Origin of the sequence: Nonomuraea sediminis (genome assembly GCF_018531495.1) — a bacterium.
In the GTDB taxonomy this organism is placed as follows: Bacteria; Actinomycetota; Actinomycetes; order Streptosporangiales; family Streptosporangiaceae; genus Nonomuraea; species Nonomuraea sediminis.
This window is the reverse complement of sequence record NZ_JAHDTI010000007.1, coordinates 167,570-280,633: the sequence shown is the minus strand read 5'-3', so window position 1 is coordinate 280,633 and position 113,064 is coordinate 167,570. Positions and strand designations below refer to the sequence as shown.

General features: G+C 69.2%; 105 protein-coding genes and 1 pseudogene (2 of these 106 only partly in view). 42 read left to right on the top strand and 64 right to left on the bottom strand.

Going from position 1 to position 113,064, the window contains the following annotated elements; all coding sequences use genetic code 11:
* The 3 genes from KIK09_RS29775 to KIK09_RS29765 all read right to left on the bottom strand — a co-directional run.
* Positions 1-522, bottom strand: partial view of an MBL fold metallo-hydrolase gene (locus tag KIK09_RS29775; RefSeq protein WP_214322704.1) — the 5' portion only. Its footprint begins 321 nt before the window's first position; 522 of the gene's 843 nt are visible here — the first part of the coding sequence; its start codon is at positions 520-522; the stop codon falls past the left edge of the window.
* Positions 523-598: 76 nt separating this feature from the next.
* Positions 599-1,429 (bottom strand): NAD(P)H-binding protein, encoded by an 831-nt coding sequence (locus KIK09_RS29770; RefSeq protein ID WP_214322703.1) that lies wholly within the window; start codon positions 1,427-1,429, stop codon positions 599-601.
* A 105-nt stretch (positions 1,430-1,534) separates the two neighbouring features.
* Positions 1,535-1,756: a nuclear transport factor 2 family protein gene (locus KIK09_RS29765; RefSeq protein WP_214322702.1), complete on the bottom strand. Its 222-nt coding sequence runs from the start codon at positions 1,754-1,756 to the stop codon at positions 1,535-1,537.
* 88 nt (positions 1,757-1,844) lie between these two features.
* Between KIK09_RS29765 and KIK09_RS29760 the strand changes: the two genes are divergently transcribed.
* A complete protein-coding gene (locus tag KIK09_RS29760; RefSeq protein ID WP_214322701.1) occupies positions 1,845-2,636 on the top strand; it encodes a helix-turn-helix domain-containing protein in 792 nt (263 codons plus the stop codon).
* Between the two features lie 9 nt (positions 2,637-2,645).
* Here the strand turns inward: KIK09_RS29760 and KIK09_RS29755 are convergent, their stop codons facing one another.
* The 6 genes from KIK09_RS29755 to KIK09_RS29730 all read right to left on the bottom strand — a co-directional run bounded on the left by KIK09_RS29755 (position 2,646) and on the right by KIK09_RS29730 (position 7,823).
* A complete protein-coding gene (locus KIK09_RS29755; RefSeq protein ID WP_214322700.1) occupies positions 2,646-3,506 on the bottom strand; it encodes an alpha/beta fold hydrolase in 861 nt (286 codons plus the stop codon).
* Positions 3,507-3,603: 97 nt separating this feature from the next.
* Positions 3,604-4,209 carry a hypothetical protein gene (locus KIK09_RS29750; RefSeq protein ID WP_214322699.1) on the bottom strand — a complete coding sequence of 202 codons (606 nt, stop codon included), beginning with the start codon at positions 4,207-4,209 and terminating at the stop codon, positions 3,604-3,606.
* Positions 4,200-5,579 carry a hypothetical protein gene (locus KIK09_RS29745; RefSeq protein ID WP_214322698.1) on the bottom strand — a complete coding sequence of 460 codons (1,380 nt, stop codon included), beginning with the start codon at positions 5,577-5,579 and terminating at the stop codon, positions 4,200-4,202. Before KIK09_RS29745 ends, KIK09_RS29750 begins: the two co-directional genes overlap by 10 nt.
* Complete coding sequence (locus KIK09_RS29740) at positions 5,576-6,433, bottom strand: ATP-binding cassette domain-containing protein (protein WP_214322697.1); 858 nt, start codon at positions 6,431-6,433, stop codon at positions 5,576-5,578. The genes KIK09_RS29745 and KIK09_RS29740 overlap by 4 nt, the downstream gene beginning before the upstream one ends.
* Positions 6,418-7,248: a cupin domain-containing protein gene (locus KIK09_RS29735; protein ID WP_214322696.1), complete on the bottom strand. Its 831-nt coding sequence runs from the start codon at positions 7,246-7,248 to the stop codon at positions 6,418-6,420. The genes KIK09_RS29740 and KIK09_RS29735 overlap by 16 nt, the downstream gene beginning before the upstream one ends.
* Positions 7,245-7,823: an RNA polymerase sigma factor gene (locus KIK09_RS29730; RefSeq protein ID WP_308164358.1), complete on the bottom strand. Its 579-nt coding sequence runs from the start codon at positions 7,821-7,823 to the stop codon at positions 7,245-7,247. The genes KIK09_RS29735 and KIK09_RS29730 overlap by 4 nt, the downstream gene beginning before the upstream one ends.
* A 311-nt stretch (positions 7,824-8,134) precedes the next feature.
* Between KIK09_RS29730 and KIK09_RS29725 the strand changes: the two genes are divergently transcribed.
* A complete protein-coding gene (locus tag KIK09_RS29725) occupies positions 8,135-9,496 on the top strand; it encodes an NAD-dependent succinate-semialdehyde dehydrogenase (protein ID WP_214322694.1) in 1,362 nt (453 codons plus the stop codon).
* Positions 9,497-9,577: 81 nt separating this feature from the next.
* Here the strand turns inward: KIK09_RS29725 and KIK09_RS29720 are convergent, their stop codons facing one another.
* The 7 genes from KIK09_RS29720 to KIK09_RS29695 all read right to left on the bottom strand — a co-directional run bounded on the left by KIK09_RS29720 (position 9,578) and on the right by KIK09_RS29695 (position 18,625).
* On the bottom strand, positions 9,578-13,285 hold the full coding sequence (locus KIK09_RS29720; protein WP_214322693.1) for a discoidin domain-containing protein: 3,708 nt from the start codon (positions 13,283-13,285) through the stop codon (positions 9,578-9,580).
* 58 nt (positions 13,286-13,343) lie between these two features.
* Positions 13,344-14,177 carry a carbohydrate ABC transporter permease gene (locus tag KIK09_RS29715; protein ID WP_250573966.1) on the bottom strand — a complete coding sequence of 278 codons (834 nt, stop codon included), beginning with the start codon at positions 14,175-14,177 and terminating at the stop codon, positions 13,344-13,346.
* Positions 14,177-15,031, bottom strand: coding sequence for a carbohydrate ABC transporter permease (locus KIK09_RS58045; RefSeq protein ID WP_250573965.1), 855 nt, complete (start codon positions 15,029-15,031; stop codon positions 14,177-14,179). The genes KIK09_RS29715 and KIK09_RS58045 overlap by 1 nt, the downstream gene beginning before the upstream one ends.
* Positions 15,028-16,314: an ABC transporter substrate-binding protein gene (locus tag KIK09_RS29710; protein ID WP_214322692.1), complete on the bottom strand. Its 1,287-nt coding sequence runs from the start codon at positions 16,312-16,314 to the stop codon at positions 15,028-15,030. Before KIK09_RS29710 ends, KIK09_RS58045 begins: the two co-directional genes overlap by 4 nt.
* A gap of 50 nt (positions 16,315-16,364) precedes the next feature.
* The gene (locus KIK09_RS29705) at positions 16,365-16,634 is read right to left on the bottom strand and encodes a hypothetical protein (RefSeq protein WP_214322691.1); all 270 of its coding nucleotides are present in this window, start codon (positions 16,632-16,634) and stop codon (positions 16,365-16,367) included.
* Between the two features lie 187 nt (positions 16,635-16,821).
* The gene (locus tag KIK09_RS29700; protein WP_214322690.1) at positions 16,822-17,862 is read right to left on the bottom strand and encodes an enolase C-terminal domain-like protein; all 1,041 of its coding nucleotides are present in this window, start codon (positions 17,860-17,862) and stop codon (positions 16,822-16,824) included.
* Positions 17,849-18,625 carry a FadR/GntR family transcriptional regulator gene (locus KIK09_RS29695; protein WP_214322689.1) on the bottom strand — a complete coding sequence of 259 codons (777 nt, stop codon included), beginning with the start codon at positions 18,623-18,625 and terminating at the stop codon, positions 17,849-17,851. Before KIK09_RS29695 ends, KIK09_RS29700 begins: the two co-directional genes overlap by 14 nt.
* Positions 18,626-18,855: 230 nt before the next feature.
* Here KIK09_RS29695 and KIK09_RS29690 point away from each other — a divergent pair, with 230 nt between their 5' ends.
* From KIK09_RS29690 to KIK09_RS29670, 5 genes are all read left to right on the top strand, one after another.
* Complete coding sequence (locus KIK09_RS29690) at positions 18,856-20,061, top strand: ABC transporter substrate-binding protein (RefSeq protein ID WP_214322688.1); 1,206 nt, start codon at positions 18,856-18,858, stop codon at positions 20,059-20,061.
* Entirely contained in the window at positions 20,058-20,966 is a 909-nt protein-coding gene (locus KIK09_RS29685) for a carbohydrate ABC transporter permease (protein WP_308164357.1), read from the top strand. The genes KIK09_RS29690 and KIK09_RS29685 overlap by 4 nt, the downstream gene beginning before the upstream one ends.
* The gene (locus KIK09_RS29680) at positions 20,959-21,801 is read left to right on the top strand and encodes a carbohydrate ABC transporter permease (RefSeq protein ID WP_214322687.1); all 843 of its coding nucleotides are present in this window, start codon (positions 20,959-20,961) and stop codon (positions 21,799-21,801) included. Before KIK09_RS29685 ends, KIK09_RS29680 begins: the two co-directional genes overlap by 8 nt.
* 4 nt (positions 21,802-21,805) lie before the next feature.
* Entirely contained in the window at positions 21,806-22,978 is a 1,173-nt protein-coding gene (locus KIK09_RS29675) for a Gfo/Idh/MocA family protein (RefSeq protein WP_214322686.1), read from the top strand.
* Between the two features lie 240 nt (positions 22,979-23,218).
* Positions 23,219-28,051: a DUF7402 domain-containing protein gene (locus KIK09_RS29670; RefSeq protein WP_214322685.1), complete on the top strand. Its 4,833-nt coding sequence runs from the start codon at positions 23,219-23,221 to the stop codon at positions 28,049-28,051.
* A 21-nt stretch (positions 28,052-28,072) separates the two neighbouring features.
* Here KIK09_RS29670 and KIK09_RS60665 read toward each other — a convergent pair whose 3' ends face one another.
* From KIK09_RS60665 to KIK09_RS29655, 3 genes are read right to left on the bottom strand one after another with little or no spacing between them, the layout of a single operon-like run.
* Positions 28,073-28,267 (bottom strand): M55 family metallopeptidase, encoded by a 195-nt coding sequence (locus KIK09_RS60665; protein ID WP_214322684.1) that lies wholly within the window; start codon positions 28,265-28,267, stop codon positions 28,073-28,075.
* A gap of 14 nt (positions 28,268-28,281) precedes the next feature.
* The gene (locus KIK09_RS29660) at positions 28,282-29,013 is read right to left on the bottom strand and encodes a hypothetical protein (RefSeq protein WP_214322683.1); all 732 of its coding nucleotides are present in this window, start codon (positions 29,011-29,013) and stop codon (positions 28,282-28,284) included.
* The gene (locus KIK09_RS29655) at positions 29,000-29,503 is read right to left on the bottom strand and encodes a SigE family RNA polymerase sigma factor (RefSeq protein WP_214322682.1); all 504 of its coding nucleotides are present in this window, start codon (positions 29,501-29,503) and stop codon (positions 29,000-29,002) included. The genes KIK09_RS29660 and KIK09_RS29655 overlap by 14 nt, the downstream gene beginning before the upstream one ends.
* A 123-nt stretch (positions 29,504-29,626) precedes the next feature.
* Here KIK09_RS29655 and KIK09_RS29650 point away from each other — a divergent pair, with 123 nt between their 5' ends.
* Positions 29,627-30,514, top strand: coding sequence for a CU044_5270 family protein (locus tag KIK09_RS29650; RefSeq protein WP_214322681.1), 888 nt, complete (start codon positions 29,627-29,629; stop codon positions 30,512-30,514).
* Positions 30,515-30,530: 16 nt separating this feature from the next.
* On the opposite strand, the gene KIK09_RS29645 is transcribed toward KIK09_RS29650, so the two are convergent.
* The 3 genes from KIK09_RS29645 to KIK09_RS29635 are packed head-to-tail and all read right to left on the bottom strand — an operon-like array spanning position 30,531 to position 33,589.
* A complete protein-coding gene (locus KIK09_RS29645) occupies positions 30,531-31,757 on the bottom strand; it encodes an FAD-dependent monooxygenase (RefSeq protein WP_214322680.1) in 1,227 nt (408 codons plus the stop codon).
* Between the two features lie 45 nt (positions 31,758-31,802).
* On the bottom strand, positions 31,803-32,468 hold the full coding sequence (locus KIK09_RS29640; RefSeq protein ID WP_214322679.1) for a response regulator: 666 nt from the start codon (positions 32,466-32,468) through the stop codon (positions 31,803-31,805).
* Complete coding sequence (locus tag KIK09_RS29635) at positions 32,465-33,589, bottom strand: sensor histidine kinase (protein ID WP_250573963.1); 1,125 nt, start codon at positions 33,587-33,589, stop codon at positions 32,465-32,467. The genes KIK09_RS29640 and KIK09_RS29635 overlap by 4 nt, the downstream gene beginning before the upstream one ends.
* Before the next feature lie 166 nt (positions 33,590-33,755).
* Between KIK09_RS29635 and KIK09_RS29630 the strand changes: the two genes are divergently transcribed.
* Positions 33,756-34,940, top strand: a complete 1,185-nt coding sequence (locus KIK09_RS29630; protein ID WP_214322678.1) for an alpha/beta hydrolase family protein — start codon at positions 33,756-33,758, stop codon at positions 34,938-34,940.
* 18 nt (positions 34,941-34,958) lie between these two features.
* Here the strand turns inward: KIK09_RS29630 and KIK09_RS29625 are convergent, their stop codons facing one another.
* Together KIK09_RS29625 and KIK09_RS29620 are read right to left on the bottom strand one after the other, a co-directional pair.
* The gene (locus KIK09_RS29625) at positions 34,959-35,552 is read right to left on the bottom strand and encodes a dihydrofolate reductase family protein (RefSeq protein WP_214322677.1); all 594 of its coding nucleotides are present in this window, start codon (positions 35,550-35,552) and stop codon (positions 34,959-34,961) included.
* A 49-nt stretch (positions 35,553-35,601) separates the two neighbouring features.
* Positions 35,602-36,432 (bottom strand): metalloregulator ArsR/SmtB family transcription factor, encoded by an 831-nt coding sequence (locus tag KIK09_RS29620; protein WP_214322676.1) that lies wholly within the window; start codon positions 36,430-36,432, stop codon positions 35,602-35,604.
* A 375-nt stretch (positions 36,433-36,807) separates the two neighbouring features.
* Here KIK09_RS29620 and KIK09_RS29615 point away from each other — a divergent pair, with 375 nt between their 5' ends.
* Positions 36,808-37,038 (top strand): DUF6289 family protein, encoded by a 231-nt coding sequence (locus KIK09_RS29615; RefSeq protein ID WP_214322675.1) that lies wholly within the window; start codon positions 36,808-36,810, stop codon positions 37,036-37,038.
* 313 nt (positions 37,039-37,351) lie between these two features.
* On the opposite strand, the gene KIK09_RS29610 is transcribed toward KIK09_RS29615, so the two are convergent.
* Complete coding sequence (locus KIK09_RS29610; RefSeq protein WP_214322674.1) at positions 37,352-37,765, bottom strand: PPOX class F420-dependent oxidoreductase; 414 nt, start codon at positions 37,763-37,765, stop codon at positions 37,352-37,354.
* Between the two features lie 78 nt (positions 37,766-37,843).
* Positions 37,844-38,437 carry a dihydrofolate reductase family protein gene (locus tag KIK09_RS29605; RefSeq protein ID WP_214322673.1) on the bottom strand — a complete coding sequence of 198 codons (594 nt, stop codon included), beginning with the start codon at positions 38,435-38,437 and terminating at the stop codon, positions 37,844-37,846.
* Between the two features lie 92 nt (positions 38,438-38,529).
* Between KIK09_RS29605 and KIK09_RS29600 the strand changes: the two genes are divergently transcribed.
* The 5 genes from KIK09_RS29600 to KIK09_RS29580 all read left to right on the top strand — a co-directional run bounded on the left by KIK09_RS29600 (position 38,530) and on the right by KIK09_RS29580 (position 42,718).
* On the top strand, positions 38,530-38,985 hold the full coding sequence (locus tag KIK09_RS29600; protein ID WP_214322672.1) for a winged helix-turn-helix transcriptional regulator: 456 nt from the start codon (positions 38,530-38,532) through the stop codon (positions 38,983-38,985).
* A gap of 313 nt (positions 38,986-39,298) precedes the next feature.
* Positions 39,299-39,751: a hypothetical protein gene (locus KIK09_RS29595; protein WP_214322671.1), complete on the top strand. Its 453-nt coding sequence runs from the start codon at positions 39,299-39,301 to the stop codon at positions 39,749-39,751.
* A gap of 220 nt (positions 39,752-39,971) precedes the next feature.
* Positions 39,972-40,760 (top strand): S1 family peptidase, encoded by a 789-nt coding sequence (locus tag KIK09_RS29590; RefSeq protein ID WP_214322670.1) that lies wholly within the window; start codon positions 39,972-39,974, stop codon positions 40,758-40,760.
* A 400-nt stretch (positions 40,761-41,160) separates the two neighbouring features.
* The gene (locus KIK09_RS29585) at positions 41,161-41,805 is read left to right on the top strand and encodes a LysE family translocator (RefSeq protein ID WP_214322669.1); all 645 of its coding nucleotides are present in this window, start codon (positions 41,161-41,163) and stop codon (positions 41,803-41,805) included.
* A gap of 79 nt (positions 41,806-41,884) precedes the next feature.
* Complete coding sequence (locus tag KIK09_RS29580; RefSeq protein WP_214322668.1) at positions 41,885-42,718, top strand: alkaline phosphatase family protein; 834 nt, start codon at positions 41,885-41,887, stop codon at positions 42,716-42,718.
* Here the strand turns inward: KIK09_RS29580 and KIK09_RS29575 are convergent.
* From KIK09_RS29575 to KIK09_RS29545, 7 genes are all read right to left on the bottom strand, one after another.
* A complete protein-coding gene (locus KIK09_RS29575) occupies positions 42,715-44,061 on the bottom strand; it encodes a beta-N-acetylhexosaminidase (RefSeq protein WP_214322667.1) in 1,347 nt (448 codons plus the stop codon). The genes KIK09_RS29580 and KIK09_RS29575 overlap by 4 nt on opposite strands.
* On the bottom strand, positions 44,058-44,846 hold the full coding sequence (locus KIK09_RS29570; RefSeq protein ID WP_214322666.1) for an endonuclease/exonuclease/phosphatase family protein: 789 nt from the start codon (positions 44,844-44,846) through the stop codon (positions 44,058-44,060). The genes KIK09_RS29575 and KIK09_RS29570 overlap by 4 nt, the downstream gene beginning before the upstream one ends.
* 9 nt (positions 44,847-44,855) lie before the next feature.
* Positions 44,856-45,671 (bottom strand): carbohydrate ABC transporter permease, encoded by an 816-nt coding sequence (locus KIK09_RS29565; protein WP_214322665.1) that lies wholly within the window; start codon positions 45,669-45,671, stop codon positions 44,856-44,858.
* Positions 45,668-46,654, bottom strand: coding sequence for a carbohydrate ABC transporter permease (locus tag KIK09_RS29560; protein WP_214322664.1), 987 nt, complete (start codon positions 46,652-46,654; stop codon positions 45,668-45,670). The genes KIK09_RS29565 and KIK09_RS29560 overlap by 4 nt, the downstream gene beginning before the upstream one ends.
* Entirely contained in the window at positions 46,651-48,150 is a 1,500-nt protein-coding gene (locus KIK09_RS29555; protein WP_214322663.1) for an ABC transporter substrate-binding protein, read from the bottom strand. The genes KIK09_RS29560 and KIK09_RS29555 overlap by 4 nt, the downstream gene beginning before the upstream one ends.
* A 31-nt stretch (positions 48,151-48,181) precedes the next feature.
* Positions 48,182-49,201 carry a LacI family DNA-binding transcriptional regulator gene (locus tag KIK09_RS29550; protein ID WP_214322662.1) on the bottom strand — a complete coding sequence of 340 codons (1,020 nt, stop codon included), beginning with the start codon at positions 49,199-49,201 and terminating at the stop codon, positions 48,182-48,184.
* Between the two features lie 108 nt (positions 49,202-49,309).
* Complete coding sequence (locus KIK09_RS29545; RefSeq protein ID WP_214322661.1) at positions 49,310-50,719, bottom strand: alpha-L-fucosidase; 1,410 nt, start codon at positions 50,717-50,719, stop codon at positions 49,310-49,312.
* Positions 50,720-51,015: 296 nt separating this feature from the next.
* Between KIK09_RS29545 and KIK09_RS29540 the strand changes: the two genes are divergently transcribed.
* The 3 genes from KIK09_RS29540 to infA are packed head-to-tail and all read left to right on the top strand — an operon-like array spanning position 51,016 to position 52,076.
* Entirely contained in the window at positions 51,016-51,282 is a 267-nt protein-coding gene (locus KIK09_RS29540) for a hypothetical protein (protein WP_214322660.1), read from the top strand.
* Between the two features lie 45 nt (positions 51,283-51,327).
* Positions 51,328-51,813, top strand: a complete 486-nt coding sequence (locus tag KIK09_RS29535; protein ID WP_214322659.1) for a GNAT family N-acetyltransferase — start codon at positions 51,328-51,330, stop codon at positions 51,811-51,813.
* A gap of 38 nt (positions 51,814-51,851) precedes the next feature.
* Positions 51,852-52,076 (top strand): translation initiation factor IF-1, encoded by a 225-nt coding sequence (gene infA, locus KIK09_RS29530; RefSeq protein WP_214322658.1) that lies wholly within the window; start codon positions 51,852-51,854, stop codon positions 52,074-52,076.
* A 253-nt stretch (positions 52,077-52,329) separates the two neighbouring features.
* Here infA and KIK09_RS29525 read toward each other — a convergent pair whose 3' ends face one another.
* A complete protein-coding gene (locus KIK09_RS29525) occupies positions 52,330-53,064 on the bottom strand; it encodes a class I SAM-dependent methyltransferase (RefSeq protein WP_214322657.1) in 735 nt (244 codons plus the stop codon).
* Positions 53,065-53,420: 356 nt separating this feature from the next.
* On the opposite strand from KIK09_RS29525, the gene KIK09_RS29520 reads away from it, so the two are divergent.
* The gene (locus KIK09_RS29520; RefSeq protein ID WP_214322656.1) at positions 53,421-53,915 is read left to right on the top strand and encodes a DoxX family protein; all 495 of its coding nucleotides are present in this window, start codon (positions 53,421-53,423) and stop codon (positions 53,913-53,915) included.
* Between the two features lie 125 nt (positions 53,916-54,040).
* Here the strand turns inward: KIK09_RS29520 and KIK09_RS60660 are convergent.
* The 3 genes and pseudogenes from KIK09_RS60660 to KIK09_RS29510 form a co-directional block, all read right to left on the bottom strand.
* Positions 54,041-54,274 (bottom strand): annotated as a pseudogene (locus KIK09_RS60660) (AMP-binding protein); the annotation flags it as partial.
* Position 54,275: 1 nt separating this feature from the next.
* Entirely contained in the window at positions 54,276-55,463 is a 1,188-nt protein-coding gene (locus KIK09_RS29515) for a thiolase family protein (protein ID WP_214322655.1), read from the bottom strand.
* A gap of 12 nt (positions 55,464-55,475) precedes the next feature.
* Positions 55,476-56,627: an acyl-CoA dehydrogenase family protein gene (locus KIK09_RS29510; RefSeq protein ID WP_214322654.1), complete on the bottom strand. Its 1,152-nt coding sequence runs from the start codon at positions 56,625-56,627 to the stop codon at positions 55,476-55,478.
* Between the two features lie 89 nt (positions 56,628-56,716).
* Here KIK09_RS29510 and KIK09_RS29505 point away from each other — a divergent pair, with 89 nt between their 5' ends.
* On the top strand, positions 56,717-57,364 hold the full coding sequence (locus KIK09_RS29505; protein ID WP_214322653.1) for a TetR/AcrR family transcriptional regulator: 648 nt from the start codon (positions 56,717-56,719) through the stop codon (positions 57,362-57,364).
* Between the two features lie 9 nt (positions 57,365-57,373).
* Here the strand turns inward: KIK09_RS29505 and KIK09_RS29500 are convergent, their stop codons facing one another.
* The 7 genes from KIK09_RS29500 to KIK09_RS29470 form a co-directional block, all read right to left on the bottom strand.
* Positions 57,374-58,138, bottom strand: coding sequence for a crotonase/enoyl-CoA hydratase family protein (locus KIK09_RS29500; protein WP_214322652.1), 765 nt, complete (start codon positions 58,136-58,138; stop codon positions 57,374-57,376).
* Between the two features lie 18 nt (positions 58,139-58,156).
* A complete protein-coding gene (locus tag KIK09_RS29495) occupies positions 58,157-58,975 on the bottom strand; it encodes a 3-hydroxyacyl-CoA dehydrogenase family protein (protein ID WP_214322651.1) in 819 nt (272 codons plus the stop codon).
* Positions 58,972-60,378, bottom strand: a complete 1,407-nt coding sequence (locus tag KIK09_RS29490; protein ID WP_214322650.1) for an amino acid permease — start codon at positions 60,376-60,378, stop codon at positions 58,972-58,974. The genes KIK09_RS29495 and KIK09_RS29490 overlap by 4 nt, the downstream gene beginning before the upstream one ends.
* A gap of 125 nt (positions 60,379-60,503) precedes the next feature.
* Entirely contained in the window at positions 60,504-61,163 is a 660-nt protein-coding gene (locus KIK09_RS29485; protein ID WP_214322649.1) for a TetR/AcrR family transcriptional regulator, read from the bottom strand.
* 72 nt (positions 61,164-61,235) lie between these two features.
* On the bottom strand, positions 61,236-61,982 hold the full coding sequence (locus KIK09_RS29480) for an SDR family NAD(P)-dependent oxidoreductase (protein ID WP_214322648.1): 747 nt from the start codon (positions 61,980-61,982) through the stop codon (positions 61,236-61,238).
* Positions 61,979-63,517, bottom strand: coding sequence for an AMP-binding protein (locus KIK09_RS29475; protein ID WP_214322647.1), 1,539 nt, complete (start codon positions 63,515-63,517; stop codon positions 61,979-61,981). Before KIK09_RS29475 ends, KIK09_RS29480 begins: the two co-directional genes overlap by 4 nt.
* Positions 63,514-64,305, bottom strand: a complete 792-nt coding sequence (locus tag KIK09_RS29470; protein WP_214322646.1) for an enoyl-CoA hydratase/isomerase family protein — start codon at positions 64,303-64,305, stop codon at positions 63,514-63,516. Before KIK09_RS29470 ends, KIK09_RS29475 begins: the two co-directional genes overlap by 4 nt.
* Before the next feature lie 43 nt (positions 64,306-64,348).
* On the opposite strand from KIK09_RS29470, the gene KIK09_RS29465 reads away from it, so the two are divergent.
* Positions 64,349-65,137 (top strand): enoyl-CoA hydratase/isomerase family protein, encoded by a 789-nt coding sequence (locus KIK09_RS29465; protein WP_214322645.1) that lies wholly within the window; start codon positions 64,349-64,351, stop codon positions 65,135-65,137.
* A 160-nt stretch (positions 65,138-65,297) separates the two neighbouring features.
* Here KIK09_RS29465 and KIK09_RS29460 read toward each other — a convergent pair whose 3' ends face one another.
* Positions 65,298-66,245, bottom strand: coding sequence for an amidohydrolase family protein (locus KIK09_RS29460; protein WP_214322644.1), 948 nt, complete (start codon positions 66,243-66,245; stop codon positions 65,298-65,300).
* Between the two features lie 84 nt (positions 66,246-66,329).
* On the opposite strand from KIK09_RS29460, the gene KIK09_RS29455 reads away from it, so the two are divergent.
* The 3 genes from KIK09_RS29455 to KIK09_RS29445 all read left to right on the top strand — a co-directional run bounded on the left by KIK09_RS29455 (position 66,330) and on the right by KIK09_RS29445 (position 71,083).
* Positions 66,330-66,788, top strand: a complete 459-nt coding sequence (locus KIK09_RS29455; protein WP_308164352.1) for a MarR family winged helix-turn-helix transcriptional regulator — start codon at positions 66,330-66,332, stop codon at positions 66,786-66,788.
* A gap of 126 nt (positions 66,789-66,914) precedes the next feature.
* Complete coding sequence (locus KIK09_RS29450) at positions 66,915-69,368, top strand: glycoside hydrolase family 5 protein (protein WP_214322643.1); 2,454 nt, start codon at positions 66,915-66,917, stop codon at positions 69,366-69,368.
* Positions 69,369-69,481: 113 nt separating this feature from the next.
* Complete coding sequence (locus tag KIK09_RS29445; protein ID WP_214322642.1) at positions 69,482-71,083, top strand: hypothetical protein; 1,602 nt, start codon at positions 69,482-69,484, stop codon at positions 71,081-71,083.
* 2 nt (positions 71,084-71,085) lie between these two features.
* On the opposite strand, the gene KIK09_RS29440 is transcribed toward KIK09_RS29445, so the two are convergent.
* Entirely contained in the window at positions 71,086-71,322 is a 237-nt protein-coding gene (locus KIK09_RS29440; protein WP_214322641.1) for a hypothetical protein, read from the bottom strand.
* Positions 71,267-71,881: a permease gene (locus tag KIK09_RS29435; protein ID WP_372455687.1), complete on the bottom strand. Its 615-nt coding sequence runs from the start codon at positions 71,879-71,881 to the stop codon at positions 71,267-71,269. Before KIK09_RS29435 ends, KIK09_RS29440 begins: the two co-directional genes overlap by 56 nt.
* 139 nt (positions 71,882-72,020) lie before the next feature.
* Here KIK09_RS29435 and KIK09_RS29430 point away from each other — a divergent pair, with 139 nt between their 5' ends.
* The 5 genes from KIK09_RS29430 (at position 72,021) to KIK09_RS29410 (ending at position 76,505) form a co-directional block, all read left to right on the top strand.
* Positions 72,021-72,764: an SDR family NAD(P)-dependent oxidoreductase gene (locus KIK09_RS29430; protein ID WP_250573960.1), complete on the top strand. Its 744-nt coding sequence runs from the start codon at positions 72,021-72,023 to the stop codon at positions 72,762-72,764.
* Positions 72,765-72,959: 195 nt separating this feature from the next.
* Complete coding sequence (locus KIK09_RS29425) at positions 72,960-73,445, top strand: carboxymuconolactone decarboxylase family protein (protein WP_214322640.1); 486 nt, start codon at positions 72,960-72,962, stop codon at positions 73,443-73,445.
* A gap of 195 nt (positions 73,446-73,640) precedes the next feature.
* Positions 73,641-74,435: an SAM-dependent methyltransferase gene (locus tag KIK09_RS29420; protein ID WP_214322639.1), complete on the top strand. Its 795-nt coding sequence runs from the start codon at positions 73,641-73,643 to the stop codon at positions 74,433-74,435.
* Positions 74,436-74,538: 103 nt separating this feature from the next.
* The gene (locus tag KIK09_RS29415; RefSeq protein WP_214322638.1) at positions 74,539-75,753 is read left to right on the top strand and encodes an FAD-dependent monooxygenase; all 1,215 of its coding nucleotides are present in this window, start codon (positions 74,539-74,541) and stop codon (positions 75,751-75,753) included.
* Positions 75,754-75,788: 35 nt separating this feature from the next.
* Positions 75,789-76,505 carry a TetR/AcrR family transcriptional regulator gene (locus KIK09_RS29410; RefSeq protein WP_214322637.1) on the top strand — a complete coding sequence of 239 codons (717 nt, stop codon included), beginning with the start codon at positions 75,789-75,791 and terminating at the stop codon, positions 76,503-76,505.
* A gap of 64 nt (positions 76,506-76,569) precedes the next feature.
* On the opposite strand, the gene KIK09_RS29405 is transcribed toward KIK09_RS29410, so the two are convergent.
* Positions 76,570-76,782: a hypothetical protein gene (locus KIK09_RS29405; RefSeq protein ID WP_214322636.1), complete on the bottom strand. Its 213-nt coding sequence runs from the start codon at positions 76,780-76,782 to the stop codon at positions 76,570-76,572.
* Between KIK09_RS29405 and KIK09_RS29400 the strand changes: the two genes are divergently transcribed.
* On the top strand, positions 76,775-77,821 hold the full coding sequence (locus KIK09_RS29400; protein WP_214322635.1) for a magnesium transporter CorA family protein: 1,047 nt from the start codon (positions 76,775-76,777) through the stop codon (positions 77,819-77,821). The two genes, KIK09_RS29405 and KIK09_RS29400, sit on opposite strands and share 8 nt — an antisense overlap.
* A gap of 96 nt (positions 77,822-77,917) precedes the next feature.
* Positions 77,918-78,733, top strand: a complete 816-nt coding sequence (locus KIK09_RS29395) for a hypothetical protein (protein ID WP_214322634.1) — start codon at positions 77,918-77,920, stop codon at positions 78,731-78,733.
* 45 nt (positions 78,734-78,778) lie between these two features.
* Here the strand turns inward: KIK09_RS29395 and KIK09_RS29390 are convergent, their stop codons facing one another.
* From KIK09_RS29390 to KIK09_RS29380, 3 genes are all read right to left on the bottom strand, one after another.
* Positions 78,779-79,594, bottom strand: coding sequence for an alpha/beta fold hydrolase (locus KIK09_RS29390; RefSeq protein ID WP_214322633.1), 816 nt, complete (start codon positions 79,592-79,594; stop codon positions 78,779-78,781).
* A gap of 80 nt (positions 79,595-79,674) precedes the next feature.
* Positions 79,675-80,814: an acyltransferase family protein gene (locus tag KIK09_RS29385; RefSeq protein ID WP_214322632.1), complete on the bottom strand. Its 1,140-nt coding sequence runs from the start codon at positions 80,812-80,814 to the stop codon at positions 79,675-79,677.
* A gap of 153 nt (positions 80,815-80,967) precedes the next feature.
* A complete protein-coding gene (locus KIK09_RS29380) occupies positions 80,968-81,918 on the bottom strand; it encodes a GlxA family transcriptional regulator (RefSeq protein WP_214322631.1) in 951 nt (316 codons plus the stop codon).
* A gap of 192 nt (positions 81,919-82,110) precedes the next feature.
* On the opposite strand from KIK09_RS29380, the gene KIK09_RS29375 reads away from it, so the two are divergent.
* Positions 82,111-82,533: a DUF6010 family protein gene (locus tag KIK09_RS29375; RefSeq protein ID WP_214322630.1), complete on the top strand. Its 423-nt coding sequence runs from the start codon at positions 82,111-82,113 to the stop codon at positions 82,531-82,533.
* 9 nt (positions 82,534-82,542) lie between these two features.
* Here the strand turns inward: KIK09_RS29375 and KIK09_RS29370 are convergent, their stop codons facing one another.
* From KIK09_RS29370 to KIK09_RS29360, 3 genes are all read right to left on the bottom strand, one after another.
* Positions 82,543-84,552, bottom strand: a complete 2,010-nt coding sequence (locus KIK09_RS29370; protein WP_214322629.1) for a S9 family peptidase — start codon at positions 84,550-84,552, stop codon at positions 82,543-82,545.
* Positions 84,553-84,592: 40 nt separating this feature from the next.
* Positions 84,593-85,108: a hypothetical protein gene (locus KIK09_RS29365; protein WP_214322628.1), complete on the bottom strand. Its 516-nt coding sequence runs from the start codon at positions 85,106-85,108 to the stop codon at positions 84,593-84,595.
* A 70-nt stretch (positions 85,109-85,178) separates the two neighbouring features.
* The gene (locus tag KIK09_RS29360; RefSeq protein WP_308164351.1) at positions 85,179-86,393 is read right to left on the bottom strand and encodes a M20 metallopeptidase family protein; all 1,215 of its coding nucleotides are present in this window, start codon (positions 86,391-86,393) and stop codon (positions 85,179-85,181) included.
* A 110-nt stretch (positions 86,394-86,503) separates the two neighbouring features.
* Here KIK09_RS29360 and KIK09_RS29355 point away from each other — a divergent pair, with 110 nt between their 5' ends.
* The 3 genes from KIK09_RS29355 to KIK09_RS29345 all read left to right on the top strand — a co-directional run bounded on the left by KIK09_RS29355 (position 86,504) and on the right by KIK09_RS29345 (position 89,972).
* Positions 86,504-87,547, top strand: a complete 1,044-nt coding sequence (locus tag KIK09_RS29355) for an Lrp/AsnC family transcriptional regulator (protein ID WP_214322627.1) — start codon at positions 86,504-86,506, stop codon at positions 87,545-87,547.
* Positions 87,548-87,619: 72 nt separating this feature from the next.
* Positions 87,620-88,843 carry an alpha/beta hydrolase-fold protein gene (locus KIK09_RS29350; RefSeq protein WP_214322626.1) on the top strand — a complete coding sequence of 408 codons (1,224 nt, stop codon included), beginning with the start codon at positions 87,620-87,622 and terminating at the stop codon, positions 88,841-88,843.
* Positions 88,836-89,972, top strand: a complete 1,137-nt coding sequence (locus KIK09_RS29345; RefSeq protein WP_214322625.1) for an alpha/beta hydrolase — start codon at positions 88,836-88,838, stop codon at positions 89,970-89,972. Before KIK09_RS29350 ends, KIK09_RS29345 begins: the two co-directional genes overlap by 8 nt.
* Here the strand turns inward: KIK09_RS29345 and lanKC are convergent.
* The 4 genes from lanKC to KIK09_RS29325 all read right to left on the bottom strand — a co-directional run bounded on the left by lanKC (position 89,953) and on the right by KIK09_RS29325 (position 96,262).
* Positions 89,953-92,463: a class III lanthionine synthetase LanKC gene (gene lanKC, locus KIK09_RS29340; RefSeq protein WP_214322624.1), complete on the bottom strand. Its 2,511-nt coding sequence runs from the start codon at positions 92,461-92,463 to the stop codon at positions 89,953-89,955. The two genes, KIK09_RS29345 and lanKC, sit on opposite strands and share 20 nt — an antisense overlap.
* A 22-nt stretch (positions 92,464-92,485) precedes the next feature.
* Positions 92,486-93,067, bottom strand: coding sequence for a hypothetical protein (locus KIK09_RS29335; RefSeq protein ID WP_214322623.1), 582 nt, complete (start codon positions 93,065-93,067; stop codon positions 92,486-92,488).
* A 70-nt stretch (positions 93,068-93,137) separates the two neighbouring features.
* On the bottom strand, positions 93,138-95,027 hold the full coding sequence (locus KIK09_RS29330; protein ID WP_214322622.1) for a prolyl oligopeptidase family serine peptidase: 1,890 nt from the start codon (positions 95,025-95,027) through the stop codon (positions 93,138-93,140).
* On the bottom strand, positions 95,024-96,262 hold the full coding sequence (locus KIK09_RS29325; protein WP_214322621.1) for an MFS transporter: 1,239 nt from the start codon (positions 96,260-96,262) through the stop codon (positions 95,024-95,026). Before KIK09_RS29325 ends, KIK09_RS29330 begins: the two co-directional genes overlap by 4 nt.
* A gap of 332 nt (positions 96,263-96,594) precedes the next feature.
* Between KIK09_RS29325 and KIK09_RS29320 the strand changes: the two genes are divergently transcribed.
* Both KIK09_RS29320 and KIK09_RS29315 read left to right on the top strand, forming a co-directional pair.
* Positions 96,595-97,848: an FAD-dependent oxidoreductase gene (locus KIK09_RS29320; RefSeq protein ID WP_214322620.1), complete on the top strand. Its 1,254-nt coding sequence runs from the start codon at positions 96,595-96,597 to the stop codon at positions 97,846-97,848.
* Positions 97,845-99,437 carry an MFS transporter gene (locus KIK09_RS29315; protein ID WP_214322619.1) on the top strand — a complete coding sequence of 531 codons (1,593 nt, stop codon included), beginning with the start codon at positions 97,845-97,847 and terminating at the stop codon, positions 99,435-99,437. Before KIK09_RS29320 ends, KIK09_RS29315 begins: the two co-directional genes overlap by 4 nt.
* Before the next feature lie 61 nt (positions 99,438-99,498).
* Here KIK09_RS29315 and KIK09_RS29310 read toward each other — a convergent pair whose 3' ends face one another.
* Genes KIK09_RS29310 through KIK09_RS29300 form a run of 3 tightly spaced genes read right to left on the bottom strand, consistent with a single transcriptional unit; the run spans position 99,499 to position 104,150 of the window.
* On the bottom strand, positions 99,499-101,523 hold the full coding sequence (locus tag KIK09_RS29310; RefSeq protein ID WP_250573959.1) for a phosphocholine-specific phospholipase C: 2,025 nt from the start codon (positions 101,521-101,523) through the stop codon (positions 99,499-99,501).
* A 14-nt stretch (positions 101,524-101,537) separates the two neighbouring features.
* Positions 101,538-103,409, bottom strand: coding sequence for a glycoside hydrolase family 5 protein (locus KIK09_RS29305; protein ID WP_214322618.1), 1,872 nt, complete (start codon positions 103,407-103,409; stop codon positions 101,538-101,540).
* Positions 103,410-103,430: 21 nt separating this feature from the next.
* Entirely contained in the window at positions 103,431-104,150 is a 720-nt protein-coding gene (locus KIK09_RS29300) for a glycoside hydrolase family 38 N-terminal domain-containing protein (RefSeq protein ID WP_250573958.1), read from the bottom strand.
* Between the two features lie 107 nt (positions 104,151-104,257).
* Here KIK09_RS29300 and KIK09_RS29295 point away from each other — a divergent pair, with 107 nt between their 5' ends.
* The 5 genes from KIK09_RS29295 to KIK09_RS29275 all read left to right on the top strand — a co-directional run bounded on the left by KIK09_RS29295 (position 104,258) and on the right by KIK09_RS29275 (position 110,538).
* Positions 104,258-105,472: an ROK family transcriptional regulator gene (locus tag KIK09_RS29295; RefSeq protein ID WP_214322617.1), complete on the top strand. Its 1,215-nt coding sequence runs from the start codon at positions 104,258-104,260 to the stop codon at positions 105,470-105,472.
* A gap of 96 nt (positions 105,473-105,568) precedes the next feature.
* Positions 105,569-106,846 (top strand): ABC transporter substrate-binding protein, encoded by a 1,278-nt coding sequence (locus KIK09_RS29290; RefSeq protein WP_214322616.1) that lies wholly within the window; start codon positions 105,569-105,571, stop codon positions 106,844-106,846.
* Entirely contained in the window at positions 106,846-107,847 is a 1,002-nt protein-coding gene (locus KIK09_RS29285) for a carbohydrate ABC transporter permease (RefSeq protein ID WP_214322615.1), read from the top strand. The genes KIK09_RS29290 and KIK09_RS29285 overlap by 1 nt, the downstream gene beginning before the upstream one ends.
* 5 nt (positions 107,848-107,852) lie before the next feature.
* Positions 107,853-108,689: a carbohydrate ABC transporter permease gene (locus KIK09_RS29280; protein ID WP_214322614.1), complete on the top strand. Its 837-nt coding sequence runs from the start codon at positions 107,853-107,855 to the stop codon at positions 108,687-108,689.
* 94 nt (positions 108,690-108,783) lie between these two features.
* The gene (locus tag KIK09_RS29275; RefSeq protein WP_214322613.1) at positions 108,784-110,538 is read left to right on the top strand and encodes a beta-galactosidase; all 1,755 of its coding nucleotides are present in this window, start codon (positions 108,784-108,786) and stop codon (positions 110,536-110,538) included.
* A 41-nt stretch (positions 110,539-110,579) separates the two neighbouring features.
* Here the strand turns inward: KIK09_RS29275 and KIK09_RS29270 are convergent, their stop codons facing one another.
* From KIK09_RS29270 to KIK09_RS29260, 3 genes are all read right to left on the bottom strand, one after another.
* Positions 110,580-111,251: a GntR family transcriptional regulator gene (locus KIK09_RS29270; RefSeq protein ID WP_214322612.1), complete on the bottom strand. Its 672-nt coding sequence runs from the start codon at positions 111,249-111,251 to the stop codon at positions 110,580-110,582.
* A gap of 72 nt (positions 111,252-111,323) precedes the next feature.
* A complete protein-coding gene (locus KIK09_RS29265; RefSeq protein ID WP_214322611.1) occupies positions 111,324-112,265 on the bottom strand; it encodes an ABC transporter ATP-binding protein in 942 nt (313 codons plus the stop codon).
* Positions 112,262-113,064, bottom strand: partial view of an ABC transporter ATP-binding protein gene (locus tag KIK09_RS29260; RefSeq protein ID WP_214322610.1) — the 3' portion only. It continues 157 nt past the right edge of the window; the window shows 803 of its 960 coding nt (coding positions 158-960); its start codon lies beyond the right edge, outside the window; the stop codon is at positions 112,262-112,264. Before KIK09_RS29260 ends, KIK09_RS29265 begins: the two co-directional genes overlap by 4 nt.

Sequence of the window (113,064 nt, the reverse complement as noted above, 5' to 3'; positions counted from 1 at the left end):
CAGCGTCATGTCAGGCGCGATCTGGTGGGTGTCGCCCGTCCAGTACTCGATCAGCGGATCGGGCCGCCCGACCCACTCACGGTCCGCGGCGTGGACGTACACCGGGGCGTCGAAGGCGCGGCCCCACTCGGTCATCACGCCGTAGAAGTGCGGATGGCTGACGGCGATCGCGCTGATCCCGCCCAGCTTCTCGATCTCCGCGGCGAGATCGTCGTCGAGGTAGCCCACGCAATCCCACAGCACGTTGCCGGACGGCGAGCGGATCAGCAGCGCACGCTGGCCGACAGCCACCGACGGCACCGCGCCGACCCCGAGCACCCCGGGGCCCTCCTCATCGACCCGGCCGCGATGCCCACCGGCGCGCAACTCGGCAAGGGTGGTCCACTGCTGGCCTTCCCAATTGACATATTGCCGCTCATCCAGACAAATCGGGCAATCGGCGCGCGCTTTCCCGTACTGCACGCCGCAGGTACGGCAGATCGGGAGCTGTGTGCCGGATGTGACCGGCTTCGAAGACGACACCAGAGCTCTCCTTCGATGAATTTTGACGACCGGTGAACGCTGTCCCGCCCCGGATGCGCATCCGGGGCGGTCGCTGTCAGGCCAGTGCCGGGTCGAAGGCTCGGGCGGCCCATTGGGCGTAGGTGAAAGCCGGTCGCCCGGCGACTTCCTCAACCGCGGTCGAGATCTCCGCGGTCTTGCCGACCCTGGCGGCGAATCCGTCGAGGAGTTCGTCGACCACCGGCGCCGGCGTGCCGTGGCTCAGCATCTGCTCCCGGAACTGTTCCCGGGGCACCTCTTCGAACCGCAGCGGCCGCCCGATCGTCTCAGCGATGATCCGCACGCGCTGGATCTGGGTCAGCGACTGCGGCCCTGTGAGCATGTAGGCCTCACCGGCACGCTGATCCAGCAGGGCTTGTACGGCTACCGCGGCGATGTCACGCGGATCCACCGGAGCCAGTGCGGCCTCGCCGTACACCCCGCGGACGACCCCGTCGTCGATGATCTGCGGCGCCCAGGCGAGGTCATTGGTCATGAACGCGTCCGGACGCACGAAGGTCCACGGCAACCCGGACGCGGCGACGGCCCGTTCGAGCCGCAGGTGCTGTTCGCCGATCAACCCCGGCGTGGAGTACGTGACGCTCGATGAGGACAGCAGCACGACATGCTGCAGGTCGGCTTGCCGCGCCGCGTCGAGGAATCCGTCGAGCCCGGTGAAGACGGGGAACAGGAATGCCCGCTCGATGCCGGACAGCGCCGCCGGCAGGGTTTCCGGCCGGGCGAGGTCGCCGGGCACGACCTCGACGCCGTCCGGGAATGAACGGTCGCTCGGGTTACGGGTCATGACGCGTACCTTCTCGCCCGCGTCGAGCAGTTGACGGACGACGTTGGCGCCGACGTTCCCGGCGCCACCGGTGACCAGAATCATGGTTCCTTCTCTTCTCTTCTCTGAGGCAGAGCAGATCGCGCACGTGCTCTCGACAGAGTGACGAGACAGGCCTGTGGAATGTCAGGTCGGCGCCGCGCCACCCGCTCAGAACATTCCGTGGGGAATCTGCGCGGCTTCCGGCACCGGCTGGACGACATCCCAGTGTTCGACGATCTGTCCGTCGCTCAGCCGCCAGATGTCGACGACGGCGATGCCGCGCGGGTCGTCGGCAAGGGTACGGAGTACGTCGATGTTGCCCGCCGCGAACTGGGTGAAGCCGTCGATGACCAGTTGCTTGTTGCGTGCGGCCTTGCTGGTTTCGCTCATGCGGGCCACCGTCCCAGCCGCCGTCCGGCCCTGTCGATTACATGGCATGTAATCGCGATGATCGACGAGGCGGGGCAATAATCGCCGCATGACGCAGGACCGGCCGGTCGGTGAGCTGCTACGCGAGTGGCGGCACCGCAGAGGGCTCAGCCAGCTCGATCTGGCGATCCAGGCGGAGGTGTCCGCCAGGCACGTCAGCTTCGTGGAGACGGGACGCACCATTCCCAGCGGCCCGATGGTGTTGCGTCTGGCCGAGCATCTGGGCGTGCCCTTGCGGGAACGCAACCGCCTGCTGGTCGCGGCCGGGCACGCACCCGTCGTCCGCGAACGCCCGCTGGAGGATCCGCACCTGGCGTCGGCCCGGAATGTCCTGGAGCGGATCCTGCGAGGGCACGAGCCGTATCCGGCGCTCGTCGTGGACCGTCGCTGGAACCTGCTGTTCGCCAACGCCGCGATCGACGTCTTCCTGGAGGACGTGGAGGAGTCGTTGCTGCGACCGCCGGTCAACATGATGCGACTGGGCCTGCATCCGGGCGGGTTCGCGCCGCGGCTGCGCAACCTGGAGCAGGTCCGCGCCTACCTGCTGCCCCGGCTCGCCCGCCAGGTGGCGCAGACCGGTGATCCCCAGCTGAGCGCGCTGTATGAGGAGCTGCTGTCCTACGGCCCCGAGGACGATCCGCCGCCGCCCGATCCCGCCGACATCGCGCTGCCCATCCGCATCGGCCATCGCGGAGCGGAGCTGTGCTTCTTCAACACTGTCACGACGTTCGGTGCCGCCTTCGACGTCACGCTGGACGAGATCGCCGTCGAGGCATACTTTCCCGCCGACGACGACACCGCCCGCTTCTTCCGGACAGCAACGCGGAACGGTCGCCGCTGACCATCCTCGTCAGCCGGCCCGCTCCCCCGAGAGTCGGGACTGCACGAAGGTCCGGAACCGTTCGGCGATGACGTCGGGGGCGTTCAGGTCGGGGGCATTGTGGTCGAGCCCTGGCAGGATCTCGTGCCGGGCATCGGGCATGATCCGGCCCAGGCGAGGGAGCACGCCAGTGAGGTAGCCGGGAGATTTGGCGCCGCCGAGCAGCAGCGTCGGGGAGTCGATGCTCGCGTATCTGGCGCCGTCGGAGTCCAGGCGGATGATCTCGCGGATCTCGGCCGGGGTGTTCACCATCATCGCCCGCGCGTCACGGCCGTCGGCCCCCCGCAGCACCATGAACGCCAGCGCGCGGAACACCGGCGTCGGCGCGTCGCCGATGGGGGCCAGGCGGGTGGCCTTGAGCAGGACCGTCATCGCCGCGGTGTGCCTGCCCTTCTCCAGCAGGCGAGTGAACGTCGGCAGCCAGGATGCCGGGAACGACCCGCCGATGCTCACGCCCGGCTCGTAGACCACCAGCGCGTCAACCCTTCGCCGCAACCCGAGGTGCAGGGCGACCAGGCCGCCGTAGCTGTGCCCGAAGACCAGGCGCGCGCCCGTGTGATCCATGACGGCCAGCGCGTCGTCGACCTCGGTATCCACGCTGTAGCCCGGCCCCTGAGGATCGCTCTGGCCACGCCCGCGCCGCTCGATCACGTGCACGCTGTAAGAGCCGGAGAGCTCCTGTGCCAGGGCCCGGTAGTGGTGGGCACGCCGGTTGTTCCCCGGTACCACGACCACCCCCGGCCCCCGCCCCGCACTGAGCGTGGCGACCGTCGCCCCGCTCCGCGAGGTCACTGCGCCGGTCCGCCACTCCGTCGATGCCTTGCCGCCCATTCACGTCCTCCTTCACGGTGGTGGAGGCATGAGCATCGCCGCCGACGCTGGTATCCGCCTGGCAGAACGCTGGCAGCCCGCCGGGAACGGGGATAGGTCAGCGTAGGTCTCGGTTCGCCCAGTTGAGGGCGGCGAGGGCGGGCAGGAGTACGGCCAGCCAGGCATGGTGCACGAGGTCCCAGTTCCGCTCTTCCGGATAGAGCCAGGGCCAGTACGGTCCCCGCAGGACCAGGGTCACCGAGACGATGACCAGCAGGCCGCCCATGCCGGCAAGGGCGGCCGCCCTCCCCTGGTGCATGCGTCCGGCGATCGACGCCGCCAGCAATCCGATCGTGATGCAGACCGCGGCCTCCACCGCCATCCCGGCCACCTTGAGCTGTCCGCCCTCCGGCAATCTGGCGACAGCGATGGCGCACGCGACGCCCCAGGACAGGCCCGCCGCGGCGGCGCCGAAGCCGCACCGCACCCATTGCCGGAGCCACCGGGGCACCGGAGTAGCTCCCGTGCTTGCGCCCATCTCGTCGATCACGGCGAACCCGGCGGCGGCGCCCAGCATCACCCCCAGCATTCTGAGCACGGTGAAGGTGGTCCCGGCACCTGCCTCGATCACCAAGGCCATCACCACGGCAAGCGTTCCCGTGGCCGCGAGGGGAACCCAGTCGATCGCCCGCGCGATCGGCTTGATGAGCTGGATCACGAGCATGGCTTCCCCTTCGCGGGCTCGGCGGCGAACTCGGGGCGCAGTCCCAGCAACGGCAGCGCCTGCTCGACGGTCGTGCTGGGCTTCACCAGCGTGTCCCAGTGCGTCCAGATCCGCTGCCGGGCATCGGGCATGGCGAGCAGCCTGCGCGCGTAGCCCAGTTCGGCCGTGCCGTACCGGATCATCCCCAGCGGCGACTGCACCTGCATGTAGACGGAGGAGCCGACCTGGATCGTCCGGTCCTCGGACGGCGCCGACCCCGCTGACTGGCCGAGAAGCCACAGAGCCACGAGTGCCCTGCCCTGACCTCGCAGGTCGCAGCCTCCCATCGGGATGCCCAGGGCAAGCACCGAGCGGATGAGCTGGGAGGCGAGGATGGAGCGGGAGGCGTCCTCGGCTCCGGCCCGTCCCCACATCATGAACGTGTTGATGGACTCCGCGTTGTCACGGTACTCACCCATATCCCTGATCTGTCGCACGATCGGCAACCGGTCACGCCGCGTCGGAGGCAGCGCCCGCGCGACGGGCTCCAATGCCGATGCCCAAGCGGGGATCCAGGTGACGTAGTCGCGGAAGGCGCAGTAGGTGAGGACGTCGTGCTTCTCACATCGCTGAGCGGTCTCCTGTCTGGTGACGGTCGCGGTGGCTGCCGTGGGCACCGCCACCGCCGCGGCGGTCAGAGCGGCGACGAGGCGGACGGGCCTGGCGCCGTGCCGGAGCAGGGCAAGGGTCGCGAAGAGAGCGACGCAGGCCAGGAGGTAGACCGCATGCGACCCCGATGGGCGTTGCTCCCAGTCAGGCCCGTTGAACAGCACCACAGGCAGGAACCAGCCCCCGTAGCCGCCCAGCTGACTGTTGATGTAGGTGAGCAGCCCGATCAGGAATGCCGCAACGGGGACCGTGACAAGCCAGGGAGTCCACCTGCCGAGCATCGCGCCGAGGGCTGCCGCGAACGGTACGGCCAGCACCCCCGCCAGGGCCTCGTACGGATCGAACACCCCCGCGACCGGACCCATGGCCAGCCGCGCCAGCAGGTAGCCGGTCATCACCGGCAGCGCGATCCCGGCGCCGACCGTGACCGCCGCCAGGGTCGCAGCTTTTGTCCGCTCCGCAGCGCGTCCTGGCATCGCTGCGAGCGTCTCCGGCATGCCGCCCCTGGTGTCCCGGGAGGTCGCGAGGTTGGCTGTGAGCATCATGGCCACGGCCGGCAGCAGCATCGCACCCGACGTGCTCGTCGGATCGACGCTCATGTCGGGGAGCCACTGCCAGGTCGCGAACAATCGCAACCCCAGGCAGAGGGCGGCGGCTCCCCAGGGGATGGGGCTGCGCAGGAGCCTCAGCGCCTCGAACAGGAACAGCGAGCGGAAGATCATGTCGCCACCTCGACGGGCTGCCCCAGCAGGAGCAGGTAGCCGTCCTCGACGGCGGCCGCGGCAGGCGTGGCCCCGGGCGGGCGACTTCCCAGGGTGCGGTAGCGGCCGTCCGATGTCCGCCAGAACAGGTGGGAGTCAGCAGGAGGCGCCGTGGAGATCCAGACCTGGCCGGCCGCGACCTCGGCGAGCTCGGCAGGCGTTCCGTGGAAGACCGCCTGCCCGCCGTTCATCACGATCACGTGCTCGCACAGGGCGGCGACGTCCTCGGTCTGATGGGTGGACAGCAGCACCGTACGGCTCTCGCCGAGCCGGGAGACCAGTGCCCGGAACCGCATCCGTTGCTCAGGGTCCAGGCCGACGGTGGGTTCGTCCAGGATGAGCAGGTCGGGCCGGCCGAGCAGGCTCTGGGCGAGGGCCAGCCGCTGCTTCATGCCGCCGGACAGCTTACGGACCCGGGTCCTGGCCCGGTCGGCGAGATCGACTTCCGCCAGGACCCGCCGTACCTCCCGGTGGCGTTCACGCCTGTCCGTCAGCTCCTTGAGGATCGCGACGTAGTCGACGAGCTCGAAGAGCGTGAAGTGCGGGTAGAAGCCGGGGTCCTGAGGGAGGTAGCCCAGGCGACGGCGCAGTTCGACCCGCTGGCCCCGGTCCGCGGGGTCGAGGCCGAGTGCGCGTATCCGGCCGCTGTCGGGGGCCAGCGTCGTGGCCAGGGTCCGCAGGAGCGTGGTCTTGCCGGCGCCGTTGGGGCCGAGCAGCCCGGTCACCCCCCGTCCGAACTCCAGGGTGAGGTCGTCGAGCACGACGCGCCGGCCGTACGTCTTGGTCAGTCCGTGAACGGTCACGGTCGGGTCCACGTGGGTTCTCCTGAGTCGAAGCGTGCACGTCGCAGGTAGATGAGCGGGACGAGGATCAGGGCGGCCGCGCCGTACAGGGCCTGGGCCGCGGGCGAGAAGGGCGTCAGCGCGTCACCGGTGAGCCTCGCGAAGAGCAACACTCCGCCGAGCCAGGCGACGGTCAGGGCCGCAGCCGAGATCATCGGCGCGAACCGGGTCGACAGGGCCAGGGTGGCGGCTGTGAGCGCCAGAGCGGGCAGCAGCCATGCCGCCGCCGAGAGCCCGAGCGGGCCCGGGAGCAGCAGGGCCGCCACACCCGCCAGCACGATCGCGGTCACCAGCACCGCGACGGCACGCAGCAACAGCACCCTGGCGCCTCCCATGGGCGTGGCCGCCTGGATCTCGTGGACGGGGTCGACGCGTGGTCCGTAGGCGACGGCGACGCCCGCCAGCGGCAGCACCGGCGCGACCACGAGGAACGGCACCACGCCGCCCCGGCCCAGGTGGGCCGCTACGACGGCGAACGCCGTCACCGATGTCACCGCGAGCAGCCACCCACGCGCCAGAGAGGGCGTGGCCGCGAGGAACGTGGCCACGTGCTCGGGAACTCCGAACCAGCGCAGCAGCCGTGCCACCGGCCGCGGCCTGGGACGGTCCACCAGGTCCTCGACCCTCCCCCAGCTCGCGGTGAGCCAGTCCTCCTCGCAGGGCACCGCGGCGCGGCAGCGCTCACACCGGGTGAGATGGCTCTCCACGGACAGCACCTGGACCGGCTCCAGGTGGCCGCTCACGTAGTGCTCGAGCAGCTCGTCGGGCACGTGCCACTGCGCGTTCATGCGAGATGCTCCCTGAGCCGGGCCTTGGCCCGCATGACGCGGGTCTTCACGGTCCCCTCGGGGATGCCGAGGAGATGGGCGGCCTCACGCACGGTGAGGCCGTCGAGGACGGTGGCCTGGATGGCCGCACGCAGCTCGGGCGACAGCCTGGCCAGCGCCTTTCCCAGGTCGCCGTGCTCGACGCCGACCAGGACCGCGTCCTCGGCCGACTCGGTGATCAAGTCCGCGTCGTCCAGAACGGTGAGGGGTGGGCTGGTCCCGCTCCGGCGGAGTCCGGAGATGAGCCTGCGGATCGCGATCGTCCAGATCCACGCCGCCGCCTCGGCCTTCGTCACCCGGTAGCGGTGGGCGTCGCGCCAGATCGCGAGGAAGGTGTCCTGGATCGCGTCGTCCACGAGCTCCCTGTCGGCGCACCTGTGAGCCAGCCGTACGCGCAGCCAGGGCGCGTGGCGCCGATGGAGGATCTTGAGCGCGTCCACCCGCTCGGCGGCGACCGCGGCGAGCAGCTCGGCATCGCTGCTTCGGGGGCCGACCGGCGGCGGTGGCTCATGGCGACGCGCGAAAAATGGCTGCACAGTCTGATCTATCGCAATTCCTCCCCCGATCGGTTCTGGCGTCGGGCACCCGGGCTTCGTGATCGCCGAGGTGGTCAAGTCATACTTGGAGACGACACACGATGCGAAGGGTCGCAGTTGGGACATGATCGACCTGCCGGCTCCTTTTCGTCGGCTACAGCCACAGCAACCACCTGGTGGCTTTCGTGACGAAGCATCTGACGCGGAGCCGCGAGAGATCCTCGCTCGCGTGGAGGGGCTCACTGCATCACCCAGCAGCAGCCGTCCGTCCCCGGCTAGCTCGCTGAACCATTCAAGACAGGAGTACGACGATGAAGACCAGTCCCGCCTACCAGGTGACCGACCCTGCGACGGGCGAGGTCGTCGAGGCGTTCGAGACAGCGACCGACGCGGACGTCGAGGCCGCGCTGACGGCCTCCGCCGCGGCGTACAGGAGCTGGAAGGACGTCCCGATCACCCGGCGGGCCGAGATCGTCAGCAAGGTCGCGGCACTGTTCGCCGAGCGCGCGGATGAGCTCGCGGCGATCGCGACCCAGGAGATGGGCAAGCCGACCTCGGAGGGAGTGGAGGAGGCCGAGTTCTGCCAGTCGATCTTCGACTACTTCGCGACCGAGGGCCCGACGCTCGCCGCGGACCAGCCGATCAAGACGTTCTCCGGCGGAAAGGCGGTCGTACAGAAGCTGCCGGTCGGTCCCCTGCTCGGGATCATGCCGTGGAACTTCCCGTTCTACCAGATCGCCCGTTTCGCGGCGCCCAACCTGATGCTGGGCAACACGATCATCCTCAAGCACGCCGAGTCGGTGCCGAGGTCGGCGCTCGCGGTCGAACAGATCATGAAGGACGCCGGCGTGCCCGAGGGCGCGTACATCAACCTGTTCGCGACCCACGAGCAGATCGCGACGATCATCGCCGACCCGCGGTTGCAGGGCGTCTCGCTGACCGGGTCGGAGCGGGCCGGTGCGATCATCGCGTCGCTCGCGGGGAAGAACCTGAAGAAGTGCGTGCTCGAGCTGGGAGGCTCGGACCCGTACGTGGTTCTCGACAGCGCCGATGTCTCGGCGTCGGCGGAGACGGCGTGGGGCTTCCGCATGTACAACATGGGCCAGGCCTGCAACTCCAACAAGCGCATGATCGTGATGCACGACATCTACGATGACTTCGTCTCCGAGCTCACCCGGCAGGCGAGCGCCATCGAGCCGGGGTCGTTCGCCCCGATGTCTTCCCGGGCGGCTGCGGAGACGCTCGCGGCCCAGGTCGACGACGCCGTCAGCAAGGGCGCGACGCTGCACGCCGGCGGTGTGCTCAGTGACGGCCCGGCGGCGTACTACTCCCCCGCCGTCCTCACGGGTGTCACCCCGGACATGCGGGCCTACCGCGAAGAGCTCTTCGGGCCGGTCGCCGTGGTCTACAAGGTCGGCAGCGACGAGGAGGCCCTGGAGCTGGCGAACAACACGCAGTACGGACTGGGTGGCTCGGTGTTCAGCACCGACGTGGATCGTGCCGCGTCGGTGGCCTCATCGCTCGAGACCGGGATGTCGAACGTGAACACCCCGGCCGGTGAAGGCGCGGAGATCCCGTTCGGCGGGGTGAAGCGCTCCGGGTTCGGCCGCGAGCTGGGTCCTCTGGGCATGGACGAGTTCGTGAACAAGCGGATGTTCTTCGTCGCGGACTGACAGCCTGACGAGTCCGAAGGCCTGTATGGACGAGGGGGCATCACGGTCGTACGACCGTGATGCCCTCGTGCGCTGGGGTGGCTACCTGCCGTTGACGGCCACCTCGAGCAGGTCGATCGTCGAGCCGTTCGCGTTCCCGTCGAACGCCAGCCTGACGTACCGGGCCTTGGCGTTCAGCGGGTATCGATTGGCGAACCCGAAATCAGCGGTGCCCGTCGGCCCGTTGATCGTGCCGGCGTCGTTCCATGACACCCCGTCCTCGCTGGTCTGGATCTTGATGGTCCTGGGCGTGTCGAGGTATTTCTGATCAAGGGAGTTGAAGTTGACGGCGATGCCGGAGACGTCGGAGCTCGCCCGGAGCTTGAACTGGATCCACGCCGCCTCGCCCGCCGGTACCGACCATTTCGACTGGTCGAAGCGATTGCCCTCGATCGTCCGGCCGTCGACGAGGTTGGCCACGCCGTCCTGGTGACTCGAGGTGATCTCGGCGGACTCCGCGAGGTTGCGGTACGGCAGCAGGTCCAGGAAGACCCTGTTGGTCGTCACCGTCTTGCCGTCCAGCGTCACGTCCGCCCATACGACCGCTCTCGTGGGCTTGTCCACGGCCGGTATGATGATCTTGTTGTGCCTGAAGGAGAACGTGTCCGCCTCCTGGATCGCGATCGGCTTGTACTTGTCGCCACCGTTCAGGTCGACGATGCCGCCGTGCCAGCTGATCCGCGCCGCGTCCAGTCCGATCGGGCCGCCCTTGGCCGACCTGCCCTCCAGCGCGTAGCGCAGCCCGTCGTTCAGCGGGAACTCGCCGTACGCTTCCTTTCCTGCGATCCGTAGGGACGCCTCGATCATGTCGTCGGCCGCGTACACGACGCCGTCCTTGACCCTGACCTTCAACGTGCCCTGCTTGGTGACGCCCTCGTACGTGCCGGAGACGGTGATGGTGGTCGTACCGTCCGACACCGCGGTCACGACTCCATGACCGTGCACCGCCGCCACCGAGGGATTCGCGCTGCTGTACGTCACGTTCGAGAGTGCGGCTTTCAGCGCGGGGTAGGTCATGTATCCCTCGGTGCGGACCTTGAGCATCGAGGGCGCGACCTGCTCGGCGGTCGCGACGACGTCGGTCAGCTTGTACGTCCGGGCCGGATCATCGGTCACGATCTTGATGATCGTGTCGACAGGGTCCTCCCGCACATCGGCCAGGTTGATCGACAGGCTGCTCCCCTGCTGGCTGAACGAAGTCGTCGGGACGCCGCCGTTGAGCCAGGTCACCGACGTCACTCGCTGCCTGACCGGGCTGATGGTCAGGGTCCTGCCGGGGATCGCGTCGAAGCCCTTCTTGCCGTCCGGCCCCTTCATGATGTGCAGGTAGATGGCGTTGTCCCGGGCGGTCGCGTAACCCCACTGCGGACCGGCCGTGCTGTTCGGGAAGGCGAACTGCTCGTAGTTCCCCCGCCCGTTGTCCTCATAGCCGTAGCCGGACAGGAAGTACGGCGTCGTCCCGGTCGTGGACTCGTGTCTCTCCGGGCTGCCCTCCGGGGCGAACCAGCCGATCAGGTTCTCTCTGACGTCGATGAACTCCTGGGCGGCCTTCGGATACCGGGTGGCGATCTCCTGGGGCGAGTGCCAGTTGGGACCGCGGCTGTCGATGATCGACTGATCGTTGTTGTCGGCGTATCCCCGGCCGGCGTTCATGACCATCTCCTTGGCCACCTGCCGGTAGTCGTCACGCTTGCCGTAGTACGGCGACAACTCGTCCCTGGTGTGGATCATCTTCCACGGTTCCATGATCGTCCGCTTGAGGAGGTGGTTGCGTCCCGCGTTGGCGTAGATTCCCGAAGCCTCGGCGGTCCGCAGGTCGGGGTCACCGTACTCCTCGCCCCAGGCGTTCGAATTCACGATGATCTCGTTGGAGTAGTTGCGGATGCCGCTGTAGATGACGTCGAAGTTCTCCGACCTGTGCCCCTGGGGGCCGTCGAAGTACAGGTAGCCCGGGTCGTAGCGGTGGATGAGGTCGGCGATGTCCTGGACGGTCTTGTCGGTGTTCTGGGAGGCGTAGTACAGGCCGAATCTGATGCCGTGACGCTTGACCGCCTGCTCGAACCTCTTGAGACCGTCGACGACCTGCCCGTTCTCGTCCTTGGGATAGTAGAGATGCCGGTCGCTCTTCGGGTCGCAGAACTTCGAGGGCCAGAAGTAGGCCTGCTGGTTCGTCTCGACCGACACCAGCGAGTGTCCCTGGGCCTTGGCTCTCTCCGCCCACCGGTCGACGGAGAAGTTCGGATCGACGAAGTAGCCGTAGATGCCGGTGGCGTGCGTCAGAGCGCCGACCCTGCCCTCCTCGAACCACTTGTTGGGGCGTTCCTTCACGGTGAGGGTGAAGTCCTTGGTGGCGCTGCCGCCCTTGGCGTCGGTCACCTGGACGGTGAGGTGGTAGTCACCGGGCTTCGCGTTGACGCTGATGACGCCCTTGACGCTGTTCAGGTCGACCTTCCCGTCCACCAGGCCGTCGGCGAAGGTGCCGTCGGCGTTCAGCTCCAGGCCGTCGGGCAACTTCCCGGCGATCACCTTCCAGGTGTAACCCGGCGCCCCTCCGGCCGCCATGAACTGGAACGCCGAGGCCGAGACACCGTAGGCGTTGCCGCTGACGGACTTGTTCCAGACGTAGGGCCATTCCTTGTAGCCGGTGGGCAACCCCTGCGACACGACCTTCAGGGTCTCCGACGGGCCCGCCACGGAGTTGATCAGGCCGGGTATCCGGTTGCCCGCCTGATCCGCGACCCGGCCGTAGAAGCCGAGGTAGGCCACGTTCTTGTCCTGGGCCACCGGCACGCCGTTCGCGTTCACGTCCTCGGTGTAGGTGTGCTTGATCTGGATCATCAGCTTGTTCCAGCCCTGGTGCAGCTGGACCGTGGTCTTCGTGAGATCCTTCTGCACTTCCGCCGGCGTGCTCGGACCCGTCATGCACCGATCGTTGACGAAGAGCCGGTAGGAACCGCTCGCCCCGACGTTGAAGGAGGCCTGCTGCTCGACCGGGCTGTAGACGTACGTGTGCGCGTACACGTACTTGTTCCTGGTGTCCACGCCGCGCTTGACCGTGTAGTAACCGTAGAGATCCTGGTAGTCGTCGTAGTTGCGGTTGTAGACGCGGTCGTCGAAGTAGTCCCACGTCTTGCTCTCGCCGCCGGAGCTCAGCGCCTCTCCGGCCTCCGGGGTGATCTTCGTCTTCCCGTCGACGGGTTCCGCCCTGTCGTAGACCTCGATCTCGGCGATCCCGGTGATCGACGGGTACGGCACGCGGCCCTTGTCGATCTCGACCCTCATCTCGCGGACGTTCTTCAGGCCGGGCCGTACCGCATAGACGGTGGGATCCGAGGTGCCCGCGACCTGGCCGGACTCCACCTTGCTGCCGTCATCCAGGGTGAAGGTGAGGTGGTACCACTTGTTCACATGGCGCGAATCGCCCCACTGCGCGATCCGCACCTCGTTGAGCGCGATGGGCTCGCGCCACTTGAGGTTCACCCACGGGCTGGGGTCGTTCTCGGTCACCCACTGCTTCCTGGTGTCGCCGTCGACCAGGTAGGTGACGGGATTCACCGCCAGGGTCGATGACGAAGCCGTGATCTCCGACGCCTTGGGAGCCTCGTTGACCGGCTCGCCGACCTCGCATTCGTAGAGTTTCTCGACCACCGGCGCGTCGAACGGGCCCGACACCAGCCACGAGTTGATGAACGGCGCGTCGCCGGCCACCTGCTGCGCGGAAGCGTTCGCCGTGAAGAGGCCGAGTAACAATGCTGCGACGGCCGCTACGACACCTAAGACTTTTCTCAAGGTTCCCAGTGCCCTTCTGTCAGGCTTTGAGGCTTCCCGCCGCCAGTCCCGAACGCCAGTGCCGCTGCAGGACGATGAAGGCGATGACGAGCGGAACGACCGAGATCAGCGAGCCGGTGACCACGAGGTCGTACCAGGGCTGGTCCCGCAGCTGGCTGTTCCAGAAGTAGAGCCCCAGCGTCAGCGGCCAGAGCTTGTCGTCGGCGAGCATCATCAGCGGCAGGAAGAAGTTGTTCCAGATCCCGACGAACTGGAACAGGAAGATCGTGACCAGCGCGGGCGACATCAGCCGCAACGCGACGGTGAAGAAGATGCGCAGGTCGCCGGCGCCGTCCATGCGAGCGGCGTCGATCAGCTCGTCGGGTACGGAGGACGCCGCGTACACCCGGGCCAAGTAGACCCCGAACGGGGTCACGACGCTCGGGATCAGCACCGACCAGTACGTGTTGACGATGCCGGTGGAGGACGCGAGCAGGTAGAGCGGCAGCGCGAGCAGCGGCGGCGGGATCAGCACCGCGCCGATGATCACTGCGAAGAGACCTTCGCGGCCCCGGAACGGGTACTTGGCCAGCGCGTACCCTGCCATCGCCGCGATGAGCGTCGCCGCCGCCGCGCCGCCGGCCGAGTACAGCAGGCTGTTGAGGATCCAGCGCGGGAAGGCGCCGTCGCTGTGGGTGAAGACGCTCCTGACGTTGTCGGCGAGGTGCAGGTCCGACCCGAACCAGAAACCGTTGCCGCCGAACAGGTCGCCCTTGGACTTGGTGGCCGAGACGATCAGCCACCACACGGGCAACAGGAAGTACCCGGTGATCGCGAACAGGAGCACCGTGGTGCTCAGGCGGGTGATACGCATCACGAACCCTTGGTGCTCAGGCGGAGGAAGCCGTAGGAGAAGACGAACGTGGCCAGGGCCAGGACCACCGCGATCGCGGCGGCGAAGTTGTAGTCGTTGAGGCCGAACGCCGCCTGGTAGGAGAGCATCACCGGCGTGTAGCCGCCGCTGATCACCGAGGCCATCGGCCGCAGCACCATCGGCTCGCCGAACAGTTGCAGCGTGCCGATGATGGAGAAGACGCCGGTCAGGGTGAGCGAGGGCCGCAGCAGCGGGATCTTGATGTGCCAGGCGATCCGCACGCCGGAACAGCCGTCCACCTCGGCCGCCTCGAACAGCTCGCGCGGGATGGCCCGCAGCGACGTGTGCAGGATCACCATGTTGTAACCGGTCCAGGACCAGGTGACGATGTTGCCGATCGACCACAGGATCGTGTCGGCGGACAGGAAGTCGACCGTGGAGCCGAACGGGCTGAGCCCCGGCGCGTAGAGGAACGACCAGAGGACGGCCGCTATCACGCCGGGGATCGCGAACGGCAGGAAGTAGGCCAGCCGGAAGAACCGCCCGAACCGCACCACGCGCGAGTCCAGGATCAGGGCCAGCAGCAGGGCGAGCCCGAGCATCACCGGCACCTGGACCAGGCCGAAAGCAAGGACGCGGAGCACGCCGCCCACGAACGCGCTGTCGGCGAACACCCGCGCGTAGTTGGACAGCCCCGCGAACACGGTCTCGGCCGGGCCCAACCCGAGCCCGGAGCGCTGAACCCGGAACAGGCTCTGGTAGACGGCATACCCGACGGGGAGCACGAAGACGGCCCCGAACAGGACAACGAACGGCGCGAGCAGCAGGGCGGGCGCCCGGTGGCGGCGGATCATCCTGCGACCTTCAGGCCCTTCGTCCTCATCGCCTCGACCGTCTTGGCCTGCAGGGCGTCCAGCTGGTTGGGCAGCGTGCCCTTCCCCGAGTACGCGACGTTGACGGAGTCGGTCAGGTCGGCGCCGAACTGCGACTGCATCGGCCCCCACTGCCAGCTCGTGTCGGTGTTCTGTGCCGCCTCGGCGAACACCTGGAAGATGTTCTGGCCACCGTAGTAATCGACGCCGGTGTTCACCTCGGGCAGCGACAGTCCCGCGGTGGCGGCCGGGTAGATCCCGGTCACCTTGATCAGGTTCTTCAGGCTGCCGGGGTCGGTGCTCATCCAGGTGGCGAACTCGACCGCCTCCTTCTTGTGCGCGCAGCCCTTCAGCACGGCCGTACCGGATCCGCCCTCGTTGCCGAACTTCTTCTCGCCCGCCGCCCACTGCGGCATGGGGGCCACGGCGAACTTGCCCTTGGCAGCGGGAGCGTTCTCGGCGATCAGCGGGTGCAGCCAGACCGCGCCGATCGCGGTGGCGACCTTGCCGGACTGCAGCGAGCTCCACCACGCGGCGCTGTAGCCCTCGTCGGTGACGTTCACCAGCTTCTTGTCGATGAGCCCCTGCCAGAACTCGGCCATCCGCCGGGTCTCGGGAGAGTTGACGGCGACCTTCCAGCTGTCGGCCTCGGTGGAGAACCACTTGGCGCCGCTCTGCCAGGCCAGCCCGGCCAGATCGACGGCCCGCAGGTTCAGGATGTACGCCTTCGGGTCGGCCTGGTGCAGCTTCTCGGCCGCTTTCGCGAACTCGTCCCACGTCTTGGGTACGGCGATGCCGTACTTGTCGAAGACGTCCTTGCGGTAGTACAAGCCCGTCGGGCCGGTATCGACCGGAATGCCGTAGGTCTTGCCGACGATGCTGACGTGGTTCCAGGTCCACGGGATGAACTGCCCCCGGGCGCCTGCTGTCTCGCTGGTCACGTCCTCCAGGGCGTTCTCCATCAGGAAGGTCGGCATCGACTCGAAGCCGATCTGTGCCAGGCAAGGGGCGTTGCCCGCCTTGACGGCGGAGAACATCTTGTCGTAGCCGCCCTTGCCGCCCGACGGCAGCTTGTTGAAGGTGACCTGGACGTCCTTGTGGGCGGCGTTGAACAGCTCGACCGACTTGTCGTAGCCGGGCGCCCAGCCCCAGAACTCGAGCTTGACCGGACCTGCGCCACCATCGGCGCCGGGTGAGGGCGAACCGCACGCCGTCAATGCCAGCGGCAGCGCCGTCAAGGCAGCGGCGATCGTCTTCTTGTTCACTGGTGCGTCCTTCTTGCCGAGCGCCGCGGACGCTCGGCGTTGTCGTGTGGTCAGGGGAGGCGGCGCAGGGCGTCGTGGACCATCCACGAGCCGCCGGTCGTGGTGATGGTGATCGTCTTGTCGCCCTCCCCGAGCCGGGCGGCCGGGAGGGTGACGTTGAAGGTGGAGGGCTTGACGCCCTCGCTCCCCCGGTGGCCGCGGCCGGTGTCGCACAGCCCCATCGCCAGGGAACCCGCGCTGATTCCCACGCCGCCGGCCGCCTCGGCGGCGGGCATAGGTAACCCCGCGACGACCGCGCCGGCTCCTCGATGTTTGCTCATCTGCACTCCTGAGGTTCGAGCACCTGAGCAGCATGTATCGGATTCATCCGGACTGGAATCGTGGCAGCTGCCAACAGCCTGACCTCAGTGACCAGGCAAGATCTCGCTCAGACGCGGTTTCCTCAGTATGTGGCCGGATATCGTGATCGTCAATAGATCTGAACTATCATCGCGAACCACGACTTAGCTACGAAAAATCGGCGTAGCCGATCCCCGGGCCGGTTGGGGCGCGCAGGAGACCGTCAGGCCCGATCGCCGGCTCGCGGATCACCGGGTTGGTGTAGACGAGGGACTCGTAGTAGGTGGTGTTGGGGATGGCCATGCACAGGTGCGCGTTGACGACGCCCGTGCCGTGGACCTCCGCCCGGAGCTGGAAGCTGTCGGCGAGATGGGCGATGCGCATGGCGCCGGTGATACCCCCCTTGTACTGGGCGCTGGTGCGGACGTAGCCCGCGGTGCCCGCGACGACGAAGTCGGCGACGTTCATGTGCGCGCCGTCGGAGGTCTCGGCGACCAGCAGGGGCACGCTCACGCGTTCGGCGAGCCAGCGGTAGGCGGTCACGCTGAACTCGCGGATCGGCTCCTCGTACCAGGTGTATCCGGCCTCGGACAGGGCCTGCCCGAGGTAGAGGGCATCGGCGAAGTCGAAGCCGGCCGAGCCGTCGTACATGAGGGGCACGGCGTCGCCGACGTGCGCCCGCAGCTTCTGGCAGAGCTCGGCGTCGGCGCGGGCGTCGCCCCAGGCGTGCAGCTTGATGGCCCGGTAACCCAGGTCCAGGCACTGGTCGGCGACGTCGAGGTACTCCTCCACGGTGGAGAAGGTCACCGTGGAGGCGTAGGCGGGGATGGCGTCGCGGTAGGTGCCGAGCAGCTGGTGCACGGGCAGGTTCGCGGCCTTGCCCGCCAGGTCCCACAGCGCGACGTCGACCAGGCCGAGCGCGTAGATGGGCAGCTCCTCGATCCGGTCGAGCTCCCACAGGCGGTGCCACAGCAGTTCGCGCCAGAGCGGGTCGCGCCCCAGCAGGTCCTCGCGGATCCTGCGCTCGACCAGGTCGGCGACGATCAGGCCGCGCCGCGTGTGCGCCTCGCCGACCAGGCCGTCGTCGGTCTGGACGCGCAGGACGCCGCCGACGACCGGCCCCTCCGAGCCGGGCAGCCCGGCTCGCCAGCGGAAGGGCGGCTGGCCCGGCAGGTCGACGAGTTCGACGGTGACATCAGTGATTCGCATGGGTTCCTTCGTCGTGGGGGAAGAGGCGGTGACGGATCTCCGCCTGGAACTGCGCCATCGTCATGTCGATGTGCTGGGTCATGAGCATGACCGCCCGCTCTTCGTCGCCTGAGGCGACGGCGTCGGCGATCGCCAGATGCTGGTCGGCCGCCACCACGAGCGAACCGCCCGCAACGCCCGCCAGCCCGATGATGCTGACCTCCCGCTGGAGGCGCTGCACCGACTCGATGGTCGCCAGCAGGAACATGTTGGCCGCCGCGGCCGCCACTTCATGGTGGAAGCGCTCGTCGGCGCGGTTGAAGCCCTCGTGGTCGTCGCGCGCGGCGGCTTCCGCCGACAGCTGCGCGGCCTCACGCAGCGCCTTCACCTGCGTGGGTACGGCTCGCTGCGCGGCCAGCATGGTCGTGGCGGACTCGATGTGCCGCCGGAACTCGAACATCTGGTCAACCTGCCCCAGGTCGGCGGGCAGGAACTGGGAGAACGACTGCGTCCATGGGGCGTCCTCCACCTCGGCGACGTAGATTCCCCTGCCCTTCTGCACGCTCAGCCGCTTCAGCGCCGAGAGGATCTTCACCGCCTCCCGCACGACCGTTCTGCTCATCTGTACGGCGTCCGCCAGGTCCTTCTCGGTGGGAAGGCGATCCCCCGGTCTGAGTCCCGCGCTGACGATGTACTCGAGAATCCGCTCCGCGGCGATCTCGTAACCGGGCCGGTAACCGGTCTCCGAGCCCGGCTCCTGCGGTTGGTTCAATCCGTTGCTCATCTCTTATCCGATCCTGCTCATGGCCGCATTCTAGCCGGAATGTTTCAGATCTATAGCTGCCGACTTCGGAGATAAATCAGATCCAAGGGTTGACTTCGTCGGGTCAGCCCTCTCAGACTACGGATCACTCAGGGGCGTACCAGCGCCTTCGTCACAGGAAGTATCAGATCAATCCCCTCTGGAAGGACACTTGTATGCGTGCGAAGCCACGATGGAGGTCGTCAGTCTTCGTGGCGGCGCTCCTGCTGAGCACCGCCGCGTGCGGCGGCGGCGCCGGCTCCGGCGACGGGAAGGTCGAACTCAGCTACCGGATCTGGGACAAGAACCAGCTTCCCGCCATGCAGCGGATCGTCGACAGGTTCCAGTCGACCCACCCGAACATCCGGGTCGGCATCCAGCTCACCGCCAGCCAGGAGTTCTGGACGAAGCTCCAGGCCGACGCGACAGGAGGCAGCGCGCCCGACGTCTTCTGGATGAACGGCCCGCACGCCCAGCTCTACGCCTCCAACGGCATCCTGCTGCCGCTCAAGGTGAACCTGTCCGACTATCCCGAGGCGCTGTCGCGGATCTACAGCTACCAGGGCACCCAGTACGGCGTGCCCAAGGACTTCGACACGGTGGGCCTCTGGTACAACAAGAAGCTCTTCGACGCCGCCAAGATCAAGTACCCCGACGACACCTGGACCTGGCAGACCGTCACCCAGGTCGCGCGCAAACTCACCAACGCCTCCAAGGGCGTCTACGGAATCCTGGCTCCGCCCTTCGGCCAGGAGAACTACTACGACACCATCTTCCAGGCGGGCGGACAGGTCATCTCCCCCGACGGCAAGTCCTCGGGATACGACCAACCGGCCACCATCTCGGGGCTGCGGTTCTGGACCGACCTGATGAAGGCAGGGGTGTCCCCGTCGCTGAAGTCGATGACGGACACCTACCCGACCCAGCTGTTCGAGTCCGGCAAGGTCGGCATGTACTACGGCGGGTCCTGGAACGCCATCGAGTTCGCCAAGAACGACGTCACCAAGAACGACGTGGACGTCACGGTGCTGCCCCAGGGGACCAAGCGCGCCGTCGTGATCCACGGCCTGGCCAACGTCGCCTACGCCAAGACCAGGCACCCCAAGGAGGCGACCGAGTTCCTCACCTTCCTGGGCTCGAAGGAGGCGGCCGACATCCAGGCCCAGACGGGCACGGTCATCCCCGCCTTCAACGGCACCCAGGACACCTGGGTCAAGTCCATGCCCCAGTACCACCTGCGCTCGTTCCTGGACCAGCTGGCCTACGCGGTGCCGTTCCCGACCTCGAAGAACACCGACGCCTGGCAGACCCAGGAGCCCACGATCCTGGGGCCCGCCTGGTCGGGCGAGAAGGACGTCGACACCGCGGCCAAGGAACTGGCGGTGGCGATGAACACGGCCCTGGGCAAGGAGAAGTGAGACCTCCCGGGCGCGGCGCCGAGCACGCGTGGGCCTACGCCATGGTCGCGCCCATGACGATCGGGCTGGCGGTCTTCTACCTGTGGCCCATCGCGCAGACCTTCTACTACAGCTTCACCAAGACGGGCCCCTTCGGAGGACACACCTGGATCGGAGGTGCGAACTACCGCGCCCTGGTCGACGAACCGGCTGTGGCCCAGTCGGTGACCAACACGCTGATCTACACGGCCGTCCAGCTCGCCGGAATCCCGCTCGCGATCCTGGTGGCCGCCCTGCTCAACCGGCGAGGGCTCCGCGGGCGCTCGATCTACCGGACGCTGTACTTCCTGCCGGTGGTCACGATGCCGGTGGCCGTGGCCATGCTCTGGCGCTGGATGTACAACGGCGACTACGGCGTGGTGAACTACCTGCTCTCCCTGGTCGGGATAGCAGGTCCGCACTGGGCGGCCGATCCGTCCGTCGCGCTGTACGCCCTGGCCGCGATCGGCATCTGGATGGCCCTCGGCTACAACATGGTCATCTTCCTGGCCGGGCTCCAGGGAATCCCCACCGAGTTCTACGAAGCCGCCGCGATCGACGGGGCGAGCCCGGTCCGGACGTTCTTCCGCATCACGGTGCCGCTGCTGAGCCCGAGCATCTTCTTCGCCACCGTCCTCACGATGATCAACTCGCTGCAGATGTTCGACCTCGCGTACATGATGATGAGCACCCCCGGCAGCGCGGCGGGCACCGCCAACCCCGCGCTCCCCCGGGTCCGTACCATCGCCTACCTCTTCTACCAGAAGGCGTTCGTCGAGCACGATCTCGGCTTCGGCGCCGCGGTCGCCTTCGTGCTGCTGGCGTTCATCCTGGCCATGACCGCCATCCAGTTCCGCCTCCAGCGCAGGTGGGTGCACTATGCGTAGCGGTACGGCCGGCACGAGACGCTACGCGGCTTCGACCGCCACCCACCTCGTGCTCGTGACGGGCGCCCTGGCGATGCTCGGCCCGTTCGTCTGGCAGTTCCTCACATCGGTCAAGACGTTCAGCGAGACCACCCGGGTCCCGCCGACGCTCCTGCCCGAGCACTGGCAGTGGGGCAACTACGCGCGGGTCTTCGACGTGCTGCCCTTCCAGCACATGTTCCTCAACACGGTGCTGATGACCGCGGGAAGGACCGTCGCCCAGCTGATGCTGTGCTCGCTGGCCGCCTACGCCTTCGCCCGCATGCGCTTCAGGGGCAACAGCCTGCTCTTCGGGCTGTTCCTGTCGGTGCTCATGGTGCCCAGCCAGCTCTTCCTGATCCCGCAGTACCTCATCATCCAGGACCTGGGCTGGGTGAACACGCTGGCAGGGCTCATCGTGCCCGGGATGTTCAGCGCGTTCGGCACGTTCCTGCTCAGGCAGTTCTTCCTCGCGCTGCCACGCGACATCGAGGAGGCGGCACGGCTGGACGGTGCCAACCCGTTGCGGGTGTACTGGCACATCGCGCTCCCCCTGGCCAAGCCCGGGTTGATCGCGCTGACGATCCTGACGGCGCTCTGGTCGTGGAACGACCTCATGTATCCCCTCGTCGTCACCACCGACCCGAGCACCATGCCGCTCTCGGTGGGCCTGGCGACCCTGCAGGGCGAGCACTTCACCGACTACTCGATGCTGATGGCGGGATCGATCATGGCGACCGTACCGATGATCGTCGCCTTCGTCCTGCTGCAGCGGCACTTCGTCCAGGGCATCGCCTTCACCGGTAGCAAGGGCTGACCACATGAACGATCTGAGACTCGGCGTGATCGGCCTCGGCGTCCGCGGAGACCTGGCGGACCTGGCCCACCGCCCCGGAGCGGGTTCCCGGGTGGTGGCCTGCTGCGATGTGGACCCGAAGGCGCTGTCAGGCGTCAGCGACCGGTTCGGGCCCGGGGTGGAGACCACGACCGACCATCGCGAGCTCCTGAGCGCCGGGCTCGACGGAGTGCTGGTGCTGACGCCGGACCACACCCACGAGCGCATCGCCCTGGACTTCCTGTCCGGCCGGGTGCCGGTGTTCCTGGAGAAGCCCATGGCGATCACCACCGCGGGCTGCGACCGCCTGCTGGCCGCCGCCCAGGCCGCCGGCACGCGCCTGTACGTCGGGCACAACATGCGCCACATGCCCGTCGTCAAGGCCATGCGCCGGCTGATCGACGCGGGCGCCATCGGGCAGGTCAAGGCCATCTGGTGCCGCCACTTCGTCGGCCACGGCGGCGACTTCTACTTCAAGGACTGGCACGCCGACCGGCGCAACACCACCGGCCTGCTGCTGCAGAAGGGCGCGCACGACCTCGACGTCATCCACTGGCTGGCCGGCGGGTACTCCCGGCTGGTGACCGGCATGGGCGGCCTGGTCGTCTACGGCGACATCCAGTCACGCAGGGACCGTACCGGGGAGCGCATGACCGACTGGCTGGCTCCCGAGCTCAACTGGCCCCCGCTCCAGCAGCGTGACCTCAACCCGGTGGTGGACGTCGAGGACCTCAGCATGATGCAGATGCGCCTGGACAACGGCGTCTTCGCCAGCTACCAGCAGTGCCACTTCACCCCGGACTACTGGCGCAACTACACCGTCATCGGCACCGAGGGGCGCATCGAGAACTTCGGCGATGCGGGCGACGTGACCATCAAGATCTGGAACCGCCGGTCGGACTACCACGCGGACGCCGACGACTCGGTCCAGCTCCAGGCCGCCCCGGGATCCCACGGCGGCGCCGACCCACGTCTGATCGAGGAGTTCCTCGACTTCGTCCGCCGCGGCGGCACCACCGTCACCTCTCCTGTCGCCGCCCGCGAGGCGGTCGCCGCGGGGTACGCGGCCACCCAATCCCTGCGAAGCGGCGGCCTCCCCGTCGAGATCCCGCCTCCTGACCCGGCGGTCGCCGCCTATTTCGACAACGGCCAGCGATAGCACACCCCCGAGATCCAGGAGGACCAGGGCCTCTCTTCGACCATGCCGGGAATCGATCCGCGGACCTGCTTGGAGTCGCGGAGCCGGGCAATGCGCACCTGGGCATGGCCGTGTTGAACACCAGGTACCGCGAGAAGTTGATCTGCTCCGACCTCGTGGTCCAAGAGTCGGCTGTGGGGATGAGCTGGTGATGTCCCAGCGGCCAGGCATCGGTTATCTCGACAAATGCAAGGAGGTAGCGTGAAGAGATTATCCGGCGTCGTCGCAACTGCGGTTGTGTTCGCATTTGCGGCGGCCGGCAGCGTTCTCGCTGGACCGCAGGCTCGTGCGGCTCAGACGGGAGGGACCGCGCCGTATCTGAATCAGTGGGCGGTGTCCGGTCCGTACACCGATCCGGTAGTCGAGCAGTCTCCTGCTCCCGTCGTTCCCGCCATGGGCGCGTCCCTGGGCGATCCGGCCGGCAAGGAAACATCCACCTGGCAGTACTTCGACGACCGCATCTTCAACCGGAACTACGACGACTACAACGACCTGATGGGCTATTTCGACGTCAAGCAGGGGCAGCCCACAGCCAACAAGTGGGTTGTGGCCGCGAGCTACGTCTACAGTCCGGTCGCGCAGACTGTTCAGTGGCAGGTGGGCGGATCGGGACTGTACCGGCTGTTCGCCAACGATGCTCCGGCCGGGCAACAGGACCGCGTCGCAGGTCGGGTGAGCAAGGAAGGTACGAGACGTCCGATCCAGCTGAAGCCGGGCTGGAACAAGCTTCTCATCGAGATTCAGCACAAGAACACCGGCACCAGCAAGAACTTCCTTGGCTTCTACGCGAGGCTCTGCGACGGTGCAGGCAATGTCGTTCCCGGGTTGACGTACTCGGTCACCGGGCCGAACGTGGCCGACAATCAGCTCAGCATCGCCACCCAGGGGCTGAGCATCGACCGGCATGCGTTCGATGCGCGCAACGCGGATGTCCCGGCGAACGACTACCCGTCCAACGCACTGCCATACGCCTACGACGAGAACCCGTATGTCGGCATGGTGGCAAAGATCGACGGCAACCGAAACACGTCGAGCATTGCTCCGCAGGCGTCTCCCTTTGCCTTCCAGGCAGCCGGCGGCAGCCCCGGCTACTCCTGGACACTCGCCGACGGTCAGTTGCCCCCCGGCCTGACGCTGGCGCCGGACGGCCACATCGACGGCACGGTCTCGGACGGCGCCAACGGCGCATCCCAGAAGGACTACACCTTCACCGTGAAGGTGACCGATGCCCGCGGTTCCACGACAACGAAGCCGTACACCATGACGGTCAAGAAGAACCCGGTCGACTGGTTCGTCGAAGGCAAGATGTCGGCCCTGTCGCACACCACCGGCACGATGCCGAACCTGTACGACCCGAACTTCAACTACGACGAGTGGGCACAGACGGCCAAAGAGATGGGCATGACCCTGCTCTCGACCGAGAGCCTGCAGAACACCATCTACTACTGGCCCTCGCCGAACGCCAACCTGACCCCGAACAACGCCAACAAGCAGTACAAGTACAACGCCCTGTTCCAGGCCGCGGACGGCAGCTGGCAGATCCGGGACCGGGTGCTGCAGGCCAAACAAGCCGCCGAGCGGTACGGGTTGAAGTTCGGCGTCTACGTGTCTTCGCTCTACGAAGGATCCGAGATCCTCGAAAGCGATATCCAAGGTCTGGTCGCGAGATACAACCCGTGGTACCTCTTCGCCGATGGCGGTCCGGAGAGCTATTCCAATCCCGACGTCGCCTGGAGCTCAGCGCGCAACTACAACGATCGGGTCCTGATCGATGCGAACCCCAACGCGCAGACCGGCGACCAGGACATCACTCTTCACGAGCGTCCGTTCTGGAACAGCGAACCGTACAACGGGGGTGGCTGGCATGCCGGAATCCTGCCGCAAACCAGAAAAGTTGCGCATGAGGAATGGAACGACCCGTACACGACGGCACTCGACGTCTGGACGCAGTACGCCAAGGGGAACGAACGTGACGATTGGGCCGAAGCCACGAAAGAACTGATCAACCAGTACGGTCACGGCTATGTGATGAACTACGACTCCTCCATCACCGTGACTCGTGGCATGGACAACCTGAGCAGCAACCTGGACAACACGAACATCTTCTCGATGGTGCCGATCTCCTCGCAGCAGCTGTCGGACATGCGGACTTCGATCGTGAAGTGGATGGACAACGGGCGCGGACCCGATCTTCGCGAGTCGATGTACGGCACCATGCCGTACACCATGGACTACACCCTGAAGCCCGGCTGGTACACCGACCCGCAGAAGGCGATCGCTCACGGGCAGGGGCCGGACTGGGGCTACGCCATGTCCCGCGACCAGTACGTCTACATGCACATGATCAAGAACCAAATTGCCGGCGTGGCGAAGGCGGGATTCTCCGGCCAGCCGCGGATGAGCCACATCGGCCCCTTCGACTATCCGGTAGACCAGGTCCGCTGGCTGAACAAGGGCAACTCTCTGCCCTTCACAACAGAGAAAGCGAACGGCAAGTACTACATCTCGATCGACACGTCCGATGTCACAGCAGATCCCATTGACACCATCATCAAGATTCAGACCGAGAGCCCAGTCAGAAATTACAAGATGACGGGTGTCAAGCTCTTCAGCAGCCAGACTGCGGCAAACAGCCTGCAGCTGCGGGCCGAGAGCTACATGAACAACTACACCAACGTTCTCGCACCCGCCAAGCTCAAGTTCACGAGCAGCAATGTGCGGGTCGCAACCGTGGGAGCGGCAACGGGCCTGGTCAAGGCCACCGGCGACGGTGCCGCCACCATCACCGTGACGGCGACCTACAGCGATGGCGTGAACCGTCCTCAGGTCATGACCGACACCTACCCGGTCAAGGTGCAGGACCGCGCCATCTCGGCCGCACTGCCACTTGTGGGCGTGAACATGCTCACCAACGGCGCGCAGTTCTGGGGACAGTTCGCCACCGACAGGGATGTTCCGGTGACGTTCAAGGGCTACACCCGGAAAGGCGGCGAGGTCGACATTCTCGACGCTTCGACCATCAAGTACCACTACGCGACGGTCGACGGCAGGCGCGACAACCCCGCAGGCAAGATCGTGGTCACCGAGGTACCGGCCGACCAGTCACCGTTCACCGTCACAGGCAACACGATGCGGTTCACCCGTAAGGTTTCCACCCCCACGATGTACAGCTACTGGGCCGACATCACGGTGGACGGGAAGGCGTACACCTCGACCAGGAACTACGTCACGCTGCTCCCGGACGCGAACGTGGCGATCGGGATGACGCCGAAGGTGACCACCGACGGCGGCCATGCCAAGGCGCTGTCCGACGGAACGATCAACGACCCGACCGGCGGCAATCTCACGAAGTGGTCGGCGCCGGCGGGCGAGGAGAATCCGAGCATCACCTACGATCTGGGCAAGACGCAGGACCTCTCGCGGGTCAACCTCTTCTTCAACCACCACATGCCGAATGCCGACAACGTCACGTACTACAACGTGCCGAAGAAGGTGAAGATCGAGTACAGCGCCGACGGCTCGCAGTGGACCGCCGGCAACGAGACGAACACGGTCTCCGGCGCAGGGCTGCCGACGTCGCGAAACACGCTGGCCGTTCCGGGCAGCGACACGACGTTGTACGCCTGGGAGCAGGAAGGCCTGTACTACAACTATCCGGTCGATCCTGCCCGGCCCAGCGTGCAGGCACGTTATGTGAGGGTTTCCTTCCCGGGCGGCGGGCAGAACGGCAGCCCGATCGACGTGCTGGAAGTCCGGATGTTCTCGCTGAGAGATCTGACCGCCCTGGGCAGCCTCGCGCTGCAGCCGAAGGCAGGTGCGGACAGCCAGACGGCAACGATCGATGTCAAGGGCTACTCCTTCCTCGGCGAGCCGGTCGACCTGAGGACCGCGAAGGTCGCGATCACCAGCGACAACCCGTCCGTGGTAGCCGTCGGCGAGGACAAGACGCTGTCGTCCGGTGAGGCAGGGAGGGCACGGATCAACGTCACCGCGGAGCTGGCCGGATACCGGGCCGACGACTACTTCTACGTCGACGTCGATGCGGACGGACGCATGTCGTTCCCCGCGTTCCTGAAGCAGGTGAAGCTTACGCTGAGCGACAGCTCCATCAGCGTGAACGCACCGGTCGTCGGCACGATCGAGGGAACTCTGAACACCGGCGAGAAGGCGAACCTGTCGAAGGCGAAGATCGAGTATGTGCTCAGCGACAGCAGACTGGCAGTCGTACCGGGCAGCAACACCATCGTCCTGAAACAACCGATCGCCAGCGGGTTCCAGGCGACCGCAAAAGCAGTCGTGACGCTTGATGGCGTGGCGGTGGAGTCGAACCCGGGGACGATCACGGCGCAAGGCGACAACATCGCGGGCTCGGCCACGGTCACGGTGTCCTCGGTCCGCGACCGGGACGGTGTCCCGGATGGCAACAACCAGGACGACCGCTATCTGGGAACGAAGGCGACGGACGGCAACAAAGCGACGTCCTGGGCGGCGAAGAAGGCGGACCGCAACCCGTGGATCAAACTTCAGTTCCCGTCCCCGGTGGAGATCGACCACATCAACCTGGTCGACCGCGGCGCCGCCGTCAACCAGATCGTGGAGGGCCTGCTGGAATGGGAGGGCGGCAGCAAGAAGGTCACCGGGATCCGGTGGGACGGTCAGCCGGACAACGTCGTGACGTTCGACACGCCGGTCAAGACAAGCTGGGTGAAGTTCACCATCGATCCCGACAACACCTACAACAACCCGAGCGACGCGGAGTGCGGACTGGCCGAGCTCGGCGTGTTCGAGGTGCAGAATACGAAGACCATCGTTGATTTCAGGTCGGTCGCCGTCGATACGACGATCGGCAAGGTTCCCACGCTGCCTGCGCAGACCGAGGCCGTTTACAGTGACGGCACGACCGGATCCGTCGATGTGACCTGGGAACCAGTTACCTCGGACATGGTGGCCAAGAGTGGATGGTTCACCGTCCGTGGTGTCGTCGCGGGAACATCTGTCAAGGCGACAGCCGTCGTCAACGTCGCGGATCAGTAGTCGCGAACGATGTGCCGTCAATCAGGAACGCACGGTGTCCTGAGCGCGGGACGGTACCGAAGGATCATCGGCGGGCCATGACCGTCGAACCCTGACCGGTGGCCCCGAGGCATCGCGCGATGCCTCGGGGCCTGTACCGCTCGAATGATTGTCCATGGTGCCGTGGCTGTCGTTGACCACGACCTCCACGGCGCCCCCGTCGAACGCCCCCTGCACCGCGACGTCGGCGATCAGAACGTGGAGGTGAGCCCTTCCGCGATCTTCTTCAGCTCGGCGGTGACGGCCTCGGCGCCGGAGAACTCCTTGGCGTACGTGGGGCTGAACGTGATCTCGGCCAACTGCTTGTCGCCCATTCTGAGGAAGAGCGTCGGCGTGCCCTTCATCCCGTCCTCCCCGACGTCCTGCACGACCAGGTAGCCGGTACGGTCGCCGATGGTCACCTCCTCGCCGTCCTTCTCCTCGCGGTACGCCTGGATCCGGTCGTCGACCTCCTGGATGGCGGCCGCCTCCTCGTAGATGAAGATCTGGACGCAGTAGAAGCCGTGCTTGTCGCCCTTGTAGTCGTATGAGGTCGAGTACCTGTCGCCGAAGTTCACCGACCACCGGGACCACCGCAGCCGCTCCGGCAGGTACCCCACCCTGACGTGGCCGAACTCCCTCCCATCGCCGAGGTCCCCGAGGTCCGGCGGGTCAGAGGGCAGGGGCGGGGTGTCGTCGATGGGGGGCGGCTCCGGCGCCGCGGTGACCGTGACCTGCTCGCCGGTCGTGGCCACCGAGCCGACGGTCAGGTACGTGACGGGCGCGGCGACGACGGCCACGGACACGGCCACCGCCGCCGTCCAGGCTCTCCTCCTCTTGTTCCGGGAGGAGCGCATCACCCGTTCCACCAGATCGGGCGCGGCATGCAGGCGCGCGGTCTCTTCCTTCATGAGCCGGCGGATCTCGTCCTCAAGCGTGGGCATTCCTGATCACTTCTTCCAGAGTTTCCCGGCCGAGCGCCGAACGGAGCTTGGCTGTCGCCCTCGAGGCCTGACTCTTGACCGTGCCGACCGAGCATCCGAGCACCTCGGCGGTCTGCGTCTCGCTGAGGTCCTCCCAGTACCGCAGGACGATCACCGCGCGCTGCCTGGGCGGCAGGGCACGCAGCGCCTCCATGAGCACATGACGCAGGTCGGCGTCGGTCGCACGGGCCGACGTCTCCGGCGGGCTGTGCATCGGGATGATCCTGAGGATCGCCCGGCGGCGGGCACGGCTGATGGCGGCGTTGACGATGACGCGGCGCACGTACGGCTCGACACTCTCGACGCGGACCCGGTCCCAGTTCCTGTAGGTACGCTCCAGCGCCGTCTGGAGCAGGTCCTCGGCCTCCGTCTCGTCGCCGCAGGCGAGATAGGCGACCCGCAGCAGGCTCGTGGCGCGTGCGGCCACGAAAGCGCCGAAGTCATGTTCCACGCTGCTCACGGCAGTCTGTCCGATTTCACGCCTCCTAATACGCTTCGGCCTTCACGATCGTTGCCTGCCCGCGCAGAACATTTCGCAGGCAACCGTTCAGCAGGCCCAGGCGTATGGACAGGCGTGACTTGGAAACAGATGAAGTTCGCCACCACCCCGGCCCGGCGGCCGCTGATCGCCCTCACCGTTGGCCTGGCCGCCTTCCTGGGCACGCCGGCGTCGGCCGTGGCGGCTCCCCCCGAGGGCGCCTACTGGCACACCAGGGCGCTGACGACGAGCACCCACCCGTGGCGGTTCGGCACCAAGTCGGACCCCTACTCGCTGGTCGAGCAGCGGGTCGACGAGACATGGACCGCGCCCGACGGCCGGGCGTGGTTCGGGTACCGGGAGCTCGCGACGCTGCCCCAGAGCGCGGCGGGCAAGAAGGCGTGGCAGCGCGACGGCTCCCCCGCCAAGTGGAGCGAATCGATCGACGGCAAGACCGTGAAGTTGTCCACCCAGCCCTCGCAGGGGCACGTGGTCCAGGCACGGAAACAGACCTCGTTCCAGCTCGCGGGGCAGTTTCTGACGTATGACGAGGTGCAGCGCCTGCCCGCCGACCCGAACCGGCTGAAGGACTGGCTCACCAGGGCCGGCCAGGCCAGCCGGATTCCGGAGCAGGCCATGGGCACCTGGCTCACCTCGAACCTGCCCCAGATCCTGCACACCCTTCCCGCTCCGAAGGAGGTCCGCGCGGCGGCTTACCAGGCGCTGCTGACGATGCCGGGCGTACGCGCCGAAGGCAACGCGACGGACACGCTGGGCAGGTCCGGCGCCGCCGTACTGATCCGCGAGAACGGGGACAAGGACGAGACCTCGACGAGGCTGATCATCGACACGGGGAGGATGGTCCTGCTGTCAGAGAGCCAGACGGTCACACTCAACGGCAAGCCGCTCATGCCCAAGAGCTACAAGACGCTGATCGAGGTCGGCTGGACCAACTCCCCACCGACCGCCCCGGCCCTACCCTGACGGTCGGCACAGCCGATCAGGTCGTGCCCATGATTTGGGCGCACGGGCGGGGGATCCTGATCAGGGCGGAGTTCTGGCGGCCGTTCAGGGCGGGCAGGCCGGGGATGCGGGTGATGGCGCGCAGCACAGGTGGTGGCCCGGTCAGGCCGCGCTCGAGCCTGCCGCGGGCGGAACGTTCGGCGCGGTGCTGGCGGCGCTGCTCCTTGTCGGTCAGCGGACGCCGTACCTGTTCGACCCGCGCGCATGCGGCGTCCAGCCGGGCAGGGGCGCCGGTCAGGTGCGGCAGGACGAGGTTGGCCGCCGCTGCCGCATCGGCGATGGCCAGGTTGATGCCGTTGCCGCCGACCGGAGAGATCACATGCGCGGCGTCACCGAGCAACAGCAGGCCGGGCCGGTACCACCGGTCCACCGAGGTGATGCGCACGGGCAGCAACGTCATCTGGTTGACGGCGGTCAGCGTGCCGAGCCGGTCGGCCAGCCAGGGCAGCCGCCTCGTGAATGCCTCGGTGATGGGGGCGGCGCCCGCCTCTCTGACGTGCCGGTAACTCCCCGCCGGGATCATGTACCCGAGCTGCCAGTCCGTGTCCTGGTCGAGTACGGCGAGCAGGGCACCCGCCGTACTGTGCAGTTGCAGGCCCGACACAGCCGGGTCGCCCTGCCGCTTGGGTACGGCGTGCCACAGCACATCCAGGCCGGCCCCCAGCTCACGGGCGCGGAACCCGCCCAGGACCCTCAGCTTGGAGTTGCGTCCGTCAGTCCCCACCACCAGGCGGGCCCGCAATCTGCGCTCCCCGTCGCCCCGCGCGTAGGCCACACCCTGTACCCGTCCGTCGTCATCGTGCAGCAATCGGCACGCACGCGAACGCATCCTCAGTTCGAAGCCGGGAAAGGCGGCCGCCTTTCCCGTCATGAACGGCAGGAAGCGTGCCTGCGGGATCAGCGCGTAGAAGGGAAAGCGGCGGCTCGCCCACCGGTAGTCGGCCAGGGTGTACTCCCGTTCGGAGGTGTGCCAGCCGAAGGTCGAGACGACCGTATGCGGCAGGGTCGTCAGCATCTCCTCGGCCAGCCCCAGGGTGTCCAGGTAATCGAGAACGGCCGGCGCGACGGAATCACCGCGAAAGCGCCGGTTGAAGTCGCCATGCGACTCCAGCAGCGTGACCCGCGCCCCGCCGCGGGCCAGGAGGTAGGCGAGCATCACTCCACCCGGGCCTCCGCCGACCACAACGCAATCAACCTCTTCCATACTCTGGACATTCGAAACGCAGCCCCACTCGGTTGCCGTGGCCGTCTAGATGGCCGAGGGGCGCACGAGGCCGTTCTCGTAGGCGAAGACCACGACCTGGGCGCGGTCCCGCAGCCCCAGCTTGAGCAGGACGCGGCTGAGATGTGTCTTCACGGTGGCCTCTGCCAGTTGTAGCGCCGTGGCGACCTCGGCGTTGGACAGCCCGTGCGCCACCTGCACCAGCACCTCGTGCTCGCGGGTGGTCAGTCCGGCCAGCCGTTCGTCGCGCTCGGGCGCGCCGGGCGTGAGCTGGGGCGCGAACCGCTCCAGCAGGCGGCGGGTGACCCGCGGGGACAGCGCGGCCTCGCCGGCGGCCACGTTGCGGATCGCGGTCAGCAGTTCGGCGGGCCGGGTGTTCTTCGGCAGGAAGCCCGCCGCCCCCGCCTTCAGCCCGGCGAAGGCGTATTCGTCCAGGTCGAAAGTGGTCAGGATGAGCACGCGTGAGCGCGGGCAGTCCCTGACGATGCGGCGCGTGGCCTCGATCCCGTCCAGGCCGGGCATGCGCACGTCCATCAGCACCACGTCGGGGCGCACCTGCCGGGCCAGCCTGGCCGCCTCCTCTCCCTCGCTCGCCTCGCCGGCCACCACCATGTCCTGCTCGGCATCGAACACCATGCGGAAGGCGGTGCGCAGCAACGCCTCGTCGTCGGCGATCAGCAGCCGGATCGTCATGCCGCGCCCCTGACTTTCAGGTCCAGTCCGGCCGCCACCCGCCAGCCGCCGCCACGCACAGGACCGGCGTGCAGCGTTCCGCCGTAGGCGGCCACGCGCTCACGCATCCCGGCCAGGCCCCGCCCTTGGGCCATCTCCTGTTGAGGGTGTCCGTCGTCGGTGACCTCCACCTCGGCGCGCTGCGGCGTCAGGTGGACCCGGATCTCAGCCGTCGCGCCGGGCGCGTGCTTGAGCGTGTTCGTCAAAGCCTCCTGGGCCAGCCGGTAGATGGTGAGCTGGGCGGCGGCGGGGATCGCCGTCGGGTCACCGGTCACGGACAGGCGGGTCGGCAGTCCGGCCGCGCGCATCCGGTCGGCGAGCGGACTGAGCTGGGCGATCCCCGGCGCCGGGTGGAGCAGCGGATCCGGCTCGCCCGCGCTGAGCGAGCGACGCATGTCCGCCAGGGCCTGCCGTCCCGTCTCGGCGACCTGTTCCATGGCCGCGGCCGCCTGCCGCGGGGCGCGGTCCTGCACGTGGGCGGCGCTGTCGGCCAGGGCCACCATGACCGACAGGTTGTGGGTGACGATGTCGTGCACGTCGCGGGTCATCCGAGCGCGTTCCTCCGCGACCGCGAGTCGCGCCCGCTGCTCGCGGTCGCGTTCCAGTGAGGTCACGTACGCCCGCCGTACCCGCGTCCACAGGCCCGTGGTGAGGGCGGCGGCGGACATCGCCGTCAGCGCCGCCGCTGTGAACGGGGCCTGACCCGGCGGCGCCCAGCGGGCCGCGGCCAGCAGTATCCCGGCCTCCAGCGTGAGGGCCGCGATCATCGTGTGCCGCCATGGGCGGTGCGCGGCCACGGTGCAGAGGGCGACCAGCAGGGCGGCGTCGGCGGGAAGCTGCACGCCGGCGGCCCACTGGGCCACGGCCGCCGCGGCGATCGCGCAGAAGACCGCCAGCGGGGCACGCCGTCGCCACGCCAGGGGCGCCACCAGGGCCACCTGGAGCGTCAGCACCCGCGCGTCGCCGTCGGTCAGGACGTGCCCGGGTCCGAGCGTGGCCAGGAAGATCACGGCTGCCGGCAGCGCGTCGACGAGCATGGGCGACCGCCCGGTCAGCGCCACCAGACGGTCGGCTCGCTTCATGCGCTCACCCTAGTTGGCCTGCGGGTTCGCTCCCCATCCTCCTCAAGGAGGAACCTCAGGGCGGGTCATCCAGAAGTCGCACCCACGGATCAGTCTTCCGCCGGTCGTCCGGCTGCGCGGGCCGCTGCGAGCCTGGCCGGGCTGAATCTCGTTCAAGGAGCCTTGCATGTCCCTCTTCACGAAAGCCGCGGGCCTCGCTGTGGTGGCGCTGGCCATATCCATGACGCCCGCCGCCGCGCCGGCCTCTGGTCCACGTCCCGTCACCGTGAGCCTGCCCGCGCCGGGCGGGCCGTACGCCGTCGGCACGCTCGCGATGCGCCTGGTGGACCGCTCGCGCCCCGACCCCCTGGTCAAGTCGAAGCCCTACCGGGAGCTGATGGTCAGCCTGTGGTACCCGGCCAAGGACACCGGTCAGACGCTGCCCGTCGCCCCGCACATGTCGCCCCTGGCCGCGGCCGATTGGGACAGCCACTCCGCGCCGCCCATGGGCATCCCGAAGGGCGCGGTGAACTGGGGTGCCACCGCCACCCACGCCCGCGTCGGCGCGCCGGTCGACCGCCGCGCGGGCAAGCTGCCTGTCGTGCTCTTCAGTTCGGGGGACGGCGGGCCGCGCACCCTCGGCACCACGCTGGTCGAGGACCTCGCCTCCCGCGGATACCTCGTCGTGACCGTGGACCACACCTACGAGGCCGACCAGGTGGAGTTCCCCGGCGGACGGCTCGTGCGTGCGCTTCCCCTGCCGCGCAAGCTGACCCCACCGGTCCTCGCCAGGCTGCTCGCCCTGCATGCGCGGGCACGCCTGGCCGACATGCGGTTCGTCCTCAACCAGCTCGCCGGACTACGGCATGCCACTCAGCTGCGTGGCGCGCTCGACCTGTCCCGGGTAGGGGTGCTCGGGCAGTCGCTGGGCGGGTCGGTGGCGGCACAACTCGTCCACGACGACGCCCGCGTGGACGCGGGCGTCAACCTGGACGGCTCCTATGTCGGCTCCGTGGCCAAGACCGGCGTGACCAAGCCGTTCCTGCAGGTCGCGGCGGAGGCCCACACCCGTTCCAGCGAGCCCAGCTGGAAGTCCTTCTGGCAGGCCTCTAGTGGGTGGAAGCGGGAGCTGCGGTTCAAGGGGGCGGCGCACGGTTCGTTCACCGACCTGCAGGTGCTGCTGCCGCGGATCGCTGCGACGGTGCCCAAGGTGCCGGTCCGCGACTTCGTGGGCACGATCGACCCTGAACGGTCCGTCTCGGCGCAGCGTGCCTACATCGCCGCCTTCTTCGACCTGCACCTGGGCAGGAAGCCCACCCGCCTGTTCGATGCGTCCGACGACCGGTTCCCCGAGGTTTCCCTCGTCCCTTGAGGCCCGTTGATCGGCTGCTCAGCGTGCCCGGTCGTAGACCAGGGCCATCTCGCCCAGCTTGCCGGTCTCCTGGCAGGCCAGCGTCCACGTCGTGGCGGGAAGGCCGTCGTCGAACAGCCGCTGCCCGCCGCCGGTGATCTCGGGGAAGATCATGAGGTAGAGCCGGTCGACCAGGTCCGCTGCCAGGAGCGGCTTGATGATGCTCGGACAGCTGTTGACGAGGATGTCGCCCTCGCCGGTGGTCTTGAGGTCGGTGACGACGTCGGCGGCGGGCGCGTTCACCACGCGGGTACGCGCCCACGGCGCCTCGGTGAGCGTGGTCGAGAAGACCACTTTCTCCACGTCCACCAGCCACTTCGCGTAGCCACGGTCACGCGGATCGGCGGCGTTCTCGTCCTCGGCGAGCGGCGCCCAGTACCCCATGAAGCCCTCCGCGTTGCCTCGTCCGAGCACTGCCGTCGTCGCGTCCTGCCAGATGCGGGTCAGGTGGTCGCGTGCGACCTCGGTGCTGACATACGGGGCGAACGCCCCGAAGTCGCTGGGCCCGCCGGGACCGTGGTAACGCCCGTCGAGGCTGAGGGTCAGGTTCGCGGTCACGCTGCGGCCGGTCATGTGGTCTTCCTTTCATCGCTGCTGGAGTCACTGGTCATCGGTACTGGAATCACTGGTCATCGGTGCTGGAATCACTGGCGAGGATGGCCACGAGCCTGTCGAGGCTCTGGCCGACGCCGATCTCGATGCCCGCGACGAAGTCCGCGGACTCGACCGTGCTGTCGGCGACCCGGAAGTGGACGTCGAGTTCCGTGCCGGTGCCGCTGGGCCGGAGGCCGAGGTCGAGGTGGGCGGTGAAGGCGTGGCCGCCCCCGGGAAGCAGCGGGGAGAGCCGGTAGGCCAGGTGCTCACCGGGCCGGACGTCGTCGACCACTCCCTCGGCCCGCCCGGCGGGCACGTCGGAGCCGTCGTCCTCGACGTCCCGGTACTCCTGGACGATCCGCCCGCCCGGGCGCGCCTCGAAGACGAGCTCGGAGACGCGCAGGTCGTCGGGTGTCCACCACCGGGCCAGGAGCCCGGTCTCGGTCAGATGGCGCCAGACCACCTCGGGGCTCCCCGCCAGCGACCGGACGAACCGGAACGACCTGTCGTCAGCCCATCCGGGTTCCTCGGCGGCCATCCGCTCCGCCTCCAGGTTGAGGCCGTAGCGGTCGAAGGTCTCGCGCGAGCCTCCGGCCTGGTCGGCGGTGTCGGCGAGTTGGTTGAGCGCCGCCGCCAGCTCCCGCAGAGGCTCGGACCGCAGCGCGTAGATGCGGCGCTGGCCGGTGCGGTGGGAGGTGACAAGCCCTGCGCGTTCAAGGGATTGCAGGTGCTTGGTCGTCTGCGGCTGGCGCGCTCCTGCGAGCTGGGCCAGGACACCGACCGGGCGGGGCCGCTCGGCCAGCAGGCTCACGAGCCGCCAGCGGGCCGGGTCGGCCAACGCGGTGAGGAGTGCGTCCACATCCCTGAGTATTCTCCACAACGAATATTCATGTCAAGGAATACCTTCACAGACGTCGGGTTTCCGACCGGCTCCACGCGGCTCGGCAGGCCCCCAGGCAACCCAACCGGCCCGCCTGCGCGAGACGGGTGAGCGAGGCAGCCGTACCCGCGAAGGTAAGGACGCGAACACTCACCGTTGAATCACGAATGAGGGTCGGACAAAACCACAGATCAGAATATGGCTTACGTCTCTACCGCTATCGCAGCGCCGGAAGGTGCCGTGCTCTGACAATTGTTTTGACCATTTGAGTACCGGCATTGACCTTATTGATCTGTTCACTTCTGCGATCGATCATCGGGGCAGTAGCGCTTCCTCACCTAAGGAAGGACCTTCATGATTCGACGCGCATCGCTGGCCGTCCTGCTCGCCCTCAGCACCCTCACCGTCATCAGCTCGCCCGCGCACGCCCGCGCCTGCAGGATCGACTTCCACTGCGAGACGTACTACTACAGCGACTCCGACCACACGACGCTGGTGGGGATCAAGTACGAGAACTGCGTCGGCGACGAGTCATGGGTGGGCAGGCGCGGATCGTACCCGGAGTTCTACGAGACTCCCTGCTGAGCGTCCGCACCTGATCGCTCGCGTGTTCGGCATACCGGCTGCTCGCGCTGGACCTCCGCCGTGAGCAGCCGGTGGCGAACACCAACGATGGATCGGCTGCGAATACTCGCCGCTTGCTGCACGTCCGAAATCACCTCGAAGATAAAACGCGCGAACCCAGCGGGCAGATGGCAGTTGGGATCGTTGAGCAACGTACCGCCTTCACAACACGGCGTAACCAGACCGAGCTAGGAATGACGCGAAAATAGTCGCTGCTCACATCTGCCCTTTTCTGCCACGCCGGCAAAACCCCTGCCATATCGAGGGGGGCGGGTCAGTCGCGGCCGGCGGTCTGGCGCTCGGGCTGGATGACGGCGACGACGCGTTCCTCTGCTCGGGAATAGGGCCTGCCGATGTACTTCGCGGATAGCCGGTCGATGATCTCCCAGGCCGCGTCGCCTTCGAGCCATTCGACGACCTGACCGCGGATGATGACGGGCTCGAACGGGTTGTCGGCGGGCGCCACGGAGAGCGCCACCCGCGGGTCGCGACGCAGGTTACGGGCCTTGCGTGAGTCCGGACCGGTGAGGAAGACGACATGGTCGCCGTGGGTGCCGACCCAGAGCGGCACGGTGTGCGGCGAGCCGTCCGGCAGGACGGTGGCCAGGTGGGCAAGCGAGGTGCCGTCGAGGACGCGGCGTACGTCGGGGTTGAGCATCTTCTTCTCCTGGAGATGGTTTGTCGGCATGGTCGGCGAGGTCGAAAGCAGGGACGAACCCGGTGTCGGCAGCAGGGGGTTTCGTCGCCGGGCCACCGATGGCGAGGATCAGCGCTCGACCTCGTAGTGGAGGTGGGTGACGCCGGGCGCCGGGACGGCTTCGACCAGGCGCAGGCGCACGTGTTCGGGAAGCGCCTGGAAGAACGGGCGGCCGCCGCCGAGCAGGATCGGCACCTGGTGGAGGATCACCTCGTCGACCAGGCCCGCCTTCAACGCCTCGGTCACGACGCCGCCACCCATGAGGCCGACGTCCTTGCCGCCGGCGGCCTCGCGGGCCGCGGCGATCGCATCCTGGATACCGGTGGTGACCAGGGTCTGCCGGTCGGTGATCTCCGGCACCGGCCGGTGACTGAGGACGACCAGCCGGGCCCGCGGGTGCGGGCTGCCGCCGCCGAAATGCTCGGAGTCCTCGTAGGTGTTGCGCCCGGCCACGATCGCGCCCACGCGTCCGGCCAAGGCGTCGAAGACGCGGGCGCTGGGCGCGCTCAGCTTGAACCCGTCGAACACCTGGCTGGGCGTGTCACCGTCGAAGTACCAGTTGAACAGCATCCCACCGTCACCGAGTCCACGCCCGGCGCCCGGGTCGCGCCCGGTGATGTACCCGTCGACCGACACCGCCAGAGCGGCCAAGACCTTGCTCATCCGCGTGCTCCCTTTCTGGAGTTCCTTGAAGAGACTCCATGACCGTAGCACCTAGAGTTCCCTGAGGGAACCCCAACGGCTAGACTGCTGGCATGCAGCGCACGAACTTCGGCGAGATGGCCTGCTCCATCGCCCGCACCCTCGACGTCATCGGCGAACCCTGGTCACCGCTGATCCTGCGTGACATATGGGTCGGACTTACCCGGTTCGACCAACTCCAGGCCGACCTCGGCATCTCACGCAAGGTACTGACCGAACGGCTCAACCACCTCCTCGACCAGGGCGTACTCGAGCGCCGCCCCTACGACCAGCGGCCACGCTTCGAGTATCACCTGACAGCCAAGGGCACCGAACTCGTCGACCTGCTCATGGTCATGACCGCCTGGGGCGACAAATGGCTCGCCGGCCAAGCCGGACCACCCGTCCTCTACCGCCACCACGCCTGCGGCCAGATCAGCCACGTCGACCTACGCTGCGCCCACTGCGGCCAACCGATGCACGCCAACGACATCGACCCACTACCAGGCCCAGGCGCAGCCACCACCTGACCCCAGCACCTCCACAGCCTCGACCACCCTCGCCGGGCTGCATGGCGCGGAGGACGTGCGGCTCGTCGTCTGGTTCTACTGATCTCGGAACTGGGACACCGCCTCTCCGGTCAACCCGAGCCTGGCCCCCGCTCGATCCCGGCCGATGCCACCGCCCCGGCCGGCAGCGTCAGCCTGCGGGCTTCGGCCCGATCCGCGACTCGGGGATGGTGTAGAAACGGCCCTCCAGCAGGCTGCGAAGCGCGCGCCGTGACTCACACAGGGCGAGCCGGTTCCTCGGTCGGAATTGATCCCTTCTCGGCAGAATGTGGGCGTGTCCACTGATGTAAGCGGGATGATCGAGTGCAGGCCTTGGGGCCATATCTGGGAAGGAGACGATGAGGACGCGGTATGGCAAGTCGCCATCGATCTCTATCTTCTGAACATCGGCAACGCGTATGACGCACTCGCCTGCCTGTTCGGCGTCCGTAACTCCTTCGGGTTCCAGCCGCTGACTGAGGAGCGCGGCCTGCCTGATGACGCCTCGGACGAACTGCGGGACGTGTTCAACGCCTCGGGCGGCCCGGAGGACGTATGGGGAACGACGTGGATCAGCTGGGCTGAGCTGGCATCCGCCGACTGGGACGAGACCGATCGCTCCGGCACACTCAGCCGAAGTTCTGTCGCCGGGGCACAGACCCATTGGGCACCGGTCTGGGACGTGATGAGGACGCTTGCCGGGCTGCATGGCGCGGAGGACGTGCGGCTCGTCGTCTGGTTCTACTGATCGCCGGTTCCTCGATCGGACACTGATCCCCGCGCTGCGCAGGATGTCGACGAAAGCCTGACGCTGCTACGTCTGCGCTGGTCAGGTGGGGTTATCCCTACCCCGAGTTGGCGTGCTGCCATGATCTCGCCGCCGGATGAGGACGAATAGCTTCATAGCGTCTCAATCTTCCAGTGAAGGGCTACTCCCTGTGTTTGGCACGAGATCGTTCCGTCGAGCTATGTCACGTTCCGCTGTTGTCGCTCTGGCCGGTGCGGCCTGTCTCGCGGCGACCGCCGGTAGCGCAGGAGCGATCATCAACGGTAAGAAGCCCACCGAGAACTACCCGTTCATGGCCTCCATCCCCACGTCCGCGCCGGCCCTGGGCCTCGAGGACGGCAACTGCGGAGCAGCGCTGATCAACCCGCAGTGGGTGGTGACCGCGGCACACTGCCTCGACATGGAGATCGGGTCGATTCCGAAGGGAACGGTCCGCATCGGCAGTGACAAGCGCAAGTCAGGCGGAACGGTCCGTAAGATCGCTCAGGCGGTGGTCCACCCCGGCTACGCCCAGGCCTCACCCAACAAGAACGACATCGCGCTGGTCCGCCTGGACCGCCCCGTGTCCTACAAGCCCATCCGGATCGCCGACCGCCCAGGAAAGCCCGGCACCCCGACCCGGATCATCGGCTTCGGCATCACCAAGTTCAGCAAGAACCCGGCTGACTGGAAGATGTCCGGCAGGCTCCGCCAGCTCGACACCCGCCGCGGCGCGATCTCCGAATGCGGCCCCGGCTTCGCCGGCGGCACCCGCCTGTGCACGGTCAGCCAGGTGTCCAAGGCCATGGCGTGCAACGGCGACTCCGGCGGCCCGCAGATCCAGCGTGGCCGGGGCGGCCGATGGGAGCTCATCGGCGTCACCTCCGGCCCCGGTGCCAAGAGCCCGTCCTGCGCGGAAGGCCCCGGTCTGTACACCAACGTGCCCGCCTATGCGGACTGGATCAGCAAGACGATCCGCAAGTACAGCTGACCTGCTGCCTGCGCTTCAGGCACGACGGACCGGGTACGGCGGGCCCAAGGCGCCGACACAACGACACCTTTCCGCGTCATGGCCACAACCCTGCGGTACGGCTGGCTCGAGCCGTACCGGGTCGTCGCGGCAACCGCGCGAGGCGTCGGCGGTCAACCTGTTCGACGCACCGGCGGCGATGACGGCCGCCCGCCACGACCGACGAACGCCATCGGCGCAAGGCCACCGTCCCTGCGGCGTTCGCCTCAGATGCTGATAGCCGCGAGCTCGGTGGGCGGACGAGGCGAATGATCCGGTCGCGTCACCCGGAGCGCTCCTTCAACCGGTAGTACACCGTGAAGCGGAACGGACTCGAGGCAGGCAAAGTCTCGTGGATCTCGTGGCTCTAGACTCAGCGGTCATGAGTGGTGAAGCACTGCTGGCTTATTTGAGTGTCGTTGCGCTGATCACCATTACTCCGGGACCCGATACGGCTGTGGTCTTGCGTAACGCGATGCGCCATGGCTGGTCAGGTGGTGTACGCACCGGTGTGGGCAGTGCCGTGGGGCTTCTGATCTGGGGGCTGGCCGCGAGTCTGGGCATCGCGGTGATTCTGGCGGCGTCCGCGTTGGCTTTCACCGTGTTGAAGCTGGCCGGCGCCGCTTACCTCGGCTATCTCGGAGTCCGCATGCTCTGGCAGGCGTGGAAGCGCCAGCCGACCGCCGGGATCGTGTCGGCGGCCGAGTCACGACCCGCGGTCTCGGCGAGAGCGCTGTTCAGGCAGGGATTGGCAACGAACCTGCTCAATCCCAAGGCTGGGGCGTTCTTCACCGCCGTGCTTCCGCAATTCGTCACCGTTCACGGGTTGGCTTCGGCTCCGCTCGTGATCGGTTTGGCGCTGATCGCGGCTGTGGCCAATTTCAGCGGGCAGTGTGTCTTCGCGGTCGCGGCTCACCGCACTGCCCGGCTGATCGGTCGCCGTTACTTCGAGCGCGTGGTGGACAGCGTCGTCGGGGTGGTTCTCATCGCGCTCGGGAGCAAGCTGGCGTTCAGCGGCCGCACCTGAGCCAGATACGTTCCGGCAATAGCGCTCATAGGAAAGCCCGACCTTGTCGGCGCCGCGCCGGCACGGCGACGATCAACGGGTGACTGAGCACAGCATCCGTGACCACGTCGTCGTCTTCGGTGTCGACGGGGTCAGGTACGACACCCTGCGGGCGGCGCGCACGCCCACGCTGGACGCGATCGAGGCCGCCGGGTTCCTCGCCCCGGTGCGGGTCAACGACGCGGGGCCGACGATCTCCGGACCTGGGTGGGCCACGGTCGCCACCGGCGTGCTCGCCAACCGGCACGGCATCTACGACAACGACCTGCGCGGCCACCATCTCGCGAAATATCCGGACTTCCTGACGAGGGTCAGGCAGCATGGCGGCACCACGTACGCCTCGGGATGCTGGCCCCAGCTCGTCACCGACACCCTGGGCGGCCCCATTTTCCTGGGCGGCGGCACGCTGCCCTACGGCGAGGACCCGCCCACGCTGCCCGCCTGGCAAGACGCCGACCAGCTGGTCGCCGACGACGCCGCGAAGGTGCTCGGAGGCGACTCCATCTCCGCGGCGTTCGTCTACTTCGGGCTGCCCGACGTGGTGGCGCACGACCAGGGCCTCACGCCCGCCTACACCGAGGCGATCGAGAGCTCGGACCGGCGCATCGGCGAGGTGATCGCCGCCATCGAGAACCGTCCCGGCTTCGCCGCCGAGCGCTGGACGGTCATCGCGGTGACCGACCATGGGCATGCCGACGAGGGCGGCCACGGCGGCGAGAGCGAGCCGGAGCGCACCGCCTGGATCGCCGCGTCGGGACCGGGCGTGCCCACGAGGCCGCCTGCCCGGCTGGAGCAGGCCGACGTGCACGCGCACGTGCTCGCGGCCCTGGGCGTCGCGCCGGACGGGGCCCTGACGGGGCGGCCGTTCGCCTAGGACGTCCGGTGCGGCAGGTGCCGCGCCAGCCGTTCCTCGAACTCGGCGAAGTCACCGGCGGTGCCCCAGGCCACCTCCGCCAGCGCGCACAGCCGTGGGAAGGCCATGTACTCCACCTGCTCCGGCGTGGGCAGGTACTCCGTCCACAGTTGCCCCTGAGTGCCCAGGATGTGGTGGGCGGCGCCGGCGTCGAGCCCGGCGGGCACCGGCTGGTAGGCGTACACCTGGGCGAGCGTGGTGAGCCCGCCGATGGCCAGCGGCTCGGTCTCGGGGTCGGCCTGGTAGTGGTCGAAGTAGGTGTGCGAGGCGGGGCACATCACGGCGTCGTGCCCCGCCTTGGCGGCGGCGACGCCGCCCTCCTCGCTCCGCCACGACATCACGGTGGCGCCCGGTGCGAGCCCACCCTCCAGGATCTCGTCCCATCCGACCAGGCGGCGGCCATGGGCGGCCAGGAACTCCGCCATCCGGCCGACGAACCAGCTCTGCAGCGCGTCCTCGTCGGGCAGCCCCAGCTCGCGCATACGCTGCTGGACGCGCGGCGACTCGCGCCATTCCCGTTTCGGGCACTCGTCGCCGCCGATGTGCACGTACGGGCTCGGGAAGACCTCCAGGACCTCGGCCAGCACGTCCTGGCAGAAGCGGATCGTCTCCTCCTCCACGTTCAGCACCTGCTCGTGCACGCCCCACTCGCCCGGCACCGGCAGCTCGGCCTCCGGGTGGTTGCCCAGGTGCGGGTACGCGGCGATGGCCGCGCGCATGTGCCCGGGCAGGTCGATCTCCGGGACCAGGGTCACACCGCGGCTCGTGCCGTACTCGACCAGGTCGCGCAGCTCCTGCTTGGTGTAGAAGCCGCCGTGCGGACGGCCGTCGTAGCGCTGGTCGCGGTGGTGGCCGAGCATGGACTCCGCGCGCCACGCGCCGACCTCGGTCAGCCTGGGGTAGCGCTCGATCTCCATGCGCCAGCCCTGGTCGTCGGTGAGGTGCAGGTGGACGACGTTCAGCTTGTGCAGGGCGGCCAGGTCGATCATCCGGCGCAGGAAGCCGACGGGGAACCACCAGCGGCCCACGTCCAGCATCACGCCCCGCCAGGGGAAGCGCGGGGCGTCCTCGATCTCGACGCACGGCACCTGTCCATCGGCCTCCAGTTGGCGCAGCGTCTGCTCCGCCCACCGCAACCCGCGCTCGTCCTCGGCGATGACCAGCACTCCGTCGGGTGTGACGGAGAGGCGGTATCCCTCAGGCCCCAGTCCGGTCCGCTCGACGCGCAGCGTGACGCCGTCGGGAGCCGGCCGCCAGGAGCCAGGTCGCCTGGTCAATCGGGCGGGACGGGGAATGATGTTCATGAAGGGATCCTCAGATCGGCGATGAGCGCTGCGTGGTCGGAGAAGAAGTCCTGCGGCGGATCGCCGGGGGCGCGCTCCCCCAGCATCCAGGTCGCGACGGGATCGATCGCGCCGCGGGTGAAGAGGTAGTCGATGCGGTAAGCCCCATCGAACCGCTTGAGCACATCCCATGATCCGCCGGGGTCGGTGCGCACATCCGGCCGCAGCGACCGGTAGACGTCATGGAACCCCGCCTGCTGCACTTCTCTGGTCACCCTTCCCTCGACCACGTCACCCCAGTCCAGGTGGGAGACCGTGTTGAAGTCGCCGGCCAGGATCGCGGGCCGATCCGGGCTGCCATTAGTGGCGACGTAGTCGTGGAGAAGGGCTTTGACCTGTAGGTGCCGGGTGTGGTCGAGCGCATCGAGGCCCTCCCGCCTGCCCCGCTCCAGCTCTCCCACCAGGTCGCCGAGGTGGTGCAGCCATACGGGGAAGACGTCCAGCTCCCGCCCACCGCCCAGGTCGAGCCGCACGCCTCCGGCGTTGAACGACGACAGGTGCTCCCCTGTCGGCTCGGGATAGACCTCGGCGACCGGATACCGGCTGAACAGCCAGAGGTTGTCGCCCTCGCCCGGCGGCCTGCGGGTGATCGCCACTCCCTGGTGGCCGTACGCGGCCCCGATCTCGGCGGCCATGCCGTACGTCTCGATCGTGACGACCACGTCCGCGCGGACGGCGGCGATCAGCGCGGCGACGCCCGGCCGGCCGCCGTCGAGGATGTTCCAGGTCATGATCCGCAGCCGCATGGTCGTCCATCAGGCCTTCACGGCCCCGGCGATGGCGTCGACCACGTAGCGCTGGGCGACGACGAAGACGACCACGATCGGCGCCAGCGAGATGATCGCGCCCGCGCACAGCAGCGTCCAGTTCGTGGACGTCTGGCTGGTGAAGGCGTACAAGCCGACGCCGAGCGTGCGCAGCTCCGGCTTGCCCAGCGTGAACACCAGCGGCAGGAAGAAGTTGTTCCACGAGCTGATGAACGTGAACAGCCCGAGCGTGGCCGCCATCGGCCGCGACAGCGGAAGGATCACCCGGAAGAACAGCGTGTTGTACCCGGCCCCGTCCACCCGCGCGGCCTCCTCCAGCTCGCGGGGCATCGTCTGGAAGTAGGCCATGAACATGAACGTCCCGAACACCAGCCCGCCACCGACCTGGACGAGGATCACCGACCAGAGCGTGTCGAGCAGCCCGAGCGCCTTGACGATGTCGAACACCGGGATGATCGTGTAGCCGTGCGGCAGCAGGAACGTTGCCAGCACCACCCCGATCAGCGCCTTCTTGCCAGGGAAGGTGTGCCGGGCCAGCGCGAACCCGGCCATCGCGGTCAGCAGCAGCACGCACGCGACAGTGGCCACCGAGATGATCAGCGTGTTGAGGAAGTACGTGCCGAAGCTGGCCTGCTCCCACGCCTTGACGTAGTTGTCCCACATGAACGTGGTCGGCTTGAGCCCGAGCCCGGTGTCGAGGAAGTCGATCGGCGACTTCAGCGAGCTGCCGACCGCCCAGAGGAACGGGTAGACGTAGGCGAAGCCGAAGCCGAGCAGCATGATGTGGGTGAACGCGCGCCTCACTGCGCCGCCCCCTTCCGTGAGCGCAGCTTCCTGACCGCCCACAGCTGCCCGAACGTGAGCACCAGCAGGATGAGCCCGAAGAAGAACGACGCCGCGGAGGCGTAGCCGACGTTCGGCTCGCCGCCCGCGCCGCTGCCGATCGTGCCGCCGAAGGCCTGGTGGTAGATGTAGGTGTTCACCACTTCGGAGGCGAAGTACGGCCCGCCGCCCGTCAGCACCATCACCAGGTCGAAGACCTGCAGGCTGCCGATGACGGCGAGGAACACGATGACCACGCCGACGCTGCGTAGCCCGGGCACCGTCACGTGGACGAACTGGGCGACCCGCCCTGCGCCGTCGATCTGGGCGGCCTCGTACTGCTCCTTCGGGATCGCCTGCAACCCGGCCAGGAAGTAGACCATGTTGTAGCCGAGCGTGTTCCAGATGCCGACAACGATGATCACCCAGAGCACGGCGTCAGGGTTGCCGAGGAAGTCCACCGGCTGGTCGATCAGCCCCAGCTTGATCAGCGGCTGGCTGATCACGTCGCTGAAGTTGGACAGCATCAGCTTCAGCACGATGCCCACGATGGCCACCGAGGTGACCGCGGGCAGGAAGTAGATCGCCCGGTAGAACGTGGAGCCGCGCAGCTTGCGGTTGTTCAGCACCAGCGCGAGCGCCAGCGCGAGTACCAGCTGCACGGGCACGAGCACGACCGTGTACATCGCCGCGTGCCTGAATGAGCTCCAGAAGAAGCCGTCGCCGATCACGTCGCGGAAGTTCCGCAGCCCGACGAAGTCGGACGGATCTCCCAGGCCGTTCCACTCGTAGAGCGTGTAACCGGCCGAGGCGAAGATCGGGTAGATGACGAACACCGAGGTGAGCACCACGAAGGGCGCCAGGTAGGCGTAGGTCCAGCGGTTGTCGCGGATCCTGCGCCAGAGCGTTCCGTTGCGGGTGGCCGGGGCGGCGGTCGTGGCCGCCCCGGCGAGCTCTGCCGTCATTTCGTGGTGATGTACTGAGGGATGTCCCACTTATACGGTTTGGTGAGATCCCAGTCGGTGAACGTGTAGTCGGCGATCGTCGCCTTGTGCCCCTTGGCCGCCGCCTTGGCCAGCGCGTCGTTGAACGCCTTTTCCTGCTGCTCCTGCAGTTGGGACAGCGCCGCGCCGATGTCCTTGATCTGCCCGGTGAACAGGCCGGTGCAGATGGAGTCGAAGTCGGGGGTGATCTTCTTGACGACCACGTTGCCGGTCGCCGGGTTACGCAGCGCCGGGTTCGGGCCGGCCAGGCTGAGCTTGGTCATCCCCACGAAGGCGGCGAACGGCGCGAAGTCCACCTTGCTCGGGTCGTTGGCCTCGGGATGGATCGAGACGCCGCCCTTCAGCTCCTGCACGTACCTGGCTCCCGCCTCGGGGCCGTTCCACCACTTGAACCACTCCCAGGCCTCGTCCGGGTGCTTGGCGGTGGCCGAGATCGCCAGGTTGTACTTGCCGGGCCCGTAGTAGAAGAAGCTCTTCGGCTGCCCGTCCGCGGTGATCAGGGTGGTCACCGAGTAGTCGGTGAAGCCCAGCTCGCTCCAGCCCGGCTGGTTCCACACGCCGCCCACGATCATGCCGAACTTGCCGCGCGCGAACTGCTGCCGGGAGATCTCGTCGTCCATGCTGAGCGCGTTCGGCGTGATGAACCCCTTGCTCTTCCACTCCAGGAAGAGCGTGAGGAAGTCGCTGACCGCCCGCTCGGTGGTGCGGGTGAACTTGCCGGTGCGCGGGTCGAGGCCACCGGGGAAGCCGGGCGGCATCGAGCCGGGGAAGCCCGCGCCCGCGGTGAACAGCTCCACCCACCACGGGATGATCGCGAAGGCGCTGTTCCCGAAGCCGATGCCGTGCACGCTGCCGTTGCCCTTCTTGGTGATCTGCTCGGCGAACAGCGTGACCTCTTCCCAGGTCTTCGGGATCTTCACGTTGCCGTCGGCCTCGACCAGCCCGGCGTCCTTGAAGACCTTGTTGTTGATGTACAGCTGCACCCAGGGCGCGTCGCCCTCGAAGGGAGAGCTGTAGATCTTGCCGCCGAAGGTGTTGATCCCCTCGACGAAGGAGTACGGCGGGAACGTCTTCTGCCAGTCGGCGGTGGCGTACTTGCTCAGGTCGAGCACCCGCCCGTCGGCCACGTAGTCGTCCAGCTTGTCGCTGGGCACCTTGAAGATGTCGGGCGCGCTGCCGCCGCGCCAGGCCAGGTCGAGCAGCTTCTCCAGGTCACCGCTGGCCTGCTGGGTGCGCTTGATCGCGACGCTCGGGTGGGCCGCCTGGAAGAGCTCGATCTCCTTCTTGACCCACGGCTCCTGGCTGACCAGCTGGTCCCAGTGAGTCACGTCGACGACCTTGGCCGCGCTCTTGGCGCCCGGGCTCTTGGTGGTGGAGCAGGCGCCGAGCGCGAGCAACCCGCCGACACCGGCGGCGCCCCGGAAAAGGGCACGACGAGATAGAGGTGATGAGGACATGGCGCGTTCCTTATCGGTGGGGGGTGGGGGGTCAGGAAAGGGGCGAGGTTGAAGCGCGGGTGATCAGCCGGGGCGCGACCGTGTCCGGCCGGCCGTCCCGGCCGTCGATGAGGGCCAGCAGCAGCTCGGCGGCCGCCGCCCCGACGGAGACGGGATCCTGGTGGACAGTGGTGAGCGCGGGATGCAGATGCGCGGCCTCCGGGTTGTCGTCGAACCCTGTCACCGACAGGTCCTCCGGCAACCGCAGCCCTGCCTCCCGCGCCACGGACATCCCGGCGACGGCCATCAGGTCGCTGGCGTAAACGATCGCGGTCGGCCCGTGCTGCTCCCGCGCGAGCAGCCGCCGCGTCGCCGCCGCCCCGCCGTCTCCGGTGAAGTAACCCACTTCATGCAGTACGGCATGCAGCCCGTGACCACGCATGGCCTGCCGCCACGCGTCGAGGCGGGAGGTGGAGTGCAGGTAGGCAGGATCCCCTTCGACGAAGGCGATCCTGCGATGGCCCAGCTGCACCAGATGGTCGACGGCGGCCGTGATGCCGTCGCCGTCGCGGATGCCCACGGCCGGGGTGGCGCCGTAGTCCGCGGTGACAGGGCCGATGGCCACGGCGGTCAGGCCGAGCTCCGTCATCAGCGGGAGCCGGCCGTCGTCGCGGCGGATGTCGAGCAGGAACGCGCCATCGATGCGGCGCTCGGTGGCCAGGCGGCGGTAGCTCTCTGCCTCCGCCCGCTCGTCCCTGCCGACCACCTGGAGCACGAGCACCGAGCCGCTGCCCGCAAGCACGGTCTCGACGCCGCCGAGGAAACCGGCGAAGAACGGGTCGAGGGCCAGGTGGCGCGGGTCGCGCGCGAGGACCAGGCCGACGGCGAAGGCTCGGGAGCGGAGCATGGCGCGGGCGTGGATGCTCGGGCGCCAGTTGAGGTCCTTGGCCGCCTGCTTGATCCGCTGGCGAGTTTCCTCGCTGACGCCCGGCTTGTCGTTGAGCGCCAGGGATACCGCGCCCTTCGACACACCGGCCAGGCGGGCCACGTCGGCGATGGTCGGGCCGTCCACTCTTGCCTCCTCAGCGTTACTAAATGCATTTAGTAATGGCAGCGCTCGGGGCGCGTCAATGGGTTCGCCCAAACTTTGTTCCTAAATAAACCGGTAAACCGGGATGAATCAGGCGTTGCCGTACAAATCGATCGTCGTGAGGTGGGGGGTGGCGCGTGCGCGGAGGACCCGCACGCGGAAGCGGCGGGCCGTCACGGGGGCGGGGAGCGTGATGAGGCGCTTGGCGCCGACAGTCCCGCACCCGGCGATCCGCCGCCAGCCGTCCTCCTGCTCCGCCTCGACGACCACCTCCTCGATGAGCTGGCCGTGGCGCAGGTCCTCGGCCAGGGCCAGGCGGGCGACCTCGGCGGGCTCGTCGAACTCCAGCACCTCACCGTCGCGCCTGGCGGGCAGCGGGCGTTCCCAGTCGCGTTCGATCATGGACGCCCACTCACGCAGGACCGCGACGTCCTCGGCGGGCAGGTGGCCACGGCGGTCGGGCGGGATGTTGAGCAGCAGCACCGCGCCCCTGCCCACGGACTCACCATAGATCGCCATCAGCTCGTCGGGCGCCTTGGGTCGCTCGTCGTCGTGGAAGAACCATCCGGGACGGATGCTCACGTCGACCTCGGCCGGCCACCACTGCAGCCAAGCCTGCGTGGTGTTCTCCAGGGCCGGGCGGCCGCCCAGGTCGGGGGCGTCATACGTCGGCAGCACGTCGACGCGCTCGCGGTCGATCCGCACGGGGACGACGTTCCACTCGTCCTCACGCGCCAGGCCGGTCTCGTTGCCCACCCAGCGGACGTCGGGGCCGCAGTTGGCGATCACGGTGTCCGGCGAGAGGGTCCTGATCAGGGTGTACCAGCTGTCGAAGTCGTAGTGCTCGGCGCGGTCGTCGGGGATGCGCCCCAGCGAGCCGTCGAACCAGATCTCGTCGATGGGACCGTACCCGGTGAGGACCTCGTGCAGCTGGCCCAGCATGAAGGCGCCGTAGTCGGTGGCGGGGAGGGTCAGGTCGCCGATCTCGCGGGGCCGGCGTTGGCTGCCGTTGGCGTAGGTGGGCTCGTGCTCGTCCGCCGGGGAGAGGTAGAGGCCCACCTTGAGGCCGTGCGCGCGCATCGACGTGACGAAGTCCCTGAGGACGTCGCCCTGTCCGGCTCGCCACGTCGAGGAGGCGACCGTGTGGGTGGTGAGCTTCGACGGGTACAGGACGAAGCCGTCGTGGTGCTTGACCGTGAGGATCGCCAGCCGGAACCCGGCCGCGCTCAGCTCGCGGGCCCACTGGTCGGTGTCGAGGTCCTCCGGCTGGAACAGCTCGGGGTCCTCGTCACCGTAGCCCCACTCCTGGCCGGTGAAGGTGTTGACGCCGAAGTGCAGGAACGCGGTCCGCTCCAGCGCCAGCCAGGCCAGCTGCCGCCCACTCGGCCGTACCGACGCAGCCTTGGCGACGACGTCATCACCCGGCTCGACCGCCACCCGCCAATCGCCGCCCACAGCCTCGGCACCCGTCCCGCCGTCTACGCCGACCGCCTGAGTCATTCGGTCCTCCTCACCGCATCATCTTTGTCGCACGCCATCACAGCATCCTCGCCGTCGCGGCGCCCCGCAGGGCAGGTCGCGATGCCCTTCCCCAGCTCAGCGTGCCCGCCGGGAAAATGGTTGGTCGGAACGATATTGGGGCTGATACCGTGCCGGAGACCGTGACAGGCCGCTAGGAGGTGAGACCCATGAACGCTGTATCGATGTGGGTGCTCCCCCTCGTCATCACGGTCGGGCGATTGACGTAGGTGTCGCCGGGAGCGCCTCGACCAGGCAATCCCGAAAGGCGACAACCTATGAACTCTGTGCATCTCACTCCGGGCATGGACGAGCATGCCGTAACGATCACGCGGGTCGCGGAGAACCAGTGGCACGCTCTGGAGGACGACCGGGTGGTCGGCCGCGGCCACACTTCGCGCAGGCCCGAGGGGCGGATCTTCCTCAGCATCGACGCGTGGCACGACGCGGTCTTCGACCGGCTCGCCGGGGCCATCCTGGCGGACCTCCCGAGGCCGGTGTACACGGTGGTCGACGAGGTTGACCTCGACCTGACCTCCAACTAGAAGCGAGCCGGCTTCACGACCCGGCGCCGCGAGTGGGAGTACCTCGTGCCCACCGACCCGCGGATCACGGGGCTCGGCTCCGCGCTGCCGCCGTCGGGCGTGACGATTGTGCCCGTCGGCGAGGCGGAGGAGGGCCCTCTGCGCGTGTTGGATCGCGCGATTCGCGACGAGGTCGAGGCCGCCGTCGGCTGGCAGGAAATGCCGGCCGAGGTGCTGCCCCGCCCGACCGGCGATACCGTGCTGGATCCGTCGAAGTACGCGGTGGCGACGCAGTCCGGCGCGTACGTGGGATTGGTACGGCTCGCGGCGGTGACCCGGCAACCACGGATCGGGCTGATCGCGGTCCGGTCAGACCAGCAACGCCGCGGTATCGCCCGGGCGCTGCTCGCCCACGTGCTGGGTTCCTTGCACCGCTGCGGGACCGAAACGGCATCGGCCGAAGTGAACGAGTCCAACGAGGCGGCCATGGCGCTGTTCGAGGGCGCCGGTGCGCGGCGTGCGAGCAGCAACCTGGAATTGGTGCTCCGCTGAGCGCCCTCACAATCACCGATCGGAGAATCGCGAGAAACATGCCAAGAACAGCAGGCGGCATCGAAGTCGAAGGCACCGTCGTCGAATGCCTTCGCAACGCCACTTTCAGAGTAGAGCTCGAGAACGGGCACAAGGTGCTTGCCCACATCAGCGGGAAGATACGCAAGAACTACATCAAGATCCTGCCGTATGACCGGGTCCTCGTGGAGATCAGCCCGTACGACCTCACCCGCGGCCGGATCCTCTTCCGATACAGGACGTAGCCATTTGTCTTGCTCTTGTACGGCATGACACGAGGAAAGCCGCCGAGGGTTCAACTCGGCGGCACCCGTCCGCGATTTCAGGTATCAGCTACATGCCCATCTTCCGCAGGGTCGCGTTCCCGTGCGTGCTCTGTGTTGATGAGAAGCGGGCGCACTGTGGCGACAGGGTGGTGCCAGTTATTCAGGCCACGGTCCCTTAGGGGAGGCGTTGACGATGGCCTGCCCGGCTCCTCGTGAACGCCCGAGTCGGGTGCTAGGCGCGGCGGGCGATCGTGACGATCGATCGGCCGGCATCGCGGACAGGCCCGTGGTGCCAGTCCCCGTACTGCGCCTCGATCTCGAAGCCCGCCTCGCTCAGGAACGCAGCGAGCGCCGGGGCATCCAGGAATCGCAGACTCGTGCGATCGACGCGCAGGACGGTGCCGTCCTGCGCGCCGCTGGTCGTTTCGGTGAACGTCACCACATCGTCGACCACCGACTCGACGTGGTGTGACACGCGAAGGGTACGGCCGGCACCGTCCACGACGTCTCTGGCGTTCGACGGATTCCAGTCCTCCCATGCGCGCGCCCGAGGGTTGCGCGTGTCGAACGCGAACCGGCCGCCGTCACGTAGCGCCCTGCGGATGGCGGCCAGCGAGGTGGACAGTTCCGCATCGCTCACAAGGCACTGGAAGGCGTTGCTGGCCATGGTCGCCAGGTCGAACTCGCGATCCCAGGACGCGTCCGCCGCGACACCGGCAACCCACTCGATGTCCGCGCGTCGCCGGGCCCGATCGAGCGCAGCCAGGTCCGGGTCCAGCCCGACGAGCCGCCCACGGTGACCGAGCTCACGAGCCCGGTGCAACATGCTGCCGGTACCGCACCCCACATCCAGCACGGCATCCGCAGCCATCACCAGCTCGTCGTAGAACGCGTCGCCGGGGTTCCGGGCGGCGTCCCAGGGATTGAGCAGGTCATACAAGGCGGCCGCATCAGCATCGGTAAACATCCCCGCAGTATCACCCACAAGGTGGCCTTATGCGGCGGCACCGATCCGCCGGGTTCAGCGTGCCGTTCGCGTTCGAGATCGTCACCACCGGCTGTACCGGCAGCGTCCAGTTCGCGGGGTGGCAGGAGATTCTGTTGACCGGCCCACTACCTGGCGGGCGCTGTGCTGCTGTTCGTCGTGTCCTGGCTACGCCGGCGCGAAGAGCGACACACGGCCGTACTCGAGTGAAGTGCTGGTAGCGGGTGGCCGAGTTCAAGAGGCGCATGTCGGGCGACCGAAATCTAGGCATTGACTAGATTTCCGTCGGTCGCCTAATCTAGGCGTTGACAAGATTTCTGGTGGAAGGGACTGCGTTCGTGGAACCCCTCATCACTCTCCTCGCCGTCACCGCACTGACGCTGGCGGTGGGCGTCGCCGCTCGCAAGCCCTCGCTGCGCCGCCTGCCCGTGGCGCTGCGGGGCGGGCTGGCGGCCATGTTCGCGCTGACCGCGACCGTGCACTTCGCCTTCATGCGCGCCGAACTCGTCGCCATGGTTCCCCCGTGGCTGCCCGCACCCGAGCTCCTGGTGACCATGACCGGCGTCGCCGAGTTGGCCGGTGCCGTAGGCTTGCTCCTGCCGGCCACCGCCGGGTGGGCCGCCGGTGGACTGACCCTGCTGCTGGTCGCCTTGTACCCCGCCAACGTGCACCTGGCCCTGTCAGGTCAGGATCTGCCCTGGTGGGACCAGCTCCCCGAACGCACCCTGATGCAACTGATCTTCCTCGCCGCCACCACGACCGTGCTCATCGACCGCATCCGCGCCCGCACCAGCGCGACCCGTACGGCATCGAAACCCGCGAACGCGGCCTGAGCCGGCCCGGCCGCCAGGTCTTCCAGCCGGCCTTCCGAGCCCGGCGCGCGGGTCGGCGGGCCCGTGGTGAACATCCTGATCCCGGCCAGCCGCGCCGCCTCGGCTCCCTCGGTCACGAGGTCGCTGTGGCAGAGCAGCAGGACGGCACTGGTGTCGACGAGGACCCGCATGATCTCGTGAGCGGTCAACTGCGGACCCACCCGTACAGCCGTCGCGCCCGCGGCGAGGACGGCGTGATGTACGCGGCAAGGACCAACCCTGTGCGGGCACAGGAGGGCGATGCGGGCGCCGCGGCGGGGAGTGATCCTCCGCAGCGCCGCGGCCAGGAAGCGGATCGGGAGACCGGACTCGGAGGTCATGTCAGTCGCGCTGGACGAGGACGGCCGCGCCCTGCCCCACGCCCACGCACATGGTCGCCAATCCGTTCCTCGCGCCCGTACGCGCCATGCGGTGGAGCAAGGTCGTGAGGATGCGCGCGCCCGAGCAGCCCAGCGGATGACCCAGCGCGATCGCCCCGCCATCGGGGTTGACCCGATCGGGATCGATGCCGATGTCACGGACGCAGGCCAGGACCTGAGCCGCGAACGCCTCGTTGATCTCGGCCGTGTCGAGGTCGCCGACCCGCCGGCCGGCACGCGCGAGCACCTTACGGCTGGCAGGGACGGGACCGAGGCCCATCACGTCGGGATGCACGCCTGCCGCCGCCCCGGCGACGTAGCGGCCGAGCGGCTCGACCCCCAGCTCCGCCAGAGCCTCCTCGCTCACCAGCAGCAGCGCCGCCGCGCCGTCGTTCATCGGGGACGCGTTGCCGGCGGTGACGGTGCCATCGGGGCGGAAGGCGGGTTTCAGCGCGGCCAGCCGCTCGGCGGAGGTGTCGGGGCGGACGCATTCGTCGGTCGTGACCGTGACGCCGTCGGGGCGCTCGACCGGCAGGAGTTCGAGGTCGAAATCGCCGTCGCGCTGGGCGCCGGCGGCCCGCCGGTGGCTGCGCAGAGCGAAGGCGTCCTGCTGCTCGCGGGTGATGCGGTAGCGCTTGGCGACCTCTTCCGCGGTCTCGCCCATGGCGAGGACACCGTGCAGGTCGGCCATGCGCGGATTGACGAGCCGCCAGCCGAGCCGGGTGTCGTGCGTCTGCAGCGTGCGGGGGAAGGAATCCTCGGGACGGGCCAGCACGAAAGGCGCGCGGCTCATGGATTCGGAGCCGCCTGCCACGACGACGTCCGCCTCGCCCGCGGCGATGGCACGGGCGGCGCTCGTCACCGCCTCCATTCCCGAGGCGCACAGCCGGTTGACGGTGGCGCCGGGAATGTCGTGCGGCAGGCCCGCGAGCAGGACGCTCATGCGCGCGATGTTGCGATTGTCCTCGCCCGCCTGATTGGCGGCGCCCCAGTAGACGTCGTCGATCCGGGCGGGGTCGAGGGTCTTCACGCCCGCGATCAGGCCCCGAAGGGTGGTGGCGGCCAGGTCGTCGGGACGGACGGTCGAAAGTGAGCCGCACAGCTTGCCGATAGGCGTACGGCGGGCGGCGGCGAAGTAGACGGGACGCATGATGGGTGCCTCTCAGGTGAAGGCGGCGACGCCCGTCAGGGCTCGGCCGATGAGCAGCTTGTGGATCTGGCTGGTGCCCTCGTAGAGGGTCATGACGCGGGCGTCCCTGAGGTACTTGGCGACCGGGTACTCGTCGATGTAGCCGTAACCGCCGAAGACCTGGATGGCGTTGTCGGCGGCGCGCACGGCCGCCTCACTGGCGTACAGCTTCGCCATCGATGACTCGGTGGCGAACGGCAGGCCGCGGTCGATGTGGTCGGCGACCCGCCACACCAGCAGCCGAGCGGCGTCGACGTCCACGGCGATGTTCGCGAGCAGGTCCTGGACCAGCTGGTGCGAGGCGATCGGCTTGCCGAACTGCTCACGCTGCCCGGCATAGGCGACGGCCGCCTCCAGGCACGCCCTGGCCAGGCCCACGCACCCCGCGGCGACGGACATGCGGCCCTTGGCCAGCGCCGCCATGGCGACGGAGAACCCCTTGCCCTCGGCGCCCAGCAGGGCGTCCCCTGGGACCCGCACGGAGTCGAACACGAGCTCGGCGGTCGCCTGCCCGCGCAGCCCGAGCTTGCCGTGGAGTTCCCGACGCTCCAGGCCAGGGGTGTCCGTCGGCACGAGGAATGCCGTGATACCCCGGTGTCCTGGCCCACCCGTGCGGGCGAAGACCAGGGCGACGTCCGCCCAGGTGCCGTTGGTGATGAACATCTTGGAACCGCTGATCAGCCAGTCGTCGCCGTCGCGCTGCGCCCGGGTGGTGAGCGCGGCCGCGTCGGATCCGCTGCCGGGCTCGGTGAGCGCGAAGCATCCCAGCGCGCTGCCGCTGGTGAGGCCGGGCAGCCAGCGCAGCTTCTGCTCCTCGCTGCCGTAGGTGTTGATCGACTTGGCGACCAGGCCCAGCGAGACCGAAACGATGCCGCGCACCGCCGAGTCGCCGCGTCCGAGCTCCTCCAGCACCAGGCAGTAGGCGAGGTGGTCTCCCTCGGATCCGCCGTACTGCTCCGGGATCGTCAAGCCGAGGAACCCGAGCTCGCCGAGCCGGCCGACGATCGTCGGGTCGACGCTTTCCGCGCGGTCCCAGTCCGCGGCGTGCGGAGCGATGTCACGGTCGACGAATTCGGCGGCGAGCTGCCGTACCGCGAGCTGCTCCTCTGACAGGGCCAGGTCCATGCCTGCTCCTAAAACTAGCGGTGCAAGTTTTGCCCGGGATGCTAGTCCAGATAAACTAGCGGTGCAAGTTTTAGCGAAGGAGGTGGCCCGTGGCACGACCACGCCGACCATTGCTGAGCAGGGACCGGATCGTGGAGGCGGCCATGGTCCTGCTCGACACCGAGGGGCTCGACGCCGTCTCCACGCGGCGCCTGGCCACCGAGCTCGCGGTGAGCGGGCCGTCGCTCTACAACCACGTGGCTACCAAGGAGCAGCTGATCGACCTGCTCGTGGACTGCGTCCTGGGCGAGGTGGACACCTCGATGTTCGCCCGACTGGGGGCCGGCGACGGCGACTGGCGCTCGGCCCTGACCACGTGGGCGGCCTCCTACCGTGCCACGCTGGCCGCGCATCCCAACATCGTTCCCGTCGTCGCCCGGGGGCCCGGCCGGCGCCCGAACGCGCTGCGCATCGCCGACGCCGTCTTCGGGGGCCTGGTCGCCGCCGGGTGGCCTCGCCGTGAGGCCACCCGGATCGGGGCGCTGATGCGGTATTTCATCACCGGTTCCGCGCTCGGCTCCTTCGCCGGCGGGTTCCCCGACGACGCGACGGTCTACGAGGGCAGCTACGCGCACCTCGACCAGGCGCACCTGCTCGCCGAGCGCCAGCAGGAGATCAACGAGAGCGCGTTCGCCGCCGGTCTCGACGCTCTCCTGGACGGGCTCGAGCTGCGCTATCGGAAGGTGAGGAGCGAGTAAGGCCGTATCTCACTCCCCCGTCCACACGGGCGGACGCTTCTCGGCGAAGGCGCGGGCCCCCTCCACCGCGTCACGGGAGGCGAAGACCGCCGCGGTCAGCTCCCGCTGCCGCTCGAAGGCGACATCAGCCGGCCAATCCCCCGACTCGGCGATCACCTGCTTGGTGACGTGAACCGCCAGCGGCCCGTTCCCGGCTATCGCGGCGGCGAGCCGCCGCGCCTCGGCCAGCGCTCCTCCCGGAGGGACGAGCCGGTTGACCAGCCCGAGCGCGTACGCCCGCTCCGCGGTCATGAACCCGCCGGTCAGCGCGAGCTCCATGGCGACGTGGTACGGCACGCGACGCGGTAGCCGCAACAGGCCACCACCGGCCGCGACCAGGCCCCGCCGTACCTCCGGCAGACCGAACCTGGCGTCCTCGGCGGCCACCACCAGGTCCCCGGCGAGCACCAGCTCGAACCCGCCCGCCACGGCGTACCCTTCGACGGCGGCGATCAGCGGCTTGCGCGGAGGTGCCTCGACCAGCCCCGCGAACCCGCGGCCCGGCACGAACGGGCGCTCATCCCGCAGGAACGCCTTGAGGTCCATCCCGGCGCAGAAGACGTCGCCGGCGCCGATGATGATCCCGGCTTTGAGGTCCTGGCGGTTGTCGAGCTCGTCCATCGCGGCGGCGATGCCTTCGGCCACGGCACGGTCGATCGCGTTCCGCGCGTCGGGCCGGTTGATCGTGATGACGGCAACGCCGTCGGCGAACTGGGTGATCACTTCATTGCACATGGGTTTCTGTTCCGTCCGTCAGCGCTGGGTCCAGGTGTAGAAGCCCTGGCCTGTCTTGCGGCCGAGCAGGCCGTCGCCGACCATCTCCCGCAGCAGCCGCGGCGGCGAGAACCGGTCACCGAGCTCGCCGCTGAGGTATTCGGCGATGGCGAGCCTGACGTCGAGCCCGACCAGGTCGGTGAGGCGCAGCGGCCCGACGGGATGGCGGTAGCCCAGGACCATGGCGGCGTCGATGTCGTGCGGCTCCGCCACGCCCTCCTCCACCATGCGGATCGCCTCCAGGCCGAGGAGCACCCCGAGACGGCTGGTGGCGAACCCGGGACTGTCGCGCACGACGATTGCCGTACGCTGCCACGCTTCGCACCAGCCCTTCGCCAGCCGTACGGTCTCCTGCGCGGTCTGCTCGCCGGTGACGATCTCGATCAGTGCCGATCTGGCCACGGGGTTGAAGAAGTGCAGCCCGAGGAACCTGCCGGGGTCGCTGACGGCCCTGGCCAGCCGGCTGATCGCGATGGAGCTGGTGTTGGTGGCGACAACCGCGTGCGGCGCCGCCTGGGCCGCGGCCGCGAGCACATCCATCTTCAGCTCGGCCTGCTCGGCCACGGCCTCGACGACGAGGTCCGTACTAGCGGGAATGCGCCGGATGTCACTGGCCGTCCCTACCGCGTCGGCGTGCTCTGGCCACTCCCGGCGGACGCGTTCCGCGGCGCGGTCGGCCGCAGCCTGCTCCACCTCGACGAGGGTGACCGCGCTGCCGGCCTCGGCCATGAGACCGGCGATGCCGCACCCCATGGTGCCTCCGCCGATGACGGTCACGTGCCGCGGATGACCGGTCATCTCCCCTCCACGCTGGTGACGGCCTCCCGGACGGACGCGGGCCGGAGCCCGAACAGCCGCCGGACGAGATAGATCACCGTGATTCCGGCGGGCGCGATGAGCCCGAGCCCGAGCTGCTCACGCGCATCAGGAAGGATCAGCATGCCGACGGCGACCGCCACCAGCAGCACGAGGGTGAACCAGCTCAGGTACGGGTGGCCCCACATCCTGACCGGCATGGCCCCGCCTTCCTGTTCGCTGAGCCGGCGCAGCCGCAGCTGGGAGACCGCGATCGCGGCGTAGATCACCAACGCCACGCTGCCCGCGGCGTTGAGCAGGAAAGCGAAGACGGCTTCGGGTGCGAGGTAGGCGACGGCCACGGCTACCCAGCCGGCCACCGTACTCAGCAGGATCGCGCCGATAGGCGTGCCCCTGGTCGTCGTCCTGGCCAGAGCCCGGGGAGCCTCGCCCCGTGCGGTGAGAGCGAAGAGCATGCGGGACGCGGTGTAGATGCCGGCGTTGAGCACGGACAGGACGGCTGTCAGCACGATCCCCTGCATGGCCAGTGCCGCGCCCGGGATGCCGAGACGGTCCAGAAGCGTGACGAACGGGCTCTCGCCCGCCTTGATCGCCCCGTAGGGGACCAGCAACACGATCAGGCTGATCGAGCCGACGTAGAAGATGACGACCCGCCAGACCACCGTGCCGGCCGCCCGGGTGACAGCCGTGACGGGGTCGGTGGCCTCGGCCGCGGCGACGGTGACGATCTCCGCGCCGAAGTAGGAGAAGACCACGACGGTGATGGCACTCAGGACTCCTGCGGCCCCCGCGGGCGTGAGCGAGCCGACGCCGATGGCCACCTCGTGCACCCGCTGACCCGGCAGGACGCCGAACAACCCGGCGAGCGCGATCGCCAGGAAGACCACGATCGCCACGACCTTGACGGCCGCGAACCAGAACTCGGCCTCACCGAAGCCGCGCACGGACAGCAGGTTGAGCGCGCTCATCACCCCCATGACGACGGCGGAGATGACCCAGAGCGGGACGTGCGGGAGGAAGCCTCCGATGATCTTGGCTCCGGCGATGGCCTCGAAGGCCACCACGACCACCCAGAAGTACCAGTAGGTCCATCCGATGATGAACCCCGCACCGTCGCCCAGGGCGAGCCGGGCGTAGTCCGAGAACGATCCTGCCGATGGCCGCGCGGCGGCCATCTCGGCGAGCATGCGCATGACGAGCAGCAGGATCAGCCCGCCTATCGCGTAGGCGACCGGCGCCAGCGCACCGGCCGTGTGGATGACCGCCCCTGAGCCGACGAACAGGCCGGCTCCGATGATGCCGCCCAGCGCCATCATCGACAGGTGACGCGGCCTCAGGGCCCGCCTCAACGTTCTTGCGGAGATCGGATCGGTGTGGTGTGGCATGGCTGCCTCCTCCGGCTGACGCGGATGTCGACACGCTTCTCGGCGTGTGCGCCGCAGCCTAATTGATTCGATCGATCGATACAATAACTGCCTGGCTATGCGAAGAAGTGACGTACAGGCGTCGATCAGTGTTGAAGGAAACGCGTGGGCTCGCCGATGTCGAGGTCCGCGCGCCGCACCGGGCGCCCGTTCCTCGTGGCGCGCATCAGCCCCAGCCCGCCGTCGGCGTAGGTACGGCAGAGCTCGCGCAGCGCGAGATCCCCGCTGGGCTGGTACCAGTGGGACACCGCGGTGCACATCTCCAGCAGGCCGATGGTCAGCGCCTTCGGATGCGCGACGGTGAACTCGCCGGTGGCGGCGCCCTCTTCCACGGTGGTCCGCCACACGTTCTCGTAGGCGTCGCGGAGGCCGACCACGCGGTCGCGGCGCTGCCCCGACAGGGCCCTGACCTCGGTGTCACTGACGATCTTGGCCAGGCGGTCGGTGACGTGCTCCCACACGTGCTGCTCGATCAGCATGGCCAGGCGCTCGGAGGGCCTCTCCAGCGCCTGGCCGGCACGCTCGGCGGCGCGCCTGAGCGGCTCGGTGCTGGAGAACATGATGTCCACCAGCAGATCGTCCTTGCTCCCGAAGTGGTGGTAGAGCGAGGACAGGGTGACCCCGGCCTGCGTGGCGATGTCGCGGATGCCTGTGCCGTGGAAACCACGCTCGGCGAACAGGCTGATGGCCGCCTCACGGATGCGGCGGGGAGTCTCCGCCGCCTCTGAGGCGCGCACGCGCGGCATCGCAGCTCCTACCGTGTCACCAGGCCTTCTCGTATCAGTCGAACCTACCGGACCGCGATCACCGCTGTCAGATCACCCTGCCATGGTCAGGCCGCCACTGACCGAGAGCACCTGGCCGGTGACGTGGGCCGGCGCGGCGGCGAAGAAGGCGACCGCCTCGGCGACCTCCTCGGGCTGTGCCAGGCGGCGGTTGGGAGTGGCGCGGACGATCGCGTCCATCGTGGCTCTGGCGCGCTCGTCCCGCTTGATCTCCTCGAGCAGCGGGGTGTCGGTGGGGCCGGGGCACACGCAGTTGACGGTGATGCCGTGGCGCGCGGTCTCCCTGGCGATGGACTTGGTGAAGGCGATCGTGCCGCCCTTGCAGGCGGCGTACACCGCCTCGCCGGAGGAGCCGACGCGGCCTGCGTCGCTGGCCACGTTGACGATGCGGCCGCCACCGCGGGCGACGAGCCGCGGGATGGCCAGATGCGTGGCGTTGAACACGCCCTTCAGGTTGATGTGGAGGAGCTTGTCCCACAGATCGGGGCTGGTGTCGGCGAAGGGCTGGACGTGGTCCCAGCCCGCGTTGTTGACCAGCACGTCCAGGCCGCCCAGGCGGTCGCACGCCTGGGAGAACGCCTGGGTGAGCCCGGCGTGATCGCCCACGTCCGCCGCCACGGCGAACGCGTCCGGCAGTTCGGCGGCCAGCTCGCCGGCCGCGGTCTCGTCGAGGTCGACGATCGCGACGGCCGCGCCGTACCGCGAGAGCCTGCGGACGATCGCGGCGCCGATGCCCTTGGCACCGCCGGTCACGATCGCGGTGCGGGAGTTGTCGGTCATGGAGAGGCCCTTTCCTGTTCCTGGTCGAAGGTGGAGCGGCCGGCACCGCGTTCCTTCAGCACGCGTTTGTCGACCTTCTCGGTGGGTGTCTTGGGCAGGGGGCCGGTGAACTCGACGTAGCGCGGCACCATGGGGCGAGGCAGACGCTCCTGGCAGTAGGCCAGCAGGTCGCGCGCCTCCAGCTCCCGGCCTGGCCGGAGCGTCACCACGACCATCACGTCTTCCTCCGTGAGCTCGCTCGGCACGCCGAACGCGGCCACCTCGAGCACGGCCGGATGCCGGCCGACCACGGTTTCGATCTCCAGGGCGGAGATGTTCTCGCCGCGCCGGCGGATCACGTCCGCCCCGCGCCCGGCGAAGTAGAAGTAGCCGTCCTCGTCCCGATGCGCGAGATCGCCGGTGTGGAACCAGAGGTCGCGCCAGGCCTGGACGGTGGTCTCCGGCATGCCGAGATACTCACTCAAGATCACATGCGGTTCGAGCGGCCTGATGCAGATCTCCCCCACCTCGCCGCTCGGCAACTCGAACCCGTCCTGGCCCAGCACCTTGACCTCGAACGGGTGCACGGGACGACCGCACGAACCCGGGCGGCGCGGCTCTCCGGGACGGTTGTACAGCACGATGCCGGTGTCGCTGAGCCCGTACACCTCGACGAGCTCGACCCCGAACCTGCGCTCGAAGTCCTCCGCCCACTCAGGGAGCGGGACGCCCCAGCCGAGCCGGGCCGGGTTGTCGGCGTCGCCGGGTGCGGGCTCCTGCTTGTACAGCATGGTCAGGGTGGCGCCCATGAAGTCGAAAACGGTCGCGTGGTAGCGGCGGACCTGCTCCCAGAAGGACCGTACGGAGAACCGCGCCACCAGCGCCGCGGTCGCGCCCAGCAGGAACGCGGGAGCGACGGTGAAGATCGCGGCGTCGGCGTGGAACAGCGGGAAGGGACAGAACAGCACGTCGGACGCCGTCAGGCCGAGTTGCCCGGTGAAGACCTCCGCCTGCCGCAGCACGTATCGATGCGGGAGCACGCAGGCCTTCGACCGGCCCGTGCTGCCGGAGGTGAACAGCAGGATGCTCGGGTCTCCTGGCCGGGCCTCGTGGCGCGGTGCGGTGCCGGAGTACGCCGTGAGCTCGGCCCACGCCCGGAAGTTCATCACCCCGGTACGGCCTCGGACGAAGACCGTGCGCAGGATCCCCCCCGTTTCCGCGATCGCCGGCAGGAACTGCTCGTCGACGATCGCGACCTCGGCCCCGGACATCCGCAGCACGGCCGCGAGCCCGTCGCCGAGCAGCGCCGTGTTGACCGGCGCCGCCACGGCCCCGATCCGGCCCAGCGCCAGCCACGCGACGACGAACTCGACGCAGTTGGGCAGGACGAACGCCACGGTCTGCCCGGCACGCACGCCGCTCGCCGCCAGGCCCGCGGCCACCGCCCTGACCTGCTCGGCCAGCTGGCCGTAGGTGAGGGTCTCGTCCTCGATCCGCAGGGCCGGATGATCCGCCCGTTGCCGCGCGTGCGCCTCGACCAGGTCGCTGAGAATCATCGCCGTATCCCTCCGTTCACCCGGCGAGCCGCGAACTCGCGCAGGCTCGCCTCGGCCGCGTCGCTGCGTCGCGCCTCCCCCACGGCCACCGCCTCGCGCTCCAGCGCGTGCGCGATGTCCTCCCTGGCGGCCTCGCTCAGCAACCGCCGCGTCAGATGTACGGCCCGCGAGCGGCTCGCCAGCTCCTCGGCGAGCGTCACGGCCCGGTCGAGAACCTGGTCGTCGGGCAGCACCTCGCTGATCAGGCCGGCCGTCAGGGCCCAGGTCGCGTCATAGGTCCACCCGGTCAGCAACATGTCCCGCGCACGCCCGTACCCGACGACGGCGGGCAGGAGCCACGACGACCCGTTCGTACCCACCAGGCCCCACGCCACCTCGGGACAGGCGAAAACGGCGCGCTGGGCGGCCACCCGCAGATCGCAGGCCAGCGTCAGCTCCAGCCCGCCTCCCACCGCCGCGCCGTTGATCGCGGCGACGCTCGGCTTGCCCGCCTCGAGCAGGATCGCGGTGACCTGCTGGAGCAAGGCGATGGTCCCGTCGAACGCCTCCGCGTCGGTCGCGGCGGCTTCGCCCAGATCGTCCCCCGAGCAGAACGCCGATCCCTCTCCCGTCAGCACGATGGCACCGGTCTGTTCACACTGGTCGGCCTCGACCAGCGCGTCCACCAGATCGCCCAGCATGCGCCGGGACAGGGCGTTGCGCACCTCCGGTCGGCGGAGCGTCACCACGGACACCCGCCCCTGATGGCGAAGCTCTACCTCGGCCGGGATTCCAGGATCAAGCAGCATGGAGTTATTGTATCGATCGATCGATATTGAATCAAGGAGGATCATGGATCGCTACGCGGGCTACCAGCGACTGAGGCTGAGCCGGACGGCAGACGGTGTGCTGCAGGTGACCATCCACAACCCCGGCCGCGCCAACGCGCTGGACGCGGCGGGGCACGCGGAGATCACCCGCATCTGGCGCGACGCCGAGACCGACGACCGGGTGCGCGCCGTCCTGGTCACCGGGGCGGGCAGCACCTTCAGCGCCGGCGGCGACCTGGACTGGGTGCAGAGCCTGGCCGACGACCCGCAGGCCAGGATCGCGGGTCTGCGCGAGGCCAGGGAACTGGTGACCAACCTGATCGAGTTCACCAAGCCGGTCGTCTCCGCGGTGCGTGGAGCGGCGGTGGGAGCAGGGCTCGTGGTGGCACTGCTCGCCGACGTCTCCGTGGTCGCGAACAACGCCCGGCTGATCGACGGTCACACCAAGCTCGGCGTGGCCGCCGGCGACCACGCTCCCCTGGTCTGGCCGCTGCTGTGCGGGCTGGCCAAGGCCAAGTATCACCTGCTCACCTGCGATCCACTGGACGGGGCTGAAGCGGAGCGCATCGGCCTGGTGTCCCTCGCGGTCGACGAGGATGACGTCCTCGACCGGGCCGGGGAGATCGCCGCCCGGCTCGCCTCCGGCGCCCCCGACGCCCTGCGGTGGACCAAACAGGCACTCAATTCCTGGCTCCGAGCCGCCATGCCGCACTTCGACGCCGCGCTCGCACTCGAGTTCCTCGGTTTCGCCGGTCAGGAGGTGCAGGAAGGCCTCGCGGCACTGAAGGAGAAGCGCCCTCCCGCGTTCTAGCGCACAGAAGGGCGCGGCGAACAGCAGCTGCAGGATGCCGGTGATGGTGACGGTGCGGGGACGAATCTTCATGCCGCAGACGATCGCGCCCTGCGCTGTCGCGCCACTGAGCCCGCCCTGAACACGGCCCGTCCTGGCATGACAGCCGTGCGCCTGCAGGTCAGGGCTTGGGGCGTTCGAGGAGTTCGGCGGCCGTGGTGTCGAGGACGGCGTTGATGTCCTGGTCCGGTAGGCCGGATCGCTGGACGTAGGTGACCGCCTCGCGGAAGGCCTCGCCCGCCTGATAGGGGAAGTCGGTGCCGAGCAGGAGCCGGTCGGCGCCGAGGGACTCGGCCGCGGCGCGCAGGGCCGGGGTGTGGTTGTGGCCGACGGTGTCGAACCACATCCGGCGGGCGGCGACGCTCGGCTTCTCCGGGGTGTCCGGCGCCTCCCAGGCGTACTGCCGGTCGAGCCGCTCGAGCAGCATCGGCAGCGCGCCTCCCAGGTGCGACGTGACGATCTTCAGTCGCGGGAACCTGCTGGGGATGCCGGCCTGGATCAGGTGCGTGATCGCCACGGTGTCCTCGATCGGCGCGCCGATCTCCCAGGTCATGGTGGGCCCGATCAGCGACGAGTGGGCGCCCGCCCCGGCGGGATGGACGTAGAGGACCGCCGCGCGGCGGTCGAGCTCCGCGTAGACAGGCAAGAACGCCGGGTCGGTCAGGGAACGACCGAGCACCGACGTGGTGACCGCCGCACCCGGCATCCCCAGCTCGCCCAGCGCTCGGTCCAGCTCGACCAGGGCGGCGTCGGTGTGCGGGAAGGGCAGCGAGGCGAAGGCCATGAACCTGTCGGGGAACCGCCGGACCAGCTCCGCGTACTCGTCGTTGACCACACGCGCGGCCTGAACCGCGTCGGCCTGGTCGGCGAAGTGCGGCGACGCGGGGGTCGCCGAGAGCACCTGCAGATCGATGCCTGCCGAGGCCATCAACGCGAAGCGCGCCTCGAGCTCCTGCTCGGTCGGGCCCGCGCCGAGGCCGCGGTGGACCCCGGTGACCGTGTTGCCGAACCTCTCCAGCAGGTCGAGGTACGGCCGGCTCCACAGGTGGGCGTGCACGTCGATACGCATGTCGAGCTCCTCTCAATTACCTAACACAGCAATAAGTAGCATGCTATCTATTCAACTGGCTAGCCAGTGGCTAGAATGACGCGTGTGACCAGCAGCAACGCCGATGATCAGGGTTTCGAGGAGTTCGTGAGCGCGTCGCACGACCTGTTCACGGCGATGCGCCGCAACCGTGGACGGGTGGCGCACACGGCGTCGGGCCTGTCGCTGTCCCAGCTCCTCCTGCTCGACGCGGTCGCCATCCACGGGCCGCTGCTGGTCAGCCAGATCGCCGCGCACGCGGGTGTATCGGGGCCGAGCGCCACCCGGATGCTCAAGCAACTGGAGCAACAGGGCGTGGTGACCCGGCAGCGCTCCAGCGACGACGAACGCAAGGTCCTGGTCACCCTCACGGAACACGGCCGCGACCTGGTGGAGCGCCAGCGGAACGCCCTCCGGGAGAAGCAGCGCCAGCACTACGCCGCACTCACCCCCGAGCAGCGCGAGACCTTCGTCGACGTGCTACGCCAGATGGCCACGATGATCCAGCAGTGGGCGCCGGACTAGGGATCACGCGTGTCGAGGCCCGATCAGATCGTGATCAGCCCTCGCAGGTAGGCCCGCCCGTTCACGGTGATCGGGAGGGCTTGGCTCTTCAAATGTGAACGATGCTCATATATGGTCGCTGACACTATGAGGAACCGCTGGTTGTCGCCGGTCGCCGTTGTCGTGCTTGCCGCCGTCATCGCGTTGGGGGCGGCGTTCGACCCGTCGGGGCTGGCCGCGCCGTACACGTGGACGGGGGCCGAGCTGTTCCCCGTCGCCGGGCTCTGGCAGGTGGCCGCACCTGCCGTCTATGTGCCGCTGCTGCTGGCGGGCGTCGGGGTGCTGGCCTGGGTGGTCGCGCGCGGGCGGGCTCCGCTGCGTACGGCACTGCTGGTGTGGGGCGCGGTGGTGTGGTCGGCGATGGCGGCCAAGCTGGTGATGTCGCTGGTGATGGCCTTCGGTGATGTGGTCTACCTGGCGTGGTCGACGGGCTTCACCGGCGTCAAGGCGGCGGTCTTCGGCCTTCCGGTCCTGGCCGCCACCTGGCTCACGCAGCTTCTACGCCGCCGCCTCACGCCACCCACCTCAAGCCCGCCTTTCACGCCGGCTTCGGGGGCGGGGTGGGTGGCGGCGGGGGTGGCCGTGGTCGCGGGTGCGCTGGTCGGCGGGGTGTGGTGGGGCGGGTCACCCGTCGGGTACGCCATCGGCGACTCCCCGCTGGCCCCGGCGCCCGAGGCGGGACCGCTGGGCTGTCTCGCCGCCGTCGCCCTGCTCGGCGTGACGACCTGGGCACTGAACCGCTGGCTCGGTACCGCCACCTCGCCGCCGGCCGTCGTGGCCGGGATCTCCGCGCTGGGAGCGGCCGCGACGCTGGGCCTGGTCGAGGTGGCCATCGGGCTGCCTAACGATCTGGCGGGCGGCGACACGTTCTGGGCACCGGCGATCATGCTCCGCCTCGCCCCCGCGCTCTCCTTCGGCGCCCTCCTCGCCCTGGCAACAGCGACCCTCGTCGCCCTCCTCCCGGCGGAAAGAACCGCCCTTGTCCCAAGTGCCGCCCTCCCCTCGGCAGGGGGAGCCACCCCTCTCCCGGCGCGGAGAGCTGTCCTCCTCCCGGCGCGTAAGGGCGTCGTGCCGGTGTCGATGGCGGCTGTCGTGGCCGCGGCGGCGCTCGCCGTACCGCTCCTGCAGCCTGGCAGCAGCAGCGCGCAGCCTCCACGCACCAAGGGCCTGACACTGTCAGCCGACCGCAGGATCGTCGACGCCGATGGCAACGAGGTGCTGCTGCGCGGCGTGAACGTCAACCAGCTCGAAGACTACTTCCAGAAATTTCCGGACAAGGCGGTGACGCGACCGCTCACCGAGGCCGACTTCGCCGGCATGGAGCGGATGGGCTTCAACGTCATCCGCCTCGCCCTGTCCTGGTCAGCCCTGGAACCCCAGCCAGGCCACTACGACCCGGCCTACCTCGCCAGGATCTCCTGGGCCGTCGAGACCGCGGCCAAGCACGGGCTGCGTACGGTCATCGACATGCACCAGGACGCCTGGGGCAAGGGCGTCAACGCCGCCCCAGGCACCACCTGCGAGAACGGTTCCCCGATGCACGGCTGGGACGGCGCCCCCACCTGGGCCGACCGCTTCGACGGCGCCCCCAGGTGCGAGTTCACCGGGCGCGACATCTCTCCGGCCGTCGCCCGCGCCTTCACCAACTTCTACCAGGACAGGGACGGCATCCAGACCCGCCTGGTCGCCGCCTGGGGCATGCTGGCGGAGCGGTTCGCGAGCGAGCCGATGGTCGCCGGATACGACCTGCTGAACGAGCCCGGCTTCGGCGAGGCCCCGCCGATCACCTCCGGCGTCCTGCTCGGCCGCTACTACGACCGGGCGATCAAGGCCATCAGGGCGGGCGAGAAGCGCGGCTTCCCGCACCTGGTCTTCTTCGAGCCGTCCGTGCTCTGGTCGGGGCTCGGCTTCGAGGTCTCGGTGCCCAAGGACTTCACCGACGACCGGCTGCTCGTCTTCGCCCCCCACCTCTACAACGAGTCGATCACCATCGACCAGGGCACCGGCCTCACCATCACGAGCATCGAGCGCGGCTTCGACCTGGCCGTCCGGGCGGCGGCGTACTACGGCGCCGGGCTCTGGTCGGGGGAATGGGGTTGGTTCGGCGACGCCGCCTCGGCCCCGATCACGAGATACACCGACCAGGAGGATCGGCACCGCATCGGCGGCGCGTTCTGGGTCTGGAAGCAGTCCTGCGGCGACGCCCACGCCGGAGCCGGATCCAAGACCGGCGGCAACCTCATGATCGAGGACTGTGCCACAGGGAAGGACCTGCCCCCGACCCCCGAGTACGTCGCCGAGCTCTCGCGCCCCTACCCCCGATCCGCGCCCGGCCGCCTGACCAGCCTCACGTCGGACCAGGCGAGCCTCACGGTCCAGGGCAAGGGCGCCGGGTGCGGCCTCGACATCTGGTTCCCCGGCGGCACCCAGCCGGTCGTCCGCAGTACCGGACTCACGAGCCTCACCACCCGCCAGACACCGAACGGCTGGCGCATCACCGGCTGCGCCCACGACACCTACACCCTGACGGCCCACCGCTAGCCGCTTCCGGCCCTTAGACGGAAGGTCCGCTTGACGGCGACCAGTGGTGTGGTTTGACCGCATGTATGGTGATCTCCGCAGAGGCGCCGATCAGCGGAACCGGATGGAGCGGCATGGAACTCGGAGTTGACCACGGTTCCCTCGGCGACGCGGCGCGTGGCGTGGACGTGCTCCGCTCCCGCACCAGCACCCTCCGGCGGGCTCTCACCAAGGCGACGGACCCGCTGCACGCGCTGCACCCGTGGGGCCTGCTCGGCCAGATCTACCTCCACGGCGCCTGCGTGTCGTTGATCGACGAATGCGACGCACATCTCAAGAACCTGGAAGAGGCCTTCGACGGCGCCCACGAGCGGATCACGGCGTCGTCCAGGAACTACTCCGGAGTCGAGCGGGTGCTCGTCGAAATGCTCGGCGCGACCAGGATCGACCGGGAGGAGGAGGTGTTACGCAGGCTCAACCCCGCTTCGCGGCTCTACCGGGATCACCGGACCGCTTACGGGCTGATCGAGGGTGCGCCCTTCCCGCTCAATTCCTGGGGCGCCTCGATCCTCCACACGATCCGTTTCATCGGTGACCTGCGGAGCGACGACAAGTACAACATCACCACCGACCTGGCCATGCTGGCCACAGATCTGAGCGGCGCGGTCTTCCAGGCCGGCCGGGCCCTCCAGTGGTACCGCACGGACCCGCTCGCCCTGGCCGTCTTCGCGGGGGTCTCGTTCGTGACACGGGCGTTCTACTGGACGAAGGACACGGCCGACTGGTTCACGGGTGACCCGGTCAGGATCGGACAGGCGGCGTACAACTTCGACAGCCTCTCCAAAGGGTGCCACGGGCTTGGCGAGGATTTCATGGAGGGCATTCGCCGTACCCTGGCCAGGGGCTCGTGGGATGGCGCCGCGGCGCGGGAGGCGTTCGAGCGGCTCACCGCGTTGGGCGAGGGCATCGAGGACACCGGGCACAGCTCCGACCAGGTCTCGGCCATGCTGCAGCTCACCAGCTCCGTCATGGGGACGTTCGAAGGGATCGTGAAGGGCGTCATCGCCGACGCGATCACCATCGCGGTGTACTACTGCCTGGCCTACCAGTGCCTCATGGGCCCGACCGCGGGATTCGCCAGGGCGAACGCCATAGTGGCGGTCAACCGGACCTCGGCGACCGCGGCGACCCGGACCGGGCATCTGCTCGCACTCGCGGTGACCTTCATGCGGAGGCTTCAGCTGCTGATGCGGCGGGCGGTGGCCGGGCTCATGGACATCAACCAGCGCGCCTTCGCCACCCTGCGGCAGACCAGCGCGGGCCGCGCCTTCACCGCCAACGAGGAGTTCCTCGGCGCCCGCTGGGCGGCGACGATCGTGCGCAAGGACAACGGCGCGGGAGACTACTCCAGGCTCAGCATGAGCATGATGGTGAAGAGCTGGGCCATCCAGGTGCGCAAGGCCGGCCCGACCAACGCGCTGCGCGAGTTCGGGATGGGCCGGAGCTACCACGCCAAGGACGGCACCATCCTCCCGGACGGCAAACCGCGGATCGGCGTGCCCCGCTACCCGAAACCGAACAAAGACGGCAGCCAGGGATGGGTCTACAACCCCGTGCCCATCGTCAGCACCTCTCTCCAGACGCTCCTGCCGTACGGCCGGGCCCTGCAGTACTACCTGCGTGCCGGCGACACCCAGCAGGACATCGACTCCAAGATCAATATCTGGGAGAAGTGAGATCATTCGTAGGGCTCCGCGGGCTGGTCGACCTTCCTGACGCTCGAGGCCGTCAGCGCGGGCGGGACGAAGCCGGTGGGCACCTTGCCGCCCTTCCACGGGATCCAGGTCCCCGTGACCTCCACCAGCTGTCCTCCGGCGGGGCGGCCTGCCCTCGACGGCCGCCCCGGCTTGCCGACCAGCTCATCGCGCCCGCCGTACGCGCGGCCGATGAACTCGCCGACGCGCAGGTCGCTCACCCCGCCCGCCGCCAGCGACTGTCGCCAGCGAGGCGCCGAACCGCGCCACCACCATCCCCGGCTGCCCGGGGAAGGCCACCGCCGTGGCCACCAGCACGACCGGGTTGATCGCCGGCGACGACAGCAGGAACGCCAGCGCCGCCGCGGGCGCCACCCCGCGCGCCATCAGCCCCGAGGCCACCGGCACCGACGCGCACTCGCACCCCGGCAGCACGGCCCCCGCCACCCCGGCCACGGGCACCGCCGCGTAGGTCCGCCTGGGCAGCGCCCTGGTCCAGAACGAGGCGGGCACGAACGCCGTGATCGCCGCCGACAACGCGACCCCGAACACCAGGAACGGCAGCGCCTGCACACACACGGCCACGAAGATCGTCGCCCAGGTCCGTAACGCGGGCGCGGTCAGGTACGGCGCCAGCAGCAGCCTGCCCGCCACCAGCAGCGCGATCACCCACAGGAACGCCCACGGCACCCCAGGACCACGACGCTGCCTGCGGCCCCAGCCATCGGGCGGCAGCTCATCGTCCTCCGGCAGCCAGTCGGCCACGGTCGTCTCGGTCAAGGCCCATCCCGAGGAGTCGGCGTCCACGTCCGACCGAGACTAATCAGCCGGTCATGTCGCCCTCACCGGAACCTCCAAAAGACGCATCCCCGACCATTGTCGTGTCACAGCCGAGCGGGGCAATCTCGTCTTAGAGGGCATGACGAACTCGGAAAAGACCACGGTGTTGATCACCGGAGCCAACAAGGGACTCGGCCTCGAGGCGGCCCGGCGGCTCGGGGAACAGGGTTGGACGATCTTCCTCGGCTCGCGTGACGAAGGCCGAGGCCAGGCAGCCGCCGACAAGCTGATCGCCGATGGCGCGAACGTCGTCATGGTCCCGCTGGACGTGACCTCCGACGAGTCGGTGGCGGACGCCGTACGACTCGTCCGGGAGCACACCGACCGGCTGGACGTGCTGATCAACAACGCCGGAGCGCCGGGGAGGGCGGTCACCCCCGCGGACGCGACGGCCGACGAGATTCACGCCGTCTATGACACCAACGTGTACGGACCGATCAGGGTCACGCACGCCTTCCTCCCCCTGCTGCAGGCGGCGGACAACCCGCGGGTGGTGATGGTGTCCAGCGGCGGCGGTTCGTTCGCCGTCGTGACCGACCCTGAGCAGCCCGTCTCGAGGATGCACGAGCTCGCCTACAGCTCGTCGAAGGCGGCGCTGAACATGATCACCGTCCGGTACGCCCAGGCGCTCCCGAACATCAAGTTCAACGTCGCCACGCCCGGAGAGGTCGCCAACCGCACATTCGCCGCCACCGACATGAACCATCACACCGGTCAGCTCACGGTCACCGAGGGCACCGACTCGATCGTCAGACTCGCGATGGTCGACGCCGACGGGCCGACCGGGATCTTCGTCGACCGCCTCGGCCCTGTCGCCTGGTAACCGCCCCGTGCCGTACATGGTGACGAGGGCGGCGAGCCCGGGCGTCCCGCCGATCTGCCGCATGAGGGATCCGAAGGTGGCGCACGTCACATCGCCGTGCTGTCACAGGGACGAGGTGGCCGGCATCTCCATGGTCGTCGGGACGCCGCGCGAACGATCCGCGCGGCGTGAAACTCCACGAGTGAGGACGAAATCATGGAAACCCGGATGAACCTGAACGCCAACGAACTCGGCGCCAAGCTGGGTAAGCGGTTCTACAACGTCAGCATGGCGATCGAGCAGTCGACGCTGTCCAGGCCCGTCCAGAACCTGGTGATGCTGCGGGTCAGCCAGATCAACGGCTGCGGTTTCTGCGTCGACTACCACTCCAAGGACGCGGCGGCCGCCGGGGAAACCGCGGTCCGGCTCAGCCTGGTCGCCGCCTGGCGCGAGTCCACCGTGTTCACCGAGGCCGAGCAGGCCGCGCTGGCGCTGGCTGAGGAGGGCACCCGGCTTGCCGACGCCCACCTCGGCGTGTCCGACGAGACCTGGGACCGGGTGCGCAAGCACTATGACGAGGACCAGATCACCGCGCTGGTCTACCTGGTCGCCATGATCAACGCAGCCAACCGGCTCGGCGTCATCGTGCGCACCAAGGGCGGCTCCTACGAGCCCGGCATGTTCGCCGGCACGTCGAGCTGATCGGCGGACGCCTCCCGGCCCGGCCCAGGATCATCCGATCCGGCCGGGCCACGGTGTGACCTTGAACGACGGATTCCTGAAGTACGTTCAGGAAGTACCAGGGCACATCACCGGATGTCCGCAAGGGCGCAAGCATCGGGCCGGGAATGAGACGATCTCTGGTCAAGTCGCATCGTCCGGACGAAGGTTGACTTCATGACCAACGACACGCCCAAGATCGACACCACCACTCCGCACTCGGCGCGGGTATGGAACTACTGGCTGGGCGGCAAGGACAACTACGAGATCGACCGGCAGGTCGGCGATCAGGTCCGCCAGGTCTACCCCGGCATCGTGGATGTCGCCCGGCATTCCCGCGCGTTCCTCGGCCGTGCCGTGCGCCACCTCGCCGGGGAGGCCGGGATCACCCAGTTCCTGGACATCGGCACCGGCCTGCCCACGGCCGACAACACCCACGAGGTCGCCCAGCGCATCGACCCCACCTGCCGGATCGTCTACGTCGACAACGACCCCCTGGTCCTCGTCCACGCGCGCGCCTTGCTGACCAGCACCCCGCAGGGGGCGTGCGACTACATCGACGCCGACGTGTGCGATCCCGGCCACATCCTCACCCAGGCCGCCGCCACGCTGGACTTCACCCGGCCCATCGCCCTGATGATGCTGGGCATCCTCGGCAACGTCTGGGACGACAAGCAGGCCTCTGAGATCTGTGAGCAGCTGGTCGCCGCGTTGCCGCCCGGCAGCTACCTGGTCCTCGAGGACGGGACCAACGCTATCGACCCGGAGGCCGCCGCCGAGGCGGAGAAAACCCGCGCCGAAGCAGGCGACCCCTACAAGCTGCGCACCCCTGACCAGATCGCCGCGTTCTTCGACGGCCTGCAGCTCATAGAGCCCGGCGTGGTGTCCGTCTCACGGTGGCGTCCCGAAGCCAACCCGTGGGGAGAGCCGGCAGAGGTCACCGCCTACTGCGGCGTCGCCAAGAAGCTCTGACCCGGCCGCGCGCCGTACGCACCCCCTTGATCGAGTGGTCGCTGCCGGCGCGCTAAACTGACCAACAGAACCATTTTGGTCAATTCGTCGGAAGGAAGTCGCCATGAAGCACGCAACCGAGCGTCGTCGCGCCCTGGTGGTTGGAGCCGGGATCGCGGGCATCGCCACCGCGATGCGGCTACGGCAGGTGGGCTGGGAGCCGGTGCTGGTGGAGCGGGCGGCCGCGCGCCGCTCAGGCGGGTACTTCATCATGCTCTTCGGCACCGGTGAAGCCTCCGCGCGGAGACTGGGCGTGCTGGAGGCGATCGGCGACCGCAGCCATCCGCGGCTCGCCAACTACGAGGTGAACCGGGCCGGGCGCCGTACTCCCGGATTGAACCCGGCCGGCCTGCCCGGCAGGCCACGGCAGTTGCTGCGCGGCGACGTGGAGCAAGGACTGTTCTCCGCCCTGCCGTCCGATGTGGAGATCCGCTACTCCACCGTGCCCACGCGCATCACCCAGGACGACTCCGCGGTGGAGGTCACGCTGCACGACACCGCCGCCGATGCCACCGTCACCGAGCGCTTCGATCTGGTGGTCGGCGCCGACGGGATGCGCTCGACGGTGCGCAAACTGGTCTTCGGCGCCAAGGATCATCTGCGTCCGTTGAACTACATGATCGGCGCCACCGTCCTGGACAAGCCGATCGAGGGCTTCGGCCTGCACCAGGGCCTGATCCTGGCCGAGCCGGGACGCTCGGCATGGACGTTCCCGTTCTCCGACCACGCGCCGAGCCTGCTGTTCTCCTACCGCACCGACGACATCGACGCCGAGTTCACCCGCCCGGCGATCGAGTCCATCCGCGCCGCCTTCGGCCCGAAGCCCGCCGGTCCCCTGCTCGAGAACCTGTTCCACCGGTTCGAGCAGGCCCCGGACTTCCTGTTCGATTCGGTCCAGCAGGTCAGGATGCCGAGCTGGCACCGAGGCCGGGTCGTCCTGGTCGGTGACGCCGCCTGGTGCGTGACCCTGTACGCGGGCATGGGCGCCTCAAGCGGCATCGCCGGGGGCGAGCTGCTGGGCACCATGCTGCAGCGCCATCCTGACGACCTGCCCGGCGCGCTGCGGGCGTGGGAGGCCCGGATGCGGCCCTTCATCCACACCGAGCAAGACACCGCACTGACCATGCGCAGGCTCTTCACGCCCCACGACCGCAAGGAACAGATCATGCGCGCCGCGATGCTGCGCCTCATGCGCGCGCCCGTCATCGGGCAGACCGTGGGCAGGATAATGAACGGCGCCGACATGAAGCACAAACAGCTCGACGTCGCCGCCGTGTGACCCTTCCCGAGCCCGAACAGTAGAGGACAGCCCAGGTGAGCCAGCTGATCGAACACCACTCGCGCAAAGCCGCCCGGATCCTGGACAGCGCGCGCGAGCTGGTGCTCGACCACGGCGTGAGCAAGGTCACCGTCACCGAGATCGCCCGGGCCGCGGGAGTCGGCAAGGGCACCGTCTACCTGTACTGGCCCGCCAAGGAAGACCTCATCCTCGGGCTGTTCACCCGCGACCTGCTCACCTTCCTGGAAGAGATCATCGGCCGTATCACCGCCGACCCCGCCACCGTGCTGCCGCGCCGGCTGGCCCCGCTGCTCATCCGCACAGGGCGGAAACTCCCGCTGTCGCACCGCCTGCACAGCGACGCGGACCAGCTGCGGCTGCTCGCCCAGCGGGCCGGCGACCGCGACCTGTTCGCCCGTACCAGGCCCAGTGCCCTGTGCCACGAGGTCATGCCGATCATGCACCGCCACGGGCTGATCCGCCACGACCGCCCGCTGGCCGAGCAGGCCTACGCCCTGCACGCCGTGCTCACCGGGTTCGGCACCGCCATCTCCGACCCGGCCACCGCCCCGCTCAGCGTCGCCGACCCTGAAGAGGTCCTCGCCGACACCGTGGCCCAGCTCCTCGAGCCCGCCGTCGAGCCCGGCGGGCCGGCCATCACCGCGGCCGCCGACGAGACCGTCGCCGTCTTCCGCGCGACCAGGGACGCCGTACTGGACCTCATCGACCGCAGCCAGACCCTCCAACCATGAGCGGTCCGTACGGCAGGCCTTCATCGACCGGTACGGCCTGCCGCCCTCGCCGTACACCATCGAGCTAACGATCGATGACCACCTGCTGGCCAGCGTCGTCCACCGCGCACGCCCGCACGAAGGCGACCAGCACCTCCTCCCGTGGCAGCCGCTCCCGCCCCAGCAGCGTGGCGGCCGTCGAGGCGGGCAGGTGGTTACCGGTGGCGGCCGCTCGCCGTTCGAGCTGGGCGGATACTCGGAGAGAGGGCCGGGGTTTGGGGAGGCGTGCGATGAACATTCGCCTGATCAACAGCACGGGCGTCGAAGAACACCCCGTCGAAGAACTGCCGACGCTGCTCAAACGCGAGGACGCGCTGGTCTGGGTGGACATCCCCAGCTGCGACAGGGACGCCGCGCAGGTGCTGTCGGACGTGTTCGGCTTCCATCCGATGGCGATCAAGGACTGCGTCGGGCGCAACCGCGTGCCCAAGGTGCACGCCTACCTGGACCACGTGTTCATCGTCCTGCACGCCCCCGAGCGGGGGCAGCGGGGTCACGTGCACTTCGTCGAGCTCGACCAGTTCGTCGGCAAGCACTACCTGGTGACCGTGCACGGGCCGGTCAATCCGGCGGTCAAGCAGGAGTGCACCCTCCGTGAGACCGACGCGGTACTCGCCAGGATCCAGGCGGGCCGTCTGAAGCCGACCACGCCGTGGGAACTGTCGTACGCGATCGTCTCCGCGCTCGTCCGCAACCAGGAGGCGTACGTGGAGACGGCCACCATCGACGTGTGGAACCTCGAGCAACGCGTCACGGGCGGAGAGGTCGGAGACCCGGAGGAGTTCCTCAACCAGCTGTTCCGCACCCGCCACGGGCTGCTGTCCGTGCGCACCATGGGCGCGCTCAGCGCCGCCATCTACGGGCGGATGACCAACCTCACCCGCATCTCGCCCGAAGGGCAGCGGCTGGTCGTCGACATCGCCGACCAGTTCGACCGGATCCGCGCCGTGGCGGACGGCGAACGCGAGTATCTCCAAGGGGTCATCGAGTTCTACCAGACCGTCCTCACCATCAAGGCCGCGCTGGTCGGCCAGGCGCAGAACGCGGAGGTCAAGCGCCTCACCGAGGCCAGTTACGCGCAGAACGAGGATGTGAAGAAGATATCGGCGTGGGCGGCCATCTTCTTCGCCCCCACCTTCGTCGCCTCCGTCTACGGCATGAACTTCACGCACATGCCGGAGTTGCGATTTGCCTTCGGCTATCCGATGGCGATCGTCGTGATGTTGCTCGCGTCCACCGCGCTCTACTGGGTGTTCAAACGCCGCGGGTGGCTGTGAGCACCGTGCCCGATACCGGCTTCCGTACCTCGGCTTGACTGCTGATCTTAGGTGCACAAGATTGTTCGCGTCCCTCCGCACCATCCAAGGAATTCCATGAAGAGAACCATCGTCGGCGTCGCCGTGGTCGCGAGCGTGTTACCGCTCAGCGCCACCCCCGCGCAGGCGACACCCAGGATCGACCCCGTCAAGGCGCTGAAGACCGAGCTGAGGCCCGGCAAGGCCGTCAACGTGGTGTCCTCCGTGAAGATGGACATCGGCCACGGCCTGTCCATCAGCTCCAGCATGGACGGCACGATCGGGTTCGGCCCTCAGGGCGAGATCGCCTCCGATCTGTCCCAGACCCTGCACTACAGCAAGAAGCTGAACAGGGGGGACGCCGCCGCCCTGGAGCAGCAGCCCATCAGGATCATCTCTTCGGGTTACGACGACTACGTCTCAGGTCCCCTGGTCGATGACGCGTTGCCCAAGGGAACGAGCTGGGTGCGTTACCGGCACACGGACCTGCCGTCGAGCAACCTCCTGCTCGAGGTCCTGGAGCCGGCCACGCTCAAGGCCCTCCTGACACACCGCACCTCCTGGCGCGACGGCATACTGAAGGGGACGATCAAGACCGACAACCTGGCCAAGGTGTCCCCCGCGTTCGTCTCGCACTTCGGCAGGCGCTCCAAGAGCGGGCGCGTCGGCAAGGTGTCCTACGTTCTCCACCTCAGCCCGACCGGCCTGGTGGAGCGGCTGTCCGTGAAGGCCGTGCTGCCTGCCTACGACTCTTCCGTCCGGATCGAGTCGGACACCCGCTTCTCCGACTGGGGTCGCCAGGTCACCGTTCTCCTCCCGATGAACGGCGATGTGATCGACCAGCGGGAACTCGGGGACGAGGTGCCCGTGCAGATTCCCGGCGGCTGGAGCTAGCCGACCGCCGGCCAGGTCGTCAACCTGGCCGGCGACCACTGCCTTTCAGCTCTGGATGAAGGCCAGCAGGTCGGCGTTGAGCTGGTCCTGGTGGGTGATGTACACGCCGTGCCCGGCTCCCGGGTACTCCTTGTAGTCGGCCTTCGGGAGCAGCTCCGCCGTACGCCTGCCTGTGACGTCGATCGGGGCGGAGAAGTCCGCGTCGCCGTGCACGATCAGCGTCGGCACGGTGACGGCGGCCACCTGCTTCCTGAGGTCGGTGTTGAGTACGGCGCGCTGGCTCTGCAGCACCGCCCAGGGCGACGGCGTCAGGCACTGCGCGATCACCGATTCGATCATCGCGGGCGAGACGTCGTTGAAGAGGTTGGTGGCGAAGTACGCCTGCGCCTGGTTCGCCAGCCACCGGGGCCGGTTCCGCTGCACCTGGGCGAGGGTGGCCTCGATGAGCGCCTCGGGGATGCCGTGCGGGTTGTCGTCGGTCTGCTTCATGAACGGCAGCAGCGCGCTGACCAGCGCCAGCCTCGCCACCCGGTCCTCGCCGTACTTGTTCAGGTAGCTGACCGTCTCGTGGCCGCCCATGGAGTGGGTGATCACCGTGAAGTCGCGCAGGTCCAGGTGCTCAATCAGGTCGGCCAGGTCGTCGGCGCCGGTCTCGATGTCGTAGCCGGTCGAGGGGCGGTCGGACCGGCCGTGACCGCGCCGGTCCATGCCGATGACGCGGTAGCCGCGCTCGACGAAGTACGGGAACTGGTACTCCCACATATCGGTGCTGAGCATGGCGCCGTGGACGAACAGGATGGGGTCGCCCTGGCCGTAGTCCTCGTATGCCAGCTTTGTGCCGTCTCGGGTCTCGAAGAACATAGATCAGATTTTGTCGGAATTCATGGGCTGTGCGGTATGGGGCTGGCCGTACGGGGTGGGTGTGGCTAGACCTACCGTGGTCAGAGCACGCGGCGGAGGCCAGGGATCCGGCGGATCGGGCCGGCGAGCGCGAAGCAGGCGGGGAGCACCACGACGGCCGCGATCGCGAACTTGGCCAGAGTGGGTAGCTCCGGCGCGCTGAGGGCGTAACCCGCCGCCGTCACCACGAACGCGTGGATCACGTACACGGTGAACGCGTTTCCGGACAGGTACCGGCGCAGCGGCCCCTGGGTGTTGAGCCTGCGGCGGAAGAAGGTGAGCAGCGCGAGCACGATGCCGACCGCGAACGTGGAATCCCACAGCGCGTAGAACAGCGAGCTCAGGGTGCCGTACCCGAAGATCGCGTCGGTCCCGCCGCTCAACGCGAGCGGGAGGAACACCAGGGTGACGGCGATGGCCATGCCGAGCCCGGCCACGCCCATCCGGGCGGTGGTGGCGTGGAACCAGCCGCGCCGGTACGCCACGGTCCCCAGGACGAAGAAGCTGATGTACTGCGGCAGGTAGGCGCCGCTCGGGAAGTCGATGACCGGCACCTCGAAACCCATCGGGATCGCGATCCGCACCACGTAGGTCACCAGGGCCAGCGCCGGCACGAACCCGATCACCGCGAGGTAGGTGGGCGGGCGGAGGGTTCGGTCGCGCGGCGGGCGCTTCGCTGTCGCCAGGCGGAAGGCGGCGTAGGACACGTCGAGGACGAGGAGCGCGAGCACGAACCACAACGGCCCGCTTCCGATGGTGTGCAGGTAGGCCTCGAGCAGCGAGCCGCCCCGGTAGGAGCCGGCGAACAGGATCGGGTTGAGGACGAAGTAGAACGTCACCAGCGGGATCCCCAGGCGGACCAGCCGGTCGCGGAGGAAGGCACGCGGCCCCTTGCGGTCGTACGACCTGGGCGTGAAGTAGCCGGAGAGCAGGAAGAACGCGCCCATGAACCACGCCTGGTCGACCAGCAGGAAGACCGTCAGGCCGATCCCGGCGGCTCCGCTGGTCGGCTTCTCGGTGTAGTACCAGGCCGGGAGCCCGCTGTAGGTGCTCGCGATGTGGTGCAGGATCACCAGCGAGGTCAGCAGGATCCGCAGATTGTCCACGAACCACAGCCGCGACTGGCTGGACGACGCGCCAGAAAGCGCGGCCGTGGTCTCGTCCCTTGTCTTGTCTGGCATGACGTCGACGCTAGGCAGCGCATGGATCGCGCGGTATGAGCCTGGACGTACGGATGGGTGGGTCCAGACCCACCCCGACAACCGGCCGACTCATCCAGCGCGGCCTGCGCGATCTGCCTGCACGGCTGGCCATAGAGCACGCTGCGCGGGAACTCAGGGGGCGTTCGTCCTGAAGGAGGAGCGGTAGGACTGTGGCGTGACGCCGACGACGCGTTTGAACCGCTCCCGGAACGCGGTGGCCGAGCCGAACCCCGCCTGCGCGGCGATGCGCTCGACGCCGTGGTCGGTGGTCTCCAGGAGGAGTTGTGCCCGCCGTACGCGTGCTCGCAGCAGCCACTGCAGCGGGGTGGTGCCGGTCTGTTCGCGGAAGCGGCGGCTGAAGGTCCGCTGGCTCATCCCGCCGCGCATGGCCATCTCCGCCAGCGTCACCTCGTGGGCGAGGTTGTCCTCGATCCACGACAGCACCGGCTCCAGCAGCGACCCCTGCGGCACCGGCGGCTGGGCGTGGAGGATGAACTGCGCCTGCCCGCCCTCCCGTTCCAGCGGCGTCACCGACAGCCGGGCCGTGTCCGCGGCGACCGCCGAGCCGAAGTCGCGCCGGATGATGTGCAGGCACAGATCCAGTCCTGCGGCGGCCCCGGCCGAGGTCAGGATCTGGCCGTTGTCCACGTAGAGGACGTCCGGCCGCACATCCACCCGCGGGAACAGCCGGGCCAGCCGATCGGCCGCCATCCAGTGTGTGGTCGCGCCCAGCCCGTCCAGCAGCCCGGCAGCGGCGAGGGTGAACGCCCCCGCGCAGATGGAGGCGATCCGGGTGCCGGCGGCCGCGGCCGCGCGCAGGGCGTCGAGCACCTCGGAGGCGGGCGGTGGGGCCTGCTCGGAGCATCCGGGCACGACGATCGTGCCGGCCTCCCGCAGCACGTCCAGGCCGTGCGGGGCGATGAGCGTGAAGGCGTCGCCGGCCACCTGCGGCGTCGCGGCGCAGACCATGATCCGGTACGGCCGGCGTCCGTCCGCCAGCCGGGCACGCCCGAACGCCTCGATCGGCGTCGCCATGTCCGCCGCCACCACATGGTCCAGGGCCAGGACCGCCACCGTGTGCATCAGGACAAGGTAGGCGAGAACCCGCCAACCCGGTGGCGAGAACCCGTTGGGAATTGTCGATTCAGCCCATGGGGCGCCCCCGGACGGCCTGTCTAGCCTTGCGCTGCGAGATCCCGTCCAAGCGGACCGCCCGCCCCGAGTGGACCGGGCGCCAACCGAAGCACCCCTACCTCAGAACGGACTGCCACCCCCATGTCCATCATCATGCCGATCATCATCGGGCTGATCTGCGTCACCCTGATCTCCCTGATCCCCGAGCCGCATCGACGCCTGGTCAACGCCGTGCTCGTCGCCGGTGCGGGTGCCGCCTACCTCAGCGGAGGCGGCCTCGGGTACGGGGAGTTCCTCCTGCCGACGGTGATGACCTATGTCGCCTACCGGGGACTCGACAGCTGGACCTGGATCGGGATCGGCTGGCTGCTCCACACCGCCTGGGACGTGATCCACCACCTCAAGGGCAGCCCCCTCCTGCCCTTCGCCGAGCACTCCTCCTTCGGGTGCGCCATCTGCGACCCGGTCATCGCGCTGTGGTGCTTCGCGGGCGGGCCCTCGATCCTCGGCTGGATCCGTGCCCGGCTGTCCCGCGAGCCCACGATCAGCCAGGCCGGCGAGTGACCCCCTTGGTCACGACACGAGCGTTCCCAGGTTTCGGCGAAGGAAGTCCAGCTCGATGGCCATCAAGCGCTCCGCGATGCCGTTCGGCGTCATGTGGCTGACCCCTGGCAGCAGCACGGTCGAGTGCGGACGCCCGGCCCGGGTGAGCGCCTCGGACAGGCGCAGCGTGTGCAGCGGGTAGACGTTGTCGTCGGCCAGGCCGTGGATGAGCAGCAGGGGGCGCGACAGGTTCGGGGCGTCGGCGATCAGCGAGTCGGCGGCGTAGCCCTCGGGGTTCTCCTGGGGCAGGCCGAGGTAGCGCTCGGTGTAGGCGGTGTCGTACCAGCGGAAGTCCGTGGGTGGCGCTCCCGCGCAGGCGGCGTGGAAGACGTCGGGCCTGCGCAGTACGGCCAGCGCGGCGAAGTAGCCGCCGTAGGACCAGCCGCGCACCGCGACCCGGGACAGGTCCAGGTCCGGATGCTTGTCCGCCAGCTCGAGCAGCCCGGACACCTGGTCGTCCAGCGCCGCCTCGGAGAAGCGGCGGAAGATGGCCCGCCCGAAGGAGACCCCGACGTTGGGCGTACCGCGGTTGTCGATGGTGACGACCGCGAAGCCCTGGTCGGCCCACCACTGCTTGCGGATCCACCGGCCCGGTTCGGCGGCGATCACCTGGTGCCCTGGCCCGCCGTACACGTCGAGCAGGACCGGCAGCCTCTCCCCCGGCACGTGGCCCTGGGGGTAGAGGACCGCTGCGGGCAGGTGGTGCGCGGTCACCCGCTCCAGGATCGGGCGGGGCCGGTACGGCACGGCCGCGGACAGGTCGCGCACCTCCAGGTCGCCGACGAACCGCCGGGTCCGCATGCTCTCCAGCGTGCCGGAGGTCAGCGTCAGCGTGGAGCCGCTGACCATGGCGCTGTGCACGCCGTACTCCTGGGTGATCCTGGTCAGGCCGCCGTCGTGGGAGAGGCGGTAGACGTGCTGCTCGGCGGGTTCGCTCTCGTGGGCCTCCAGGATGTGGTCCTCGCCGAGGCGCCCGGCCACCCTGCGTACGTAGAGGCTGGGCGGCGTGACGATCTCGCCGTCGATCGCGAGCGCCTGGACCTCGCCGACCTCGACGATCTCCACGATCCTGGCGCCGTCGGCGAAGGGCGGCTGCTCGATCCACTGCGGGTGGCCGAACGCCCGCAGCTCCGACGTGGTGCCGGTGGCGGGGTTGACCTCCAGGAGGCGGCCGTGCTGCTGGAGCCGGTCCATGACAGTGATCACCAGCCGGTCGCTCCAGTCCACGGCTGACACGTAGGGGAAGCCGCGGTCGTCCCAGAGCACCTGCCTGCGGGCGCCGTCCAGCCCGAGCAGATGCAGCTCGACCAGGGCGTTGGGTCCTCCGGCCTGCGGGTACGGCAGGCGGAGCGGAGCATCCTCGGGGCGCGCGGGGTCGGCCAGGTGACGGCGGGGCACGCCCGTTTCGTCCACCCGCGCGGCCAGCAGCAGCCTGCCGTCCGGTGACCACCAGTGCCCCCGGGAACGGCCGAGTTCCTCGGCGGCGACGAACTCCGCCACGCCCCAGCTCACGTGGGACTCGGTCGTCATGATCCGGGTGATCTCGCCGTCGAGCACCAGCAGCCGCCCGGACACGACGTAGGCGATTGCGTCGCCCTTGATCCTGGGGTCGAATGCCGGTCCGCCGGTGGGAAGTTCTTCGGTCACGCCTGTGGCGAGGTGGGTGCGGAAGAGCCTGCCGCTCAGGGTGAAGACGGCGTGGACGCCGTCGCTGTCGTAGCTGCCGATGCCCGGAGCCCACAGGCGGATCCGCTCGCGGAGCATCCGCTCCTCGGGTGGGAGGTCGCCGCGGTGGGGCGCCAGGGCGTCCGGATCCGCGAGGAGTCGTTCCTGACCGGTGGCGAGATCGACGGCCCACAGCCTCTCGACGGGGTCCTCGGGGCCGGTCGAGCGCAGGAAGAGCGCGACCTGGTCGTCGTGAACGGTTATCGCGCGAGGAGAGCCGTAGGTGAAACGGCCGGTGCGAGAGAGAAGCTCCATGAAATGTGAAATATCACATTTCATGGAGCTATACGAGACCTCAGCTCGTGACGGAAGCCCAGACGGTGATCTCCTCGATGCATTCCCGCTTGCCGTCAGGCCCGATCGGCCCGGTGAGAATCGGCTCGCAGAACCTGGCGCCGTCGGTCCCGACAAGGGTGCCCGTGCCGATCAGGCCCGGGACGTACACCGTGGAACGGATGGTCCGACCTGCGACAGCCGGTGCGGTGTAGCCCTCGTAGCGCACCGTGTCGTTGTCGACGTGCACCGCGCCCTGCTTGTTGCCCAGCAGCGTGTTCGTGCCCTCGTCATAGCTGATGAGCCCGACGCCGGTGTCGCTCGCCGCGGTGGTGCCGGCGGAGCTGACCAGGCCGTACGTGCTGACCTGAGTGGCCGTGACGTCGATGCAGGACTGGAAGTACCGGTTGCCCACCAGCTTCCAGTTGCTGCACTTGGCGATCGTCGCGGCCGCCGAGGCCGATGCCGCGGGGGCGACGGTGGCGAGCGCGCCGACGAGCGCCGCGCTCAGGGCGATCTTACGGGCGATCCTGTTCATGGTTCCCTCCCGATCGTCATCCGGGCGGAGCGTCCGCCCAGAAGGAGTACCATGTCACATTTGACATTGCCTAACCGTGATCAGGGATTGAATACCCGTCGACGATTGGGAGGCGGCCGGTGACCCGGAGCCGGCGGGTGGCCAGTTCGGCCAGCAGGCGGGCGCCGTCGGGCAGCACCGCGTCGTCGAACTCCGCTCGTGGTGAGTGGTTCTCCTGGGCCTCGTCCGGTGCCACGTGCGCCGGGCGCGCGCCCAGGAAGACGAAGGCGCCGGGCACCCGCGCCAGCACGCGCGAGAAGTCCTCGGAGGCGGGATGCGGGTGGGGCATGCCGGCCAGCCTCCGCGCGCCCCACAGGTGTTCGACGGTGTCGCGGGCGAAGGCGGTCTCGGCCGGGTCGGTGACGGTGACGGGCAGCTCCGCGCCGTAATCGATCTCCGCCGTGACGCCGTGGGCCGCCGCGATGCCGGTGACCAGCTCGCACAGCAGGCGGCGGACCGCCACCCTGTTGGCCTCGGAGTAGGTGCGGACCGTGGCCTCGAAGCAGGCCGAGGCGGGAATGACGGTGCCGAGCGATCCAGCCGACACGTGGCCGACGGTGACGACCACGGGATCGAAGGCGTCGAACCTGCGGGTCACCAGGGCGTGCACGGCGGTGATCATCTCCGCGAGCGGCGGCACCGGGTCCAGCGCACGGTGCGGTACCGCGCCGTGGCCGCCCCGGCCGTGCACGGTGACGCGCATCCTCGCGGTGCCGGACAACACCGTTCCCGACCGGGTGGCGAACGTGCCGGCCTGCCGTACCGACTGGACGTGCAGCGCGTAGGCGGCGATCGGCGGCCGGCCGGCCGCCTCCAGCAGCCCTTCTGCGAGCATCACCCCGGCCCCGTCGTGCCCCTCCTCGCCCGGCTGGAACATCAGGATCACATCGCCGGGCAGTTCGTCGCCGGCGGCGCACAGCAGGTGGGCCGCGCCCACGAGCATCGCGGTGTGCAGGTCGTGGCCGCAGGCGTGCATCACGCCCGGGTTGCGGGAGGCGTACGGCAGGCCCGTCTCCTCCTGGACCGGCAGCGCGTCCATGTCGGCGCGCAGCAGGACGGCCGGTCCCCCGCCCCGGCCGCGCAGCACCGCGGTGACCGAGGTCGCGGCGGTGCCCAGGGTGATCTCCAGGGGAAGCCCGGCCAGTGCTGCCAGGACGCGCCGCTGGGTCCTGGGCAGCTCGAGTCCCAGCTCGGGGTCTTCGTGCAGCGCGCGGCGCAGGGACACCAACAGGCCGGTGGGAATCACGGATCGTCCTCCTGCTTGGATGATTTCGTCGCTGAGTAGAGCCGGTCCGCCCGCGGAGTGACCGCTTTCGTCAGCGAATCGGCAAACTCAGGGGCGGAGGCGACGGATCCGTGCGGCAGGAGCTCAGCGAGCACGATCTCCGGTTGATCCACGCCGTCCAGCTCGCGCCGCGAGCCCCTTGGACGACGATCGGTCCCGCCTGCGCCCTGCACCCGATCACCGCCGCCCGCCGCTGGCAGCGGCTGGTGGCGCGCGGACTTGTGTCGGTGCTGGTGACGCCCGGTCCCGCGCTGCTGCGCCGGCTCGCGCCCGCCTACCTCGACCTCGACTGCCGGCCCGCCGACCGCGAGGCGGTGATCGCCGCCCTGCTCGGCAACCCGCGGGTGGCCTCGATCACGATCGTCGGGTCCGGGCGCAGCCTGTTCCTGACGCTGATGGCCGCCTCGCCGCACGCGCTGGCCGACCTGGTGCTCACCGGGATCGAGACCCTGCCCGGCGTGCTGCGCACCGAGCTCTACCCGATCACCCAGGTGTACGGCGAGGGCAGCTCCTGGCGGCTGGACGCGCTGGAACGCGCCGAGATCAGGAGCCTCGGCCGCCGCCCGGAACGCGCGCACCGGCCGCTCGCCCTCTCCGAACGGCACCGGGCGTTGTTCCGCGCGCTCAGCCTGGACGCCCGCGCCCCGGTGGCGGCGCTGGCCGAGCAGGTCGGCGAGAGCCCGTCGACGACCAGCCGGCGGGTGTCGGCGATGCTCGCCGCCGGGCTGGTGTCGATGCGGTGCGACGTCACGCAGGAGGCCGCGGGCTGGCCGATCCTCGTCAACTACCTCATGCGCGTGCCCGCCACCGACCTGGACGCCACCGGGCGGGCGCTGGCCGCCCTGCCGGAGAACCGGGGCAGCTTCGCCATCGCCGCGCGGCCCAACCTCTTCGTCAGCCAGTGGCTGCGCCACCTGTCCGACATCTCGTACGGCGAGGCGCGCATGACCGAGGCGCTCCCGTCGATGGAGGTCCTGGACCGGATGGTGGCCCTGCGGGTCGTCAAACGCATGGGCCGGATCCTGGACGCGGACGGCCGCTCGATCGGGGTGATCCCGCTCGACCCGTGGCACGAATCCGTCGTCACGCCGCCCGCCGTGACCGATCGCTCATGATTCGGCCACCCGTCACTTTGCCGTGCTTGGGTTCCCTCCAGCCGTACAGAAGCGACAGGGGAGGCAGACGGCATGGGTGACGAGGTGCTCAGCCCGACGATCAGGGCTCTGCTCGCGGCCGAGGATCCGGCGGCGAGCGAGGCGGAACTGTGGGCGCAGCTGAAGACGGACGGCACGCCGCTGATCGAGCCGTGCCCCGGCGAGCCGGGGACATGCTTGGTGACCTTCCTGTGGCTGGCCGACCGGCCGGTCGAGCAGGTCAGGGTCAACGAGACGGTCAGCGGGCTCGCGCCGGCGCAGCGCTCGATGGCGCTCGTACCGGGCACCGCCACCTGGTACCTCACCTGGAAGGTCTCGACGGACGTGCGGACCACCTACAGTCTCGAGATCGGCGGCGAGCGGATCCCCGATCCGCACGCCAGGGTCCGCGAGCAGCACGACTTCACCGCCCTGCCCCTCGGCAGCGTCGCCTCGCTGGAATCGGTGCTGGTGTGCCCGGACGCCGAGCCGCTGTCGTGGGCCGACCCTCGCCCCGGCGTCCCCCGGGGAACGGTGACCGAGGAGCTTCACGGCGGCAGACGGATCTGGACCTACCTCCCGCCCGGTCCGGCCACCACTCCCCTGGGCGTCGTGGTCGTGCTCGACGGCCACCCGCGCCACAGCGCGGCCACCGTCCTGGACAACCTGCACGCCGAGGGCCTGATCCCGCCGACGGCCGCACTGCTCGTCCAGCAGCTCGACCGCAACGTGGAGCTGTCCTGCGACCCGGAGTTCTCCCGCTTCCTGGCCGAGGACCTGCTCCCGTGGGCGCGGCGGCGCCATCCCATCACCGACGACCCGGCCGCCACCCTCATCACCGGCTGCAGCCTGGGCGGCCTGTGCGCGGCCTACACCGGGCTGAAGCATCCGGACGCGTTCGGCGGCGTGCTCATGTTGTCCGGTTCGGCCTGGTGGGACCCGGACACGCTGCGCGCCTACGTCCGCATGCACGCCGACCCCGCCGCCGCCCCGGCAGCCACGGTGGTCGGCGCCAGGTCCAGGACGCCCGCGCTCATCGAGGAGTTCCTGCGCGCCGACCCGGTGCCGATCCGCGTCTACCAGGAGGTCGGCGCGTTCGAGACGGGACCGCCACCCGCCACCCCCGGGCAGATCCACGCCAGCAGGCACCTGCGCGACGTGCTCACGCTCAAGGGGTACGGCTACCGCTACCGCGAGTTCGCCGGCGGCCACGACGAGACCTGGTGGCGCAGCCACCTCGGCGACGGCCTGATCTGGCTGCGGGGCGAGCATGCCTGAGGTGCTTCTCCCCCACCCCACCGGCCCGTATCCCGCCGGGGTCAGGGACGTCGAGTCCGGTCCGCTGCTGATGCGGGCCTGGTACCCGGCGGCGGCTCCGGCCCCGCGCCGCGCCTACGCGGCGGGCGTCGAGCGCGAGCTCCTGCTTGACTGGACCGCCCGTCGCAACCCGGCCTGGCCGCCCGCCACCACCACGGGCCTGCTCGCCGCGGCGCTCACCCACGACCACCGCGACGCGCCCGTCCGGCCAGGGCTCCATCCCACGATCGTGTTCTCCCACGGCGCCGACCTGTACCCGGCCCAGAACACCGTCCTGATGACCGAGCTCGCCTCCCACGGCTACGTGGCCGTCAGCGTGCTGCAACACGGCGGCGGGTTCGCCGCCCGGCCCGACGGGTCGCGGCTCGAAGCCGACGAGTCGTTCTTCGCCACGGTCGTCGAGCTGTTCGCCTGGCTGGAGCACTACCTGCGGCTCGGCGACGACCTCGGCGCCCGCCGCGACTGGTTCGGCCACCTCTGGGAGAACGCCGCGATGAGCGCGCTCGTCGGGCAGTGGCGCGACCGCATGATCGCCGTCACCGACGCGCTGGCCGCCGCCGACGGCTCCTTCGGCGAGCTCGCGGACGCCTGCGACCTGACCCGGCTCACCTACATGGGCATGTCCTTCGGCGGATGCGCCGCGGCCGGCGCCGCACAGGCCGACCCGCGCGCCCGCGCCGCCGTCAACCTCGACGGCCTGCACCTCTCCCCCGATCTCTTCGGCTGTCCGATCCGCGTGCCGCTCCTCGCCCTGTACGCCGGTTTCGAGGGGCGTGACCACCCCAACGACCTGTTCTACGAGGAGTTCGACCGGATGGGGCTGCGGGAGGACGTCGTGCGGGTCAAGGTCGCCGGCGCCCTGCACCGGGACTTCACGGACCTGGCGCTGCTCCCCGGCAAGCAGCGTCTCGACCGGCTCGGCTCCATCGACGGCGAGCGGGTCACCCGGCTGGTGGCGAACCTGACGCGGGCCTTCCTCGACCGGTTCGTCGAGGGGAGGACGCCGGGGGCGCTGCCGCTCGAGGACGGGGCCGAGCCCGTCGACGTCTCCCACGTGCGCACCTGGAATGTCACGGGGAATCCAGCGTGAACAGCGGATCGGGGGCTCCGGTGACCAGGTGGTGCGCGGCCAGGAGCACCCCGGCCGAGCCGCTCCACAGGTCGGCGCTGAGCTGGAGGAACCTGTCGCCGACGAAGCGGATGCCGCCGTCGTCGCCGGGGATCGCGTACTTGAACAGCCCGGTGCCCGACCTGATCGCCTCGGCGCGCAGGCCCGCCTGGGAGAGCGTGAGAGCCAGCCCGGCCATCCCCTGGAAGAGGCCCACGCCGACGGTGAAGCGCACCGTGCAGTTGCGCAGGCATCGGCGCAGCACGTCGGCCAGCTCGGCGTCCTCGACGACGGTGAGATACCGGGACAGGACCGAGGCGTAGCCCGCGCTTCCGGCGAACAGGTAGGGCATGTTGCGCTGGTCCACGGCCGACACCCGGAACCCGAGCGCGTCCGTCTCCACGGGGAGCACGTGCCGTAGCTCGTCGCGCAGCAGCCGGAGCCCGCGCTCCAGCGGCTCCCGGTCGCCGGTCATGCGGGCCAGGTAGTAGAGGGCCAGCGCGACGCCTGGCCACCCGTGCACCAGGCCGGAGGCGTCGTCGGGCCCGAGCTGCCCCGGCGTGCCGAGCAGTTCCCCGGCCGTGTCGAGGTGCCGCTCGTCCCGGGTGCGGCCGTAGAGGTACAGGTGCGTCATGGCGACGCCCGCCGCGCCGCCTCCGTAGGTCGGGCAGGTACGGCTCAGCGGATGCCGGTCCGCGGCGGCGAGCAGCTCCGAGGCGGCCTCCGCTTCGCCCAGCGAGGCCAGCACCCAGGCGATCCCGGCGCTGCCGTACAGCAGGCCGGGCGGCAGCGAGTGGCGCTCGGCCAGCGACTCGTCGCGCAGCCGGACGACGATCTTCCTGTCGACCGGGCGGCCCGCGACGTGGAGGGCGTGGAGCACGCCCGCCGTGCCGTGGGCCACGCACCGGGTGTTGGAGGAGAACCCCGCCGGGGTCGTCGGGTACACCCAGCGGGGGTTGCCGGGCTGCGCCATGGTCTCGATGGCGTCGGCCGTACGGTTGCGCAGCCGGCTCAGCCAGGTCAGCGGGTCGCGTTCGACCTCGTCGGGCGTGGGCAGGGAGCGTCGCCGAGGGCGCGGGTGGACGCGGGTGACCCGGGACCAGAGGCGGCCGGGCACCGGGGCGAGCGCGGTGAGGTCGTGGTGGACGTGGTCGAGGACCTCCGGCGCGCGGATCACGACCTCGTGCAGCGGGAAGACCATCAGCTGCGCCACCGCCGCCAGCGCGTAGTCGTCGAGGTCGCGCGCGTCCATCGACCGGCCGGGCTCGAAGGCCTCGCGCGGGATGTAGCCGGGCGCCCCCAGCGGTACGGCGGCGCCGTCGGTGAGCAGGTGGGCGGCCTCGAAGTCCACGAGCCGGACCCGCAGGTCGTCGTCGACGAGGAGGTTCTTGGGGTTGACGTCGACGAAGGCGTATCCCAGGTCGTGCAGTGCCGCGACGGCGGCCTCCGCCTGGCCGAGGATGTCCAGGCACCGCCGGTAGTAGTCCGCGAACACCTCGGGCGGCTGCCCGATCTTGACGACGGGCGAGTTCGCCACCACCCACTTGCTCAGCGTCGTCCCCGGCACGAGCTCGGTGACCAGGTAGGTGTTCTCCCAGTGGGAGAACAGCTCGACCGGCTCGGGGCACAGCCCGGGAGCCTTGGCGTGCACGGCCTTGAGCGTTTCGTACTCCTGCTCCAGCCGGAGCTGGGCGCTGCGGGCCTCGGCGTCGTAGCCGGTGTGGGCCCAGGCCTCCTTGACGAACACCTCGCGTCCGCCGGCGGCGCGGGCCCGGTAGGCGCCGCCCGCGTTGCTGTGCTGCAGGACGGCCTCGAAGGTGTAGCCGCCGAAGCTGACCCCCTCGTCGCCATCGTCCTCAGGGGCGGCGAACGGGTCGGTCACGCCGGGCGGGAGCACGAACTCGGGCCGCCGCTCGTCGGGGATCTCCCGCCCGGCGGGGTCGAGCAGCATGGCCTCGCGGGTGCCGTCGGGCCGCAGCCGGAACCGTTCGCGGAAGGAGCCGTAGCGGTAGAAGACGCAGGAGCCGAAGCGCCGGTCGCTGCGGACGTACGGCCCGGCGAAGCCGGCCAGGTCGCGCTCCAGGCGGAGCAGCAGCGCGCGGGCGACCTCCTGGTCCGGCGGGTAGAGGGCGCAGAACTTGCCGCCCTGGGCACGGCTGCCGTGCTTGCTGTGCATCCACAGGAAGAACGACTTGCCGCTCAGGTGCTTGAACGACACCGAGAACTCCACGCAGGCCGCGGCGACCAGGTCGAGGACCTGCGGGGCGTCCTCGACCGCACTGGAGACGTGGATCTTCCACCCCTGCTCGGGCACCTGCGCGCCGGGCGGCGCCCATTCGGTCCAGATCTCCCTGCTGCTCCTGCTCCAGTCCTCCGGCATGCCAGAGGGCCGGTACGGCAGGCCAGGGTGGATGAGCTCGAGCGGTTCGTAGTAGTCGGCGTGCGCCAGCGTGAACGCGAGCTGCTCCTGCATCGGGCTTCCTTTCGTCGAAGTGTCAGAGCCAGCCGCGTCGAACGGCTTGGACGCCCGCCTCGAACCTGCTCGAGGCCTGCAGCAGGGCGGTCAGGCGGGCGATGCGCCGCCGCAGGTGCCGTACCGACACCTCGAAGTGGCGCGCGGTGGCCTCGTCGGTGCTGCCGGAGGCCATGAGAGCCAGCAACCGGCGGTCGTCGTCGGTCAGGCCCGGTTCCGTCAGCTCGCGGGCCTCGTTCCAGAGCCGGTCGAACAGGCTCAGGAACCCGGTCAGCAGACCCGGCTGGCGCACGACGAGCGCGCCCCTGGCGTGGTCCTCCGGGTCGATCGGCACGACGGCCACCCGCTCGTCCATGACGACCAGCGGGTCGAGCCGCCGGTCGAGCGTGCGGACGCGGGCCCCGGCGGCCAGGAGCCTGTCCAGGTCCTCCAGCGTGGATCGTTCGTGGACGAACCGCAGGTCGATGCCCCTGCGCAGGTAGAGTGCCGTCGGCGAGGGGTGGACGCAGTACAGGCTCGTCCGGGTGAAGAACGACAGCTCTTCCAGCCGTTCGCGCACCTCGTGCTCGCCCTCGATCCACTCCACACCGAGCTCGAACGTCATGTTCACATCCCCCTTGTGGCGTCATGGCCCCCGTCACTGGAGATGGCGTGACACATCCGTTCCGTCGCCGTTACACGGCGAGCCCGGTGTGCCGGGCGACGAAGGCGAGCGCGGCGGACGACCGCCAGATCCCCCGCTCGCCCCCGGCCCCGGTGTGGCCGGCTCCCTCGATCGAGTAGTGCAGGACCGGCCCTCTCCCCGGGGCGTGCTGCAGGCGGGCGGCCATCTTGCGGGAGTGCAGCGGGTCCACGCGCGTGTCGTTGCTGCCCGTGATCAGGATCGCGGCGGGGTGGCCGCCGGACACGTTGTGGTAGGGCGAGTAACCCAGCAGCGCCGCGAACTCCGCCGGGTCCTCGGGCGAGCCGTACTCCTCCCGCCAGGCCTCCCCGAGTCCCCACCGCGGGTAGCGGATCATGTCGAACGGCGCGCCCGCGCTCCCCACGACCGCGTACGCCTCGGGCCGCTGGACCGCGGCCGCCATGGCCAGCAGGCCGCCGTTGCTGCCGCCCAGCAGGGCGAGCCCGTCACGCGAGGTCCAGCCGTGCCTGACGAGCCAGTCGCCGGCCGCGTGCAGGTCCGCGAGCGCGGCGGGCTTGTTGGCGCCGCGGCCCTCCTCGTGCCAGCGGCGTCCCCGCTCGCCGCCGCCCCTGACCCCCGCGACGGCGACGCGCCCACCGCTGAGCACCCATGCCAGCAGGTCCGGCTGGTAGGCGGGGCGGGCGGGGACACCGAACCCGCCGTAGACGGCCAGGATCGTCGGCCGGGGACCGCGCTCGCCGCCGGACAGGATCGTCAGCGGGACCTCGGTGCCGTCGGCGGAACGGTAGGTGTGCCGGCTGACCTCGACGTCCACGCACGCGGGGGCCTGGCCGTACGGGGTCACGCGGCCTGACAGCGCGTCCAGGTGCCACACCGACGGCGGGGTGTCCCAGCTCGCGTAGCCGAACGCCAGGACCTCCGGGTCGCCGGTCGGCCTGACCCAGCTCACCGTCCCCTCCCCCGGCAGCCCGGCCTCGGCCAGCAGCGCGCCCGTCGCGGGGTCGTGCACGGTCATCCGGCTCACGCCGTCCCGGTGGCGCCGCGCGACCAGGCGGGTCGAGGTGAGGGTCACGCCGAGCAGGACCGAGGTGTCCTCGGGCACGAGCACCCGCCAGGGCCCTCGCCCGTCACCCGCGAGCACCTGCCCGAGGTCGCCGCGGACGGCCAGCAACCGGCCGTCGGCGTCCACCGCGACGTCGGCGTCGATGGACAGCGGTCTTACGCGGCCGCCGGTGTGCACGTCCGCGACCCCCGTGCGTCTGGCGCGAGCGGTACCGTCCCGGGCGGTGACGACCAGCCATCTGTCGTGCCAGAGCGCCACGTGGTAGCGGGTGGTCGCCGATCCCTCGCCCGTGACCGGTTCGTCCCCTCCTGCGGTGTGGTGGTGGACGCCCGCGCCGCGGGTGTAGAAGAACGACTTCTCGTCGGCGCGCCACTCGACCGGCGAGTAGCGGGTGTCGGGGATCGACTCGACGACCTGGCCGGTGGCCACGTCCACCAGCGACAGCGGGGTCGTGTCCTCGGCGCCCGCCACGCGGACCTGGACGGCCACGAGGCTGCCCGCGGGTGAGGGGTGCCAGCGGGCGATGACCGCGTCGGGGTGCAGGCCGGACGCGGCCACGACCGTCCGCCAGCCCGCCTCCCACACCTGCAGTTCGCCCTCGGCGACCCGGAACCTGCGGGCTCCCGCGTACTTGACCGAGGCTCGCGCTCCGGGGGGCGCCAGGTCGCGCAGCATCCGGTCGAAGCGCTGCCTGCCGGGCAGGCCTTCCAGGTAGGCGACGCTGAGGGACTGCTGGTCGCGCAGCCAGCGGCGGGTGTCCTCGGAGCCGGGGTCCTCCAGCCACCGGTACGGGTCGGTGACGCGGTGGCCGTGGAAGGTCTCGCTCACCGCGTCGCGCCGCGCTTTCGGGTAGCTCACGAGAGCACCTCTGCCGGCGGTTCGGCACGCGTACGGCCCCGCCGTACGGCTATCAGCAGGATCGTCACCGCGACGAAGGCGATGCCCTGGCACACCCAGATGCCCTCGCGGATGCCGAGGCGCTCCGCCAGGACCCCGCCGAGCAGGGCGCCGACGGCGCTGGCGAGCGTGACGAGCGAGGACATCAGCGTGGTCATCCGGCCGAAGTACTCATCGCCGATGTCGTCGGACAGGATCGTGATGAGCGCGAGGTTGCTCGCCGCGCCGAAGAGCCCGGGCAGCGCGATGCCGATCGTGACCAGGGTGAGGACCGACCAGAGGGGCCCGCCGGCCAGCGGCAGCGCGGTGGTGGCCACGACCGAGGACAGCGAGCACGCCAGCATGAGGCGGCGCGGCGGGATGCCGCGCTTGAGCACCTTGGGAGCCAGCAGCGAGCCCAGGGCGCCGAGCAGCGTGGCCACCACCATGGGGGCGCTGTAGAGGGCGACAGGCAGGTGCAGCGTGTCCAGCAGGTAGAGCGCGCGCTGGGCGAGCGTGCCGTTGGTGGCCACGTTCAGCACGACCGCGTAGACCGCGAAGGCGGTGAGCAGCGGGTTCCCGAGGACCACCGAGACACCGGCGCGCATCTCGCGCAGGATCCCGGTCCTGGGCTTGGGTTCGGTCGTGCGCCGGTCCGGCGAACGGAGCGCTCGCAGGCAGGAGGCGCTGAAGGCGTAGGACAGCGCGTCCACGAGGAACAGCAGCGGAGCGCCCACGGCCACCAGCAGGGGGCCCGCGATGGTCCCGGCGATCGCGCGCGAGACCATCTCCGACGACTGCAGCCGTCCCCGAGCCGCGCCCAGGTCCTCGACGTTGTCCAGGCTGCGCAGGTGGGTGAAGTACAGCGCGAACACGAAGATCTGCGACAGCCCGATCAGGAAGCCCACCCCGCACAGCACCGCCACCGACAGCAGCCCGGTGAACGCCGCCGCCGCGCAGGCGAGCACCACCGCGCCGCAGATCAGGTCGATCAGCACGAGCACGCGCCGCGGCCGGAGAATCCGATCCGCCAGCACCCCGCAGATCGGCCCGAAAAGCAGCGCGGGAATGGTCGCGCTGACCACGATGAAAGAGATTTCCCGCGGGGTTGCGTGCAGGTTCGTCACGGCGACCACGGACGTGGCGGTGGCCGTGAGTGAACTACCGAAAACCGATGCGCTCTGCCCCGCCAGATAAAGCCGTAGGTCGGAAAACATGGTTACTCCGAAATCGGGAAACGGGCGCGGGAGCCGCGGCTCCCGCGCCCCGGATGATTCCTAGTTCTCCGCGTTGCCGCAGTGCGACCAGCTCAGCGTGCTGAGGGCCGCGTCCTCCTCGACGCCTTCGGCGGCGTCGACGGTGGTCTGGGACTGCAGCTTCAGAACGTCACGCATCCTGAGTTCCTTTCGGGATGTGCCGTGAATTGATTCACGGCGCCTGATCGACATCCTTACCGACGGCGGCGCCCGCATCATGGTCAGCAACCGGACACATACGACGTCATTTAGCTGACATTCGGCCCGGAAAACGCACGGCTAAGGTGAAATTCGTGGTCGAGAGAAATGGAATAATCGTCGTCGGCGCCGGGCTCACCGGAATGTCGGTCGCGATGATGCTCGCCCGGCGCGGCCTGCCCGTGCTGGTCGTCGAACGCGACCTGCGCGAGGCGTTCGGCCGGCGCGAGGGATATCCCGCCCTGCGGGCCGGGGCGGCGCACGCACGACGTCCCCACCAGCTCATGGCGGGCGCGCGCGACGTGCTGCGGCGGTCGCTGCCCGACGTGGCCGAACGGGTCTACGAGCTCGGCGCCCGGGATGTGATCGAGTATCCCGGCGCGTCACAGGCCGCCTTCATCAGCCTGCGCAGGGCGCTGCTCGAACGCGCCCTGCTCGAGTGCGCTGACCACCTGCCCACGCTGACCCTGCGGTTCGGGGAGCGCGTGCTCGGGCTGTCATGCGCGGACGGAGCCGTCCAGGGAGTCCGTACGGCCGGCGGCGTCCTGCCCGCCCGGCTGGTCGTCGACGCGACCGGGATCCACACGCGGCTCGGCACGCCGTACCTGGGGATGAGGTCGTACCTCTACTACACCTCGCGGCCGGTGCGGCTGACCGAGGAGGGGTTCGCCGCCACGCGGGGCGCCGTGTCGCTGCGGGCCGAGCCGGAGCTGGAGGAGGGCGGACACGTGCGGCTGTTCCTGCACGATCCGCCGTTCGCCTCGATCCTGGTCGCGCTGCGCGGCGCCGGGCAGCCGCCGGAGCAGCGGGTGGTGCGGGAGACGTACCGGGCGGTGCTGTCGTCGCGGCGGCTGGGGAAGCCGCTGCTCGGCGCGCGGCCGCTCGCGCCGATCCAGGACTTCGGCTATCTGCGCAGCCGGATCCGGCTGTCCCCCACCTCGCAGGTGCACGGGCTGCACCAGGTCGGGGACGCGGTGGCCGCGCTCAATCCGCTCACCTCGCGCGGCGCCGGGCTCGGGCTCGTCCAGGCGGAGCTGCTGGCCGAGGCCGTCGCCCGCGACGCGGACGACTTCGCGGCCCAGCAGGAGGTCATGACGCGCGCCTACCACGAGTGGGTCGCGCCGCACTGGGCGATGGGCGTGGTCCAGGCGTTCCTGCGGCCGGGCGCGGAGCCGCCCGCCGAGGCCGCCGACCTCGTGGCCACCGCCAGACGCAGGTGGCGCCGGATCCGCGAGCTCCGCCAGGCCTGGCACGGGGACCAGGGGGCGCTGCTGAAGGACCACAGGAAGACCGTGCTCGAAGTTCTGGCGCTCCAGGCGCCACCGGCCGTACTGGATGGTTTGTCATGAAATTTGGACACCCGCTGGCGTTCTGGGCCGGCGCGACGATCACCGTGATCGGGGTGCTGCTGCAACTGCCGGACTACGTCATGGCGGGCGACATGCACTACCACGTGGCCGGGATGCCGGTCTCGACCGGGATGGGCATCGGCATGGCGCTGATGTTCGCCGGCGTCGGCATCACCGCCTACGGCCTCTTCCCGCCCGCGCGGAGCCGGCGGCCCGAGCTGAGCAACGTGAGCATCGCGCCGCTCGACGACGCCAGGATCAAGCCGGCCCACGTCGGGCTGCTCCTGGTCATGGCCGCGGCGATCACGATCGACGTGATGAAGCCGACCGCGTTCGCCTTCATCGTCCCGGGCGCCGCCGCCGAGTACGGGCTGCGCGGGCCGCTGAACCCGACCGCCCACGCGCTGCCCGTCGCCCTCTACCCGCTGGCCGGCATCACCGGCACCATGATCGGCTCGTTCATCTGGGGGTGGCTGGGCGACCGCGTCGGGCGGCGCGCGTCGATCCTGCTGGCGGCCATCATCTTCATCGCGACCTCCACCTGCGGGACGATGCCCGAGTTCTGGATGAACCTGGTCACGTGCCTGGTCATGGGGCTCGGCGTCGGCGGCATGCTGCCGCTCACGTTCGTGCTGCTGTCGGAGACCGTGCCGCGCAGGCACCGGGGCTGGATGATCGTCCTCATCGGCAGCGACATCGCCGGCGCCTACATCATCGTGAGCTGGCTGGCCTCCACCTGGGCCTCGCCAGGACAGTTCGGCTGGCGGCTGCTGTGGCTGATCGGCCTGCCCACCGGGCTCATCCTGATCGTGCTGAACCACTGGATCCCCGAGTCGCCGCGCTTCCTGATCATGCAGGGCCGCTCCGCGGAGGCCCGGGCCGTCATGCGCAAGTACGGCGCCGCCGTCGTCGAGACGCCCGCCTCCGAACTCACCGTCGAGCAGTCGCTCCATCGGGGCTCCCGGCTGGTCTTCAGCAAGCCCTTCCTCGGGCTGACCGCCGTCGTGGTGCTGCTGGCCCTCAGCATCGGGACCACGCAGTACGGCTTCCAGCAGTGGATGCCCTCCAACCTGCAACGGCTCGGCTTCTCCCAGGTCGACGCCAGCGAGATCCTGCGCAACGCCGCGATCGCCGGGTTCCCGTTCAGCCTGCCCGTCGCGCTGCTGTACGGGTTCTGGAGCAGCAAGAAGACGGTCATCCTGGTGATCGCGCTGATGGGCGGGTCGCTGGCCGCCTTCGCGCTGCTCGGCGACCGCGTCGCCGACAACCGCGCGCTGCTCTACGTCCTGCTGGTCGTGCCCGTGTGGGGGATCAGCATCCTCAACGCCGTGCTCGCCGCCTACACCGCCGAGATCTACCCCACGGTGATCCGCGCCCGCACCAGCGGCCTGTCTGCCGGGGCCACCAAGGCGGGCGGCGTGCTCATCCTCGCGCTCGTGGTCACCGCGGTCGCCGTCCCCTCGGTCCGCGTCACCGCCGCCATCGGCGTCGTCCCCATGGCCCTTGCCGCCGTCGCCCTCATCGTCTTCGGCCCGGAAACCCGCCACAAACAACTCGAACGCATCACCGCCGAAGAACTGGCGGCGTGACCCTGAGGAAGGCACGGCCATTGCCGATCCTGTTCGGCGCCCAGGATCGGCAGCGTGGTGCCTAGCCGGAAACGCTGGTCCGGCCATCCTCGAGGTGCCCCATGATCCGGCGGTGAAAGGACGGGTCCTCGGCCACGGTCAGCCGCAGGTCGTACCAACCTGACGTGGTGTCCCAGCAGAGGACCGTCCGTCCTCCGGGCGCGACCGCCGCGTTCTGCCGGCCGGCGCCGTACTCGAGCGCTTCCAGCGTGAACGACAACCGGGCAGGGCCCGGGTTGGCGATCGTCACCGTGAGCAGGTGTCCGTCACCGCGGGAGGACACCGCCACCGCGGCGGCCGCGCCCGCGCCTGACCCGGCGAACTCGCGCCGGAACCCGTTCGGGCCGGTGAGAACCAGCCGGTAGGCGCCGCTCTTGACGGGGACGGTGAGGGTCTGCGTGCCGAGCACGTCGTGGTGGCGCGGGAATTCGAACTCCCCGGCGTATGGGTAGAGGGCGAAATGGCTGCCCCGCTCCCCGACGTCGGTCATGGTGACGATCAGCCCGTCTCCTGCCAGGACGGCGGACGCCTCCGGCCGGTACGGCAGCGGCCGGGCCGGCCGGGTGCCGGGCTCCTGTGTGGCGAGCCGCCCCACTGCGGGCGGTGTGGCAGGCCAGCGCACCCGGAACGGTGGCACGACCACCCCTGCACCGGCCTGCGGCACTTCCCCGACCGCCCCGGCATTCGCCCCCGTGGTGGGCGCGGGCGGGTTGAAGTCGAAGGCCGAGGTGAGGTCGCCGGCGACACGGCGGCGCCACGGGGTGATGTTGGGCTCCGCGACACCGAGCCAGCGTTCCACGAAACGGATCGTGGACGTGTGGTCGAACACCTCCGAGCAGACGTACCCGCCGGCCGTCCACGGCGACACGATCGTCATCGGCACCCGGTAGCCGAGCCCGATCGGCAGCCCGTCGATGAACTCGCCCTCGGTGCCCTCCGGCGGCAGCGGCGGCGGTATGTGGTCGAAGAACCCGTCGTTCTCGTCGAAGGTGAGGAAGAGCGCGGTCTTCTCCCACACCGACGGGTTCGATGCGAGCGCGTCCACGATGTCGTAGACGAGGTTCGCGCTGTGCGCGGGGCTGGACGGGTCGGGGTGCTCGGAGTAGGCCTCCGGCGCGACGATGTAGGAGACCTGCGGCAGCCGCCCCTCGGCCACGTCCGCACGGAAGGACGCGGCGAGTTGGCCTGGTTCGACCCTGTGCAGCCCGCGCTCGTAGAAGTCGCGCTCGGCGGGAGAGAGCTCGGCGATCCCCTTGCGCAACGCCGCGAGCAAATCGTCCCGCTCGTCGGGGAGCAGGTAGAGCGAGACGTAGAAGGCGTGCAGGCTCTGGTAGGGCGTGTACGCCAGCGCCTTACGGGCGATCTCCTTGAAGGAGGAGAAGTAGTCGAGCGAGTTGCACTGGTAGTTGTCCCACTCCTGGTAGACCCGCCAGCTTCGGCCGGCCGCCGTCAGCCGCTCCGGGTAGGAGGTGTGGGTGTAGCCGGGGTGGGTGTCCTCCTCGCACGCCTCGTTGCCGGTCGCGCGCCGCCCCGACGGCTCGATCCCCGTCATCCCCGACCAGTGGTAGAACCGGTTGGGGTTGGTGGGCCCGAACATCGAGCAGTGATAGGCGTCGCACAGCGTGAAGGCGTCGGCCAGCTCGAACTGGAACGGCAGGTCGCGCCGGTCGAAGTGGACCATCGATCCGGCACCTTTGGCCGCGATCCAGCCGTCGTGCCAGCCGCCGCCCCTCGTCGCCTGCCCGGTGTCCCACTCGTGGTCGACGCCCTCCACGTACTGCAGGTCGCCGTCGGTCAGGTCACGGGTGCCGGCGCCCGCGCGTACCGGGTAGGGGAGCACGCCTGACTGGTCGAACACCGGCCTGCCGTCCTGCCGGGTGATGGCGTTGCGGTCGTCGAAACCGCGCACCCCCCGCAGCGTCCCGAAATAGTGGTCGAAGGAGCGGTTCTCCTGCATGAAGAACACGACGTGCTCGAGCGAACCGAGCCCGCCGGGCGGCACCGGCCGAGCCAGTGCCGCCCGCAGGGAGGGGGGAAGAGCGGACAAGAGAGAACGGCCTTTCAGAGTTTCCGGCAGTACAGGGCGTCGGGCGTGCCGTAGCGTCCGACACTGTAGGAGAACGCGATCCCGGCGGCGTACTCGTCGGACGCGCACTGCGCCTTGTAGTAGCCGGAAGCGTAGTCGCCGCCCTCACCGGAAGCGGGACGGGTGTCCCCTCGGTCGTCCCAGAGGGTCCGTCCGGCCCCGGCCAGCGCGATGCGCCCGGGGGCGCACAGGACCGCCGACACCTTGTCGCCGCGCAGGCTGTAGCCGGCCATGAACTGGCCGGTGGGGCACTGGTACTTCGTGAACCCTATCGCCCAGTCGGTGGTGACGTTCTCGCTGGTCACCACCGTGGCCGGGCCGGAGGCCCACAGGTTCGCCACCGTGGCGTCGGTGCACAGGCCACCCTGCCCCTTCTGGCTGATGCCGACCAGGCGCTGGTCGTCGGGGCAGGACAGTTTGTGCGCGCCCGAGTCCCAGTCGCCCTGGGCCCGCATCCGCGCGGACTCGTTCGCGTCGCCGTGGATGCCCTGCAGCATGGACCAGGCGCGGACCGGCGTGACCTGGCCGGTGTAGCCGGTGGCGGCGATCAGGCGGCGCCAGTGCGGGCCGCGCCAGTCGTCGGTGTCGAGCACGCTGCGCAGCCCGCCGCGGGTGTCGTAGCGGACCAGGCCCCAGGTGTTGCCCTGGTCGTTGTCCTGGAACCCGACCATCGGCCAGTACGCGAAGTCCACGTCGCCCTCGATGAGGAAGTCGACCATGTTGGCGAACCAGGCCTTGTCCTGGTCGGTGGCCGACTTGCCGACGCCGAACTCGCTGATCCACACCGGGGCGGTGAAGTGCTGGTCAGGGGTGTTAGCCACGTAGGTGGCGGTGTCCCGCATGACCGCGAACAGGTCGGAACGGCTCAGCTCGCGGTAGCGGTAGTCGTGCGTCTCGCCCAGGCCGTCGGCGCCGGTGTGCTGGGGGCCGGTGTAGCCGTAGAAGTGGGAGGCGTAGACCAGTTTGTGCGAGCGGACGAGGGTCTGCGACAGCGTCCTGACCGGCTTGAGCAGCGGCCTGTCGTGCCAGAGCCCGTCGACCGGGATGCCCGACCAGTTGATGCCCTCGATCATGATGAGCAGGTCCGGGTTGGCCTCGGTGAGGATGCGGTCGCCCGCCTGCTGGGCGGCGGCGGCCCAGTCATGGCTGTCTCCCATGCCCCAGTTGGGGTTGTCCCAGGTGTCCCTGCGTACCTCGTTGCGCAGGTCGGCGCCGACGACCCGGTGGTTGGCCCGGTATCGCCTGGCCATGAACACCCAGTCGTCCAGCCACTTCTGCGTGGACTGGCTGCTGTTCCACCGTTCGTTGCCGTCGACGCCGCAGCACCAGCGGGTGGTGGTCGTGTGGTTGTTGAGGATGACGGCGAACCCGTCGGCCGTGAGCGCCTCGACGACCTTGTCGTACACCTGCAGCGGGGTGAGACCGCGCAGTTGCGGGTTGGCCGCGACGCCCGCGTCGGTGACGGGCCGCGCGTCGGTGATCATCGCGTTGGAGAACGGCAGCCGGATGCTGTTGATGCCCAGCGCGTGGAAGTCCGCCATCAGCTTGCTCATCGGGACCCGGTCCAGGCCGAGCGGAACCCGGTGGGAGGTCTCCGAGGCGAAGTTGTTGGCGGGGTCCTCGTCGTCGCCGCTGCCGGTCCAGGTGCCGCTGGCGCCGTGCCAGTTGCCGGACTGCAGCTTGAACCGCTTTCCGGTGGCGTCCACGATGTAGCGGCCCCGGGTGCTGAGCGGTCCTTCCCAGGACGCGGCGAGGGGGGTCGGCTCGGCGGCGGACGCAGGCGCGGGGACCGCGGCCAGGCCGCTGAGAGCGGTGGCGAGTACGGCTAACAGTGCTCTGATTCTCACAGGAACACCTCGGGTGGGGGGTCAGTGGTGGTGGGTGCTGTCGGGCTGATGGATGTCCGCAGGGTGTTCGAAGCCAGGCATCAGGCGGACATGGTCCGCAATCTGCGCGCTCGTCCACAGTGCGAAGACCCTGCGTTGCTCGGCGTGGACGAGCGCGCCTCGGATCGCCCACAAGGCTGAGGCGTCGTCGTCGGCCTGGATTTCACCGAGTTCGAACCAGTGGTCGGGAGATGGGCTGATAGCCGTGGCCGGATCGCCGCCGACGACGTCGTTCTGGAACCCGATCCCGTACACGGCATTGCGAATGGTGCTCTCGGCCCCGGTCAGGTTGGTGGACGGCTCGTTGTACATCCCGCCCATCAGCTCCAGCCGGCCCTCGGCGAGCAGGGCGCGGATCGTGGCGCGGTCCTCGGGATAGGCGTCCCAATAGGGCTTGAGGTAGTCGACCTCGGCCAGGACGAAGCAGTAGTCGGCGTCGCGGCTCACGCGCTCGTCGCCGGCCACGACCTCCACCGAGACGGCGACCTCGGCCCCCTCGGGCTCGTGACACTCGACAGGAACCTCGAACGGACCCGAGTCGCCCAGGGCGGTCAACGTGCCGGTGGCCGCGCCCCGTACCGAGATCTCGACCGATACTCCATGCCGGACGCCGGAAACCGAGACCCGCAGAACCTGGAGCGGATGGTCCCGCGATCCGACGAACAGGTCGGTGCTCTGGATCGAGTCGATGCGAAGTGTCAACGCGGTGGCTCTTTTCCGGGGGTGGCGGCGGTTACCGGAGTGTAGGTTCGCGTGGCATCGCGATTCAATACTTGACTAAGTTATTGATTCCCTCCTAGGTTTCACCCGTGTTACAAGAACCGACAGCCAAGACGCTGGCGGCGACCCCAGCCGCGTCCGCCGTCCTGGCCCTCTTACTCACAGAAGGCCCGCTCAGCCGGGTGGAGATGGCGCGCCGTCTCGACCTGTCGTCGACCGCCGTCACCAAGGCTGCGCGGCCGCTCCTCGACGCCGGGTACCTGCACGAGCTCGCCTCCGAGCGCACTGCTCCAGGGTCAGGCCGTCCGGTCAGTCCCCTGGCCGTCACCGCTGAGCGTGAGTATTTCGTCGGCGTGAAGGTCACCACCGATGACCTCGTCGACGAGATCGTCGGAGTCCTCTGCGACCTTCAGGCTCAGGTTCGGGTGTCTGTACGGCGTCCGCTGCCTGACCGCAGCCCCGAGGCGGTGGTCGTCGAGCTGGCGGCCCTGGTTGACGAGCTGCTGGACGCCGGGCCTGACTACCGCGCGCGGACCAGGAATCTCGGCATCGCCATCTCGGGGGACGTGGACAGGGCCCGGGGGCTGGTCCGGTTGTCGGCCAGGTTCGGCTGGCGCGACGTCCCGATCGGACAACTCGCCGCCGAGGCGACCGGGCTCAGCGTCGCCGTCGAGAACGACGTCAAGGCGCTCACCGTCGCCGAGCACTGGTTCGGCGAAGGGGTGGGGACCGACTCGTTCGCCCTCGTCACCGTCGGGGCCGGCATCGGCTGCGGCATCGTCGTCGACGGCCGTCTCCTCACCGGGGGCTTCGGCGTGGCCGGGGAGATCGGGCACATCTGCGTCGATCCGGACGGCGCCCTTTGCCGCTGCGGCAATCAGGGCTGCGTCGAGACCGTCGCCACGACCGGAGCGATACTGGCGGCGGCGCGGACCGCGTCCGGTGAGGCCGACATGACCTTCGGACGCGCCGTGGAGCGAGCGCGAGCGGGCGACGAGGCGGTGAAGGAGGTCTTCGCCAAGGCGGGCACCGCCATCGGGCTCGCGGTGGCGGCGATGGTCAACATCGCCGGCCCCGAGCGGATCGTGGTCTCCGGCGAAGGGCTCGACACCTACGACCTGTTCGAGGAGCGCATCTGGGCGTCGTTCGCGGCACACGCTTTCGGAGCCGCCGCTCAGGCTCCGGTCTTCATCCGTCCGCTCCCGTTCGAGGAGTGGGCCCGCGGCGCCGCCGCGGTCAGTCTCAGGGCCCTGTTCCCACAGGTCCGCACCCACCACGCGCGCGCGCTGACCCACCGCGCGTAAGCCCACGCCCCTGACCGGCGTCCTCCAATGCCTGCAAGCAATCTCCGGAAGACGCCGGCTGGGGCGCGTCATCCCCCATCGAAGAAAGGACGCGAAATGAGCACACGCAACGCACACCTTAGCCGACGAGGATTCCTCGGAGGCTCGCTACTGTTCGTCGCCGGTGCCGTCACCGCGTGCAGCAGCAACCCGATGGGCGGCACCGCCACCACCAGCGCCGCGAAGACCACCCTGAACGTCTGGTACCACGCCTACGGCGAGGCCGGGACGCAGCAGGCCGTGACTCGCTATGCCGCCGCCTTCACCAAGGCCAACCCCGACATCGCCGTCAAGGTCACCTGGATTCCAGGCGACTACGGGACGAAGCTGAACTCGTCGCTGCTGACCGCCGACGCGCCCGACGTGTTCGAGATCGGCGACTTCAACACCGGACTGATCCAGAGCGGCCAGATCGCCGCACTCGACGACCTGTACGGCGACACCAAGTCGGACTTCAGCACCACCAACCTCGACTACCTCAGCGCCGGCGGCAAGATCTACGGCATCAAGCAGGTCGACGACGTCATGATGCTCTACTACCGCAAGAGTGTCCTGGACAAGGCCGGTATCAAGGTTCCGACCACCCTCGCCGAGCTCGCCGACGCGGCCAAGGCGCTCACCACCAAGGACGCCAAGGGCCTGTTCATCGGCAACGACGGCGTCGGCAACGCACCCGGCAACGCGATCTGGTCCAACGGCGGCGAACTGATCGCCGACGGCAAGGCCGCCTTCGCATCCCCGCAGGCCATCGAGGCTGTGACCGCGGTCAAGCGGCTGCATGACGACAAGTCACTGCTGCTCGGCTTCACCACCGACTGGTGGGACGCCGCGGCCCTGACCCAGAACGCTGCCGCGATGCAGTGGGCCGGCCTGTGGTCGATGCCGGACATGCAGAAGGGACTCGGCGACGACTTCGGTGTGGCCCCGTGGCCCGCCCTGAAGGCCGGCGGCAATCCGGTGGTCCGCATCGGTGGCTGGGCCAGCCTGGTCAACGCGAAGGGCAAGAACGTCGAGGCCGCGAAGAAGTACGTGCAGTGGCTGTGGATCTCGCAGACCGACCTGCAGAAGGACTTCAACCAGAGCTACGGCCTCCACGTCCCCCCGCGCAAGACCGTCGCGGCCACGGCCGACAAGCTGCAGGCCGGTAGTGCCAAGGACGCCGTGGACCTTGCCGCCAAGTACGGCAAGTCGAACCCGAACACCTGGTCCAGCGCGGTCAGCAGCGTGTTCGACGCCGCAGCCGCCAAGGCGATGACCGGGCAGGGTGATGTCGCGGCTCTGCTGACCGCCGCTGCCGCGAAGGCCCAGCCCGAGATCGACAAGCAGAAGGTCTGATGGACACGGCACCGAAGGCGACGCTGCCGCCGACGGGCTCAGGGAGCCCCGCGACCCGGTCGCGGGGCACCGCCTCGACGATGGCCCGGCGCCGGCGCATCGACTGGCGGGCCGTGGGAGTCTTCGCCTTGATGACCGCCCCGGTCCTGATCGGGATCGGGGTCTTCAAGTACCTCGCCATCGGCTGGAGCTTCCTGCTCAGCTTCTCCAAGGCGGACCGTACGATCTCCCTGGGCGACTGGGTCGGGTTCGCCAACTACTCCCAGCTCCTCGGCGACCCCGACTTCCGGAAGTCCATCACCCAGATCCTGCTGTTCACCCTGTTCATCGTGCCGGTGACGTTCGCCGCCTCGCTCGGCCTGGCCCTGCTGGTCCACCGCATCCGGCGGGGCAGAGCCCTGTTCAGGACCAGCTTCCTGATCCCGGCGGCGGTGTCGTATGTGGCGGCGTCGCTGCTGTGGAAGATGTCCATGTTCAACGGCCTTCCAGGCGGCGTCGCCAACACGATCGGCGGCTGGTTCGGCATGAGCGCGACACCATGGCTCCAGACGCAGAGCCCGCCGCTGTACTGGGTTGTGATCGTCACCCTACGGCTGTGGCTCCAGGTCGGATTCTTCATGGTCCTCTTCCTGGCCGGACTCCAGGGCATCCCCCGCGAGGTCTACGAGGCGGCCTCACTCGACGGCGCGAGCGGCTGGCGCCTCCTGCGCCGGATCACGCTGCCGATGCTGCGCAACACCTCGGTCGCGGTCCTCATGCTGCTGTTCATCGCCGCGTTCCAGGCGTTCGACGAGTTCTACAACCTGTTCACCGGAGGGGGAGGTGCGACCAGCGGCGCCGCGACAGCTGTCAAACCACCCCTGGTCTACCTCTACGACGTGGCGATGCAGGACCAGAACTACGGCCTCGGTTCGGCGGGCGCATTCGTGCTCACCGGCCTCATCGTGGCCGTGACGTTGATCCAGGGCCGAATCACCGGCTTCGGCAAGAGCGAGGAGTGACCACCGTGCACCCACTGACCCGCACCCTGCGGGTATCGGCCCGCAGCGCGCTCATCGGCGTGGTCACCCTGATCTTCCTGGCGCCGTTCTACCTCATGCTCCGCAACTCCCTGATGGACTCCCGGGAGATCACGTCACCACACTGGGCATGGTGGCCGTCCTCCATGCAGTGGGACAACTTCACCTCCCTGTTCACCGACCCGAGTGTGCCGATGGCGGACGGCCTGAGAAACTCACTGATCGTCGCGGCGATCACCGCGCCGCTCTCGACGCTGTTCGCCTCGGCGGCCGGATACGCCTTCGCGCGGCTTCCTGTGCCAGGGCGCGGAATCCTGCTGGCGTTCGTCGTCGGCACCCTCATGATTCCGGGCTCGGCGACATTCGTCCCGACGTTCGTCGTCGTAGGGTCACTCGGCGGGGTGAACACTTTGTGGGGCATCATCGCGCCCGGCCTGTTCAACCCCTTCGCGGTACTGCTGTTCCGCAACTTCTACCTGCGCTTCCCCAGGGAACTTGAAGAAGCCGGCCGCCTGGACGGCCTCGGCTGGTTCGGGCTCTACCGGCGGATCGCGCTCCCCAGCTCCGTCGCGATGCTGGCCTCGCTCGGAGCGCTGGCGTTCATCGACAGCTGGAACGCCTTCCTGTGGCCGCTGGTCATCGGACAGGACCCAGGGTCGTGGACAGCGCAGATCGCGCTGTCGAACTTCCTCACCGCCCAGACCATCAACCTTCCGGGACTGTTCGCCGGAGCCGTCGTGACCATCGCGCCGCTCGTCGTCATGTTCCTCGTCGCACAGCGCTACATCGTCGAAGGCATCGCCACCAGCGGCCTCAAGGGTTAGAACGATCACTCGGAAGTGGAACGACCAGGGCGTGCCGGTCTGATCTGGACGGCCCCCAAGAACTCGAAGCAACCAAACGAGGAGCACCACAGGCATGCCTGGACTGGACATCGCCGAGGACGGATTCCGTCTCGACGGCGAGCCGTTCCGCATCATCTCCGGCGGGATCCACTACTTCCGGATCCACCCCGACCAGTGGGCCGACCGGCTGCGCAAAGCGCGCCTGATGGGGCTGAACACGGTCGAGACCTACGTCCCATGGAACCTGCACGCGCCCCGGCGCGGCGGATTCCGCACAGACGGAATCCTCGACCTGACTCGCTTCCTGGAACTGGCTGCGGCGGAGGGTCTGAGAGTCCTCGTCCGCCCCGGCCCGTACATCTGCGCCGAGTGGGAAGGCGGCGGCCTGCCGTCATGGCTGCTGGCGCAAGAGGGAATCGCGATGCGCAGCTGCGATCCTGTCTTCCTCGCGGCTGTCGAAGAGTACTTCGACGCCCTGCTGCCACTGATCTCGCCGTACTTCGGCAGCCGTGGCGGTCCGGTGCTGGCCGTACAGGTGGAGAACGAATACGGTGCCTACGGTTCCGACACCGATTACCTGGAGCACATCGCGAAGCTGCTGCGCGACGGCGGCGTCGACGTTCCTCTGTTCACCTGCGATCAGCCCGCTGATCTGGCGCGCGGCGGTCTGGACGGCGTGTTGCGCACCGTCAACTTCGGCAGCCGCGTGGACGCCGGCCTGGCCGCATTGCGCGAGGTCCAGCCGACGGGACCGCTGATGTGCTCGGAGTTCTGGATCGGCTGGTTCGACCGCTGGGGTGCGGTGCACAAGGGCCGCGATACCCAGGACGCCGCGGCTGACCTCGACCGCCTCCTCGCGGCCGGCGCGTCGGTGAACATCTACATGTTCCACGGCGGGACCAACTTCGGATTCAGCAACGGCGCCAACGACAAAGGCACGTATCGGCCGACGGTCACGTCGTACGACTACGACGCGCCGCTGGACGAGGCGGGCGACCCGGCCGCCAAGTATGCGGCGTTCCGTGAGGTGATCGCTCGCTACGCGCCGGTGCCGGACGAGCCGATTCCCGCGCCGGGCCGCAAGCTCGCTCCGGTACGGGTTTCGCTGACGGAGTCCGCCGGATTGTTGGAGCACGCGGAGCTCTTCGGGTCGGGCGTCGGGGCGTCCCGGCCGCTGTCGATGGAGGAGATCGGCCAGTCGTTCGGCTTCGTGCTCTACCGGGCCTCACTGCCTGACGCTGGTCCGGCCGTACTGCGCGTCGAGGATGTACGGGATCGCGCCCAGGTGTTCATCGACGGCCAACCAGTCGGCGTGCTGGAGCGCGAGAACCACGAGCACGCGATGTCGTTCGTCGCGCCGCGGGCAGGGGCCGTACTGGAGCTGCTGGTCGAGAACCTGGGACGGGTGAACTACGGTCAGGGGATCCACGATCGCAAGGGTCTGATCGGCGACGTCACCGTCAACGGCGCGGCCCTGGACACGTGGATCACGACCGCGCTTCCGCTCGAGGAGAGCGGCTGGGAATCAGGTCTGCGATTCTCCGCGTCGGCGGCTCGGGTCGGCCCCGCATTCCACCGGGGCGAGTTCGAGATCGACGAACCCGCGGACGCGTTCCTGGCGACCGACGGCTGGACCAAGGGCCACGTCTGGATCAACGGCTTCGCGCTCGGGCGGTACTGGTCGCGCGGACCGCAGGGGACGCTGTACGTCCCCGCGCCGGTGCTGCGTTCCGGGCGCAACGAGCTCGTCGTGCTGGAGCTGCACGGCTCGGCGACGAACGCGGTCGAACTGCGCGGTTCGGCGGATCTGGGTATCACCGAGGAGTAAGGCGAGCGCTCGCCGCGCGACGGCGAGCGGGTGCCTGAGGTTCACGGTTCCGGCCGGTCGGCCCAGATCCCGCGGACGTGGCGCAGATGGTGGCGCATGAGGGACGCCGCGGCGACGGCGTCGCCGGAGGCCACGGTGTCAAGAAGCCGCACGTGCTCGCGGGCGGAGTCGCCGAGTTCGCCGCGCTCCGCCAGCCGGGAGACGCCGTAGAGCCGTGAGCGGTGCCGCAGGTCGCGGACCACGCCGAGCAGGTGGGCGTTGCCCGCGAGCGCCAGCAGCTCCAGGTGGAAGACCTGATCCGCCTCGATGTAAGCCAGCACGTCACCCCGCTCGGCGGCGGTGACGATGGCCTCGGCCCTGCCGCGCAGCGTGCGGACCCGCTCGGCAGGAACCGTTTCCGCGATCCTGGCCACGGTGGGGACCTCGATCAGGTCGCGGAGCTCGGTGATCTCGTCGAGCTCCCGGTCCGAGAGGTCCGCCACCCGGAAACCCTTGTTGCGCACGGCCGTGACCAGGCCCTCTTTCGCCAGGTCGAGCATGGCCTCGCGGACGGGCGTGGCCGAGACCTGGAAGCGCGCGGCCAGGGCGGGCGCCGAGTAGAGCACGCCGGGGCGCATCTCCCCGGCCACCAGCGCCGCCCGCAACGCGTCGGCGACCGTCTGCCGGAGGTTCTGGCGCGCGCCGATACCCGGAAGATTCAACGGCTCCGTCATCGACGTCTCGCCTTTCAGATGATCGACCACCCGACAGTAGGGTGTCACATCGCGATTGGCGATGCCATCTCCCTAGGAGCCCTGCTCCGCGAAGTGGCAGGCGACGTGCCGTCCCCGGACCTCCCGCAGGGCCGGCTCCTCCACCTGGCAGCGCTCCTGGGCGAGCGCGCACCGCGGGTGGAAGGAGCAGCCCGAGGGCGGCGCCGCGGGCGAGGGCGGATCGCCACGCAGCACGATCCGCTCCCGCGTCGCCTCGATGTCCGGATCCGGCACGGGTACGGCCGACAGCAGGGCGCGGGTGTAGGGGTGGGCCGGATCCGGGTACAGCGCCGCGACCGGCCCGATCTCCACGATCCTGCCGAGGTACATCACCGCCACCCGGGTGCACATGTGCCGCACCACCGACAGGTCGTGCGCGATGAACAGGTAGGCCAGCCCCAGCTCAGCCTGCAGGTCGGCGAGCAGGTTGACGATCTGCGCCTGGATGGAGACGTCCAGCGCGGAGACCGGTTCGTCACAGACGACGAGCTTCGGCGCCGAGGCCAGCGCGCGGGCGATGCCGATGCGCTGGGCCTGCCCGCCGGAGAACTCGTGCGGGAACCGGTCGGCGTGCTCGGCGGCCAGCCCCACCCGCTCGAGCAGGTCGACGACCTGCCGCCGATCGAGCAGCCTGCGCGGCCCCGAGATGATCTGCCGCACCGTCTGCCTCGGGTTGAGCGAGGAGAACGGGTCCTGGAAGATCATCTGAAGGTCCCCGCGCGACGGGAGCAGCTCCCGCTGGCTCAGGTGCGTGATGTCGCGCCCGTTCAGGTGAACGCCTCCCGAGGTGGGCTCGAGCAACCGGACGATCATCCTGCCCGTGGTCGACTTGCCGCACCCCGACTCCCCGACCAGGCCGAGCGTCTCGGCCTGGTCGAGCTCGAAGCCGACCCCGTCGACGGCCCTGACACCGCCGCGGAAGGTCATGCCCAGATCCTGTACGGCCAGCAACGGCGCACCCGGCGGGCGGGTCATCGCAGCACTCCTTCCCGATGGCAGGCGACCCTGCGCGCCTCGCCGAGCAGCGCGGGCCGTTCGGTCGCGCAGACCTCCAGGGCGACCGGACAGCGAGGATGGAACCGGCACCCGGGCGGGAACGCCGACGGTGCGGGCGGGCTGCCGGGGATCGCCCGCAGCCGCCCGTCACCAGGCCCCTCAATGTCCCGCCCGGGGCCGGGTACCGACGCGAGCAGCCCCTGGGTGTAGGGGTGCCGCGGGTCTTTGAAGATGGTGCGCGAGGACGCGTGCTCGGCGAGCCGCCCGCCATACATGACGAGCACCTCGTCGGCGATGCGCGCGACGACGCCGAGATCATGGGTGATCATGATGATGGCCAGCCCGCGTTCGGCCTGGAGGCGTTGCAGCAGCTCCAGGATCTGCGCCTGCACGGTGACGTCGAGCGCGGTGGTCGGCTCGTCGGCGACCAGCAGGTCGGGCTCGCAGGCCAGCGCCATGGCGATCATCACGCGCTGGCGCATGCCGCCGGAGAAGCGGTGCGGGTGTTCGCGGGCACGTTCGCGCGGCGCGGGGATGCCCACCTCGGCGAGCAGTTCGACGGCGCGTTCGCGAGCGGCCCGGCGGGACGCCCGCAGGTGCAGGCGAACGGACTCGGCGATCTGCTCGCCCACCGTGTAGAAGGGGTGCAGCGAGGAGAGCGGATCCTGGAAGATCATGCTCATGCGCGCGCCGCGCAGCGCCCTGAGCCGCTCCGCGGGCGCTCCCACCAGTTCCTCGCCGTCGAAGGTGACCGAACCGGTGACGTCCGCGCCGCGAT

What these genes read in the sequence shown, in the direction of transcription:
- KIK09_RS29770 (WP_214322703.1), bottom strand. Translation starts at nt 1,429, where the DNA reads ATGATTCTGGTCACCGGTGGCGCCGGGAACGTCGGCGCCAACGTCGTC.
- KIK09_RS29765 (WP_214322702.1), bottom strand. Translation starts at nt 1,756, where the DNA reads ATGAGCGAAACCAGCAAGGCCGCACGCAACAAGCAACTGGTCATCGAC.
- KIK09_RS29760 (WP_214322701.1), top strand. Translation starts at nt 1,845, where the DNA reads ATGACGCAGGACCGGCCGGTCGGTGAGCTGCTACGCGAGTGGCGGCAC.
- KIK09_RS29755 (WP_214322700.1), bottom strand. Translation starts at nt 3,506, where the DNA reads ATGGGCGGCAAGGCATCGACGGAGTGGCGGACCGGCGCAGTGACCTCG.
- KIK09_RS29750 (WP_214322699.1), bottom strand. Translation starts at nt 4,209, where the DNA reads ATGCTCGTGATCCAGCTCATCAAGCCGATCGCGCGGGCGATCGACTGG.
- KIK09_RS29745 (WP_214322698.1), bottom strand. Translation starts at nt 5,579, where the DNA reads ATGATCTTCCGCTCGCTGTTCCTGTTCGAGGCGCTGAGGCTCCTGCGC.
- KIK09_RS29735 (WP_214322696.1), bottom strand. Translation starts at nt 7,248, where the DNA reads ATGAACGCGCAGTGGCACGTGCCCGACGAGCTGCTCGAGCACTACGTG.
- KIK09_RS29725 (WP_214322694.1), top strand. Translation starts at nt 8,135, where the DNA reads ATGAAGACCAGTCCCGCCTACCAGGTGACCGACCCTGCGACGGGCGAG.
- KIK09_RS29715 (WP_250573966.1), bottom strand. Translation starts at nt 14,177, where the DNA reads ATGCGTATCACCCGCCTGAGCACCACGGTGCTCCTGTTCGCGATCACC.
- KIK09_RS58045 (WP_250573965.1), bottom strand. Translation starts at nt 15,031, where the DNA reads ATGATCCGCCGCCACCGGGCGCCCGCCCTGCTGCTCGCGCCGTTCGTT.
- KIK09_RS29705 (WP_214322691.1), bottom strand. Translation starts at nt 16,634, where the DNA reads ATGAGCAAACATCGAGGAGCCGGCGCGGTCGTCGCGGGGTTACCTATG.
- KIK09_RS29700 (WP_214322690.1), bottom strand. Translation starts at nt 17,862, where the DNA reads ATGCGAATCACTGATGTCACCGTCGAACTCGTCGACCTGCCGGGCCAG.
- KIK09_RS29695 (WP_214322689.1), bottom strand. Translation starts at nt 18,625, where the DNA reads ATGAGCAACGGATTGAACCAACCGCAGGAGCCGGGCTCGGAGACCGGT.
- KIK09_RS29680 (WP_214322687.1), top strand. Translation starts at nt 20,959, where the DNA reads ATGCGTAGCGGTACGGCCGGCACGAGACGCTACGCGGCTTCGACCGCC.
- KIK09_RS29675 (WP_214322686.1), top strand. Translation starts at nt 21,806, where the DNA reads ATGAACGATCTGAGACTCGGCGTGATCGGCCTCGGCGTCCGCGGAGAC.
- KIK09_RS29660 (WP_214322683.1), bottom strand. Translation starts at nt 29,013, where the DNA reads ATGCCCACGCTTGAGGACGAGATCCGCCGGCTCATGAAGGAAGAGACC.
- KIK09_RS29645 (WP_214322680.1), bottom strand. Translation starts at nt 31,757, where the DNA reads ATGGAAGAGGTTGATTGCGTTGTGGTCGGCGGAGGCCCGGGTGGAGTG.
- KIK09_RS29640 (WP_214322679.1), bottom strand. Translation starts at nt 32,468, where the DNA reads ATGACGATCCGGCTGCTGATCGCCGACGACGAGGCGTTGCTGCGCACC.
- KIK09_RS29635 (WP_250573963.1), bottom strand. Translation starts at nt 33,589, where the DNA reads ATGAAGCGAGCCGACCGTCTGGTGGCGCTGACCGGGCGGTCGCCCATG.
- KIK09_RS29630 (WP_214322678.1), top strand. Translation starts at nt 33,756, where the DNA reads ATGTCCCTCTTCACGAAAGCCGCGGGCCTCGCTGTGGTGGCGCTGGCC.
- KIK09_RS29625 (WP_214322677.1), bottom strand. Translation starts at nt 35,552, where the DNA reads ATGACCGGCCGCAGCGTGACCGCGAACCTGACCCTCAGCCTCGACGGG.
- KIK09_RS29615 (WP_214322675.1), top strand. Translation starts at nt 36,808, where the DNA reads ATGATTCGACGCGCATCGCTGGCCGTCCTGCTCGCCCTCAGCACCCTC.
- KIK09_RS29610 (WP_214322674.1), bottom strand. Translation starts at nt 37,765, where the DNA reads ATGCCGACAAACCATCTCCAGGAGAAGAAGATGCTCAACCCCGACGTA.
- KIK09_RS29605 (WP_214322673.1), bottom strand. Translation starts at nt 38,437, where the DNA reads ATGAGCAAGGTCTTGGCCGCTCTGGCGGTGTCGGTCGACGGGTACATC.
- KIK09_RS29600 (WP_214322672.1), top strand. Translation starts at nt 38,530, where the DNA reads ATGCAGCGCACGAACTTCGGCGAGATGGCCTGCTCCATCGCCCGCACC.
- KIK09_RS29590 (WP_214322670.1), top strand. Translation starts at nt 39,972, where the DNA reads ATGTCACGTTCCGCTGTTGTCGCTCTGGCCGGTGCGGCCTGTCTCGCG.
- KIK09_RS29585 (WP_214322669.1), top strand. Translation starts at nt 41,161, where the DNA reads ATGAGTGGTGAAGCACTGCTGGCTTATTTGAGTGTCGTTGCGCTGATC.
- KIK09_RS29575 (WP_214322667.1), bottom strand. Translation starts at nt 44,061, where the DNA reads ATGAACATCATTCCCCGTCCCGCCCGATTGACCAGGCGACCTGGCTCC.
- KIK09_RS29570 (WP_214322666.1), bottom strand. Translation starts at nt 44,846, where the DNA reads ATGCGGCTGCGGATCATGACCTGGAACATCCTCGACGGCGGCCGGCCG.
- KIK09_RS29560 (WP_214322664.1), bottom strand. Translation starts at nt 46,654, where the DNA reads ATGACGGCAGAGCTCGCCGGGGCGGCCACGACCGCCGCCCCGGCCACC.
- KIK09_RS29555 (WP_214322663.1), bottom strand. Translation starts at nt 48,150, where the DNA reads ATGTCCTCATCACCTCTATCTCGTCGTGCCCTTTTCCGGGGCGCCGCC.
- KIK09_RS29545 (WP_214322661.1), bottom strand. Translation starts at nt 50,719, where the DNA reads ATGACTCAGGCGGTCGGCGTAGACGGCGGGACGGGTGCCGAGGCTGTG.
- KIK09_RS29540 (WP_214322660.1), top strand. Translation starts at nt 51,016, where the DNA reads ATGAACTCTGTGCATCTCACTCCGGGCATGGACGAGCATGCCGTAACG.
- infA (WP_214322658.1), top strand. Translation starts at nt 51,852, where the DNA reads ATGCCAAGAACAGCAGGCGGCATCGAAGTCGAAGGCACCGTCGTCGAA.
- KIK09_RS29525 (WP_214322657.1), bottom strand. Translation starts at nt 53,064, where the DNA reads ATGTTTACCGATGCTGATGCGGCCGCCTTGTATGACCTGCTCAATCCC.
- KIK09_RS29515 (WP_214322655.1), bottom strand. Translation starts at nt 55,463, where the DNA reads ATGCGTCCCGTCTACTTCGCCGCCGCCCGCCGTACGCCTATCGGCAAG.
- KIK09_RS29510 (WP_214322654.1), bottom strand. Translation starts at nt 56,627, where the DNA reads ATGGACCTGGCCCTGTCAGAGGAGCAGCTCGCGGTACGGCAGCTCGCC.
- KIK09_RS29500 (WP_214322652.1), bottom strand. Translation starts at nt 58,138, where the DNA reads ATGTGCAATGAAGTGATCACCCAGTTCGCCGACGGCGTTGCCGTCATC.
- KIK09_RS29495 (WP_214322651.1), bottom strand. Translation starts at nt 58,975, where the DNA reads ATGACCGGTCATCCGCGGCACGTGACCGTCATCGGCGGAGGCACCATG.
- KIK09_RS29490 (WP_214322650.1), bottom strand. Translation starts at nt 60,378, where the DNA reads ATGCCACACCACACCGATCCGATCTCCGCAAGAACGTTGAGGCGGGCC.
- KIK09_RS29485 (WP_214322649.1), bottom strand. Translation starts at nt 61,163, where the DNA reads ATGCCGCGCGTGCGCGCCTCAGAGGCGGCGGAGACTCCCCGCCGCATC.
- KIK09_RS29480 (WP_214322648.1), bottom strand. Translation starts at nt 61,982, where the DNA reads ATGACCGACAACTCCCGCACCGCGATCGTGACCGGCGGTGCCAAGGGC.
- KIK09_RS29475 (WP_214322647.1), bottom strand. Translation starts at nt 63,517, where the DNA reads ATGATTCTCAGCGACCTGGTCGAGGCGCACGCGCGGCAACGGGCGGAT.
- KIK09_RS29470 (WP_214322646.1), bottom strand. Translation starts at nt 64,305, where the DNA reads ATGCTGCTTGATCCTGGAATCCCGGCCGAGGTAGAGCTTCGCCATCAG.
- KIK09_RS29465 (WP_214322645.1), top strand. Translation starts at nt 64,349, where the DNA reads ATGGATCGCTACGCGGGCTACCAGCGACTGAGGCTGAGCCGGACGGCA.
- KIK09_RS29460 (WP_214322644.1), bottom strand. Translation starts at nt 66,245, where the DNA reads ATGCGTATCGACGTGCACGCCCACCTGTGGAGCCGGCCGTACCTCGAC.
- KIK09_RS29450 (WP_214322643.1), top strand. Translation starts at nt 66,915, where the DNA reads ATGAGGAACCGCTGGTTGTCGCCGGTCGCCGTTGTCGTGCTTGCCGCC.
- KIK09_RS29445 (WP_214322642.1), top strand. Translation starts at nt 69,482, where the DNA reads ATGGAACTCGGAGTTGACCACGGTTCCCTCGGCGACGCGGCGCGTGGC.
- KIK09_RS29430 (WP_250573960.1), top strand. Translation starts at nt 72,021, where the DNA reads ATGACGAACTCGGAAAAGACCACGGTGTTGATCACCGGAGCCAACAAG.
- KIK09_RS29425 (WP_214322640.1), top strand. Translation starts at nt 72,960, where the DNA reads ATGGAAACCCGGATGAACCTGAACGCCAACGAACTCGGCGCCAAGCTG.
- KIK09_RS29420 (WP_214322639.1), top strand. Translation starts at nt 73,641, where the DNA reads ATGACCAACGACACGCCCAAGATCGACACCACCACTCCGCACTCGGCG.
- KIK09_RS29415 (WP_214322638.1), top strand. Translation starts at nt 74,539, where the DNA reads ATGAAGCACGCAACCGAGCGTCGTCGCGCCCTGGTGGTTGGAGCCGGG.
- KIK09_RS29400 (WP_214322635.1), top strand. Translation starts at nt 76,775, where the DNA reads ATGAACATTCGCCTGATCAACAGCACGGGCGTCGAAGAACACCCCGTC.
- KIK09_RS29405 (WP_214322636.1), bottom strand. Translation starts at nt 76,782, where the DNA reads ATGTTCATCGCACGCCTCCCCAAACCCCGGCCCTCTCTCCGAGTATCC.
- KIK09_RS29395 (WP_214322634.1), top strand. Translation starts at nt 77,918, where the DNA reads ATGAAGAGAACCATCGTCGGCGTCGCCGTGGTCGCGAGCGTGTTACCG.
- KIK09_RS29390 (WP_214322633.1), bottom strand. Translation starts at nt 79,594, where the DNA reads ATGTTCTTCGAGACCCGAGACGGCACAAAGCTGGCATACGAGGACTAC.
- KIK09_RS29385 (WP_214322632.1), bottom strand. Translation starts at nt 80,814, where the DNA reads ATGCCAGACAAGACAAGGGACGAGACCACGGCCGCGCTTTCTGGCGCG.
- KIK09_RS29380 (WP_214322631.1), bottom strand. Translation starts at nt 81,918, where the DNA reads ATGCACACGGTGGCGGTCCTGGCCCTGGACCATGTGGTGGCGGCGGAC.
- KIK09_RS29375 (WP_214322630.1), top strand. Translation starts at nt 82,111, where the DNA reads ATGTCCATCATCATGCCGATCATCATCGGGCTGATCTGCGTCACCCTG.
- KIK09_RS29370 (WP_214322629.1), bottom strand. Translation starts at nt 84,552, where the DNA reads ATGGAGCTTCTCTCTCGCACCGGCCGTTTCACCTACGGCTCTCCTCGC.
- KIK09_RS29365 (WP_214322628.1), bottom strand. Translation starts at nt 85,108, where the DNA reads ATGAACAGGATCGCCCGTAAGATCGCCCTGAGCGCGGCGCTCGTCGGC.
- KIK09_RS29350 (WP_214322626.1), top strand. Translation starts at nt 87,620, where the DNA reads ATGGGTGACGAGGTGCTCAGCCCGACGATCAGGGCTCTGCTCGCGGCC.
- KIK09_RS29345 (WP_214322625.1), top strand. Translation starts at nt 88,836, where the DNA reads ATGCCTGAGGTGCTTCTCCCCCACCCCACCGGCCCGTATCCCGCCGGG.
- lanKC (WP_214322624.1), bottom strand. Translation starts at nt 92,463, where the DNA reads ATGCAGGAGCAGCTCGCGTTCACGCTGGCGCACGCCGACTACTACGAA.
- KIK09_RS29335 (WP_214322623.1), bottom strand. Translation starts at nt 93,067, where the DNA reads ATGACGTTCGAGCTCGGTGTGGAGTGGATCGAGGGCGAGCACGAGGTG.
- KIK09_RS29325 (WP_214322621.1), bottom strand. Translation starts at nt 96,262, where the DNA reads ATGTTTTCCGACCTACGGCTTTATCTGGCGGGGCAGAGCGCATCGGTT.
- KIK09_RS29315 (WP_214322619.1), top strand. Translation starts at nt 97,845, where the DNA reads ATGAAATTTGGACACCCGCTGGCGTTCTGGGCCGGCGCGACGATCACC.
- KIK09_RS29290 (WP_214322616.1), top strand. Translation starts at nt 105,569, where the DNA reads ATGAGCACACGCAACGCACACCTTAGCCGACGAGGATTCCTCGGAGGC.
- KIK09_RS29285 (WP_214322615.1), top strand. Translation starts at nt 106,846, where the DNA reads ATGGACACGGCACCGAAGGCGACGCTGCCGCCGACGGGCTCAGGGAGC.
- KIK09_RS29275 (WP_214322613.1), top strand. Translation starts at nt 108,784, where the DNA reads ATGCCTGGACTGGACATCGCCGAGGACGGATTCCGTCTCGACGGCGAG.
- KIK09_RS29270 (WP_214322612.1), bottom strand. Translation starts at nt 111,251, where the DNA reads ATGACGGAGCCGTTGAATCTTCCGGGTATCGGCGCGCGCCAGAACCTC.
- KIK09_RS29265 (WP_214322611.1), bottom strand. Translation starts at nt 112,265, where the DNA reads ATGACCCGCCCGCCGGGTGCGCCGTTGCTGGCCGTACAGGATCTGGGC.